The 99,011-nt window shown below is 50.2% G+C and carries 79 protein-coding genes; 62 read left to right on the top strand and 17 right to left on the bottom strand.

The features are described from left to right. The first annotated feature begins 215 nt into the window (after positions 1–215). From IEX98_RS09115 to IEX98_RS09095, 5 genes are all read left to right on the top strand, one after another. Positions 216–1,271 carry a hypothetical protein gene (locus IEX98_RS09115; protein WP_188888646.1) on the top strand — a complete coding sequence of 352 codons (1,056 nt, stop codon included), beginning with the start codon at positions 216–218 and terminating at the stop codon, positions 1,269–1,271. A gap of 129 nt (positions 1,272–1,400) precedes the next feature. Then, positions 1,401–2,099 carry a response regulator transcription factor gene (locus IEX98_RS09110; protein ID WP_188888645.1) on the top strand — a complete coding sequence of 233 codons (699 nt, stop codon included), beginning with the start codon at positions 1,401–1,403 and terminating at the stop codon, positions 2,097–2,099. Further along, entirely contained in the window at positions 2,096–3,592 is a 1,497-nt protein-coding gene (locus IEX98_RS09105) for a sensor histidine kinase (RefSeq protein ID WP_188888644.1), read from the top strand. Before IEX98_RS09110 ends, IEX98_RS09105 begins: the two co-directional genes overlap by 4 nt. 118 nt (positions 3,593–3,710) lie before the next feature. Next, a complete protein-coding gene (locus IEX98_RS09100; protein ID WP_188888643.1) occupies positions 3,711–4,859 on the top strand; it encodes a hypothetical protein in 1,149 nt (382 codons plus the stop codon). Positions 4,860–5,038: 179 nt separating this feature from the next. Continuing rightward, the gene (locus tag IEX98_RS09095) at positions 5,039–5,515 is read left to right on the top strand and encodes a GNAT family N-acetyltransferase (RefSeq protein ID WP_188888642.1); all 477 of its coding nucleotides are present in this window, start codon (positions 5,039–5,041) and stop codon (positions 5,513–5,515) included. Positions 5,516–5,554: 39 nt separating this feature from the next. Here IEX98_RS09095 and IEX98_RS09090 read toward each other — a convergent pair whose 3' ends face one another. Continuing rightward, positions 5,555–6,325: a class I SAM-dependent methyltransferase gene (locus IEX98_RS09090; protein WP_188888641.1), complete on the bottom strand. Its 771-nt coding sequence runs from the start codon at positions 6,323–6,325 to the stop codon at positions 5,555–5,557. Positions 6,326–6,614: 289 nt separating this feature from the next. On the opposite strand from IEX98_RS09090, the gene IEX98_RS09085 reads away from it, so the two are divergent. The 12 genes from IEX98_RS09085 (at position 6,615) to IEX98_RS09030 (ending at position 19,010) form a co-directional block, all read left to right on the top strand. Continuing rightward, positions 6,615–8,600 (top strand): AraC family transcriptional regulator, encoded by a 1,986-nt coding sequence (locus tag IEX98_RS09085; protein ID WP_188888640.1) that lies wholly within the window; start codon positions 6,615–6,617, stop codon positions 8,598–8,600. A gap of 447 nt (positions 8,601–9,047) precedes the next feature. Continuing rightward, on the top strand, positions 9,048–10,979 hold the full coding sequence (locus IEX98_RS09080; protein ID WP_188888639.1) for an AraC family transcriptional regulator: 1,932 nt from the start codon (positions 9,048–9,050) through the stop codon (positions 10,977–10,979). A 247-nt stretch (positions 10,980–11,226) separates the two neighbouring features. Next, a complete protein-coding gene (locus IEX98_RS09075) occupies positions 11,227–11,565 on the top strand; it encodes a VOC family protein (RefSeq protein ID WP_188888638.1) in 339 nt (112 codons plus the stop codon). Between the two features lie 143 nt (positions 11,566–11,708). Beyond that, the gene (locus IEX98_RS09070) at positions 11,709–12,143 is read left to right on the top strand and encodes a YciI family protein (RefSeq protein ID WP_188888637.1); all 435 of its coding nucleotides are present in this window, start codon (positions 11,709–11,711) and stop codon (positions 12,141–12,143) included. Beyond that, a complete protein-coding gene (locus IEX98_RS09065) occupies positions 12,140–13,399 on the top strand; it encodes an RNA polymerase sigma factor (RefSeq protein WP_188888636.1) in 1,260 nt (419 codons plus the stop codon). Before IEX98_RS09070 ends, IEX98_RS09065 begins: the two co-directional genes overlap by 4 nt. A 110-nt stretch (positions 13,400–13,509) precedes the next feature. Further along, a complete protein-coding gene (locus IEX98_RS09060; protein WP_188888635.1) occupies positions 13,510–14,358 on the top strand; it encodes a sugar phosphate isomerase/epimerase family protein in 849 nt (282 codons plus the stop codon). 93 nt (positions 14,359–14,451) lie between these two features. After that, the gene (locus IEX98_RS09055; protein WP_188888634.1) at positions 14,452–15,336 is read left to right on the top strand and encodes an AraC family transcriptional regulator; all 885 of its coding nucleotides are present in this window, start codon (positions 14,452–14,454) and stop codon (positions 15,334–15,336) included. Positions 15,337–15,354: 18 nt separating this feature from the next. Next, positions 15,355–16,362 (top strand): zinc-dependent alcohol dehydrogenase, encoded by a 1,008-nt coding sequence (locus IEX98_RS09050; protein WP_188888633.1) that lies wholly within the window; start codon positions 15,355–15,357, stop codon positions 16,360–16,362. Between the two features lie 35 nt (positions 16,363–16,397). Beyond that, positions 16,398–17,243 carry a sugar phosphate isomerase/epimerase family protein gene (locus IEX98_RS09045; RefSeq protein ID WP_188888632.1) on the top strand — a complete coding sequence of 282 codons (846 nt, stop codon included), beginning with the start codon at positions 16,398–16,400 and terminating at the stop codon, positions 17,241–17,243. Between the two features lie 595 nt (positions 17,244–17,838). Then, entirely contained in the window at positions 17,839–18,093 is a 255-nt protein-coding gene (locus IEX98_RS09040; protein ID WP_188888631.1) for a hypothetical protein, read from the top strand. Positions 18,094–18,224: 131 nt separating this feature from the next. Continuing rightward, the gene (locus IEX98_RS09035) at positions 18,225–18,620 is read left to right on the top strand and encodes a VOC family protein (protein WP_188888630.1); all 396 of its coding nucleotides are present in this window, start codon (positions 18,225–18,227) and stop codon (positions 18,618–18,620) included. Between the two features lie 45 nt (positions 18,621–18,665). Further along, positions 18,666–19,010, top strand: coding sequence for a DUF1801 domain-containing protein (locus tag IEX98_RS09030; protein ID WP_188888629.1), 345 nt, complete (start codon positions 18,666–18,668; stop codon positions 19,008–19,010). 49 nt (positions 19,011–19,059) lie between these two features. Here IEX98_RS09030 and IEX98_RS09025 read toward each other — a convergent pair whose 3' ends face one another. Then, a complete protein-coding gene (locus tag IEX98_RS09025) occupies positions 19,060–19,857 on the bottom strand; it encodes a VOC family protein (protein WP_188888628.1) in 798 nt (265 codons plus the stop codon). Positions 19,858–19,998: 141 nt separating this feature from the next. Continuing rightward, positions 19,999–21,009 (bottom strand): Gfo/Idh/MocA family protein, encoded by a 1,011-nt coding sequence (locus IEX98_RS09020; RefSeq protein WP_188888627.1) that lies wholly within the window; start codon positions 21,007–21,009, stop codon positions 19,999–20,001. A gap of 272 nt (positions 21,010–21,281) precedes the next feature. On the opposite strand from IEX98_RS09020, the gene IEX98_RS09015 reads away from it, so the two are divergent. The 6 genes from IEX98_RS09015 to IEX98_RS08990 all read left to right on the top strand — a co-directional run bounded on the left by IEX98_RS09015 (position 21,282) and on the right by IEX98_RS08990 (position 28,034). Beyond that, positions 21,282–22,319, top strand: coding sequence for an NAD(P)/FAD-dependent oxidoreductase (locus IEX98_RS09015; protein WP_188888626.1), 1,038 nt, complete (start codon positions 21,282–21,284; stop codon positions 22,317–22,319). Between the two features lie 98 nt (positions 22,320–22,417). After that, positions 22,418–23,440, top strand: a complete 1,023-nt coding sequence (locus IEX98_RS09010) for an ABC transporter ATP-binding protein (RefSeq protein WP_188888625.1) — start codon at positions 22,418–22,420, stop codon at positions 23,438–23,440. Further along, positions 23,437–24,246 (top strand): ABC transporter permease, encoded by an 810-nt coding sequence (locus IEX98_RS09005; RefSeq protein WP_188888624.1) that lies wholly within the window; start codon positions 23,437–23,439, stop codon positions 24,244–24,246. Before IEX98_RS09010 ends, IEX98_RS09005 begins: the two co-directional genes overlap by 4 nt. 12 nt (positions 24,247–24,258) lie before the next feature. Next, positions 24,259–25,062: an ABC transporter permease gene (locus IEX98_RS09000; protein ID WP_188888623.1), complete on the top strand. Its 804-nt coding sequence runs from the start codon at positions 24,259–24,261 to the stop codon at positions 25,060–25,062. Positions 25,063–25,274: 212 nt separating this feature from the next. Beyond that, positions 25,275–26,081, top strand: a complete 807-nt coding sequence (locus IEX98_RS08995; RefSeq protein WP_188888622.1) for an ABC transporter ATP-binding protein — start codon at positions 25,275–25,277, stop codon at positions 26,079–26,081. Between the two features lie 9 nt (positions 26,082–26,090). Beyond that, positions 26,091–28,034, top strand: a complete 1,944-nt coding sequence (locus IEX98_RS08990) for an FtsX-like permease family protein (RefSeq protein WP_188888621.1) — start codon at positions 26,091–26,093, stop codon at positions 28,032–28,034. A 1,132-nt stretch (positions 28,035–29,166) separates the two neighbouring features. Here IEX98_RS08990 and IEX98_RS08985 read toward each other — a convergent pair. Continuing rightward, positions 29,167–29,391 carry a hypothetical protein gene (locus tag IEX98_RS08985; RefSeq protein ID WP_188889320.1) on the bottom strand — a complete coding sequence of 75 codons (225 nt, stop codon included), beginning with the start codon at positions 29,389–29,391 and terminating at the stop codon, positions 29,167–29,169. A 186-nt stretch (positions 29,392–29,577) separates the two neighbouring features. Further along, positions 29,578–29,802 carry a hypothetical protein gene (locus tag IEX98_RS08980; RefSeq protein ID WP_188888620.1) on the bottom strand — a complete coding sequence of 75 codons (225 nt, stop codon included), beginning with the start codon at positions 29,800–29,802 and terminating at the stop codon, positions 29,578–29,580. A gap of 223 nt (positions 29,803–30,025) precedes the next feature. Here IEX98_RS08980 and IEX98_RS08975 point away from each other — a divergent pair, with 223 nt between their 5' ends. The 8 genes from IEX98_RS08975 to IEX98_RS08940 all read left to right on the top strand — a co-directional run bounded on the left by IEX98_RS08975 (position 30,026) and on the right by IEX98_RS08940 (position 44,294). Further along, the gene (locus IEX98_RS08975) at positions 30,026–31,834 is read left to right on the top strand and encodes a sensor histidine kinase (protein ID WP_188888619.1); all 1,809 of its coding nucleotides are present in this window, start codon (positions 30,026–30,028) and stop codon (positions 31,832–31,834) included. Position 31,835: 1 nt separating this feature from the next. Continuing rightward, complete coding sequence (locus IEX98_RS08970; protein WP_188888618.1) at positions 31,836–33,362, top strand: response regulator transcription factor; 1,527 nt, start codon at positions 31,836–31,838, stop codon at positions 33,360–33,362. A 194-nt stretch (positions 33,363–33,556) separates the two neighbouring features. Then, positions 33,557–35,020 (top strand): ABC transporter substrate-binding protein, encoded by a 1,464-nt coding sequence (locus IEX98_RS08965; protein ID WP_188888617.1) that lies wholly within the window; start codon positions 33,557–33,559, stop codon positions 35,018–35,020. Between the two features lie 77 nt (positions 35,021–35,097). Beyond that, entirely contained in the window at positions 35,098–36,036 is a 939-nt protein-coding gene (locus IEX98_RS08960; RefSeq protein WP_188888616.1) for an ABC transporter permease, read from the top strand. 54 nt (positions 36,037–36,090) lie between these two features. Further along, a complete protein-coding gene (locus IEX98_RS08955; protein WP_042167525.1) occupies positions 36,091–37,026 on the top strand; it encodes a carbohydrate ABC transporter permease in 936 nt (311 codons plus the stop codon). 35 nt (positions 37,027–37,061) lie between these two features. After that, a complete protein-coding gene (locus IEX98_RS08950) occupies positions 37,062–38,381 on the top strand; it encodes a glycoside hydrolase family 125 protein (protein ID WP_188888615.1) in 1,320 nt (439 codons plus the stop codon). Continuing rightward, positions 38,378–41,509: a beta-galactosidase gene (locus IEX98_RS08945; RefSeq protein WP_188888614.1), complete on the top strand. Its 3,132-nt coding sequence runs from the start codon at positions 38,378–38,380 to the stop codon at positions 41,507–41,509. The genes IEX98_RS08950 and IEX98_RS08945 overlap by 4 nt, the downstream gene beginning before the upstream one ends. Before the next feature lie 31 nt (positions 41,510–41,540). After that, positions 41,541–44,294, top strand: a complete 2,754-nt coding sequence (locus IEX98_RS08940; RefSeq protein WP_188888613.1) for an alpha-mannosidase — start codon at positions 41,541–41,543, stop codon at positions 44,292–44,294. 167 nt (positions 44,295–44,461) lie between these two features. On the opposite strand, the gene IEX98_RS08935 is transcribed toward IEX98_RS08940, so the two are convergent. After that, complete coding sequence (locus tag IEX98_RS08935) at positions 44,462–45,547, bottom strand: MBL fold metallo-hydrolase (RefSeq protein ID WP_229692065.1); 1,086 nt, start codon at positions 45,545–45,547, stop codon at positions 44,462–44,464. Between the two features lie 145 nt (positions 45,548–45,692). Between IEX98_RS08935 and IEX98_RS08930 the strand changes: the two genes are divergently transcribed. The 11 genes from IEX98_RS08930 (at position 45,693) to IEX98_RS08880 (ending at position 59,026) form a co-directional block, all read left to right on the top strand. Then, positions 45,693–46,616, top strand: a complete 924-nt coding sequence (locus IEX98_RS08930; protein ID WP_188888612.1) for a helix-turn-helix transcriptional regulator — start codon at positions 45,693–45,695, stop codon at positions 46,614–46,616. Positions 46,617–46,841: 225 nt separating this feature from the next. Continuing rightward, positions 46,842–48,626 (top strand): cache domain-containing sensor histidine kinase, encoded by a 1,785-nt coding sequence (locus IEX98_RS08925; protein ID WP_188888611.1) that lies wholly within the window; start codon positions 46,842–46,844, stop codon positions 48,624–48,626. Further along, positions 48,623–49,828 carry a response regulator transcription factor gene (locus tag IEX98_RS08920; RefSeq protein WP_188888610.1) on the top strand — a complete coding sequence of 402 codons (1,206 nt, stop codon included), beginning with the start codon at positions 48,623–48,625 and terminating at the stop codon, positions 49,826–49,828. The genes IEX98_RS08925 and IEX98_RS08920 overlap by 4 nt, the downstream gene beginning before the upstream one ends. Before the next feature lie 121 nt (positions 49,829–49,949). Then, positions 49,950–51,134: an acyl-CoA dehydrogenase family protein gene (locus IEX98_RS08915; RefSeq protein ID WP_188888609.1), complete on the top strand. Its 1,185-nt coding sequence runs from the start codon at positions 49,950–49,952 to the stop codon at positions 51,132–51,134. A gap of 57 nt (positions 51,135–51,191) precedes the next feature. Further along, positions 51,192–52,535 carry an ABC transporter substrate-binding protein gene (locus IEX98_RS08910; protein ID WP_188888608.1) on the top strand — a complete coding sequence of 448 codons (1,344 nt, stop codon included), beginning with the start codon at positions 51,192–51,194 and terminating at the stop codon, positions 52,533–52,535. A 23-nt stretch (positions 52,536–52,558) separates the two neighbouring features. Continuing rightward, positions 52,559–53,845: an ABC transporter substrate-binding protein gene (locus tag IEX98_RS08905; protein ID WP_188888607.1), complete on the top strand. Its 1,287-nt coding sequence runs from the start codon at positions 52,559–52,561 to the stop codon at positions 53,843–53,845. A 95-nt stretch (positions 53,846–53,940) separates the two neighbouring features. Beyond that, positions 53,941–54,825, top strand: a complete 885-nt coding sequence (locus IEX98_RS08900) for a carbohydrate ABC transporter permease (RefSeq protein WP_188888606.1) — start codon at positions 53,941–53,943, stop codon at positions 54,823–54,825. Then, entirely contained in the window at positions 54,822–55,667 is an 846-nt protein-coding gene (locus IEX98_RS08895; protein ID WP_188888605.1) for a carbohydrate ABC transporter permease, read from the top strand. The genes IEX98_RS08900 and IEX98_RS08895 overlap by 4 nt, the downstream gene beginning before the upstream one ends. Positions 55,668–55,698: 31 nt before the next feature. Next, positions 55,699–57,120: a Sapep family Mn(2+)-dependent dipeptidase gene (locus IEX98_RS08890; RefSeq protein ID WP_188888604.1), complete on the top strand. Its 1,422-nt coding sequence runs from the start codon at positions 55,699–55,701 to the stop codon at positions 57,118–57,120. Between the two features lie 466 nt (positions 57,121–57,586). Further along, on the top strand, positions 57,587–58,435 hold the full coding sequence (locus IEX98_RS08885; RefSeq protein WP_188888603.1) for an NAD-dependent epimerase/dehydratase family protein: 849 nt from the start codon (positions 57,587–57,589) through the stop codon (positions 58,433–58,435). A 141-nt stretch (positions 58,436–58,576) separates the two neighbouring features. After that, positions 58,577–59,026, top strand: a complete 450-nt coding sequence (locus IEX98_RS08880) for an acetyltransferase (RefSeq protein ID WP_188888602.1) — start codon at positions 58,577–58,579, stop codon at positions 59,024–59,026. A gap of 69 nt (positions 59,027–59,095) precedes the next feature. On the opposite strand, the gene IEX98_RS08875 is transcribed toward IEX98_RS08880, so the two are convergent. The 3 genes from IEX98_RS08875 to IEX98_RS08865 all read right to left on the bottom strand — a co-directional run bounded on the left by IEX98_RS08875 (position 59,096) and on the right by IEX98_RS08865 (position 62,152). After that, the gene (locus IEX98_RS08875) at positions 59,096–59,842 is read right to left on the bottom strand and encodes a sulfotransferase family 2 domain-containing protein (RefSeq protein WP_188888601.1); all 747 of its coding nucleotides are present in this window, start codon (positions 59,840–59,842) and stop codon (positions 59,096–59,098) included. A 2-nt stretch (positions 59,843–59,844) separates the two neighbouring features. Further along, a complete protein-coding gene (gene cysC, locus IEX98_RS08870; RefSeq protein ID WP_188888600.1) occupies positions 59,845–60,471 on the bottom strand; it encodes an adenylyl-sulfate kinase in 627 nt (208 codons plus the stop codon). 145 nt (positions 60,472–60,616) lie between these two features. Further along, the gene (locus IEX98_RS08865; RefSeq protein WP_188888599.1) at positions 60,617–62,152 is read right to left on the bottom strand and encodes an MDR family MFS transporter; all 1,536 of its coding nucleotides are present in this window, start codon (positions 62,150–62,152) and stop codon (positions 60,617–60,619) included. A gap of 193 nt (positions 62,153–62,345) precedes the next feature. Between IEX98_RS08865 and IEX98_RS08860 the strand changes: the two genes are divergently transcribed. The 5 genes from IEX98_RS08860 (at position 62,346) to IEX98_RS08840 (ending at position 67,211) form a co-directional block, all read left to right on the top strand. Beyond that, positions 62,346–63,908: a spore germination protein gene (locus IEX98_RS08860; RefSeq protein WP_188888598.1), complete on the top strand. Its 1,563-nt coding sequence runs from the start codon at positions 62,346–62,348 to the stop codon at positions 63,906–63,908. A gap of 11 nt (positions 63,909–63,919) precedes the next feature. Beyond that, entirely contained in the window at positions 63,920–65,101 is a 1,182-nt protein-coding gene (locus tag IEX98_RS08855) for a Ger(x)C family spore germination protein (RefSeq protein ID WP_188888597.1), read from the top strand. Positions 65,102–65,123: 22 nt separating this feature from the next. Next, the gene (locus IEX98_RS08850; RefSeq protein ID WP_188888596.1) at positions 65,124–65,336 is read left to right on the top strand and encodes a hypothetical protein; all 213 of its coding nucleotides are present in this window, start codon (positions 65,124–65,126) and stop codon (positions 65,334–65,336) included. A 28-nt stretch (positions 65,337–65,364) separates the two neighbouring features. After that, on the top strand, positions 65,365–66,531 hold the full coding sequence (locus IEX98_RS08845) for a GerAB/ArcD/ProY family transporter (protein WP_188888595.1): 1,167 nt from the start codon (positions 65,365–65,367) through the stop codon (positions 66,529–66,531). A 191-nt stretch (positions 66,532–66,722) separates the two neighbouring features. After that, positions 66,723–67,211, top strand: coding sequence for a hypothetical protein (locus IEX98_RS08840; RefSeq protein ID WP_188888594.1), 489 nt, complete (start codon positions 66,723–66,725; stop codon positions 67,209–67,211). A gap of 90 nt (positions 67,212–67,301) precedes the next feature. On the opposite strand, the gene IEX98_RS08835 is transcribed toward IEX98_RS08840, so the two are convergent. Genes IEX98_RS08835 through IEX98_RS08825 form a run of 3 tightly spaced genes read right to left on the bottom strand, consistent with a single transcriptional unit; the run spans position 67,302 to position 69,864 of the window. Next, positions 67,302–68,078 (bottom strand): ABC transporter permease, encoded by a 777-nt coding sequence (locus IEX98_RS08835; RefSeq protein WP_188888593.1) that lies wholly within the window; start codon positions 68,076–68,078, stop codon positions 67,302–67,304. 5 nt (positions 68,079–68,083) lie between these two features. Continuing rightward, a complete protein-coding gene (locus tag IEX98_RS08830; protein WP_188888592.1) occupies positions 68,084–68,887 on the bottom strand; it encodes an ABC transporter permease in 804 nt (267 codons plus the stop codon). After that, entirely contained in the window at positions 68,887–69,864 is a 978-nt protein-coding gene (locus IEX98_RS08825) for an ABC transporter ATP-binding protein (protein ID WP_188888591.1), read from the bottom strand. Before IEX98_RS08825 ends, IEX98_RS08830 begins: the two co-directional genes overlap by 1 nt. 353 nt (positions 69,865–70,217) lie before the next feature. On the opposite strand from IEX98_RS08825, the gene IEX98_RS08820 reads away from it, so the two are divergent. Both IEX98_RS08820 and IEX98_RS08815 read left to right on the top strand, forming a co-directional pair. Then, a complete protein-coding gene (locus tag IEX98_RS08820; RefSeq protein WP_188888590.1) occupies positions 70,218–70,958 on the top strand; it encodes a hypothetical protein in 741 nt (246 codons plus the stop codon). A 56-nt stretch (positions 70,959–71,014) separates the two neighbouring features. Continuing rightward, positions 71,015–73,870 carry an S-layer homology domain-containing protein gene (locus IEX98_RS08815; protein ID WP_188888589.1) on the top strand — a complete coding sequence of 952 codons (2,856 nt, stop codon included), beginning with the start codon at positions 71,015–71,017 and terminating at the stop codon, positions 73,868–73,870. 1,003 nt (positions 73,871–74,873) lie between these two features. Here the strand turns inward: IEX98_RS08815 and IEX98_RS08810 are convergent. Further along, complete coding sequence (locus tag IEX98_RS08810) at positions 74,874–76,229, bottom strand: dicarboxylate/amino acid:cation symporter (RefSeq protein ID WP_188888588.1); 1,356 nt, start codon at positions 76,227–76,229, stop codon at positions 74,874–74,876. A gap of 334 nt (positions 76,230–76,563) precedes the next feature. On the opposite strand from IEX98_RS08810, the gene IEX98_RS08805 reads away from it, so the two are divergent. The 5 genes from IEX98_RS08805 to IEX98_RS08785 all read left to right on the top strand — a co-directional run bounded on the left by IEX98_RS08805 (position 76,564) and on the right by IEX98_RS08785 (position 82,196). Then, positions 76,564–77,229 (top strand): GntR family transcriptional regulator, encoded by a 666-nt coding sequence (locus IEX98_RS08805; protein WP_188888587.1) that lies wholly within the window; start codon positions 76,564–76,566, stop codon positions 77,227–77,229. A gap of 242 nt (positions 77,230–77,471) precedes the next feature. Further along, positions 77,472–79,163 (top strand): dihydroxy-acid dehydratase, encoded by a 1,692-nt coding sequence (gene ilvD, locus IEX98_RS08800; RefSeq protein ID WP_188888586.1) that lies wholly within the window; start codon positions 77,472–77,474, stop codon positions 79,161–79,163. A gap of 112 nt (positions 79,164–79,275) precedes the next feature. Continuing rightward, positions 79,276–79,608, top strand: a complete 333-nt coding sequence (locus IEX98_RS08795) for an antibiotic biosynthesis monooxygenase family protein (protein ID WP_188888585.1) — start codon at positions 79,276–79,278, stop codon at positions 79,606–79,608. A 16-nt stretch (positions 79,609–79,624) separates the two neighbouring features. Next, positions 79,625–81,031 (top strand): NAD(P)/FAD-dependent oxidoreductase, encoded by a 1,407-nt coding sequence (locus IEX98_RS08790; protein ID WP_188889317.1) that lies wholly within the window; start codon positions 79,625–79,627, stop codon positions 81,029–81,031. A 736-nt stretch (positions 81,032–81,767) separates the two neighbouring features. After that, positions 81,768–82,196, top strand: coding sequence for a DUF6157 family protein (locus tag IEX98_RS08785; protein WP_188888584.1), 429 nt, complete (start codon positions 81,768–81,770; stop codon positions 82,194–82,196). Positions 82,197–82,443: 247 nt separating this feature from the next. On the opposite strand, the gene IEX98_RS08780 is transcribed toward IEX98_RS08785, so the two are convergent. Next, positions 82,444–84,408, bottom strand: a complete 1,965-nt coding sequence (locus tag IEX98_RS08780; RefSeq protein ID WP_229692064.1) for an amidase family protein — start codon at positions 84,406–84,408, stop codon at positions 82,444–82,446. Positions 84,409–84,806: 398 nt separating this feature from the next. Between IEX98_RS08780 and IEX98_RS08775 the strand changes: the two genes are divergently transcribed. The 3 genes from IEX98_RS08775 to IEX98_RS08765 all read left to right on the top strand — a co-directional run bounded on the left by IEX98_RS08775 (position 84,807) and on the right by IEX98_RS08765 (position 88,042). Then, positions 84,807–85,367 (top strand): ECF-type riboflavin transporter substrate-binding protein, encoded by a 561-nt coding sequence (locus IEX98_RS08775; RefSeq protein WP_188888583.1) that lies wholly within the window; start codon positions 84,807–84,809, stop codon positions 85,365–85,367. 135 nt (positions 85,368–85,502) lie between these two features. Next, the gene (locus IEX98_RS08770) at positions 85,503–87,215 is read left to right on the top strand and encodes an ABC transporter ATP-binding protein (protein WP_188888582.1); all 1,713 of its coding nucleotides are present in this window, start codon (positions 85,503–85,505) and stop codon (positions 87,213–87,215) included. Further along, on the top strand, positions 87,212–88,042 hold the full coding sequence (locus IEX98_RS08765) for an energy-coupling factor transporter transmembrane component T family protein (protein WP_188888581.1): 831 nt from the start codon (positions 87,212–87,214) through the stop codon (positions 88,040–88,042). Before IEX98_RS08770 ends, IEX98_RS08765 begins: the two co-directional genes overlap by 4 nt. Positions 88,043–88,427: 385 nt before the next feature. Here IEX98_RS08765 and IEX98_RS08760 read toward each other — a convergent pair whose 3' ends face one another. Continuing rightward, positions 88,428–89,432, bottom strand: coding sequence for an ABC transporter substrate-binding protein (locus tag IEX98_RS08760; protein WP_229692063.1), 1,005 nt, complete (start codon positions 89,430–89,432; stop codon positions 88,428–88,430). A gap of 219 nt (positions 89,433–89,651) precedes the next feature. Further along, positions 89,652–90,407, bottom strand: coding sequence for an exodeoxyribonuclease III (locus tag IEX98_RS08755; RefSeq protein ID WP_188888580.1), 756 nt, complete (start codon positions 90,405–90,407; stop codon positions 89,652–89,654). A gap of 245 nt (positions 90,408–90,652) precedes the next feature. On the opposite strand from IEX98_RS08755, the gene rbsK reads away from it, so the two are divergent. Both rbsK and murI read left to right on the top strand, forming a co-directional pair. Beyond that, positions 90,653–91,579: a ribokinase gene (rbsK, locus tag IEX98_RS08750; protein ID WP_308421768.1), complete on the top strand. Its 927-nt coding sequence runs from the start codon at positions 90,653–90,655 to the stop codon at positions 91,577–91,579. Between the two features lie 124 nt (positions 91,580–91,703). Next, positions 91,704–92,477, top strand: coding sequence for a glutamate racemase (murI, locus tag IEX98_RS08745; RefSeq protein ID WP_188888579.1), 774 nt, complete (start codon positions 91,704–91,706; stop codon positions 92,475–92,477). A 94-nt stretch (positions 92,478–92,571) separates the two neighbouring features. Here the strand turns inward: murI and IEX98_RS08740 are convergent, their stop codons facing one another. Next, a complete protein-coding gene (locus IEX98_RS08740) occupies positions 92,572–93,636 on the bottom strand; it encodes a LacI family DNA-binding transcriptional regulator (RefSeq protein ID WP_188888578.1) in 1,065 nt (354 codons plus the stop codon). A 257-nt stretch (positions 93,637–93,893) separates the two neighbouring features. On the opposite strand from IEX98_RS08740, the gene IEX98_RS08735 reads away from it, so the two are divergent. The 3 genes from IEX98_RS08735 to IEX98_RS08725 are packed head-to-tail and all read left to right on the top strand — an operon-like array spanning position 93,894 to position 98,411. Continuing rightward, entirely contained in the window at positions 93,894–94,892 is a 999-nt protein-coding gene (locus IEX98_RS08735; RefSeq protein ID WP_188888577.1) for an ROK family protein, read from the top strand. After that, positions 94,885–97,332, top strand: coding sequence for a glycoside hydrolase family 9 protein (locus IEX98_RS08730; RefSeq protein WP_188888576.1), 2,448 nt, complete (start codon positions 94,885–94,887; stop codon positions 97,330–97,332). Before IEX98_RS08735 ends, IEX98_RS08730 begins: the two co-directional genes overlap by 8 nt. Further along, the gene (locus tag IEX98_RS08725; protein WP_188888575.1) at positions 97,329–98,411 is read left to right on the top strand and encodes an SIS domain-containing protein; all 1,083 of its coding nucleotides are present in this window, start codon (positions 97,329–97,331) and stop codon (positions 98,409–98,411) included. Before IEX98_RS08730 ends, IEX98_RS08725 begins: the two co-directional genes overlap by 4 nt. Positions 98,412–99,011: the final 600 nt, after the last annotated feature.

The raw sequence follows: 99,011 nt of genomic DNA, 5'->3' as shown, positions 1-99,011 counted from the left end.
AGTGAGAGAATCCCATAGTATGTGCAAAAGAACCTTCAAAACCACGAAGAAAGTGGATCTGAAGGTTCTTTTTTACGTGCATATTACACAAAAAATGGGGGCTAATTTTTCTGGAAACTGCTTTTGGGACGGCCCCTTTTTTTGCATTCCCAAAACCCTAATATTTTCTATTTGTAGTAATATTAAAATGATGAAGTGTAAAAGGAGCTGTTGAAATGTGTACGATATTCAAAGCAACACAGAATGGAGTTACACTGGTAGGCAACAATGAAGACTACTCCGATTCCAATACAAAAGTATGGTTTCTTGCATCACAGGACGGCAAATACGGAAGAGTATATTTTGGATATTTCAATGGTTGGGCTCAAGGCGGTATGAATGAGCACGGATTGTTTTTTGACTGGGTGTCCGGGTATGAGGAGGAATGGCTGTCTTCTCCGGACAAATACAACTTTGCAGGGAATTTGTCTGAGAAAATAATGGAGGAGGCCTCGTTACTAGCTCAAGTTGTTGTGATGTATGAGCAGTATAACGAACCTTCCTTTACTTCTGCCAAAGTCATGTATGTGGACCATGCGGGAGCCTCTGCCGTTATCGGTTTTGAGAACGGACAGCTTCATATCGATTATGGCAAAAGCCATCAGACGCTAGGATACGCCTATCATACGGCTAATTCTGTATTATGCGAGTTACATAGCCAGTCTAAATCGACTTTTGAGAGCCTATTGCAAAGCTGTCTGCAAACGGGGGAAAACCCTACTCAATACTCCAATATCTATGACCTTTCGAAACGGGAAGTGTACGTTTATGATTTCCATGAAAGCACGCAATGCTTTAAATTTAATCTGATGGAGGAACTGCAGAGAGGCAACCACTGCTATAACTTGCATCAACTTGCTAGCCAATTAGAAGGGCCTCTGATCCAAGATTATAAAACGAAAGCGGCTGAATTAGCTCAACTTACTTTTACAGATGAATTTTTAAATGTTTTTGAAGGGACGTATGAACTGAACAAAGAGCTTCAATTTACTATAAAAGCCGATAAAGGAACGTTGTATGCGGCAGTTAATACTCCCCCTAATGCAGTATTACTGCGACTCATACAGGGAAGGGGAAAAAAGAGCGAATGGTATGCACCCTCTCATGATGCGAAATTCACTTTTGTGAAAAGTAGTTCCGGTCAATACGAGCGGCTCATTCTTCAAGGCGGCATTACGAGTGACAATACGGGTGAGAGTCGGGAGCTGCTTCTATATAAATGGAGCAGGTAAAGGTAGAATAGGATGAAGCCGGCAGATTGCCGGCTTTTTTACTTATCCCTCTCCTTTTGGTAACAAAATGGCAACAACTGTGGGCTATAATGAAAGAATAGATTTGCAGTCTGGAAGCGAGGTAGCGCGATGCGAGAGCAGAAGCAAAAGAAGCTGCTTATTATAGAAGATGATGAATCAATCCGGGATTTATTGACCTATGCGCTAAGAGGCGAAGGCTATCAGGTGATTGGAGCTGCTACAGGAAAAGGCGGGCTTCGTCTGATCGGGCAAATGGAGCCCGACGCTTTGCTGCTGGATGCGATGCTGCCGGATATGGACGGCTTCGATATTTGCAGGGAAGTGTCGGAGAAATACGCCATTCCTATCCTTATGCTCACGGCAAGAACCGATACGATCGATAAAATCGTTGCCTTGGAGTTAGGCGCAGACGATTACATGACCAAACCGTTTGAGCTGAGGGAGGTATCCGCCCGAATTAAGGCTTTGCTGCGGCGTAAGGAAAAAGCGGCCAATCGCAGCGGCAATCAGCGGGCACAACTGCCTGAAGGCGTGGAGCTCGATAAGAAAGCTTATGCGGTGTACAAGCATGGGCAAGAGATTAAGCTAAAGCCGAAAGAGTTTGAGCTGCTGCTCCTCTTTCATGAATACCCTGGCCGGGTGTTTTCACGGGAAGAAATCGTTGATCATGTATGGGAGATGGATTATGACGGCGATCTTAGAACGGTGGATGTTCATGTACAGCGCATCCGCAAGAAGCTGAACGCTGCATTAATCGAGACGGTATTTGGCGTCGGTTATCGAATGAGCGAGCGTGGAGCAGGATGAGAAGGAAAGCTTTGCCTCTCAACTGGAGGTTCACGGTAGGGTTTATCATCATTTTCTCAATCTCGACCTTCTGCCTGTATTTCTACATGTCCTATATATTGGCTGAGCAGACGAAAGCGACCATTCGAGAGGACATGGAGAAGCTTCAGTCCTTCGCCTATGATCACATTCAGCAGTACGCGCTAGTCAATCAGGGGAATGAGCAAATCGAGAAGGACGGAATAACTCCGTTGCTCTATGGCATTAGCCGAAGTACAGGGCATCCTATCGCCTATTACGATAAGGATGGGATTTTCATAGGCGAGACCCTCTTTACTAAAAACGGCAGCGTACGGCTGGAGCTGCAGCCCTCTACGATTCTATCCTATGCTTTTGAAGCAGACAGGGCATTAAGCTTGGACAACAAATCAGTCGTTACGATGACGGAGAATAACGGCAAGCATCTCGTGCTGTTGACCTTTCCTTATTATTCGAACGACCGTTATGAAGGCTTTTTTCGCATGACCAGTGATTATTCGAGCCGCTACAAGCATAACGATGCGATACTGCGAAGCTTTTCATGGTTCGCGGCCGTTCTTTTTGTCGTGGTCACTCTCTTTACCTATATTCTATCCAGCAGAATGACGCGTCCCTTGTTTAAGCTGTCTCTTGCGATGAGGGGCTTCGGCGAAGGCAAGCAAACGGATGCGTATTTGCCGATTGACCGGCGCGATGAAGTGGGGCAGTTGTCATTGAGCTTCGAGCAAATGAAGGGGCAAATTGAAGACCAGCTGGCCCATCTTATAGCGGAACGTAACCGGGTGATGGAGCTGGAGCAAAGCAAGCGACGATTTTATCAGCATATTACACATGAGCTGAAAACACCGCTGACCTCAATCTCCGGCTATGCGCAAATTATCGGCAAGCCGGATTTCAATGATCCCGTATTTCTGGCGCGGGCGGCTGAACGGATTAAGCTGGAAAGCGATAGGCTGCACAGTATGGTCGTGCAAGTGCTTGAGCTCGCCCGCAGGGAGGATACGGATAGCCCGCAGTCGGTAGTGCCGATCGATCTATCGGCTCAACTCGAAGCATGCTGTGAAGATATGGAGATCAAAGCTCTGCGGTATGACATGAAACTGGAATGCGAGCTGCAAGCGGCGGTAACCGTTCTTGGGCATCAGGAAGAGCTGCGGCAAGTGTGGGTTAATTTGCTCGATAACTCCATTAAATATGGCGCAGCAGGGACGAGCATTCATGTGAAGGCCGCTCTGACAGCGGAGCGTGCTGTCGTGCAAGTGAGCAATGAACGCGATCAGGAGCAGCCTATTGACGAACAGATGGTTTTTGAACCATTTTACCGGGTTAATGATTCCTTAGTGAAGGATCACGGGAGCATGGGACTTGGATTGGCGATTTGCCAATCCATTATTGGCAGCCATAGGGGAATGATTGCTTTTCGCCAAGAGGGAAGGCAGGTTCATGTTCAGGTTGAGCTGCCGCTCTGGACATAAGTTAGCAATAAAGGGCATCAAGTTGGACATAACCCTTCGGTATAGTGATCGTAAGAAACGATCTAAAGGGGTGTAGAAGGTTATGAATACGGAAGCAGTTGCAGGGAGGAACAAAGGAATGAGGAAGAGGCTGTGCTGGTGGATAGGTCTGCTTGCGGGAATGATAGCTTTAAGCGGTTGTTCTTCGGCAGGTGCTGCCAAACAGCAGTCTACCTCATTTCTGTTAAGCGAAGACGTAAAGGCGGATATTCGCAATATGAAGTCTCCATTGCTGACAGGTGATTTGCTGACGTTAAGCGAGAAGCTTCATTCCGATGATATTTTGTCGATCCAAAACGGCATCATGCTGTTTAATAACAAGCAAGGCCTATATGCCGTTAATATTGAAGAAAGCGGGAAACGGACGCCGGTCCGTCTGCTGGACAAACCGGCAATCGAAGTATCGCAGGATGGCAAAAAGGCGCTGTATGGAGTTGGCGTGACTCCCTATCTTCTTGATCTGGAGAGCGGCAAGAGCAAGGAAGTCTTGTATAAGAAAAGGGGCGCACCGGCCTCAAATTCAATGGGCTATCGAAATATGAAATTTGCAGATACGGAAGGCCGCTATGTGCTTTTTGAGAAAGCAGACACAATAAACGAAGGTGAAATATCGATTACCGATACGTTGACTGATGAAATCTATCAGATCCGGCTGCAGGATTTTTTACAAACGTTTGGATATACAAATGACTTTAAAGTTTATCAAAACGAGCTATATATGCCCATCGTTGTAAAAACGGGTAAACTAGCGAACTTGTATAAGCTGGATTTGAAAAGCTGGAAGCTTGCACCTGTCATAGAGGTCGACGATTTGTATATGGCCGGGTACCAGCCGCTGTCTGACGGCAAGCTATTGTTTAATGGGCAGTTTCAGAATAAAGAAGGCATATTTCTATATGACCCTGCTTCCGATAATTGTGTCACGCTGCTAAGCGGCGGGGACTATGAAACCGGTAAGATTTCGTATGCCTTTAGTCTGTCACCTGATGAGAGCCGCATTCTGATTCATGATGTATTAAATGAGGATGTGTCCGTTGCGGAGCTTAAGGAAGGGCAACTGATTAATAAACGCTTCGTGATGCGGGGTTATTCCATGTACTCTCACGTTTGGGATGTGACGAACTGGAGTCCTGACGGGAAATCCTATTACATGAAGCTGGCTTACGACGAGGGAAGCTCAGCGGCGATTACTGTAAAAAACATCGTGAAATTCAAATCTGCGTCCTAAGCAGCTTACACCTGAACAGGCTGGCACCTATTGAATAGGCTGTCGGCCTATTTGGCTGCCTAATTTGGAACCTCGCGCTGGGAGATGCGCGAGGTTCCAAAATTGGAAGGGATATGAACACGAATAGCGAACTGATGTATAGCATTGATGCTGAGATAACGATTGGGGGTATAGCTTTCATGAGTGTTTCTTTGAGCAAGTCCGGATTGGAAGATGCAGCAGTTATTCATGCGATGCAGATTGAAGCGTTTCTGCCTTTGCTGGAAAACTACCGGGATTATGATACAAGTCCGGCCAATGAACCGATTGACCTTATTGTTAACCGTATTAATCAATCCTTCACCCAGTATTACCTCATAAAAAATGATGGCGAGGCAGTTGGCGCCATCCGAATCGTAACGAAAGAGATTCAGGTTTACCGGATCAGCCCGCTATTTATCGTGCCGGATCATCAAGGAAAAGGCATTGCACAACAGGTCTTTGCACTCATTGAGCAGATGTATAGCGATGCCAGAAGGTGGGAGCTGGAGACCGTACTGCAAGAAGCGGGTAATTGCTATCTCTATGAAAAGATGGGCTACAAGCGAACCGAGTTTTCGCAAGTTGTGAACGATAAAATGACGTTAATCGGTTACGAGAAAATAATGGAGCTATAGTCATGAAAAAAAGCCGCCATATTATTGGCGGCTGAATCGCTATTCTTTTCTCACAGCTTCATATACAAACTTCTGATTTCCGCTGTTAGGAGCTTTGCCGTATTCGAAATCGGCCGAGATGACGACGTCGGTGAAGCCGATATTCTCCAATACCAGTTTAAATTCCTCTACGCCGTACCAGCGCAGTGCCAATCGCTGCAGTTCGGTTTGCAGCAGCACGCCGTTGCGCCACTTCTCATATTTCAGATAGGAAATTTTATATTGATGAAATAGATCGAATTCCACAAGCTTGCCTTCCATCGTAATGATATCCCCGTCCGGCAAGTGGAACGTTGAATTCCCGCCAAATTGACTGCCATCGTTAGCGGAATCCGGCAGGAACAGATCGAGAAGAAGGCGTCCTCCCGGTTGAAGATGGTCGTACAGGCGTCTTAAGACGTTTAACGATTCCTCACGTTTTTCGATAAGCAAGAAAGAGCCGCCCGGAATAATAATCGCCTCATATCGTTGAGGCAAAGAAAGCTGTTGCAGATCGGCTTGAAGCAATTCGGCTTTCAGTCCCCGCTCCTCGCAGCGCTGTCTGCAGGATGCCAGCATTTCGGGTGAATAGTCGATTCCGTCTACCTGCAGTCCGCCTTCAAGCAGCGGGATCAAGACACGTCCAGATCCAACCATTGGTTCCAGTATGCGTCCCTTGCAATGCTTAAGTCTTTCAGAGTAATATTCGATATCTCCACCGAATGATTGACCGACTTTTTTCGTGTGATCGTAGACCGCTGTACATAACGGCCCATAGTAGCTAAAAGACATAGATTTCCCTCCGCGTGTTAACAAATTTAGCGGAAGGGATTATTCGATTTATCCCTTCCGTACCTCAGAGACGGACATCTTGGAGTTGGATTTGTGTATTTGCATGAAAATCACTCACTTTCCTAATAGTTGAAATTATTGTAATCGATTGGTGGAATGTGGTCAATTAGTGAGTGAACCTCTGAATAACGAATAACTCGGACTCTCCCTTCTTTTTCTTTACGTTGAGAATCGTTATCAATATAATAGGGAAAAAGCCCTCATTTCAAGAGGAGGATGGATAACGGCAATGAAAGTGAATGATCATATTGCGCATTGGAATCATGCTTCTATAAAGGTGCTGGATATCCGCTTCGGGACGCTGGAGAGCGGCGAGGAGATGCCGGAATACCGGTTGCCAGCCAGCGCATTTATATATATACAGCAAGGTTGTGCTCAAGTGCAGTTGGATGATAAATTGCAGTTCATGAGCCGGAATTATATTTTGCATGGCGGTCGCGGCGCACGCCTTCATATCACAGCAGAGGAGCGCTTCGAGTATTACCTCGTCTTATATAAGGCGGTCATGATGCTGCCTTCGTCTATGAAACAGTTAGGGCAGCAGGGCGAGATGGAAAATCCGTTTCTATACCAGTACAGCTTCGTTCCACTATATCCTTTACCTTTGATAGAGAAGCTGAGGCATATGTATGAGGAATGGATGAAGATGAATCCGTTGGATGCTTTTCATGCAAGAACGTTGTTTCAACAATTCGTTCATGAGCTTCTGTCCCAGATGCAGCTGCAAGGAATAAGACCTGTTCATCCCGACCTGATGGCGCAGGTGCTTCGCTATATGAACGATCATTACATGGAGCCTCTTACCTTAGAGGCGATGGCAGAGCTGTTTGATTGCAGCGTTAGTTATTTGACCAAGCTGTTCAAAAAACGAATGAATGAAAGTCCAATCCGTTATTTGACGCACATACGCATGAAAAGGGCTGCAGCTTATTTAACGATGACCGATATCTCCCTTCAGCATATTGCCGAGCTTGCTGGCTATCCGGATGCCCATACGTTGAGCCGCACCTTTAAAAAAAGCTACGGTATGACTCCAACTCAGTTCAGAACCGCATATCAAGGGAAAGAAGCTGTATCAAAATTGCCCAAGCCCCGTATGAAATCTGCCCTTGTTGCTGCTGATTTCCGGTGCTATAGTGTCAATGACTACGAGAACGATTATCAGTTAGGCAAGAGGAGAGGGTTATCCGTGAATAGAGTACATAAGTCGACTTCAATGGCTGCAGCAACTTTGCTGTTATGCTTAACCTTGTTAATTAGCGCCTGCTCCACGCCTTCCAATTCGGTTAATAACCAGTCCGGCGGCAACGGTTCAGCGACGACAGGGACAACACAAGGAACGAATGCGGAAACGCCGAAGCCAACCGAAGCAGTTGCCGCTACTAAAACTTATACAGACGGCAAGGGGAAGGTAACGATTCCTGCTGATCCCAAGCGGATTATCGACCTGACGGGAAGCGCAATCGGCAACCTGCTGGCGCTGGACATTAAGCCGATAGCAGCTACGCGCGAGTCGCTGCAGAGTCCTTTTCACGCAGGCAAGCTGGATGATATTGTCGACATTGGAGAAGAGCCTAGCGCAGAGGCAATTCTGGATTTGAATCCGGATTTGATCATCGCGTTTGATTATATTGACGAAGCAGACTACGAGAAGCTGGCTCGAATCGCACCGGTTGTCCGTCTGAAATACGGAGCAGGAACGCCGGCAGAGCTATTGGTCGAGTTTGGTAAAATAACAGGCCGGGAAGAGCTCGCTCAACAATGGGTGGAAGAATGGAATGCGAAAATTGCCGAGTTGAAGCCAAAGATTGAAGCCGTGGTGGGGGACAAAACTGTTTCGATTCTTCAGCCTTATGCGAAAGGGATCTACGCTTGGGGAAATAAAGGCGGCAGAGGCGGCGAAATCATTCACGGTGACCTGGAATTGAAGGCGCCAAAAATCATCCAAGATAAGCTGATTGACGGCAGCAATTTCGGAGCGGACTTCACGCTGGAATTATTGCCGGAGTATGCTGGCGATTATATTTTCACAAGCAACTGGGGATGGGATGACGGCGATGCCAATGTCGTGTACGAAAGCAAGCTGTGGAAGTCGCTCCCTGCCGTTAAAGACAATCGCGTTTTTTGGATTCATGAAAAAGGCTCCTATTACAACGACCCCATTTCCCTGGAAGGACAGCTGGACTTCATTGTGAAGAGCTTCCTGGGGGAATAGGGGAAGAAGTTTTCGAATGCATAGAGGATGTGTCAGGCGGTCAGCGTATAAGCTGGCCGTTTTTGTGCTTTTTATAGAGGAATTTGAGTTTGAATTTGAAGGAGCTTAAAGTAGCTTGGCTCCTCCGGATAACGAAGCAGATACGTTAATTAACGAAGTGAACTTCGCTGTAAGAGGCGTTTTAATCTCCATTCCAGGGATAGCGAACCTAACTTCGCTACTGGTGAACCTAGGTTCATGAATAGCGAAAATAGGTTCGCACGAAGCAATGGTATCCCTCTAGTTAGCAACATTAGCGAATGCAGGTTCATTAATTAACGAAGCTGCTTCGCTAACTGACATGAATGCTAAGCGGCAACAGCAACGGCAGCAGCGGACTATTTTCATTTCTTTTATATACAAAATTTGAAATAATGAAGAGACATTATAGAGTTTCGAGGTGTTCTGATGAAATGGCCGGAGATGATCCGAAGAATGAGCCAAACGCCGATCAAGCTGCTGGATATTCGGCATATAAAGATGAAGCCGGGGGAGAAGCTGCAGTCCTACCGTTTCCCATCCAGCGCTTTTCTTTTTACTAATCAAGGAGAGGCTAGTCTGTCTCTGGATGGAGTAGAAACGTCGCCGTCCAATAATCAACTTCTCCATGGCGCAAAAGGTGCCCTATTGAATATTAGCTGCTTCAACCGGCCGTTCGACTATTATCTGATCTTCTATAAGCCAGTATTGGAACACACACCAATTCAAGTTCCGTATGAGGCAGTGAGCAGTCCTATTCCATTTATGCAGTCTTATATGTTTCAGGCCAAGCAGCCTTGGGCGCTGCTTTCTTTGCTGGAGCAGATGCATATGCAATGGAAAGAAGAAGGGGATCTGACACGTTTGCAAGTGACCGGATTGTTCTATCAATTCCTTCACGAGCAGTTCCGCCAACTACTCGATTCAGCAGAGGAATCGGAAACGACCGATCTGGCAGAGGGAATTGCCCGGTACATTCAGGACCATTATCGTCAGGCGATCTCGATGGAGACATTAGCGAATCTATTCCATTACAGTTCGCACTATTTGTCCCGGGTATTCAAGCGCAAATATGAATGCAGCCCGCTCGAATTTTTAGTTCAAACCCGGATGAATCGGGCAAAAGCGCTGCTGGCTGAAGAGGATGTTGCGGTACGCGATATCGCGGAAAGCGTCGGCTATACGGATATGTATTACTTTAATCGCCTGTTCAAAAAACAGACGGGGATCACGCCCGCGCAGTTCAAAATGCATAAGTTAGGGATGAAAAGTTCAATTTCTACTAATTTTATGCCCAAATCGTTCATTGAGTCTCGAGCAGGTACAGACTATATTGTTAATAAAGATAATCATTATCAATATAAGGCTTGGGATGTGGATGAAATGAATGCAAGTTTTAAACCTACTTTTGCAGTGGCGCTATTGTTTAGTCTGTCGCTTTTGCTGGCAGCATGCGGCGGAGCAGCAACGAATGAGAAACAGGGGGCACAAGGAAACAACCAGCAGCAAAACGAGCAGCCAACCGATGCACCGTCGAAAACAAAGACAATTACCGACGGTTTGGGGAGACAAGTGGAGATCCCAGCGGAACCGAGTGCTGCCGTAGTTATTTCATACGGCGGTTATTTGCTTCCACTTGGCTTAAAGCCGGTTGGCGTTGATCAAACGACGCTTACTCTGTATCCCGATGACATGGCAGGTGTAGCGAGTATTGGCGAAGGGTTAGGCGAAGTAGAGGCGATTGCCGCTTTGCAGCCTGACTTGATTATATTGCCGGACTTTTATAGTCCAGATATTTATGAAAAGTATCAGAAGATTGCTCCGACTGTGGCAGTGGCATGGGGCGGAGATCCGGACGTCGTGAACACGCTTCGTACGATAGGCGATGTTATGAACAAGAAAGAAGAAGCGGAGGCGTGGATTGCGAAGTTTGAGGAAAAGCTGCAGCGTATCCGGGATCAGATTGATGTCAAAATTAAGCCGGGCACAACAGCCGCAACGTTTATTCTTTATAAAGGTGAGGTTCTGTTGGGCGGCGAGGGCGGCACTTTAGGAAAACTGATTTATAAAGATTTCGGTTTTCAAATGCCGGAGCAATTCAAGCAGTACGCAGATGGCGGAACAGCCTTGCAGATGGAAGCTTTGGTCGACCGGCCTGCGGACTACTTCTTCACGCAAATGACAGATGAAGAGATGGGACCCATGACGGAGCTATTCAGTGGTTCGCTGTATCAAGCCGTTCCTGCGATCAAGAACAACAGGGTTATCAATGTGACCCGCGACAAATGGAACTATGGGCCATACTTGGTTGATGAAGCGGTTGACGAGTTTGTGCAGAAGGTAATGGACTCTCAGAAGTAGGCGCTGAAGCTGAATCTGCGTTATAAAGAAGTCCAGAAAATGATAAATGACCGCTAGTAATTAGAGCAGTCTGTGATGAAGAAGCCGCTAAATGCGGCTTTTTTCATTGTAAGTTAAAAGTAATAGCTGCAACCTCTGTGACGGGTTATTTCAGTAATAACAACCACTGTCTGCGGTAACATGATCATTTGCATGAAGGTGCTACTATGAATGTATAACCGGTTGTCAAAGAGAGGATGCGGATGGTATGAAATTGAATCATGTTAATCTTACGGTGACAGATGTAAAGGCTGCACAAACTTTTTTGCAAACCTATTTCGGACTGACTGTTGCGGGTGAAAGAGGCGATTCTTTCGCTGCTTTACTGGATGATGACGGATCGGTATTGACTTTGATGAAGGGCAGTCAGGTCAGCTATCCGAAAACCTTTCATATCGGCTTTGTTCAGGAAAGCGAAGAGAAGGTGAATGAAATTCATCGACGCTTGAAAAATGACGGCTTTACAGTCGCCCCGCCTAAAAGGGCGCATGGATGGACCTTCTACGTCGCTGCACCTGGCGGTTTCACTGTAGAGGTTCTGGCGTAGCAGCAAAGGAATTCATCTCCGCTATATCGAATTTTCAAGAAAGCGGTCGATTTGGGCTCCACTCATTCGTCGTATATTTGAAGCGGAAATATGGGGCCTTAATAGCATTAATAGTAATCGGCCATAACTGGGAGGAAACGAATATGCGGTTTATGATGATTGTAAAAGCGACAGAGGATACGGAAGCGGGCGTTATGCCGAGCCAAGAACTTGTAGAGGCCATGCAGCGCTACAATGAGGAGCTAGTCAAAGCCGGCGTGCTGCTTGCGGCGGACGGCTTGATGGCCAGCTCGAATGCGATTCGCATCTCTTACCCGGAGCCCGGAGGAAAGCCTAAAATTACGGACGGACCGTTCACCGAGGTGAAGGAAATCATTGCAGGCTACACGCTCATCGAGGTGAAATCGCGGGAGGAAGCTATTGAATGGGCGATGCGCATGCCCGATCCGCATGGTCATGGAGCAGGCCAGATTGAGCTCCGTCAAGTATTTGATCCGATGGATCTGTCGGGCAATCCGGAGACGAAGGCCAAGGAAGCCGCGTTGCGGGAGCAATTGGAGCAGATTAACAACGGATGAGGACGGCTGCCGCGGAAAGGATAGACGCGATCTGGCGTATCGAGTCGGCCCGCTTAATTGCCGGGCTGGCGCGTATCGTACGCGATGTTGGCCTTGCGGAAGATTTGGCGCATGACGCGTTGGTCACCGCTTTAGAGCGATGGCCGGAGAGCGGCATTCCCGATAATCCCGGTGCCTGGCTCATGACGACAGCGAAACGGCGGGCAATCGATCTGCTTCGCCGGAATAAGCTGCGTGACCAGAAATATGAAGAGTATGGCCGGGGGGCTGAGCTGTACACCGTGCAAGATGTGGAGAACGCGCTTGATGGCGGGATTGGCGATGATCTGCTGAGGTTAATATTCACGACTTGCCACCCTAGTCTGTCGCAAGAAGCACGGGTGGCGCTGACACTTCGGCTGCTAGGCGGGCTAACGATTGAAGAAATCGCTCAGGCTTATCTCGTGGCGGAGTCTACGATTGCGCAGCGGATCGTGCGGGCGAAGCGGACGCTGAGCGCGGGGAAGGTTCCCTTTGAAGCACCCGAAGGCGTGGAGCTTGCCGAGCGGCTGTCTTCGGTGCTGGAGGTTGTCTATCTGATGTTTAATGAGGGATATGCCGCATCATCGGGCAGCAGCTGGATACGGCCGCTCCTCTGTCAGGAGGCGCTGCGGCTCGGCCGGATTTTGGCGGAGATCGCACCCGGGGAGCCGGAGGTGCACGGGCTGGTCGCATTGATGGAGATTCAATCCTCCCGGTTTAAGGCGCGGGTCAGCGGAAGCGGTGAACTGATTCTGCTGATGGATCAGAATCGTGCGCTATGGGATCAACTGCTTATTCGCCGCGGTTTAACTGCGCTTGAGCGGGCACGCAGGCAGGGCCGTCCGCTCGGTCCCTATGCGCTTCAGGCCGCAATTGCCGCCTGCCACGCAGAGGCGCGTACCGCACAAGAGACCGATTGGGCGCGCATAGCAGCCCTGTATGAGGCGTTATCCCGCGTCATGCCGTCGCCGATTGTGGAGTTGAACCGTGCGGTAGCCATCGCAATGGCTTTTGGTCCGGCATTTGGTCTTCAATTGGTCGATGCGCTGGCTTCGGAATCGGCGCTTCAAGATTATCATTTACTGCCCAGCGTACGTGGTGATTTACTCGTCAAGCTGGGCCGTATGGAAGAAGCACGCAGCGAATTTGAACGCGCCGCATCACTAGCACGCAATGTACCTGAGCGTGAATTATTGCTTCAGCGTGCAGCTGATTTGGGTACAGATGGCACTTAGCGGTGTTATGGACAAAAAGTAATGGTTTAAGCTAAAGATTACATCCGGATACAACCCCTATAATCGGGTTATATCCGGATTTTTTTATTTTACTGCGGAGGTGAAGCCAGTTGAACGCATTTAGAGGGAAAGTAGCGGTACACGCCATTACCTGGGGCGATAACCATCTGCAAGCCATAGAAGAGGCTTCCAGAATCGGTTATCGGGCAATCGAGCCATGGCCTCACTTTGCGCTGCAATATGAACATAATATCGGCGAGTTTAAGGAATTGCTGGCGAAGTACAGTTTGGAATTGACAGCGCTTTACGGAGGCGTACCGGGAGACAGCCGATTTGCCGATCCGTCGAAACGTCAGGATATTGTAGATTACAATGTTCGGCTGTCCCGAATACTGAAACAATGCGGAGCTGGACATGTAGTGCTGGGTCCTGGTTCCCGTAAAGGGCCTGCCACTCTGGAGGAGCTCAAGGTTGCCGCTGCAACAATTGCTGAGACGGCGGAACGAACGCTGGAGCTTGGCATTAAAGCTTGTCTTCATCCGCATCTATGGACAGAAATACAGGATGAGAATGAAGTCGATGCCATCATGGAGCTATGCAATTCTGATGCTGTCTTTTTCGCGCCGGATACAGCTCAACTGACGGGAGCGGGGATGAATCCCGCCGAACTGATCCGGCGCTACAGTGAAAGAGTTGCCTACGTGCATCTCAAGGATGTAACGAAGGACGGCGCGGTAGCGGCAGACTTCCCGTTAATGGAAGGAAATGATGTGCCGGTATTCTGCGAGCTTGGCCTCGGGAAAATCGATTTCGATCCTATTATCGAAGCTTTGAACGAAATTCAATATGACGGCTGGCTGACGGTTGAGATCGACCGGTCGACTAGCACGCCTTACCGGAGCTTGGAGATTTGCAGAGATTTCGTGGAGCAGAGATTGGGTATACCGGTTAGGGGATAAGGAGGAATGGAAGGGCCGAGCTTCGGGGCTGTGATCGATGCAGAGAATGGATTATAGTAAGAGCATAATCTAAACGGCATGGAGGAACGACGGATGGAAGCCTGGTTGAATGCTATTTCCCCTTTTGTGAGAGTCGTTAAAATCGTAAAATCATCCTCGCTTGCTGGCGAGTGGATTGACTTTGACCATGTCTTTACCTATATCGAGCAAGGCGAAGCCGATTTTATATTAAACGGGGTCAAATATCAGGCCAAAGAGGGCGATCTCTTTCTGATGCCCCCGCTGCTTCCGCATATTATTCGAACAACGTCGGATGTTCCGCTTATTCAATACATCGTCCATTTCGATCTTTTCTACGATGGGGTCCGGAGCGGGTGGAAGGAAACGGGTCTGATCAATGAGCTGACGAAGCAGATTCCCGAGAGGGAACAGGCGCTGGCGAACGTTTTTCCGGTCACACACTTGCGGACGGCGGATCGGATGGATGTGAAACGAAGATTTTTGCTTATGCAAAAGGTGTTTCTGGATGAGAAGGCGAACCGCGATTTAGCGACTAAAGCGATCGTCATTGAGCTTTTATATTTTTTTCTCAAAGGCCAAACCGGACGCAACGAGCAGGAGGGCAAACTGACCAAAGGATGGGGCGTGCTCGAGAGAGCAATCTCCTACATTCATGAGCGGTATGCCGATTCGGGTCTCGACAATGCTACGATCAGCGGACACGCAGGTGTCTCGACGAATCATTTATCTTTTTTATTCAAGGAACAATTGCAAATTACGATTCAAAAATATATTACCCATGTGCGGATCGAACAGGCGAAGGCGAAAATTATGGAAGGGCACAAGACGATCACGGTAATTGCGGAGGAGGTTGGCTTCTCCAGCATTCATTTGTTCAGCCGATCGTTTAAGGCGACTGTGGGGATTACGCCCAGCCAGTTTTACGCTGCCCATTCGACGGTCCGCAAGGATGGTTAAGAAGAGGAGCATTTCATAATGGAAAACAAACAGATCGTATTTACGGCGCCATGGCAGGTTGAATTGCAAGACACATCCATTTCTACAGCCAATATTGGAGAACATGATGCTTTGGTGAAAAAAAGATATACGCTTATCAGCCCCGGAACGGAGCTTGCCTGCCTGTCTGGCAACGAGGGATGGTTCGGCATGCCGGGCGTACCTGGCTATTCTGCGGTAAGTGAAATTGTTGAAGTAGGCAAAAGTGTTACTGAATTTAGCGCGGGTGACTTGGTATTCCATTATGGCGATCATTCAGCTTATCAAATCGTTTCGACGAGGGATTTGTTTTTGAAAGCGCCTCACAATATTCCGCTCGCTTGGGTTCCTTTCACACGGATGGCAACGGTCGCCTTTACCTCGACACGGGTATCGCAAATTGAATTGGGCGACAACGTGGCCGTTACAGGTCTTGGCTTAATCGGCAATATGGCTTCGCAGCTGGCGACGCTGCAGGGAGCGAATGTATTCGGAATCGACTTGTCCGAGCAGCGGCTGAAATTGGCGGAAAAGACGGGAATCCGCGCAGCTTTGCATGGGGGACAGACCAATGTCCGTGAAGAGATTTTGAAGCTGACTGGCGGCGAAGGCGTATCGACCTTGATCGAGGCGACGGGCGTACCGAAAGCAGCCATTGATAATTTGCCGCTCATCGCCAAGTTCGGCGAGCTTATTTTCCTGGGCAGTCCGCGTGGCGAATATCAGGCGAATGTGACTGAAGTATTCAATTATGTTCATTTGGCGAATTACGGCAGCATCACGTTTAAAGGGGCGCATGAATGGCGTTACCCGGTTGGCAGAGACGGATTTGTTAAGCATTCACTAGAGCGCAATTCGAAGATCGTATTTGGATTGATGGCGGACAAAAAGCTGAGCATCGAACCGCTGATCAGCCATGTGTTGAAGCCAGAGGATGCGGCATCCGCTTATGAGGGGCTGCGCAACGACAAGGAGCATTACTCCGGCGTTCTATTCGATTGGTCTTAATCAATTCTATTCATATACAGATGGGGATGAAAAGGATGCTAAAAGGATTAACCCGTGCAGGTCTCTGTGATGTTGGCGACGATAAGCGGCTGCTGGAGCTTGCTTCGAAATATGGCTTTCAAGCGGTGGAGCTTGATGCCGAAGGTTTGATCAAGTCAGAAGGATTAGATGGAGCCAGAGGTTTACTGCAAGAACACGGAATTACCTTGGGCGCTATCGATTTGGGTCTGGATTGGCGAAACAGCGAGGAGGACTTCCAGGCAGGGCTTGAACAGCTTGGCCGCCGTGCGAAAGCGGCTGCTCTACTGGGTGGCGACACCTGCACCACGTATATATTGCCTTCAACGGACAATTCGCCTGCGGTGCTGGCGGTACAAGCCGTAAACCGGCTCCGGCAATGCGCCGATATTATTGGCGAACACGGATTGAAGCTGGCGCTTGAATTCGTTGGACCGCATCATTGGCGGACAGCCTTCCGCTATCCGTTCATTCATACGATGGAGGATACACTGGCGCTAGCTGCAGCGATTGGCAGACCAAACGTTGGCTTGCTGATGGATTCCTATCATTGGTATACAAACGGTCTGACGACAGGTGATCTGGAGAAATTGACGGCGGATCAAATCGTTTATGTGCATCTGAACGATGCCAAACCGCTGCCGGTTGAACAAGTGATCGATCATGAGCGGCTCTATCCGGGCGAGGGCGTTATTGATTTGAGCGGCTTTTTGAGCAGCTTGCAAAAAATCGGCTATACAGGCATCGTTGCGCAAGAGGTGCTGATGCCGCAAGATGCCGATGCTCCGGCAACGACGGAAGCGGCGTTCGAGCGGTCAAAGGCTGGCTTTGACCGGGCGTTTGCAACGCTCCAGAACGTTTAAGCAGTTTACGGTATGGGTTTGAAGAAAGGCTGTCGAGAAAATCTCGACAGCTTTTTTTATGTAATGCGATATCGGGTTATCTGCATTGCAGGTTATCGCTAGTATTCCTAGCGGAGGTTTGTTGCTCGGCCTCACCAGGCTCCACATGTGTTACGTACCTGATTCGTTGCAACTGTCTCGCCTGCTAGTTTGCACACTTGGCTTGTACCAAGCCCTGGGTTCTCTAGACGCAGAAACTCAACGAGCCAAAATGTAAAAGTACATTTTGTTAGCCGTTATATCGGCGATTTATCGCATCAAAATGCAAAAGTGCAGGTGGATCGGCCTAGAACGGATCAATTTGAACAATATTTCCGATTTCAAATGTATTTTTGCATTTTGAAGGCGTTTTTGGACCTTTTGAGGCTTATCAAAATGTACTTTTACATTTTGTTTCCTTAACTACTCTTCTCCTGCCCGATGGAGGCTGCGGATGCTGTATGCATTTGCAGTTTTTTATGTTGCTGTCGATTGCGGCTCCATTCATTCGTCGTAACATTAGCGGCGGAAATGATATGGAGTCTTCTTTGCGCCCTGAGAAGGAGGGGATGGTCGATTGCGTAATAGGTTCAAGATGAAGGATGACCGGCATCTTGCGGAACGGTTGAAAAGTGAGGGGCATATCCCGAATTCAAGCAGAGGATGTGTAAGTGAGTTGAATCCGAACCATGCTTGTGAGAGTACACCGCACCAGAGCGGAGACAGTGAAAGCATGCCGGCGGCTGAGGGGAAAACAGCTGTCCAGCCAGTGGAATCGCTAGGGCTCGAGAGTGATCTTCGCGATCATATCGACATGCTCAAAAAAAGTTAAAAAGTTTTTTTCAGCAGCTGTCGATTTAGGCTGATCCCGTTCGTCGTATGAATAGAGGCGGAAATGAACGGGCGGTTTTTAGAATCGCGCAGCATGCGTCTACTACTACTAAAATTGAAAGGTTGATGAACATGGGAGCACAACTTACACCGTATATTTTATCGGAGGATGCTAGAGTACAGGCTGCGTTTTATAAGGAGGCGCTGGGCGGAGAAGTCTTGTCTGTGGCTACGCATGGTCAAATACCGGGTACACCGGAAGCCATTAAGGAAAAAGTGATGCATTTGAGCATGACGGCGGCGGGCAATAACAGCATATTTATGAGCGATGCGTTTGGCCCCGTCTCTTTTACGGGGAGCTTGAATCTGTCGTTGACCTACGATAATGAGCCTGAGGCGCGGACCGCTTATACGAACCTCGGAGAAGGCGGCAGCTTCAAATACCCGTTCGAGCTCCAGCCTTGGGGAGCGTATTATGGCGAGGTTGTGGACAAATTCGGCGTTACATGGCAAATCGTTAAGCAGTAGCAATCAACCAATAAACATACAGGTATAGAAAAGGAGAAACAGTTTATGAATCAGGATGTAACAGACTTTATTAATGCGGTTAAGGAACCTTGGCAAGCTGAGTTATGCAGCCGCCTGCGGGCAACGGTCCATGAGACGATCCCCGATTTCCAGGAACGTATGCAGTATAAAAAGCCTCATTTTCTGAATGACGGCAAATATGCGGCCGTTATTTCGACCTCTAAGGAGGCGGTTAGCTTTACGATTTTTAATACGAGCAGCCTGAAGGTACCGGAAGGGTTGTTCGACGGCCCTCCTGAGCGAAAGACGATGAAGCTGCGTAAGGATCAGCAGGTCGATTTCGAACTGCTATCCTCACTGCTCCGCCAGGCTGCAGCAACTTTAACATAACAAGAGAACCCCCGCCTTCCGGCAGCAGCCAGAGCGGGGGTTCTCTTATCTAACGCTTCATCGCAGCGATAACAATCCGGTTGCCGTCCGGGTCCAGAATCGCAACCTCGGATAGATCATCGAAGTGCTGCGGCTCGCTTGCAAGCTCAATCCCATGCGCCTGAATGAACGCCAAAGCACGGTCGAAATCCTCGGTCTCGAAATAGAACAGCTCAGTGAAGTCTTCCTGATTTTGATGCCGATTTCCATCGAGCAGCAATGCCGCTCCTTCCTTGACAGGGATCGGATAGATCGGCGCCTGCATGCCGGTCTCTTCCAGCGGCAGACCAAACAGCTTGGAGTACCAGCGTGCCGCGGACGGCATCTCCTTCACATCGAGGAAAACGCCTCCGATGCCCGATACCGGGCTATCTGCTGAAGGATGGATTGTCGCTTCATTATCCGCCAGATTGCGGCAGACCATTAACGAGTTGCCCTCTGGGTCGCGGAAGGTGAAGAATGCCACGGGCTCATGATGCTCCGGCTCTGTGAACGGTTCGCCAAGCTGCTGCACATAGCGGTAAGCTTGGTCGATATCATTCGTCGCCAGCATCAGCCGCGGCTTCATTTCCTCGCGCCATTCCGGATTGCTGCGGTTGCTGACGTTGGAGTCGAGCAGCAATTGCGTGCCTTCCAGCTCGAACCAGTAGACGGGTCCATCCAATCGTTCTTCCCGAAGAGGAAGACCCAATAATTGGCTATACCATTCCGCGGACTGTCTTAAATCGGTGACATGGACAAATACGGAGGCTACGCGATTCTCTACAGGAACAGGCTGAGTTTCATACGATAGGGGGGACTGAGCCACAGTAAACCGTCTCCTTTATAAGGAATTTCAATGCGAATATATATTCGCCTTTTGACTGTGGGATTCCTCCCATTCCTATCGTCATCTGGAAAATTATTTCATAAATTTCGAATGAATTGTAGTCTAGGCACTCTTCATCTTTTACTCGAACGGTACAGTCAGCTCTTTGCCTTCTGCAGCGGAACGGCCGGCTGTGTCGAGCACGGCGATGATCCGCCGAGACTGCTCGGGCTTCACGACAAGCTCTTCGCCTTGCGTCAAATGAGCGGCTATATTTCTATAGTAGCTAATCCAACTGCTTGGAATAGAAGTTACTTTTGTTTCTACCCTTTTTCCGTCTACATCCTCGTATAAAATAACTTCCTCATCGCCGTTGCTGATAATCGCGCCCTTAGTACCCAGAATCCGGCGGTTTGGCTTTGGCGCATAGGCAAGTGACGAGACCGACAAGCTTGCCGAAGTTCCATTCTCGAAGCCGATGAAAATATCCATGTGATCTTCATTGGTCACATCATGCCACTTCAGCTTGTGCGTAAAGCCGCGGACTGTCGTCATCCGGCTTGGAACGAGGCCGAGCAGCCAATCGATGTAGTGAGCGCCCCAGTCATAAGCGAGCCCGCCAGAAATGCTTTTGTCCGCACGCCACCAATGACCTGGATGGCCGTGTCCGCCGATGTGGAGCTCTACAGCGAAAATATCGCCTAGACGTCCCTCCGCAATTAACTGCTTAGCAGTCAAATACCAGGAATCCCATCTCCGGTTATGGAAGACGGAGAGCATGACATCCTTTTCCTTCGCTTTGCGAACGAGCGCATCGCCTTCCTCCGCCGTAATGCTCATCGGTTTTTCGAGCACGCAATGCTTGCCGCTCTCCAGCACTTGCATACCCAGCGAGTAATGAGAATTATGCGGGGTAATGACGGTTACGAGATCGATATCCGGTTGCGCCAGCAGCTCTTCTACTGTGGCATAGCCGCGGATACCCGGAAAATCACCAATCGCTTGATTCAGACGCTCTTCATTCATTTCACAGACTGCAACAAATTGCATGCCGCATTGCAGCATATGATCGGCGTGCATTTTGGCAATATTGAATGCACCTCCATAGCCGATAACGGCTGTTCGTACCGCTCTTCCTTCAATCGCTGACATTATCTTTTCCTCCTCTTATCTCAAACAACCTGGATCGGACACTATGCGATGGGCTGTCTGATCGGTAATGAATGCCCTTATTTTAGAACAATGGCCGCTCCGTCCCTAGAAGCTAAACTTAAATTTTCTGTTTCATTATTGGCTTATTGGCTGTTCCCGGCTTTGTATAATTACAAAAAAGCGTTACAGTTTGTCCATTGCCCCGGCCCTTGATTGCGGTCTACAATTTTTATTGAGAATCGCTCTCATAATTAGGCAATGGAGGGATAGACGTGAAGGAACAACTGGATTTATATGATGTGACGATTATTGGCGGCGGCCCTGCGGGGATGTATGCTGCTTTCTATAGCGGAATGAGAGATATGAAGACGAAGCTGATCGACGCAAACGAGAAGCTGGGCGGCAGAATGCTGATCTACCCGGAGAAGATGATCTGGGACGTAGGCGGCGTCGCACCGACCTTATGCGAGAAGCTGACTGCGACACTGGAGGAGCAGGCACAAACCTTTGAGCCGACAATCGTGCTGGGACAACAGGTTGAACGTCTGGAGAAGAGGGAGGATGGCACTTATTTATTAGAAACTCTTAGCGGGGAGAGGCACTGGACCCGGACGATTATTTTGGCGATTGGCAGAGGTATTTTGAAAATGGCGAAGCTGGAGCTGGAAGGAGCCGAGCGGTACGAGGTATCCAATTTGCATTATACGGTGCAGGAGCTGGAACCCTTCCGCGGGAAAAAGGTGCTTATTTCCGGGGGAGGCAATTCAGCAGTAGACTGGGCCAACGAGCTGGAGCCGATTGCCGAGAAAGTGACGGTGGTACATCGGCGAAGCCAATTTGGCGGACATGAGAGCCATATCGCGAAAATGATGAACTCCTCGGCCGACGTGCGTACGCCGTATGAGGTTAGCCGGCTGTTCAGCAGCAATGGAGAAGCGATCGATCAGGTAACGATCAGTCATACAGAGACAGATGAATCCGAGACGATCGTCGTGGACGAAGTGATCGTTAACCATGGATTGAAATCCGATTTCGTCGGAATCAAGGACTGGAGCTTGGACATGGATGATTGGAATGTGTTCGTAAGTCCGAAGCTGGCGACCAATCTGCCGGGTATTTTTGCGGCGGGTGATTTTGCATATTTTGAGAGTAAGCTGAACCTGATCGCGGGTGCTTTCACTGATGCAGGAATCGCTGTGAACAGTGCAAAGCTGTATCTGGAGCCAGAGGCTGCCAGAATGGCTTACGTGTCCTCCCATAACGAAAGATTTAAAGAGAAAAACAAAGCGCTGGGTGTTGTAGAAGCTTAAACGGCTAATACCGTACTGCAAAAGACTAGATTCCCATATATCTTTATCTATTTCCTTTTTCTACAATTAATCGGATACGGATAAAGGGAGGGTCACTCATGCCGCTTATAGAGGTACAAAATCTGCGCAAGGAATTCAAAAGACAAAAGCGTCGTGACGGGTTCTGGCCGTTGATGAAAAGCTTGGTGTACCGGGAATATGAGCAGAAGGTGGCGGTCGAGGACATTTCGTTTACGATCGACCAAGGCGAAATTGTCGGCTATATCGGGCCAAACGGAGCAGGCAAATCGACCACGATCAAAATGATGGTCGGCATTCTGGTCCCGACAAGCGGGGCGGTGCATGTGAACGGACTGGTGCCGTTCGAGAACCGGATTAAGAACGCGCGGCGAATCGGCGCGGTGTTTGGCCAGAAAAGTCAGCTATGGTGGGATACGCCCGTCATTGAGTCGCTTCGGCTGACCAAGTATATGTACGATATACCGGAGGATCGCTATCAGCAAAATATGGCGCTGTTCGGCGATATTCTCGGGCTGGACGAATTCAAGAATGTAGCTGTACGTTCGCTCAGCTTGGGCCAGCGGATGCGGGCCGATCTTTGTGCGGCATTGCTGCATGATCCCGACATCGTCTATCTCGATGAGCCGACGATTGGCCTCGATGTCGTCGTGAAAGAGAGAATTCGCGAATTCATTCGCGAGATCAACCGGGAAAGAGGCACGACCGTCATTTTGACGACGCATGATATGTCCGACATCGAGAAGCTGTGCAGCCGTGTCATGGTAGTCGATCACGGCAAGCTCATGTATGACGGGAATCTGACTACACTGAAGAATGACTACGGCAATATGGAGACGATGGAGCTGGACACGGAAGAGGTTTTTGTGATGGACGATGCGCTGCTGCGCATGGGAATTACGTCCTCTCAGACCGAAGAAGCCCGCACCCAGCTCGTCTACGACAAGAAAAATATCAATTCCTCCGCCGTCATCAAATGGATTATGGACCGCTACTCGGTTCGGGACTTTAAGGTCAAGGAAACGGAAATTGAAGAGATCATTCGCAATCTGTATGCAGGCTTCAGTCAGGAAGAGCGGCCGCGTCAGGAAGTGATGGCATGAGAATCGCCCTTTACCGGGAAATGACGATGAATGCTTTCCGCACGCATCTCGCTTTCCGGGCTGAGGTACTGCTGTTCCTGTTCGGTCAGCTGTTCAAAATATTCGTGCAGGTCTATATCTGGCACGCATTGTTCGGCGACTCGGGCCAACTGGCCTCACAGGCCGGCTCGATTTCCATTCAGGAAATGATTACGTATGTCGTCATCAGCTCCGTCATATCGGTATTCGCTACGAATGACGTTATTTTTAAAGTCAGCTCTAAGGTATCCTCAGGCGAGATCGCGATGGATCTCATTAAACCGATGAGTTTCCGGTCCGTCGTCTTTTGCCAGACCTTCGGTACGAACATGTACCGGATGCTGTTTGAATTAGTGCCTCTCGTTATTGTCAGCCTGCTATTCTTCCACGTACAGCTTCCTTCGCTTGCAAGCGGCATCGCTTTCCTGATTCTAGTCTTCAACGGCCTGATTCTTAATTTCCTCATTACGTATACAATTGGACTTATTGCATTCTGGTATATTCTGATTTGGCAAATCAACACGGTGCTTAACGGGCTGATCCGGCTGTTTTCCGGAGCGTTTATTCCGATTTGGTTCTTTTCCGATTCGCTGGTTCAGTTTTCCTACTTCCTGCCGTTTCGCCTCATTTACTATGAACCGATCTCTGTCTATTTGGGCAAAGTAACGGGCTGGCAGGAGCTGCTCGCGATCGTTCTTCAGCAGGTGGCATGGATTGTGGGCTTTCTGCTGCTGCAAAGGTGGATGTGGTCGAAAGCCGTTCGGCGGCTTGTCGCTCAGGGAGGCTAAGGGGAGGATAAGATGAGATACTTGAAGCTTTACGCACGGTTTATTCCGATTTATTTCAAAAGCAAAACAGAGCACGGTTTCGGCTTTTATATGGACTTTGTTGGCTTTGCCCTCTCTCATATCGTGAGCTATGCGGTAATCTGGGCGCTAATGAGCCGCTTTCAGACAATTAACGGCTGGAATATGTACGAGGTTATGATCATTTATACACTCAATATGCTCACTTACGCGATCGCGGCGGTATTCTTCTTTTTTCAAATGAATGATGTCGAGGAGGACGTACATAAGGGCTCCTTTGACAGCCTGTTGGTCAAGCCGATCAATCCGTTCATTCATATGATAATCCGCAGCTTCGGTCATTTCTTCCTAGGTGACATAGTGATCGCGATCCTGATGCTGGGGTTCTGCTTCAGCCGTCTTGATCTCCATCCAAACTTGGCGGCATATGCTGGATTCGTGGCCTTGCTGCTTGGAGCGGTGCTGATTCAAGCTGCCTTCATTGTCATTACAGGCTCCATGTGCTTTTGGATCGTACGCGCTCGTGCGGTCATGAACGTCGTCATCTTCGGTATCCGGGGCTTCGCCGACTATCCGATTTCGATTTACAGCAAAGTGCTGCGAGTCATATTGACGTTTATCATTCCTTACGGCTTCGTTAATTTCTATCCGTCCCAGCTCATACTCGATAAAGAAGGCGGTTCGCTGTTCGTCTCATGGCTGCCTTATGCGACACCTGTCGTTGGCCTCATTCTATTCTTTATCGCATATCGAGTGTGGAATGCGGGGTTGAACCGGTATCAAGGCACTGGAAGTTAGTTGAATTGATGTAAGGTAAGTGGGGAAGCGGCCATTGCGGCCGCTTTTTTTTTGCGTGTATCCATCTCTTAAATTTGGATGGCGGGAAAATAAGAAAATCTTAAAGGTTACATTAGAGTCTCTTTAACAGTCTTCCTTATACTGAATAAATCAAATGCGGCGACTGACGCGATCGATGCGCTGCTCCGCATTCAGAAGGAGATGCAACTAGAATGGCTATAAAACCGGTTATTGAGATGAACAAGGTATCTAAAATATATGGGGGAAAAACTGAAAATCAAGTTTTTGCCCTGAATGATGTATCTTTTACGATGCAGGAAGGCGAATTTATTGGCATTATGGGCGCATCGGGCTCGGGGAAAACGACGCTGCTGAACGTGGTCTCCACGCTGGACCATCCAACGGAAGGTACTGTCGCTATTGCGGGCACGGACATCACGCGGATGAAAGCACGGGAGCTGTCGGATTTCCGTGCGCAGCGTCTCGGCTTTATTTTCCAAGAGTTCAATCTGCTCGACAATTTGACGGTTTACGAGAACGTGGCCCTGCCTTTATCGCTGCAGGATTTACCGGTTCATCAAATTATGGACAGAGTGGGCAAAGTGCTGGAGCAGCTCGGCATTGCCGAGCTTGCGGATAAGTATCCGGCAACGATATCGGGAGGACAACGGCAGCGGACGGCGGCCGCAAGAGCTATTGTGCATGAGCCTGCTTTGCTGCTGGGTGACGAGCCAACCGGATCATTGGATACGAAAAATGCGGTTGGTCTTCTGGAGCAAATGAAGCGGCTGAACGAGCAGCAGCAAATCTCAATTCTAATGGTCACGCATGACGCTTTCAGCGCGAGCTATTGCAGCCGAATATTGTTCATTCAAGACGGACGATTGGTGCAGGAGCTTTATCGGCTGGGGAGCCGGGAAGCTTTTTATAAGCAAATCCTGAATGTGCTGGGTGATTACGGCGCGGCGGCCGCTGAAGCTGCTGCCAAGGAATTGTCCGCTGTTGAGGATAGGGGGTAGGCTTGCATCATGTTGATGAAACTCGCTTTATCCGGCATGAAGAGCAAGCTGAAGGATTACTTGGTGCTGCTGGCCGGACTTGTCATTTCGATATCGATCTTTTATATGTTTCAGACGATGGCATGGAACCGCAGTTTTACTGAGAACAATGCGGTCATCAATTCAATTCAGCTTGTATATGTGCTAGGAACCATCTTGTTATCAGCCATTACATTTTTTTATATTTTGTATGCTAACGGCTTTTTACTGTCGCTCCGCCAACGGGAGTTTGGCCTTTATATGGTGCTGGGAGCCAGAAAAGATAAAATACGCAAGCTGATGTTTATCGAGACGATCGTGCTCGGTATGGTTTCTCTGGCCGCTGGACTCGGTATTGGCTTCGGTCTTTCAGCGCTGGTTGGGCGTCTCATGGCCCAGCAGCTCCAGGCAGATCTGACGGGCTATTATCCGGTATACGGTCCGGCAATCGGATTTACCGTTTTGTTTTTCGTCGCGTTGTTCATCTTCTCTGCGCTGTGGAATCAATTGAAGCTGGCGCGTATGCAGGTGCTGCAGCTGCTGCATGGCAGTATGAGGGCGGACCGTCCTTGGCGCAGCAGCGGCTGGAAAAAGGTGATGGTCGTTGTGGGCGTTATCGCCATCTTGCTTGGTTATCTGTCCTTAACGTTCATGGAACAGCTGCGGGAGATCGGTTTGTTTACTGCAACCATTATGACGCCGCTCGGCACCTATCTGTTGTTTATGGCGTTTCTGCCTCCGCTTGTTGCCAGGCTGAAGAAAAGTCATCAATTGCGCGGCATCCGGGCCTTTACGTTTGGTCAGCTTAGTTTTCGGATTAATGAACTGACGAAGCTGCTGGCTACGGTGGCGATGCTCATTGCGCTTGGAGCAGGGGCAATCGCAGGCGGACTGGCTTTCTGGAATGATGCGTTCATTCGCGGCGAGACTTACCGGGTGTACGATGCGACCGTCCATGATCCGAATGAAGCGGAGACGAATGTGCTTGCGGGCATCCCGTTCAAAGAGAGGTTCACTTATCGTTATAAGCTGGACAATGAAATCCTCTATTATGCGAAGGAGGATTTGGAGTCGCAGCGGCCGCTCGTTCATTCGCAGCAAGGGCGAGATTATTGGGATCAACTCAAGAGAGTGGAAGATCCGCTTCCGAAGGCAACTGCTGATTCTGCGGGGAAGGCAGTGGCTGGGGAAAGCGCGAATAGCTCTGCTGGAGGAGTGGCGGGGGAGAGTGCGGATGGAACTGCTGCGAGCGCTGATACGGGGATTGAAAGTGGAGTTGAAGGTGAAACTGCTGGTGGCATTGAAAATGGGGAGAGCCTAAGCTCGGATTGGACAACCTTTCTGTGGCAAATCGCACCTACTAATCTGTCCTACTCCGACGTTCGTTTGGCCGATAACGTGCAATTTGATGCGTTGGAGGCGAAGGAGCAGATTGTCGTAATCGGAAGAACGGATGACTTTCTGGCATACCGTTCTTCGTGGGAAAAGCTGGACCAGCTTGCTATGGAGAAAAGCGAGGGGATGGGAGTAACCTGGAGCAAATATGAAAACTATCAGCGGGCACTGGGCATTTCAAGCGGGACGATGTTTATGGGCTTTTTCCTCGGCATCGCCTTTCTGGCGATGATGGCAAGCTGCTTGATGTTCAAAATATTGTCCGGAGCAGCGAAAGACATACAGCGCTATGAGATGCTGCATAAGCTTGGCGTACGGAGGGAGAGGCTGTCGCGTTCGATTTACACCGAGCTGCTGCTCGTCTTCCTATTCCCGGGCATTGCCGGTCTGCTGCACGTATTGGTGGGCATGCGTCTCTTCTCGTTTATTTTGGCGGAGCCGTATTACCGGCTCTGGCTGCCGATCCTGCTATTTGCGGTGATCTATTCCGCGTATTATTTCATAACGGTTAATTTGTATAAAAGGATCGTGCTGCGCTAGGCAGCAGAAAGACAAGGCAGGCTTCGCTAATAGCGAAGCCTGTTTTATTATGCGAAGGGCAAGCCGTTGCTGCGCGCCGGCTTCGCTGTGCGGAAGCGCTAGTGCCTAGAGCGAATCGGCTTCGCAAAATAGCGAAGCTAACTTCGTTCGGCGGTGTTGTAACAGCTAGCTGACCGGTAACAGCGAAGTATTTTTCGCTATCGGCGAACCTAGATTCGCGGATAGCGAAATTTAGTTCGCTCCAGACGCGGGTATATGCTGCAAAGGGTGGATTAGCGAAGTCAGGTTCGCAAAAAAGCGAAGTTGGTTCGTTCGACGAAAGAGCCCCTCCGAGCAGCGAACCAGCATTCGCAATTAGCGAAACTAGCTTCGCTGTGCGGAAGCGCTAGTGCCTAGAGCGAACCAGCTTCGCAAAATAGCGAAGCCAACTTCGTTCGGCGGTGTTGTAGCAGCTAGCTGAGCGGCAACAGCGAACTAAGTTTCGCTATTGGAGAACCAAGGTTCATGGATAGCGAAATTTAGTTCGCTCCAGACGTAGGCGCATGCTGCAAAGGGTGGATTAGCGAAGCTAGGTTCGCAAAAAAGCGAAGTTGGTTCGTTCGGCGAAAGAGCCTCTCCGAGCAGCGAACCGATTTCGCTAAACAGCGAAATTTAGTTCGCTCCAGACGCGGGTATATGCTGCAAAGGGTGAATTAACGAAGTCAGGTTCGCAAAAAAGCGATGTTGGTTCGTTCGACGGGAGAGCCCCTCCGAGCAGCGAACCGATTTCGCAAAAAAGCGAAGTTAAGTTTGCTCCAGAAGCGGGCGCATGCAGCAAAGGGAAAATTAGCGAACCAGCTTCGCAAAATAGCGAAGCTAGCTTCGTTCGGCAGTGTTGTAACAGCTAGCTGAGCGGCAACAGCGAAGTGATTTTCGCTATTGGAGAACCAAGGTTCACGGACAGCGAAGCTAAGTTCGCTCCAGACGTGGCGCATGCAGCAATGGGCGATTTAACGAAGCTAGGTTCGCAAAAAAGCGAAGTTGGTTCGTTCGGCGAAAGAAGCCCTCCGAGCAGCAAACCAGCTTCGCAAATTAAGGTAATAATACGCTCATTAAAGCATCGAGCCACCATTATCGATGTCCCGCCCAGCCCTTAAAAAAGCGGTCCCGGAACCGCACATCCGGGAAAGCCATTAATATCCCGGATGGTATTGAACGGGTATTGCTTGGTGGCGAACTGACTTTGATACAAATATTCTTGCAGGACAACGCTGCCTCCCGTAAGGCTGCACAACACCCCTGTGACGCCTTGCCCATTCGTTAGAGACACGCCAACAGGCTGGCCGACCAATCCCAATGCTTTGGAATACCATGCCATTTGCAGCATCGCGTATTCACCTCCACTACCATTGTATGAAGGGCCATTGCGGAGGTGAAAAACATCGCCTTGCTGTGCACTACAGCACGCTCAGTGCTCAGTGCTGTTGCTGCGCAATTAAAAAGAAAGACCCGGGATCGGCTAAGCGCCTCCGGGTCATGAAGTGTACAAAAAAGGTAAAGCAGGCTACGAGTCGAGCTGTTGCGACTGATCCGGTTCGTTCTTCTTGTCCTTGCGGGCAACAGTCCCGACAAACCGTCCAATAATCAAGAACAACGGCGAGGCTTCGATTTCGGCCACATTAAACAGTTCTACCCAGTTGAAAATGACTAAAAACGGCAGGAGTCCGATTGCGATGATGCCGAAAATTAGACCGACAGAAACATTGCGAAGCATTTTACCCAGCGTCATACGATCATCACTCCTTTCACTTCTTCCTCACCCCCACATTATACGCCCCTTCCGCGACAGCATTCAAGCCCATGTCACATTTCCTTTCGTGAAAGCGTTTAATTCCAATCTCGATTTGGGAAGCCTACTTGATAAAGGAATTCTTCTTGTATCCGCAAATGGCCGTGAAGTATGATTAGACGTTGTAACGAACATCGTGATATTCACGGGAAGGGAGTTTGTTTTGAAAGGCAGAGGCTTATACGACAGCTATCTCAAAAATAATCTGTTTATGAAAATGATTCTGCTGTTTGCACTCATTACGACAGCAACGATCGTGACCTTCTCCTACTTTATGTTCAATGTGATGACCCAGTCGATCATTGGCAATGACCTCGAAAATCAGAAAAAGGCGATGGAGAGCGTCAACAGCTATATGACCCGCAAATATGAATCGGTGCAGTCGATTATGCGCGATGTATACCGGAATGAATCGCTATCGATTCAACTTACTTATTTTCTCCAGCATCCATTCGAGGAATATATGAAGTATCAGCTTGATCAATTTACAAGTGGAACCGATATCGACGTGCCGAAGGGACTCGATTATTTCGACAATAAGCTGGAAAACGACGGTGATATCGAAAATCTTCTGCTATATAGTTCGGAAAAACAGTTCTTATTTGCTTATAAAAAAGGACATGTGAACAAATTAATCTCAACTAACGCGTCGCGCTCGTATATTCCCGATGCAATGGCGCTCGAAAGTAGTGCAATGTCTGTCCCAAACGCCTGGGTCCGTCAAGCAATTGATCAGCATGATCCAAAGCTGTATGCGATGCGTGTTCCGATCACGGACAAAAACACGCTGAAAAATCTGGGCCAGATGCTCGTCTACTTTAATTCCGACAGTATTGCGCAATCACTGGATAGCTATAGGGATCAGTTGAAGGGCTATATTCTGGTGCTGGGACCAAGCGGTGAGGTACTGTTCGACTCGTCTAACAGCTATTACGGCACCCGATATCCATATGCAGACCGAATCGATCCGCTCAATGATACGGCGATGCTGGAGCAGGAGTCTTACGTCACGACGCTGTCGCAAAACCAGGCGGGCTATATGGTCGTCGGAGTCGCTCCGAAAGCAGAGATTGCTTCCTCCTATCAGGGACTAAAGCAAACCATCATGCTTATTAGCGCTATCTGCATCGCTGTCGTGCTGCTCGTTCCGGTTCTCGTCGTCATCAATTATGCGAAACGAACGAATAAAATTATCCGCTTCATGCGCAAGGTGGAGAGCGGTGATTTGTCGGCTCGTATCCATGATGAGAAGGAGGACGAGCTAGGGCAAATTTCCCGAAGCTTCAACGATATGCTGGAAGAGCTTGCCCGTCACATCGATCGCGTCTATATTGCAGAGATTAAGCAGAAGCATACGGAGCTAGCGGCATTGCAGGCGAGAGTTAATCCTCATTTTCTATACAATACGCTGGAAGTCATTCGCATGCGGGCCATTTCGCAAGGGGCGAAGGACGTTGGCGAAATGATCTACAGCCTCTCGGTTCTCTTCAAGAGCTTCGTACAGCCCAAAGGGGAGAGCACAATTAAGGAGGAGCTTGAGACTTCCCGGCTTTATCTGGAGCTGTTCCGCATCCGTTACAAAGACAAGCTCTCCTATGACATCCAGTGCGAGGAGAGCCTCGGCCGGAAAAAGATTATGAGGATGGCGTTGCAGCCCATCATCGAGAACTATGTTGTACATGGCCTGCAGCCCCATAGAGCGGATAACCGGATCGAAATTCGTGTCTCGGAGCAGGATGGCCGGATTCGCATGGAAATCGAGGACAACGGCAGCGGAATTGAACCCGAGCGGCTGGCGCAAATTCGCCATTCCCTGGATGCGGTGGAGGAGACCGGAGAATCATTCGGACTGCGAAGCGTCCATGAACGGTTGAGGCTGCTGTATGGCGACGAGTACGGGCTTGAAATGACGAGTGCACCGGGCGAGGGCACGAAGGTAAGCATCGACTTTCCCGGACAACAGGAGGGATAGCATGTATAGAGTATTCATAGTCGATGATGAGCCGTTCATTATTGAAGGGTTGTATGACATTATCGATTGGCCGGCTTACGGGCTGGAAATCGTCGGCTCCGCGGAAAATGGCAAGGATGCGCTGGAAGCGCTCAAGGGGCTATCGGTCGATATTTTGCTAACGGACATCTCCATGCCGGTTATGGACGGCTTAACCTTAATTCGCGAAGCCCGGCAGTTTCATCCGGAATTAAAAGTCATTATACTGAGCGGCTACAATGAATTTGACTATATTAAGTCTGGACTAAAGCTTGGCGTTGAAAATTATTTGCTGAAGCCGATTAATATCGACGAGCTGCAGGAGACGCTTGCCAATACAATCGACAAGCTGGATCAGAGCCGGCCGGATCGGATGTTTAGCGCTTATGATATTCGTATTCTTAGGGATAATATATTGTATCGCTGGCTAACCCGGCGGATTGCGTCCAACGAGCTGAAGGAACGGACGGAAATGTTGGATATTCGTTTGGATGCTCCGTATCTTGCCATTGCTGTGCTTCGTACGGACAGCCCGGCTAAGCCATTCTATGACGCCTTACAGCAGCTGGCCGATGAGGACAAGTCGATGCTGCCTTTCGTAGACATCGACGGGGATCAGGTTATTATATTTCTGTTCTCAGAGCTGGAGCAGGGCAAGGCAAAGGCGCTGGATATCCTTAACGGCTTGCAGAAGGAAATGATATCCGGCGGCAATCCGCTGCGAATATCGTTGGGCAGTGTGGTGCAAACGGAGGAAGGCGCGCCGGTCAGCTACGCACAAGCGAAAGAAGCACAGGAGTATTTCCTGCTCCATGATGAACCGGTCGTATTGGATTACGAATCGTTGGCGGAGCGGGGAGGGAATAGAAGCCAAACCGCGTTTGCTCTGGACTGGGCGCCGTTCTCCAAGCTGATTAAAGCGAAGGAGCTGGATCAGCTGCATGAGGCGATTGAAGCGGAGTTTGAGCAATACCAGATGATCGATGGCATTACACCCGCCTATATTCAAAGCATGGCAATTGAGATGATGATCCGCTTCAAGATGGAGCTGAAGGAGATTAAGCGCGCCGATCAGCCGGAATTGTACAAGGCCGGTTTCGTGCAAATCATGCAGGCGGATAAAATCGAGGAGCTGGCCGCCGTCGTGAAGGAAGCGGCGACGTTAACGGTGGATTCGCTCATTAGGGACGTGAAGAGCCCTATAATCCAGCAGTTGCTTACTTATGTCCACGACAACTATGCGCAGCCGCTGTCGCTGAAATCGCTCAGCCAGCAGTACAACATCCACCCCGTCTATCTCGGCCATCTGTTTCAGAAGGAGACGAGTGAGACGTTCACGGACTACATCAATAAATACCGAATCGACAAGGCGAAGGAAATGCTAAAGGATACGCAGCTGAAAGTGCAGGAGATTGCCATGCAGGTTGGTTATTGGGAGACGGGCTATTTCTACAAACAGTTTAAGAAATACGTCGGCATTTCTCCGACCGATTACAAAGGACTGCTCTAATGTAAGATTGGAGCGGTCTTTTCTTTAATTTGTACATCATATCTTTACTTTGTTCTCTATTTGAAAACCGTTTCATCCGGTACTTTTATATTAGCCTTTGAAAACGGATTCTTAAATTGAGGGCGGTCGGTTAAACGCTTTCTCGAAGGCTGCATAAAAATGATTTGCACTACGATATACACGGGAGGATTACGATGAGCAGAAAGAAAAAAGGCTTCATACCGGCGCTTGCGCTGCTGATGGTCATGACGATTGTGTTAAGTGCTTGCGGAGGCAAGGGCGGAGCAGAAGGTACACCGGAAAAACCGGTTGAACTGATCTGGTACACGATTGGCACGCCGCAGAAAGATGTCGACAAAGTTATGGCTGAAGTAAGCAAATATACAGCAGAAAAAATTGGCGTTACGGTCAAAATGAGCATGGTTGACTGGGGCGACTACGCACAGAAGCTGCAAGTCATGACAGCTTCCGGGGAAGCGGTAGACATCATGTTTACATCCTCGTGGGCGTTTGATTACGTTCAGAACGCTAGAAAAGGAGCATTCCTGCAGACAGATGATCTGCTTAAAGAATACGGCCAAGGCATCGTAGATACCCTTGATCCTGCGTTCCTGGAAGGCTCCAAGGTTGATGGACACAACTATGGCATCCCTGCCAACAAGGAGCTTCCTGCCCAAGAGGTATGGCGTTTCAACAAGAAACTGCTGGACAAGTACAACCTGGACATTTCCAATGTGTACTCGCTTGAAAGCTTAGAGCCGCTGCTCAAAACGATCAAGGCGAGCGAGCCGGATATTTATCCGCTTGCTGTAGATAAGAACCAAGTTCCTTACGTGCCTTACGATTACGTCATTGAGAAGCTTCCAATGGCAGTACCGCTCAATACAACCGATTACAAAATCGTAAACGTGCTGGATACGCCTGAGATGAAGCAAATTTTGAAAACCATGCACAAATACTATAAAGCCGGCTACATTCCTACCGAAGCGGCAACGCTCGATTCGCTGACGGATCTGCAAGCAACAGGCAGATGGTTCACAGATCGTGCAACGACGCAGCCGTTTGCAGACAACCTATGGTCCGCAAGCTACGGTTACCCGGTCGTATCGACACCAGCCAGCGAGCCGCTGATTTACAACTGGTCGGTAATGGGCTCGATGCAGGCAATCTCCGCTAACACGAAGTATCCGGAGAAAGCGATGCAATTTTTGAACCTGCTGAACACGGATCCGGTTCTTCGCAACATGGTTGATTCCGGTATCGAAGGCGTTCACTACAAGAAAGTAAATGACACCGTAATGGAAAATCTGGATGAATCGAAAAACTACGACATGCCGACGTTTGCACTTGGCAATGTTATGCTCACTTACTTGAACACGACTGACCCTGCGAACAAGTGGGAAGAGTTCAAGAAGTTCAACGATGCGGGCACGAAAGCTCCGCTGCTTGGTTTTAACTTCGATACGTCGAAAGTTGCAACTGAAATTGCAGCTGTCAACAATGTGAAGCAAGAGTTCTGGGCTGCATTAATGACAGGTACAGTTGACCCTGATGTGTACCTGCAGCGCGCTAACGATAAATTCAAAGCAGCCGGACTGGATAAAGTTATGGCTGAAGCGCAGCGCCAGCTTGACGAGTGGAGAGCCGCCAACAAGTAATCAAGCGGGAAGGTATGGGTCGGCAGTTTATCGATTCATACCTTCTCTCATTCATTTAACAGCAGAGAGGTGATCACATGGGAGCCTTTGGACGTTTTTTCAAAGACATCAACAAAAATAAAGCGATGCTGGTTATGGTTTTGCCAGCGACACTCTGGTTTATCTTATTTTCCTACTTGCCGATGGCCGGCATGATTATCGCATTCAAGGAATACCGCTACAGCCGGGACGGGTTTCTGGCGAGCATTATCGAGAGTAAATGGGTAGGTCTGCAAAACTTCAAGTTCTTGTTCAGCACCAATGACGCCTATATCATTACGCGCAATACCGTACTTTACAATGTGTTTTTCATCGTTCTGGGACTTATTATTGCCGTTGCGATGGCGATCGTCCTGGCGGAAATTACGAATAAGAAGCTGGCGAAAATTTATCAGACAGGTATGTTCCTGCCTTACTTCCTGTCCTGGGTTATCGTCGGCTATTTCGTATTCAGCTTCCTGAGCCTGGACCGGGGCGTCGTTAACCGGATCGCCGGATCATTTGGCATCGACCCTGTGAACTGGTATTCCGATCCGACCTACTGGCCGATTATTATCGTCGTCGTCTTCTTGTGGAAATCGGTCGGCTATAACAGCGTCATCTACTTGGCAGCCATTATGGGCATCGATAAATCACTGTATGAAGCTGCGATGATTGATGGCGCGAATAAATGGCAGCAAATCCGCAACATTACGATTCCGATGCTGACGCCGCTCATTACGATATTGACGCTGCTGGCGATCGGTAAAATCTTTTATGCGGACTTTGGACTGTTCTATCAAGTGCCACGGGATTCGGGAACGTTGTACAGTGTAACGAACGTTATCGACACGTACGTGTATCGCGGCCTGAAATCGACAGGCGAGATCGGGATGAGTACGGCTGCAGGTCTGTATCAATCGCTTATCGGGTTCATTCTCGTTATTACATCGAACGGAATCGTTCGCAAATTCAACAAAGACAATGCTTTGTTCTAGTCCTTCCGGTTATCTAATTGAACAGGCAAGCATTGCGAGGGGAGGAAAACCGCTATGTCCGCTCAAACTCAAATTCAATCTCAATCGGCGAAAGGCCGTGATTTTCATAAGTTAGGCCCGGTATGGAACGTCATTTTTCATGCGATGGCCGGTATTTTTGCTCTGATGTGCGTTTTTCCTTTTATATTCGTTATGATTATTTCTTTTACGGACGAGAATACGCTCGCTAGAAACGGCTACAGCCTTTTTCCGGAAAAATGGAGCGTAGAGGCTTACAGCTATTTATTCAAGGCTGGCGACCAATTGCTTCGCTCTTATGGCGTAACGATTGCCGTAACGGTGATCGGTACGGTGATCGGTGTCATTGCTACCGCGCTTTTCGCTTACGCGATCTCGCGCCGTGATTTTAAATACCGCAATTTCTTCGCTTTCTTCGCCTTTTTCACGATGCTGTTCAACGGCGGTCTTGTGCCGACCTATATTATCGTTACACAATTGCTCGGCTTGAAAGATTCCATCTGGGCGCTTATTTTGCCGCTGGCGGTTAACGCCTTCTATATTATGATTTTACGCACGTTTTTCTCGACGATGGTGCCGGACGCGATTATCGAATCAGGCAGAATCGACGGTGCAGGGGAGTTCGGCATCTTCTTCAAGCTGGTGCTGCCTTTGGCGCTTCCGGGTCTGGCCACGATCGCTTTGTTCAGCACGCTGGGCTACTGGAATGACTGGTTTAATGCACTTCTGTACATTAATACGCCGAATTTAGTGCCGCTGCAGTCCATGCTGATGCGGATTGAAAATAATATGCAATTCATTATGCAGAACGCTCAAAATACGTCGCTTAGCGTAGGCGTGCTGCAATCGATGCCGCAGGATACGTCGCGTATGGCGATGGTTGTGCTGGCAACAGGGCCAATTGTATTCGCATACCCGTTCTTCCAACGCTATTTCATTCAAGGCTTGACGGTTGGTGCCGTTAAGGAATAGTTACTCATCTGTCTGCAAAGGAGCATCTACTTACTATGGAGCAATTTAGACTACCGAAAATTCCGATGCCGGAGCTTACGCTTCCAAAGGCCGTTCAAGACGTATTGGAGGAGGCTGAACAGAAGCTGGCGCATCGTCCGAAGCTGCTGCAATTGTTCAAAAACTGTTTTCCGAATACGCTCGAAACGACAACGAAGCTGATGGAGGACGGCACGACATTTGTTATTACCGGCGATATTCCGGCCATGTGGCTGCGCGACTCCGTCGAGCAAGTTATTCATTATGTTCCGCTAGCGAAGCAAGACAAAGAGCTTCAGCGTATATTGAGCGGCTTGATCAAGCGCCATATCGCTTATATTCAGATCGATCCGTATGCGAATGCGTTCAATGAGACGGACAATGACTGGCATTGGAATACGACGGACGAGACCGATATGTCCCCATGGGTATGGGAGCGCAAGTTCGAGCTCGATTCCATCTGCTTCTCGATGCGTCTCGCTCATGCTTACTGGAAAGAGACGGAGCTGACGGATATTTTCGATTCCGGCTTCAAGCAAGCGATGCGCACGATCGTCTCGCTGTGGAAAACGGAGCAGCGTCACTTCGAGCTGTCCCCGTACCGTTTCGTACGGGATAACGGCATTCCTACCGATTCGCTGCGCAATAGCGGACTTGGCATGCCTGTCAATTATACCGGCATGATCTGGTCGGGCTTCCGCTCCAGTGATGACGCATGCGATTTCCATTACAACATTCCGGACAATATGTTCGCGGTTGTCGCGCTCCGTCAAATGAGAGATATTGCGGAATGGGTATTCCGTGATATGGATCTGGTGCAGGAGTTGAAAAAGCTGGAGGAAGACGTGGATCACGGCATTCAGCTGTACGGCATTTACCGTCATCCGGAGTTTGGCCCGATCTATGCTTACGAGACAGACGGCTTCGGCAACTATTGCCTGATGGACGATGCTGGCACGCCTGGTCTGATCTCGATCCCTTATTTGGGCTATACGAATGCGGATGATCCGATCTACCAGAATACAAGAAGGTTCGCACTCAGCAAGGAGAACCCGTTCTATTACGAGGGCACTGCGGCCAAAGGAATCGGCAGCCCGCATACGCCTCCAGGCTATATCTGGCATATGGCGCTGTCTATGCAAGGTATAACGGCAACGAGCAGCGAAGAGAAGCTCGCTTTGATCGATATGCTCGAAGCAACCGATGCGGATACCGGCTACATGCATGAAGGCTTCCATTCGGATGATCCAACGCAATTTACGCGCAAATGGTTTGCCTGGTCGAACAGCCTGTTCTCCCAGCTTGTGTACCAGGCGATGAAGGACGAATTGCTATGAGCCATAACGCCATCATTTTCTATGATCCCTCGTTTCCGGCGGTATCCCGGCCAAACCCGGCAGCGGAGCAGCTTCTCGCCGAGAGCGGGGTTGTCGTTAATGCTAGCGGTCTAGGTCAAGCGCTCGCTGCTGCGGGTGGCGGCAGCTTTGTCAATCTGCATGCGCCTTACTTTCCGAAGGAAGCCTGGAGCGAGATCATCGCTTACTTACGTCGCGGCGGCGGCTTGATCAGCGTTGGCGGAGCACCGTTTCAAATTCCGGTATCGCGCAATGATGCTGGGGTATGGGAGGCGGAACCTGCGCAGACGGCTTACCACCGTGAGCTGCAAATTCACGAAGCTTTGCCGGTAGATGCTGCGCCAATCCGCACGCTGTCGGCCATGGCGGATATTCCGCTGCTGGCAGGCAAGGAATCGCTGTTTGAAGTGTCGCCTACGTGGAATCTGGTGCCTCATGTATCCAAAAGCAGCGATTTGCCGCATCAAATGGGGTCGGCAGGTCCGATGGATGCTCATTTGTACCCGCTGTTAAAAGGTATTTCATCTGAAGGAAGAGAAGTTGCCGCTCCTGTTCTGCTGTGGGAGAACACGAAGGGCGCTTTCGCGGGAGCACGCTGGCTGTTCGTTAACCTGCCCTTGACCGAAGCATTCTGGCAAGGCGGAGGCGTTCAAGAGCTGCTTCGCTGGTCGGCGTATTGCAGCGCAGGCGTAACGGAGCTTTGGGTGAAGCCTAATTATGCTTCTTACGAGCCGGGTGAACAGGCGATGCTGACGCTGCAAATGCAGCAGCTTAGCCAACATTCCAGCGTTGATGAAGCTCCTGCAAGCTGGAGCTTCATCATCTCTGTCGAGCATGAGAACCATTCGGAGCAGCGTTGGTCGAGCCGTCTGCAAGAGGAAGCGACGAGCAGGCAGCTTATTCTGCGCTTGCCGGTTACGCTATCGCTTGTGAGCGGCTATTACAGCGTAGAATGCATTGCGGAGTCGTCGACGGGTGAACGACGCGTCCTTCGTCAAGGCTTCTGGGGCATGGATCGCGAGCTGTTGGCCGCAGGCAGCCCTGTAACTTGCGAACGCGATTATTTCATCAAGGACGGACGTCCGATGCCGGTCGTTGGCATGACCTATATGACTTCGGATGTGGCAAGGAAGTTTCTGTTCCTGCCGAATGCGTCAGTCTGGGAACGTGATATGGCGCAAATGCGCAAGGCTGGCATCAACTGGATTCGTACCGGCATATGGACTGCCTACCGAAATGTGATGCAGGTAGACGGTCATGCTTCGGAGGAGGCACTTCGCGCAATCGATGCGTTCCTCTTAACGGCGAAACGCCATGATCTGCAGGTAACCTTTACGTTCTTCTCCTTTACTCCGGAAACCTGGGAAGGAAAAAATCCGTATCTGGACCCGCGGAGCGTGGAAGCCCAGAAACGGTTCATCCGGGCGATTGTCTCCCGTCACAGCCAATCGAAGCATGTCGATTGGGATTTGATCAACGAGCCTTCGATGTTCGATCCGCCAAGGATTTTCTCGGATGGGCCAAGATCGGCGCGTGATTCGTTCGAGCAGGCTGCCTATGCGGCATGGCTGAAGGAGCGGCACGGCTCTATCGCAAGGCTTCAGAAAGTATGGAACATGACGCCGGAGCAATTGCCGGATTTCGAATCAGCTGTACCGCCGGAGCCGGAAGAAATCAACTTCGACGTGCAAGATATGCACCAGGGCAAGAAAGGGACACGCTGGCTGGATTATGTCCTGTTCTCCATGGATATGCACAACCGCTGGGCTAAACAATTATACGATGTCATCAAAGAGGAATGTCCGGATCATATGGTTACGGTTGGTCAGGACGAGGCGCTTGGCGCGCAGCGGCCTTCGCCGTTCTTCTATGGCGAGGCGGTGGATTACACGACCGTTCATTCCTGGTGGCTGAATGATTATCTCGTCTGGGACGGCATCTTTGCCAAGACGGCGGACAAGCCGAACCTCGTGCAGGAAACCGGTATTATGTACGTTGAGACGCCGGAAGGCCGGGCGAAGCGTTCCGAAGCTGAGCTGCGGAACATGCTGGAGCGCAAATATGCGTATGCCTTCTCGACCGGCGGTGCAGGCGCTGTGCAATGGATCTGGAACACCAACTTCTATATGGACAACGCTAATGAATCCCATATCGGAGCGGTTCGCGCAGACGGCACGGAGAAGCCGGAGGCGGATGTATCCTATGATTTCGGCCGGTTTATGGCGGAAATCCGTGATTTATTTGCCGGCAGGGAGCTGGAGGATACGGTAGTCATATTCCCGTACTCCAATGATTTCTCCAACCGCAAGCTGGCCTTTGACGCAACGACGACAGCGACCCGTGTGCTTGCTTATGAACTGAATAAGCCGTTCCGCGGCGTATCGGAATACCACTTGCACGAGCTGGAAGCGAATCCTGCCAAGCTGGTCATTTTGCCAAGTGCCCATAACCTGGATGACGCACAGTTCGAGCAGCTGCTCGGCTGCATCGAGCGGTCGGGAGCGACGCTGCTGTTAACGGGACCAACGAGTCTGGACGCGTATTGGCGGCCGGTTGACCGTCATACGGAGCTGTTTGGAGAAAGAGAACTTAAGAACGTCGTACGCGAGGAACAGCTTCGTATTGGCGACCGGGTATGGCCCGTTTCTTACGGCAGCCGCCGGATTGCGCAAGTATGGAAGGAATCCCGCAAAGGCGAGACCGATACAGATGCAGATGATTTGAGAGAGCTGCCGCTTGGCAAAGGACGCATCGTTTGGTGTCCGCTGCCGGTAGAGCTGAACGATCGCACCGAGACGCTCACAGCGCTGTATAAGTATGCGTTGGCCTCCTCAGGTTGTACGCAGGAGCTGGAGTGGGTGAAGGGCGGCGAACTGCCGGGCGTATACGGGCGCAAGCTCCAGTTCCGGGATGGCGCGCTGTTCATCTTCGTATCGGAGTTTGGCCGCAATGCGGACATTGAAGTGAAGGATCCGGCTTCTGGAGCTGGATATGCTTTTGAGCTTCCGAAAGAAAGATCGGTCTTGTTTGCAGTGGACAAGCAAGGCAAGCTGCTTTCTGTCTATCGGCCCCGCGAGTCCAGCATTACGGTGACCTCGCCAAGCAACTAAGGATTAATCAGCATAGAAAGGGGTTTGAACGATGACCTACAAACGGACTGCCCATATCATCTCGCATACCCACTGGGACCGGGAATGGTATTTGCCATATGAGAAGCATCATGTGCTGCTCGTCAAATTAGTGGATACGCTGCTTCATACACTGGAGACGGATCCGGATTTCAAAAGCTTTTATTTGGACGGACAAACGATCATTCTGGAAGATTACTTGCAGGTTCGCCCGGATAACCGGGAACGGCTGGAACGGTATATTAAAGAAGGCCGAATCGTAATCGGACCCTGGTACATCCTGCAGGATGCGTTCCTGACGAGCAGCGAAGCGAATATTCGCAACCTGCAGATTGGACATCAGGATGCAAGCCGCTACGGCACTATAGCAAAAGTGGGCTATTTCCCGGATACGTTCGGCAATATTGGCCAAGCGCCGCAAATGATGCGCCAAGCGGGTATCGACAACGCCGTGTTCGGCCGAGGCGTGAAGCCGACCGGCTTCAACAATACGGTAGCAGATTCCGAATACGAATCCTCGTTCTCGGAACTGATCTGGGAAGGTCCGGACGGCTCCCGTGTACTTGGCATCCTGTTCGCCAACTGGTATTCCAACGGCAACGAAGTGCCGGCAGACGAAGCAAGCGCCAAGGAGTATTGGGAGCGTAAGCTTGCGGATGCGGAGAAATATGCCGCTACCGGACAATTGCTGTTCATGAACGGCTGCGATCATCAGCCCATTCAACGGGACTTGCCTGAGGCGCTGGAGATGGCTAGGAAGCTTTACCCGGATACGGAGTTTGTTCATTCCAACTTCGAGGACTACTTGGCTTCCGTGAACGAATCGATGACACGCGAGCTGTCCGTCGTGAAGGGCGAGCTTCGCAGTCAGCGTACGGACGGCTGGTCCACGCTTGTAAATACGGCATCCGCACGTGTGTACTTGAAGCAAATGAATCAGCTGGGACAAGCGATGCTGGAGCGTGTGGCAGAGCCGCTCGCCGCATTCGCTTACTCGCTGGGCCATGAATATCCGCATCATTTGTTTACTTATGCGTGGAAGACGCTGATGCAGAACCATCCGCATGACAGCATTTGCGGCTGCAGCGTCGATGAGGTTCACCGTGAGATGGTGACCCGATTCGATAAGAGCCGCCATGTGGCGGAAGCGATCATCGACGAGAGCAAGCAAATCGTCGCCGATGCTGTCGACACTTCGGTATTCGAGCAATACGGCGAGGCTGCAATTCCATTCGTCGTCTACAATACGACGGGCTGGAACCGCAGCGGTGTCGTGAGTATTGAGCTTGATATCGAGCGTATCTACTTCCGCGACGGCCACTCGCTAGACACGATGAATCAAATGATGTACGCCGTTGATGTGACGGGCCGGGAACTTGTTGACCATAACGGCAGTGCAGTTGCTCACACTATGGCCGATTTGGGACTCCACTTCGGCTATGAGCTGCCAGACGACAAGTTCCGTCAGCCTTACATGGCTCGCAGAGTACGGCTTACGTTCGAAGCGAAGGATGTTGCAGCGCTTGGTCTGGCTGCTTATGGCTATGTACGTAAAGCTGCTGCAACAGCAGCAGAGCAAGCTTCGGCATCATTGGCAGCTGGCCCGAATGCGCTGGAGAATGAATGGCTCCGCGTTGACATCAGCAACGACGGCTCGTTCCAATTGACTGACAAGCGCAACGGCCAAATCTACTCCGATCTTGGCGTATACGAGAACACTGGCGATATCGGCAACGAATATATGTACAAGCAGCCGAATGGCGAGCAGGCACTGACGACGAAGGGACTGCCAGCCCGCATTCGTCTAGTTGAAGATACGCCATACCGTGCTTCCTTCGAAATCATTCATGAATGGGCGATTCCTGCTTCGGCGGAGCCATATTTCGAGGTGGAGAAACAAGAAGCGGTCTATTTCCCGGACCGCAAATCTCAGCGTACGGAGACAATGGTTCCGCTTGTTATCCGTACTGAAATCGCACTAAGCCGCGAGGGCAAGGGACTGGAGTGGAAGTCTTCCTTCAACAACCAGGCGAAGGATCACCGGGTTCGCGTATTGTTCCCGACGGATCTTGCCGCGGCTTATCATCATGCGGATTCGATCTTCGAGGTTGTACGCCGCGACAACGAGCCGGCGCCGGAGTGGAGCAATCCAAGCAACGCTCAGCATCAGCAGGCATTCGTTGACGTAAGTCACGGACAAGCCGGTCTGACGGTAGCGAACCTCGGCTTGAATGAGTATGAGGTGCTGCGCGACGGACGCCAGTCCATCGCGGTTACGCTGCTTCGTGCAGTTGCCGAGCTTGGCGACTGGGGCGTATTCCCGACGCCGGAAGCGCAATGTCTGGGTGAGCAGCAATTCAGCTTGATCATTTTGCCGCATAACGGAGACGGTGCCGCTTCGGGCGCATACGCGGGGGCTTATCAGTTCCAAGCACCTTGGACGGTTAGCCAGACGGGCGTTCACTCAGGCAAGCTTGCTCCGGCAGGCGCTTTGTTCCAGTGGGAAGGAAGCAGCATGGCGTTCACCTCGTTGAAGGTAAGCGAGCAATCCGGCGATTACATGGCGAGATGGTTCAACATGAATGCTTCTGCTGCTGAGCTGAAGCTGTCGGGCGCGGCTTATGCAACGCTTGAAGAAGCTTATAAGAGCGATGTGCTGGAGCAGGCGGGCGAAAGCCTTTCTGTTCAAGCAGAAGGCGGAGCTCAATCTTATGTGCAATTGCCGGTCGGGCCTTGCGAGATTGTGACGATTGCCGTTAAACATTAATGCCATTTATAACTGTAAAAGTGTAAAAAAGCATCGGTTCCGGGGCAATCCCCAGGAATCGATGCTTTTTATTTACGCAGGCCTGCGAGAGGCCGCTTCTTGGTTTAATATCCCGCCATCATGGCTGCATCCGCTTTTTGCCCCTTCTTCAGGGTCTGACGAAGCTTTTATTTCCACCAGACAGAGGAGGGAAGACGTTCGGAGCGGAAGGCGACCGGTTCTCCGATTCGCGGGGTAGCGAGTTCTACGCCCCGCTGTTCAGCCGCCCGGACGACCCGGTTAATCGGGTCATGCCAGTCATGGACGGCGAGCGTGAAGGCGCCCCAATGAATCGGTACCATCCGTTTTCCGCGAACGTCGAGATGGGCCTGCACCGATTGCTCAGGCAGCATATGAATGTCGCGCCAGCGATCGTCATATTGGCCGCATTCGATGAGCGTCAGGTCGAACGGACCGTATTTTCCCCCGATTTCACGGAAATGCGGGCCGTAGCCGCTGTCACCGCTGAAGAACAGCTTCTCTCCGCCGCCTTCGATGATCCATGAACACCATAGGGAGGAATTTTCGCCGATGACGTTGCGCCCGGAGAAATGTCTTGCTGGTGCGCATACGAGCTTCAAGCCTTCAAATTCGGTTGTCTCTCCCCAGCCATATTCTTCAATTGCTGCTTTCTTCACGCCCCATGCTTCCAAATGGATGCTCACGCCCGCCGGTACAATAAACCGCCGGACCCGGTCCTTTAGCTTGCGGATCGTTCCGTAATCGAGATGGTCATAATGGTCATGCGATAGGATGACAGCATCGATTATGCCCATTTGGCTTATATCGAACGGCAAGTTACGGCTGTAGCGGCCGTTGCCGAATATCGGGAAGGGCGACGGGGATCGGCCAAACATCGGATCAAGCAGCAGCGTCTTGCCTGCAAGCTCAACCCAGACTGCCGAATGGCCGAGCCATACGACGCGGGCTTCGCCTGTCTTCTCCGGACGGAACGGCACCGTTTCAAGGGGACTGCTCGGCTTCCGCAACGGATCGCCCTTTGCCATGTCCGCCATCACTTTCGCCATCTCGGAAGGCTTCATGCTTTTGGAAGTCGGAATCTCATTGTGAAATTTGCCGCCGTTATAATTTGGATAGCTTTGATACTGACTGCGCAGCAGAGATGAGGGCCTTTTGCCAAGCGGAGGGTACAAGGAGATTATCAAGACGGCCGCCATCAATACCAAGATGAGCAGGGAAATGAAAACAATCACGAAGTCAGCCTCAATTCTATTTTTTGTTGTCATTATAGCATGAATGGACAGCGGATTCTTTCTCCCCGGTTTGCAGCAATAAAATGGTATAATAACCTCAATATTAGGCCTATTGAGGGCCAATTGCGGAGGATGAAGTACACGAGTGAAGCTGGAGCGTCTCATTTCGATGATTTACATGCTGCTGAACAATGAAGTCATATCGGCATCCGCACTAGCGGACAAGTATGAGGTGTCGCAGCGGACGATTTACCGGGATATTGAAGCGATAAGCGCGGCAGGCATTCCGGTCGTATCCTATCAGGGTGTGAACGGCGGCTACGGCATTATCGATTCCTATAAAATGGACAAAAGCTTGCTGAATGCCTATGATGCGGAAACGCTTATTACCGTACTAAGCGGATTATCGACCGTCTTTGAGGACGAGCAGGCGATGGATACGGTGCGCAAGCTGCAAACGATTCAAAGGGATAACGCCAATCCGGTGCTCAATCTGGAGATGGGCGGCCACCCGTTATACAACCAACTGCTTCGTGACTTAAGAGAGGCTATTACGAGAAGGACGGTCATTCAATTCGACTATATCAGCTGGAAGAACGAGCGGACGAAGCGCAGCGTGGAACCGGCGAGTCTGAAGTTCAGAAGGCAAGCCTGGTACTTGTACGGCTTTTGCAGAGAACGGAACAATTTCAGAGAATTCAAGCTGTCGCGTATTTCGGATATGAAGGTGCTGGCGGAGCACTTCCAGCGCAGAGTCGAGCTGCCGCCAGTAGAGCGTGATCCCTATCAACGAAATGAAGGCGCCGAGTCTGTTGATGTTTTGCTGCGTTTTACGAAACGATCGCTCGCCTTGGCGCTGGATCATTTCAACAACCAGGAACGAACGTATCACGAAGACGGATCGATGACGATCAAGCTGCAGCTTCGCGATGCCGACAATACCAAATGGCTCATTCGGGTGCTGCTCAGCTTTGGCGAGGATGCGGAAATTATCGAGCCGGCGAGCTTGCGTCAGGAGCTTAAGATGACGTTGGGTAAAATGATGCAAATCTATTCGGATGAAGTCTAGCGAGCGTGGAGCCCGTCGGGTTGCTTCATAAGTGACGGATGGATTCGAGGTGGGTTCTCTTACCAAATTGACACGTCTAGTGAAGCTTGCTAGAATGCTAATGTTAAAAGCATATCGGATTAATAGGGAATGCAAAATGGATCAGGCTGGGGCTTTTCGGCAAGGGCGGCAATGTCGGCGGCTTGCTGCGAAAGCCTTTTTCTCCATCATTCGGGAAGGTGAGCCATGAAACTCAAGCTGAGGCACAAGCTGGTGCTGTTCGTCATTATCGGGGCCGTTGCAATAAGCTTTGTTGGACTGCTCTATGTTCAGAGAATGCAGACGTTGTATGAACGGCTTGTCTATGAGGAAGCGAGCGACAAGCTCTATTTGTATTCGGAGCGGATGGAAGAGAAGCTCAATGAGATCGACAAGTTTACGCTCACCCTCGTCAGCGACCCGGATATTCAAGAACGGCTGAAGCAGATCAAGCATGAAAAGGGGACGCTGGAATATTTGACGGCGGTCAGCGCCTTGAAGCAAAAGCTGCTCACCTATCCTTTCCACGACTATTCGATTAAGTCGATTGTAATCGTGGATACGAGCGGCAATGAATATTTGGCGGGCTCGCTCGCTGATGCCCCGGTGCCGGCGCATGACTCGGAGATGATCCGGCTGGCCGCTGATAAAGCCGGTGCCAGCTATTGGGTCGGAGGCAAGGAGCCGATGACGTTTCTGTCGGTACGGCAAATCCGCGCCGTGCAGAATATGGACTTGCAGCCGCTGGGCACGCTTATTATCCGGGTGGAAGCCAGCCAGATCGTTAGCCTTAAGGATAAGAAGAGCACGCGCTACAACACCTCCCTCATTATCCAGGATGGAGAGAAGCCGGTCTATTCCGACACGGGTGAAGCTTTGGCTGTCGAGCTGCCGGCAGGGTTTCGTCATGGGGAGGAAGAGGGGAGTGCCGAGCCGTACAGCATGCTTAGCGTGAAAAATCATAAATATTTAGCAACCTACTCAACACTTGCCTATACGGGGTGGACGTTTATCCACCTTGTTCCGTATGAATCGTTATTCGAAGCCGCGGTCTTTATGAGGCGGATATTGCTCGTCTTGTACGGATGTATTTTCGCCGTGCTCATCTGGTTTGGCCTTATTTTCTCCAGAAGCATAACCCGCTCGCTGGAGGAATTGACGCTGCGGATGGCTAAAGTAGAAAAGGGGGATTTCTCCTCCATTCACACCGTTCCGGTGAAGAAGCCGGATGAAATCGGTTTGCTTACGATCAATTTTTCGAAGATGGCGGACCGGCTCGATCACCTGATTAAAGAAAATTATGTGAAGCAGATTCATCTGAAAGAGTCGCAATACGAGACGCTTAAGGCGAAGCTGAATCCGCATTTTTTATATAATACGTTAGATTCGATTAACTGGCTGGCTAGACGGAATGGACAAGCTGCCATCTCGAAAATGGTCAAGGCGCTTGGCGACATGCTTCGCAATACGATCAGCCGCAAGGAAATCGTCACCCTCCGGGATGAGATGACCCATCTGAATAACTATTTTTCGATTCAGCAATTCCGGTTTGAGCATCGGTTGCACTATGAGATTGAGATTGCCGAAGAACTGCAGGGGCTGTATTTGCCGAGTATGATCCTGCAGCCAATCGTTGAGAACTGCATGAAGTACGGTATCGATGAGACGACGGGAGAATGCGAGATTTCCATCAGCGGCGAGCGATTCGGCGATCGGCTGGATCTATGGATTACGGATCGCGGCCCAGGGATGGACGCCGGTTATTTGCAGGCTGTCGAAGGCAATCAGTCATCATCATCGGGTATGACTGTTCGTACTAGTGCCGGAGAGCAAGGGAAGTCTAGCGGAGGGTTTGGCTTGCGAAGCATTCACGAGCGGATTCATCTGCTATACGGAGATCAATATGGAATTAGCATTCATCGGGGACTGGATCAAGGGACGACGATACGGGTATCTTTGCCGGTTATGACGGAGAGCGAGGCAGTGGGATGAGTAATTATAAAGTGTTAGTCGTAGATGATGAACGGATGATCCGGGAAGGGATCGCCGATATGATCGATTGGAGGTCGCTTGGGCTCATGCTGGCGGGAACGGCGCCGGACGGCCTGTCGGCCTACAGGGAGATTATCGAGAAGCGCCCGGATATCGTGATTACCGATATTAAGATGCCGAAGTTAAACGGTCTGGAGCTCATCCAGAAGACACAATCGGAAATTTCCGGCACCACCTTCATCGTCCTGTCGGGCTATGGAGAATTTGAGCTGGCCGCGCAAGCGATGAAATTCGGGGTTAAGCATTATTTGCTGAAGCCCAGCAATGAAGAGGAAATTATACAGGTGCTGCATGAGGTGAAGGCGGAGCTCGAGGCTCAACGTAGCAAGGAGCGTCAATGGGAAGGGATGCAGCGGCAGCTGGCAGAGACCGGCAGCAGCGGTCAATCGGCCCGATCGAATGCCTTTTATGCTACAACCGAAGGCTGGGGGGCGAGCGATTCGGAGCTAGTGCCGGGCGCTGCTGCGAACGCAGCGGTCTGGTCGGCGGAAGAAGATGAATATGTGCGGACCATTGCGGCCGCAATCCGGAACGGCGAAGAATCGGAGCTCGAGAGAGGCTTGGCCGTATTTTTCCATGCCCTGTTCGAGAAGCGTCCGGAGGCGAAGTTTGCGACAGGACGCTGCATGGAGCTGCTAGACGCCGCCTTTAAGGAAGCGGCGCTTGCATTTGGTTATAAGAAGGAAAGTGACGGTGTCCGTATCTGGCAAATGAAGACGCTGAAGGAGATTCAGCGCTACATGACGGAGGAGCTTTCCGCTATTATGGACAGCCAGAGGGAGCTTCGCTCCGATAAGCGTTCCCGGGTCATCGCCCGGATTAAACAGTTAACGGACGAGCACTTGGATAATCGTCAGCTGTCGCTGCAATGGCTGGCACAGCATCACTTGTTCCTGAACTCGGAATATTTGGGCAAGCTGTTCCGGCAGGAGACGGGGGAGAAGTATACCCGCTATCTTACGGTCATGCGGATGGAGAAGGCGAAGGAGCTGATCGAGTCGCTGCCGCAATTGAAAATGTATGAAATCGCGGAGCGGTGCGGTTTCGAGCAGGACCCGCAATATTTCGCCAATGTGTTCAAGAAAATTTATGATTGCTCGCCTGCGGAATACCGGAAACGGATAAGCGGCGTGTCGGAATAAGAACGGATTTTTACAACAAAGAGTACGGTTTTTTACCTATTTTCGAATAGGTATTAGGCTTAATATAGGTATAAAGCACAGTAAATTCATCAGAAATATAGGAAAGGCGGTAGGGGTGAACATGACTCGACCCGGTACACCAGATGCATTCATCCGCAACGAACGCGAAGCGGAAATCGCGGCAAGAGCTGACCGGCTTGCGTCGATATTCGCGGAGAGAGCTCCCAAGCATGATCTGGAGGGATCGTTTCCGTTTGAGAACTTTGAAGACCTGAAAGATTCGGGGTATTTGAAGCTGACCGTTCCGCATACCTACGGAGGAGAAGAAGCATCGGCCTACGAAATGGCATTGTCGCAGGAGCGGCTTGCCAGAGGTGACGGCTCTACGGCGCTTGCTGTCGGCTGGCATCTTCATATGATGATGCAGCTGCGGTTATCCCGCGCATGGCCGGAATCGCTCTACGGCCAGCTTTGCAAGGATGTCGTGCAGGACGGCGTCGTCATCAATGAGCTGGCAAGCGAGCCGGCGACCGGCAGCCCGACCCGCGGTGGCAGACCGGAGACGACGGCTAGCCGTACAGAAGGCGGCTGGTTGATTACCGGACGCAAGACGTTCAGTACGCTCAGTCCGATTCTCAAGCAGTTTGTCGTAACGGCTGGAATCGAGGGCAGCGACAAGGTCGGTGCTTTTCTCGTACGAAGCGGGCTTGGCGTACAGGTCGCAGAGACGTGGAATACGATGGGCATGCGGGCGACCGGCAGTCATGACGTGCTGCTGCAGGACGTATTCGTCCCGGATGCGGAGACGATTCGAGGGCTGGAGCAGCCTGCGGCGGGTACGCCGTCCATACCGACAGAAGGCACGATGCTGCATATTCCGGCCTGCTATATCGGAATTGCGTATGGCGCCCGGGATTTTGCACTGGCCTTCGCCCGCAAGCATAAGCCAAACTCGCTGACCGTTCCCATCGCGGAGCTGCCCAATGTGAAGCGCCAGCTGGCGCAGATCGAGGTCGATCTCATTACCGCCCGAAGCTATCTGTACCAGACGGCGGATCGCTGGGACAAGGAGCCGGAAAACCGGGCTTCTCTGCGAACCGATCTTGGCTTGGCGAAATATATCGCAACGAACGCGGCCGTTCGTATCGTCGATCAGGCGATGCGCATCGTCGGAGGCTTGAGCCTGTCCCGCAGCTTGCCATTGGAGCGCATGTACCGGGACGTTAGAGCGGGCCTGCATAATCCGCCGATGGACGACATCGTACTGACGAATTTGGCCAATCGGGCCATCGCCGAAGCGGACTAAGATTGGGATTGAGAATAAGGGAAGGGCAGTAAGTCTATTCGTAAAGGAAGCAGCGCTATGGTTGACATGAGGAAAATCGGAATCGGTATATTGCTGCTGCTGGCAGTCGTTCTGACGCTATGCATGAGCGCAATGGGCACGGGCTCGGTATTTGACCGAGACCGCATGTCTTCTACCCGTGCGTCCGAAAGTCCGGAGCCCGTAACGCTGAGGATGACTTATTGGGCCAATTCCCAATTGACCGTCGAGAAGAATGAAGCGGTCATTCGATTGTTCGAGCAGGCCCACCCGAATATCCGCGTGAAGGCGGAATATTTCTGGGGCGACGCCTATACCGGCAATTTGTCGGTGATGGCGGCTACGAACAGCCTGCCCGATATCATCCGCATGGACTACGCCGACATCTCGGAATATATCGAGAAGGATTTGCTGCTGCCTTTGAATTCGTATATTGAATCGAATGTGATTGACCTGCGGTCAAGCCATCCGGTTCATAATCAAGGAGCAACCGTCAACGGCCTCACTTATGGCATTAATATCGGCAATAACGCACTCGTCATGTTTTACAATCCGAAGCTGCTGGAAGAAGCGGGGGTAGAGCCTCCAGGCCCCGATTATTCTTGGGAGCAGTACGAAGCCGATCTTCGGACGATCAAGCAGCGGACCGGTGTGTACGGGGATACGACGCTGACCTTCAAGCACTTTCAAGTGTGGTTGAGACAGCAGGGCAAATCGCTCTACAACAGCTCGCGAACTGGACTTGGGTATGACGATGACGAATCATTCGTCGCCTTCTTCAAGCAGCAGCTCCGCTGGATGGACGAGGATCTTGTCAGCCCCGCAGCTCTGGAGCAAAGCACAAGGGGATTGGATGACGGCGCGTTTCCCAAAGGCTTGACGGCGTTCGGAGCGCAGACGTATTGGAGCAATCAGATCGATATTATGGAAAATCAGCTCGGCTTCCCGATCGGACTCGCCATGTATCCGGGCTCGGGAGACCGGGGCATGTACATCAAGCCGTCCTTCTACCACGGAATTGCGAAAAGCTCGACACATCCGGATGAAGCGGCGCTGTTCATCGACTTTTTCACCAACAATATCGAAGCAGCCAAATCGTTAAGCGGTTATTTCGGATTGCCTTACAATCCTACCGTTATTGCCAGCATTAAAGATTCTCTTTCCTTAACGCAAAGAAAAGTACTGGATTATCTCGCTTTGGTGGAACAGCGGGGAAGCCCGATTGATCCGCCGGAATCGGCGGTCGGTGCTGAACTGGTTAAGCTGTTCAACTCGCTGCAGCGGGAAATCTTGTACAAGCGGATCACCCCGGAGGCGGGCGCGGCCCGTTTCCGAAGCGAGGCTACGGAGAAGTTGTCTGGCCAGGCTAATCCCAGACCATAATTAGAATGGAGACAAGAATGACGATGAACAAAAATATAAAGTTTACGTTGATTTGCCTTTTGCTGGCTGCGTTTACGGTTGTGGCAGCTGGCTGCGGAAAAGCAGCGAACAACGAAAGCAGCAGCGGCAATGGCGGCAAGGCTTCAGGCGACGGCGTCGTGAAGATCGAGTTTTTCCAGCAGCAAGGGGAAGAAGCGATTCAGAACGCCTACAAGGCAGTCATTGAGGACTTTTCCAAAGAATATCCAAACATCAAAATCGAGATGAACACTGTACCGGACTCCGTTAAGGTGCTGACGGCAAGAGTAGCATCCGGCGATATTCCTCCGTTGTTCACAGACTGGCCGACTCAACTGCAATTTAAAGAAAAAGTGAAAAATGGCTACATCGAAAAGCTGAGCGGACAGCCGTTCATCGAGAAAGTGAATAAATCGTACTTGGCAATGACGCCTGCAGACGACGGTGAATACTATTCGCTTCCTTATGCCCGTAACTACATGGCTGTTTATTACAATATTGATCTGTTCGAGAAGAACAATGTTGCGATCCCGACAACGTATGCCGAATTCATTGAAGCATGCAAGAAGTTCGCTGCCAGCGGTGTAACTCCGCTCTACCTGCCGATTAAAGACGTCGGCCACATTTTCCAAGCGACGAACATCGCCTACGTGCCAGGCGGCGTAGAGGAAATGGTGAAGGTTGCGAAAGGCGAAGCTCAAGTAGAGAACAACCCGGCATTCCTCGCATTCGGCAACAAGCTGAACGAGCTGTTCACTTACGCCAATAAAGACGCGGCTGGCGCCAGCACGGCGATGATGCAAGAAGCTTTTGCTAACGGCCAAGTGGCGATGATTATTTCCGGCTCTTACGGCCGCGGCAACATTAAGCTGGCGAATCCGGATCTGAAATTCGGTGCGTTCCCGCTGCCGAATGATACGGTTGAGACGACGAATGTACTCAGCGGCGTGAACGCGGCGCTCTCCGTATCGGCGAAAGCGAAGCCAGAGGAGAAAGAAGCGGCAATTACGTTCATCAGCTACCTTGCACGTCCGGAAGTTGCGCAAAAATGGTCGGATCTGTCCGGCGAGCCTTCCATTATCGAGGGCACGGTATATGAGGACGCTAATTTGAAGCCGCTGCTCGATTTCATTGACAAAGGCCAAGTGCATGACTGGATGGCTTCCACGATTCCGAGCAATATCGTAACGGAGTTGTACAGCACAACACAGGCATTCCTGCTGGAGAAGCAAAGCGTGGAGAAATATTTGAAAAATATAGACGCTACGATTAAATTAAACGCCGCGAACTAAACGCGCCGTAAGCAGGCCAGGGGACGATCATTTGAAGGGCATCAATTCGAATATCGTCCCCTTCCTATTTCTATCCGAAGGAACAGAGGTGCGGCATGAACAAAAAGATCTTCTCCTTGGACCGGTATACTTATTTCTTGTTTTCGCTTCCTGCGGTCATTTTGTACTCGTTCTTTTTCGTATATGCCGTCATCGTCGGCATCAATTACAGCTTTACGGACTGGAACGGGATTAGCAAAAGCTATAACTACATCGGATTTGATAATTATTTGAGTCTGTTCAAAAACCCGAACTTCTGGCAATCGCTTGAGGTTACGGGCAAATATGCGTTGATGCTCGTCATCGGCGTGATGGCATTATCCATGATACTGGCGCTCAGCTTGAATTCGCTCAAGCGCTTCAAGACGTTTACCAAATCCGTCTATTTCTTGCCGGCGATGATTAGCGCCGTTACGCTGTCCCTCATCTGGGATCAGATGTTTTACCGGATCGCACCGAAAATCGGTGAAGCGTTGAATATCGCTGCGCTGTCTCAAAGCCCGTTAGCAAGTCCAAAATATGCGTTGATCGCAATTGTGCTGGTCAACATTTGGCAGGCGGTAGCGCTGCCGACGCTCATTTTCATCGCGGGATTGCAGTCGGTGCCGGATGAGTTGTATGAATCTGCGCGCATCGATGGCGCATCGACGTTCAAGCGGTTCCGGTTCATTACGATGCCGTTTCTCGTGCCGACGATCACCGTCAACATGGTACTGGCGATCAAGGCGGGGGTTACTTCCTTCGACTATGCCTATACGCTGACCGGGGGCGGGCCGATTAAAGCCAGCAACCTGATTGGCATTATGATCTATAACGATGCTTTCCAAAATATGAAATTCGCAATGGCCAATGCGGAGTCGGTCGTGCTGTTCGTCATCATCGCCGTCTTGTCGTTTGTCCAGATTTGGCTATCCCGTAAAGGCGGTGTGAACGGAAAATGAGGCTGACTATCAAATCCGAAGGCTTGGGCTGGAGAATACTTCGCAACGTCGTTCTGGTGCTGGGCATCATCATCATTCTCGGTCCGCTCTATCTCGTTCTCGTCAACTCCTTCAAGACGATGCCGGAAGCGGGAAGAAACTTTTTCGCGCTGCCGCAAAGCTTGAACTTCAACAACTATGCCGAGCTTTTATCCAAAGGCGAGTACTGGGGTTATGTATGGAATACGACCTATATTACTTTTTTCGCTATTCTGCTGGTCGTGCTCATCAACCCGACCGTATCCTATGCGATTGCGAGAAATTCGCATAAAACCTACTATAAGCTCATTTATTTCTATTTATTGCTGGGCTTGTTTGTGCCTTTTCAGGTTATCATGCTGCCGCTTACGAAGATTATGACGGGGATTCATCTATTGAATCCGTTTGGACTTATCATTTTATACGGAGCGCTCAGCTTGACGAGGGGCGTATTTCTGCTGGTCAACTACATTCAGCAAATGCCGGCGGAAATTGAAGAAGCGGCTCGAATTGACGGCTGCAGCACGTTTCAAATTTACTATTCGATCATTCTGCGGCTGATTGCTCCGATGCTGGTGACGCTGGTCATTATGGACGCTCTGTGGTTCTGGAATGACTTTATGCTGCCATTGCTGCTGCTCAATAAGGCAAAAGAGTTTTGGACGCTGCCGCTGTTCCAATACAATTTCAAAACCGAGTATTCCTTCAACTATACGATGGCTTTTACGTCCTATTTGATGGCGATGCTCCCGATTATTCTTGTCTATGCCTTTGGGCAAAAGCACATTATTGCAGGTCTGACCGAAGGTGCGGTAAAAGGTTGATTTGTGCAAAAAGAAAGGGGCTGCCGCCGTTATGCTGGAAACGCGAATTGAGGAGTGGATCGAAGCGCACCGGGAACAATTGCTTGCCGATATCGGCAAGCTCGTAGCGATTCCCAGCGTTGCAGTGGAAAGCGCTGAACCGAAAGTGTACGGCGAGACCTGCGCGGAAGCGCTGGAGACGATGCTGGCGCTCGGCGAGCAGTATGGCTTCCGGACGTTCAATGCCGACTATCGCTGCGCGGTTATCGAAGGCGGGCTGGAAACCGGGAAAAGCGTGGGCATATGGGGACATGTCGATGTCGTGCCGGCGGGAGAGCATTGGATATATCCCCCGTTCGAGTCTACGCGGAAGGGCGATTTCCTGATTGGCAGAGGTGTGCAGGACAACAAAGGGCCAACCATCGCCGTTTTGTATGCTTTACGCTGCATCAAGGAGCTGCAAATTCCGCTTCGCTATAAGGTGAAGCAAATCATTGGCTGCTCGGAAGAGGCGGGCATGGGAGATGCCCTTTATTTTGTTGAGCATCATGATGTGCCGGATTTCAATATTGTTGCGGATAGCGGCTTTCCAGTCTGCTACGGGGAGAAGGGCATCATCGAGGCGGAGCTGGCTTCCGCCGATTGGAAGAGCGGGAGCAGCGCATTAGTCGATTTCCGAGCGGGCAGCGCCTCCAACATCGTGCCGGGTGATGCGGAGATCATTCTGCGCTGGAATGAGACGCTAGCCGGCAAGCTGGCGCATTTGCCAGATTCCATTGTGACCACGCGGACAACGGTAAACGGGATCGAAGCGGTGAAGCTTGCGGCAACAGGCATCTCTGGCCATGCTGCGTTTCCCTCGGGTTCCGTTAATGCCATTAACTTGCTGTTGGATGCTGTATTGGCTGCGGAATTGCTAGATGGGGCAGACGAGAGCGCGTTCCAATTTATTCGCTCGATCTGCGCAACCAACGATGGCGCAGCGCTCGGTATCGCTTGTGCCGACGAGCTATCCGGCGAGCTGACTTGCGTGGGTGCAGTCGGCAGGCTGGAAGCAGATGAGGTTCGTCTCGCGATTAACATTCGCTATCCCATTACAGTCGATGCTCAAGCTTTAGTGACCACGATGCGTGACGCGGCTGAAGCCGGAGGCTTCAAGCTGGCAAGCATTCATATTAATGAAGCGAACCGCGGTAATAAAGAGGCAGCCGAGGTCCGGCTGTTGAACGATACGTTCAACCGGGTAATGGGAACGCAGGCGGAGCCCTTCGTCATGGGCGGCGGAACGTACGCCCGGAAAATCCCGAACGCGGTTGCCTTTGGCCCCGGATTGCCGGCAGATATTAGCGTGCTGGGCATGCCAGCCGGCCACGGGCAAATTCACGGCCCGGATGAAGCGCAGTCGATACCGAATTTATTAACGGCATTGAAAATTTACGTCATGGCGCTTATCGCGTTGAACGAGGCGATGTAGCCGGATTATACGGGGATGGCCCTTTCATCGGGACTCCCTCTACAACAACTTGAAATGTAAAAGTACATTTTGATGAGCCCAAAAAGGTCTGAAAAAGTGATCAAAATGCAAAAGCGCAGTTGAAACCTAGTATTTAGGGTCATTCGGTACTTTTTAGCCCGATCAACCTGCACATTTACATTTTGATGCCATAGATCGCCGATAAATCGGCTGACAACCTGCACATTTACATTTTGATTAGCAATTGCTATCTATGCAGGGCCTGTATTCACGCTCTGGCATTTGCAGCAGCAGACTGGCAACTGGAATATAGCGGCTGAACATTAGTAACCTAATGTATACTAACTACACTTCCTATAATATAGTGACTTTGTTTTCCCTACTTACAAATCCGGACAAACTTCTCTAGAATGGAAGTGCAGGGCAGCAATTAATGCCCGCAACCTGACTAGAGGAGTGACTGCAAGTGCCAAAGGTAGTTGTAACAGGCGGCAGCGGCATGCTGGGCAAATGGGTAGTGAAGCATTTCGTAGAGCAGGGGTATGAGGTGCTGAACGCTGACGTAAAGCATCCGGCAGAGCCGATTAGCCGTACGGTCATTGTTGATTTGAATAATCTGGGTGAGGTATATGGCATATTGGCGGGTGCGGATGCCGTGGTCCATCTGGCGGCTATACCCGTAGCCTACTCTCATCCGAATGAAGTAACTTTCCACAATAATGTAATGTCTACCTATAACGTATTGGAAGCAGCGGCAGGCCTTGGCATCCGCAAGGCGGTTATCGCCTCCAGTGAGTCCTCATATGGACTTGTATTCGCGGAGCATTCGATTGGTCCGCAATATGTTCCCGTTGATGAAGCGCATCCGCAGCTGCCGCAAGACAGCTATGGCTTGTCCAAAATCGTCAACGAGCAAACGGCGGATATGTTCAATAGACGGACGGGCATGCAGGTCGTATCGTTCCGGCTTGGGAATGTCATTTCACCTGAGGCATACGAACGGTTCCCGCAGTTTATTCATGATCCTGAGCAGCGCGAGCGCATTCTCTGGAGCTATATCGATACTCGTGATGCGGCACAGGCGTTTCAACTGGCAATAGAAGCCGACGGACTGGGCAGCATTGCGTTGAATTTGGCGGCGGATGATTCCAGTATGGCGATTCCAAGCCGGGAGCTGATGTCTGCCCGCTATCCAGAGGTGAACGACTTCCGCAAGCCGCTCGAAGGACATGAGTCGCTGCTGAGCAATGAGAAGGCGAAGGCGCTATTGAACTGGCAGCCGAAACACGCTTGGCGCAGCTATGTAAAGCAATGAGCCAATAAGAATATAAGCCGTTGGAGGGAGCTCATTCATGCGCCTCCAGCGGTTTTTTTTGATATGAGTCGAATGAATATGCTAAAATCGGATGCATAAAGCGGGTTTTGAAAAAGCCCTTTTGAAAGGAGTCATACATACATGAGCACCAACATCCTGCCTTACCGGGCAGAAGATCATGAGCAGCTCGTCGACATCTGGCATCGAGCTGTGGCAGCTACCCATCATTTTCTGACGGAAGAAGATATTCAGTTTTTCCACGATATTGTTCGAAACGAAGCGCTGACTGGGGTTGAGCTTTGGACCCATTATGATGACAATAATAAGCCGACCGGATTTATCGGTCTCGATGGAACGAAGGTCGAAATGCTCTTTGTCGATCCGGTCCGTCATGGTCAAGGAATCGGCAGTAAACTGCTAAAGCATGCAGAAGAGCTGAAAGGCAACGTGCTTCAAGTCGACGTTAATGAACAGAATGAAGGAGCATGCACGTTCTACCGTCGTTACGGATTTACCCAGACGGGACGTTCGGAGCTGGACGGCTCTGGCAAACCGTTCCCGCTGCTTCATTTGGAGCTGCGCACATCTTAAATTAAGATAAGCGAGTAGAAAGCCCCATCAGAGTCCTGAATATCTCAGGTCCGATGGGGTTTTCTTGTATCATTTAGCCGCCGTTTTGATGAATTTGCGGAGCGCCTTGGCTTGTGCGGGAGATAGATTCGCTATTTTTTGATCCAGCAGCTCTAGGGCATAGCGATAGAGCTCAACATCAGCCGCGTTTTTCGCTTTGATCCGATCGATCGTCTCCGTTGCGCATTCGATTTGCAGCAAGCGATTTGGCGTTATGTTCAATCTGGAGCATGGCTGCAGCTTCCACCCCATCTGCCGAGACAGCAGAAACTGCGATTCGGCATACCGCTCTGTAATGCCAACGAAGTCAAAGTGATGGCGCAGGTTTGCTTTTGCCAGCTCCAGATCGGGCTGTGTGACGCATAACTCTCCGCTGACGAACCGAGTCTGTAAATTCACATATTCAAGATCGAAATTGTCATCGTTGACGAAATAGTCCAGCGTTATTCCGATATTGTAAGACTCGGGGTAGTCAGGATTTTTATATTTAAAATAAAAATACGAGATGATCTGCTCTACCGGATCTCGCAGCATCGTCATGTAACGGTAAGGACGGTCTATGAAGCTGTGCAGGCCGAACGGATAATGGCCGCAAAAGGCGTCCGCTTCCCGAAGCTTTTCCAGCAGAAGCGTCTGGTTGTCGGCGACTTCAAAGTAATACACAAGCTTCGGGAATTGATGGAGCAGCACCTGCGTAAGCGAAGTTCCGCCTGTTTTCGGAATATGCATGAACAACAAGAGACTGTCGTCATCTGACCTTTTCTTTGTATTCGCCATGGTTAGCTGCCTCCCTTTCTGTCCGCCGGCAAATAACCTTTGCTGCGAAGATACCGAAGAAGAATAGAGACTGACTCCGCTACAGAAACCTTCTCGCTGTTAATTTCAATTTCCGGATGCTCAGGTGCTTCATAAGGGGCTGATAGGCCGGTGAACTGGCGGATTTCTCCTGCCCTCGCTTTTCGATACAACCCTTTCGGATCTCTCCGTTCGCACTCCTCAATAGCACACCGGACATACACCTCAATAAATTCCTCCGGCTCGAACCGGGAACGAAGCAGCTCCCGGTCGGCTTGATACGGCGTGATGGCTGCTGCCAGTGCAATGAAGCCGGCGTCCACGAACAGCCGGGCTGTCTCACCCATTCGCCGAATATTTTCCGATCGGTCCGTTTGGCTGAATCCCAGCCCCCGATTGAGGCCGAGGCGCAAATTGTCGCCATCCAGCATATAGCTCCTGCAATGGAGCTCATGCAGCGCAAGCTCCAGTTCTGCTGCCAGTGTCGATTTGCCGGATCCCGACAATCCTGTAAACCACAATACACAGCTGCCATGGCCGTTGGACAGCTGCCTGCTTTGTTTGCATACCTTGGAGGAATGCCACGCAACGTGGGTTGATTCAGGCTGCATGTCTTTCGCTCACCTCGCTCTAGTCATTCTCTTCTTTAGTTTATGTAAGGACCCGGCTAGCGTATATAGACGAAAGGAGCCCGATTTTTCGCAAAAAGAAGCGAGCTGCAAGAGGGGATTTCCTCTTATAGCTCGCCCCATATCCTTAATGTCCGTAGGCCTCCATTTCGGCTTTCGGGTCATGTTTTTTGTGCCCCATAGCGCAGGCTGCTAAGACAGCAAGAACGGCGGGGATGAGCCCCCACATGAAAATGTCTGTAATGGAGGAGGAGACGCCGCTTAGCAGCCGATCCAGAATACCCTCTGGTATTGCCGCACGAGCGGAAGGATCCATGAGTACATAGGGATCTTTAAGATTCACATTTTGCGGAATATCCGTTGTGCCGCCTGGGAACATTTCGGTCAATTTGCGGGTCATCAGATGATTTTGCAAAATGCCAAATGTGGTGATGCCCAGCATCATCCCCAATGATCGGAGGAAATTGAGCGTCGACGTCGCGGATCCCCGCTCAGATGGCGGAATATCTTGAATCACCGCGTTGCTTAGCACAGAGAAGGACGCACCAATGCCAAGACCAACAATAATCATATAGATGGTGATGACAATTCGAGGTGTACCTGCCGTTATGGTCGTCAGCAGTGCGAGCCCAATTACCAATAGCAGCAGTGTTGAGGCAAGAATGGTTCTGTAGGACAGGCGTGCCATCAAAAAGCCGCCAAGGGTAGCCGTTACGACCGTACCCAGCATCATCGGCAGAAGCATGAAGCCCGAATTGGTAGCCGTTCCTCCAAGCACTCCCTGAATATAGATAGGAAGATACACTGAAGCGGCAATGAAAGCCGCTCCGCTGAGAACCGCAATTAATGTGCTGCTCGCAAATAGCCTTACTTTAAACATGGCGAACGAAATGATCGGCTCTAACGCTCGTCTTTCCGCGAAGATGAACAAGACGGCCAAGATGAGGAACCCCCCGAGCAATCCGATAATCGGCCAAGAATCCCATGCGAACAGCTTGCCGCCAAGCTCAAGCGAGAAGATCAGACAGATGATCGCTCCGATAAGCGATAGGGCGCCAAGCCAATCGATCTGCTGTTTCGAACGGGCAGGTGATTCTTTATAAAATTTGTAGACAAGCATTAAAGCGGCGACACCGAGCGGCAGGTTAATATAGAAAATCCACTGCCAGCTCCAATAATCGGTGAGGAACGCTCCCAGCAATGGGCCAAATACGCTGGACAAGCCGAATACGGCGCCAAACAATCCCATAAGCTTGCCGCGATTTTCAGGGGATACGGCATCTAGCAGAATGGTGAACGTGATAGGAACAAGCGCTCCAGCGCCAATGCCTTGAATGGCGCGGAACAGACTAAGCTCTGCGATCGAGCTTGCCGTGCCGCATAAGGCGGAACCAATCATAAAGACGATGATGCCAAACAGGAAAAATCGTTTTCGGCCGTACATATCTGACAGCTTGCCAAAGATCGGCATACCGGCCATCTCCGCTACCATATAAGCCGATGTAACCCAGACGAATTGATCCAGTCCGCCTAGCTCGCCTACAATCGTCCCCATAGCTGTCGCAACAATCGTGTTGTCCATAGAAGCCATTAAGAGGGAGAGCAGCAATCCGGCTATAATCCATCCCATTCCCGTTGTGTTTCTGGTATTCGTTTTATTCATTCTTTTTTCTTCCTCTCCGGTTGAACCGCTTGAATGTTCTTATTGTAGAGGGTGAAGACTGACAGCAGTATGTCAGTGTTGCTGCAGTCCCTAAACTTATTCTAAGTCTCCTTATAGCTTTGTTCGCGTTTAGCCGGTTTTGCCAATGGTCATAATGGGGAGTAGATGCAACGCAGAGAGAAGGTACAGCCTCATGGAACGGAAGAAATCGCCTCAATCCAGACAGCCCGATACATCGCAAATTTATCCGGAGTATGCCCATATTCCAATTAGACGTACAATCGAGGAAAACGTGGAGCAAGTGCGGCGCGACTTAGGAGAGAGCGACGATGTTATCGTTCGCGAAATTCCGTTCGAAGGAACGGAGACAGCCGCAGCTGCTATCGTCTATATCGACGGAATGTCGGATTCGGTCATTATCAATCAATATATATTGGATGTACTAATCGGCAATATGAGAGGTATCTTAGAGGGTACTCAGGATGAACGGGGACGGGGCGGGGATCAGACTGCTCTGGCAAAGGGACTGCTTGTAGGAATTGGCTCAATCCGGACGGTGACGGATATGGGCTCTTTCTATAGAAATCTTCTCTCCGGCGAAGCCGTTATTTTGCTGGAAGGGAGTGATTGTGCCTACTCTGCTGATATTCGCCAGTGGAAAAGCCGGGATATTTCCGAATCGACGAATCAGACATCCGTTCGCGGACCAAGAGAGAGCTTCAATGAAACGCTTCGTACCAATACAGCTTTGGTTAGAAGAAAGATCAAAGATCCCCGGTTGAGGCTCGAAACCTATGCGCTGGGCACTGTGACGAAAACCGATGTTACGATGATGTACATTAAGGAAATTGCAAAGACATCGGTCATCGATACAGCCCGCTCCAGGCTGCAAGCGATTCGGATCGACAGCATACTGGACAGCGGCTATATTGAGGAACTGATAGAAGACGGGAAATACTCGGTTTTTCCAACGGTGTTCAATACCGAACTGCCCGACAACGTCGCATCACAGCTGCTGGAGGGCAAAGTGGCGATTTTGGTGGACGGCACGCCTAATGTATTGCTTGTTCCGACGCAATTTGTTTCTTTTTTTCAATCTACGGAGGATTATTACCAGCGTTCCGTTTATGCCAGCTTGCTTAGAATGCTGAGGTTTGCCAGTCTCTTCATTTCGCTTCTATTTCCTTCTCTGTATATCGCAATTACAACCTTCCATCGGGAGATGCTTCCAACCTCGCTCTTGATTAGTCTGGCCGCACAACGGGAGGGTGTACCGTTTCCGGCATTCGTTGAAGCATTTGCCATGGAGGTCACATTTGAAATTTTACGGGAGGCCGGCTTGCGGATGCCGCGCGCGATCGGCCAAGCCGTATCAGTTGTGGGCACGCTCGTTATCGGCCAAGCTGCCGTAGAGGCGGGCATCGTCTCTGCTGCAATGGTTATCGTCGTTGCGGTAACGGCGATTTCCACCTTCACAACACCTGCTTACAGCATGTCCATTCCCGTTAGGATATTGAGGTTTGTATTCATGATGGTCGCCGCCAGCTTTGGGCTGTTCGGCATTATTATGGCGTTTTTCGTGCTGCTGCTGCATCTATGCGCGCTGCGTTCCTTCGGTGAGCCCTATATGTCTCCAATCTCTCCGCTGCAAACGGAGGATATGGAGGATTCGCTTGTGCGGCTGCCTCGATGGCTGCTGTTCAGACGTCCCAGCACATCCGTGTCCAGTGGTGCTGATAGGATTCGTAAACCGTGAGGGGGCGCGGCATGTTTTATAAAATGATGGTAGTTCTGCTCTGTTTGTTAATGCTTAGCGGCTGTTGGAGCCGCAGGGAGCTGAACGAGCTGCTTATTGTACTCGGTATCGGCTTCGATTGGGTGGATGGCGAATATCTCGTATCGTTCCAGGTCGTTAATCCAAGTGAAATATCTGCGCAAAAAAGAGGCGGAGAGCGGCCGCCCAGCACCTTGTATCAAGGCCGAGGCAAGACGATGCTGGAAGCCGCACGTTCTTTGACGGCGGAAGCGCCGCGGAAAGTATATATGGGACATTTGCAGTTGTATGTCATTAGCGAAGAGCTGGCAAGAATGGGGATAGGCGATTTTATTGACAATGCTCTCCGAGACAACGAGCATAGAATGGATTTCAAACTCGTCGTAGCGAGAGGGATGAGGGCTGAAGATATTTTGAAGCTTTATACACCGCTCGATAAACTGCCGACCAACAGTATGCTGAGATCGCTTGAGACATCCGAGAAAAACTGGGCGCCCACCGTTTCCGTAACGATGGATGATGTGCTTAAGAAGCTGTCTGCAGATGGAACCGAGCTTGCTCTTACGGGCATCAAGCTGATCGGCAGTCAGGAGATGGCGGAGTCGAAAAGAAACGTCGAGACGTTTCTTCCACAAAGCCGCTATCGCTATAAGGGAATTGCGGCCTTTAAGGGTGATAAGCTGGCTGGCTGGTTGAATGAGACCGAGAGCAAGGGCTATACGGACATTACCGATAAACTGCAAAGCACTTCGATTGAAATTCCATGCAAAAAAGATACGTTTATCGGCATCGAGGTTACTTCTTCCAATTCGAGTATCGAATCGAAAATAGTAGGAGGAGAGCCGGAGTTTACGATACATATCCGATCGGAAGGCAACATCGTCGAAAGGGGTTGCAGAGATGTGGACATTACCGATCCTGCGACGATTGAGAAGCTGGAGCGCGAGGCCGACGAGATTATTCAAGGCAATGCCGAGGCGGCAGTGAAGCGGGCGAAGTCGATGAAATCTGATTTTTTAGGCTTTGGCGCCCAGCTCAACAAGGATCACCCCTCGGTCTGGAAGCAAGTCAATAAAGATTGGAACGATACCTATCTGCCGGATTTGAAAATCCGCTATAAGATAAAGATGTTGATCCGCAAAACGGGAACGACGGGCAATTCGACATTGAAGTAGTAGAAATGGGGGAGGTGCGATCATGTCATCAGTCTTTGCCGTGCTGGCGTTAGCTGCGGCGGCCCTCGGATTGGAAGTTCCAGGGCTTGTTAAACGGAAACGCAAACGGGAACTGGCTGTTTTTCTCATCCTTCTGTCCATAGGTTCTGCACTATACATTGCTCTAGCCTTGGAGACGGAGCTTCCGAACCCGTTCGGCGTATTGAAACTTGCATTCGGAGGGACGACAGGCTAAAGGGCGCGCTAACCGAAAGGAAAAACGAATGGAACAATTCGCTAATGCTAAAATATCGGTTCGCCAATTTACGATTCTCATTATAATCGGAGTTATTGGCGACTCCATCTTGATTATGCCGACGATCGTCGCGGCATCCTCCAAACAGGATGCATGGCTGTCAATGGCAATAGCCGCATTGCTGGGGCTTGTTATGGGTGCTGTATTTGCAGCAATCGCTAACCGTTTGCGTAGACAAAGTCCCATAACCGCTTTGCAGAATCGAATTGGCAAGGCTGCTGGCGGCTTTGTCGGACTGCTGCTTCTGTTTAATTTCTTTATGTGCGCACTTACGCTGATGAGTGAAATGAGCCAGTTCATGACGACGCAAATGATGCCGGAAACGCCAGTCAATGCAATTTTGCTATTGTTTATGGCGGTGATTATTATCGCTTACCGATATGGCGTTGAATCGTTTGCCCGTGTAAGCGAGCTGCTTTTTCCGGTGTTTCTGTTTCTATTTCTGTTTATGGTGATTTTGCTGATGCCTCAAGTGGATCTCTCCAATATGAAGCCGATTTTAGCAAAAGGGCTGCCTCCCGTTATGATGAGTGTAATGCCCGCTTTCGTAACCGGATTTGCTGAAATGGTCGTACTGCTCATGCTGGTTCCTCATGTCGCCGGGAAAGCCAAGCTCACGAAACCGATATTATGGGGTTATGCCATAGGCGGCTTGATCCTGTTCATCGTGGTCGATTTATGCGTGCTTGTGCTCGGTCCTAGTCTGATGGAAACCAAATATTATCCGACCTTTGTGCTGGCTCAAAAAATTACGATCGGACAGTTTTTAGAGCGGCTCGAGGTTATTCTCATGTTAATCTGGATTATTACCGTTTTCTATAAGACGCTTCTCTTGTTCTATGCGCTTACGGCCGGAACTGCACAAGTATTGGGTCTCAAGGAAAGCCGTATGCTGACGATACCTTATGGCATGATTCTGATTGTCGCTACGATAGTCGGTACGCCGAACATCTCGGAGTATAACAAACTGCTCATTTACTACTATCCTTGGTTCGACACTGTTTTCTGCATAGGGGTGCCGCTTGTGGTTCTGGCCGTGCTTGCTGCTACCGGCAAAGGGAAGGCGAGCGGACAGGGAGGCCATGCCCAAAACAGTCAGAACGGCCAGAACGATCAGAACGGAACAAACCCATAGCAGGGATATACTTGTGAGCCATTTGCTTGTATGCATCTGCACGAAGAAAGAAGCCCGCAATTATCGGCCGGGCTTCTTTTTTTGCACTCATTTAAAAAAACAATGAATCTTGCAATCTAGTATAAAGATACAAGCATGACTCTAGCATTCTACATATCTTATAGAAACAACAGAATGAAGGAGTGATGGAATTGTCCAAAAAAGGAGGAGGCAGCTCCGGTGACCGCAGTTCTGGCTGCTATAGCTATGGCTGCAAAAGCAGCGGAAAAAAAAGCAGCGGAAAAAAAAGCCATGGCAGTAAAGGCCATGAAGACAAAAGCGGCGGCTGTAAAAGCTGTGGCAGCAGCAGATGCAGCTGCAAAAGCCGTGGAGACAAGTACGCGAAAAGCTGGGGAAATCGCGGCGACGATAAAAGGGAAGAAAACCGGCAGCATGGCAGCGGCGGAACGGCCAGCTTCGCTCTATGCATTTTGAAAAAAATCGGTGTAGGCACCCCGAATATTCGAATTCATTTTGACGGGGTTACCCATACCGGGATATTTCTTGGCGTTGAGGGCGGATGCGTCATTCTGAATGCGAAAGGCGTCGTCTCTTATATTAAGCTTTCTTCCATAACGGCAGTTGACGTTGGTGTCGTATCGAGGTCGAAAACCAAATGGAAAAAACATTGCAAATATTAGTGGAGATGATAGTGGGATAAGTCAATAAATGGCGAGCAGGTTTTGATTAAATACCGGATCGCCATTTTTTGTTGGCTCACTAGACGGGTTCTAGGAACCGGTCGAGCGGTAATGCCGAACGCCAATGCGCCACATAAGCAGGCAAGGGATAAGAAAGAGAAACCCGGCCAGCGGGATGAACGCATAAAACGCTTGTTCCGTACGGCCAAGAATGTACAACAGCGGAAAGTAGTTGAAGCAGGCGAAAGGGATAATGAAGGTGAAAAACTGCCTAACCTGCTTGGCGTAAATGTCGAGCGGATATTGCGTCATTTCGCGGCCTCCGTCGGTAAAGATATTGACGATTTCGAGTCCTTGTACCGTCCAGAAGCTGATTGCTGCGGCCAGAATGAAAATACCGGTGAAGATGACGACGCCGCTGGCTATCATGAGCAGAAGTGCAATTGCTTTGAGCATCGTCCAATCGATTCCAATGTGAGAGACGGCCCATGCGAGAACAACTCCGCTGAGGATCAGCCGGCCGAACCTGGCAAACTCGAATTTGGAGCCCAATACTTGAACGACTGTACCCCGGGGTCTGACAAGCAGCCGGTCGAAGTCCCCCGTTACGATAAGCGATGAGAAGGAATCAAAACCTCTGGCAAAGCATTCTGTAATAGTGAATGCGATATGGGTAACAGCAAAGCATAATGCGACTTCATAAAAACTCCATCCTTGCAGCTGTCCAAATTTATCGAATAGGAAGTAGATACCTGCGAATACCGTAAATGGCGTCAGGCACTGTCCGATTGCAAGGAAGAAGAAGGAGGTGCGGTATTGCATTTGCGATTTAAACAACATCAGCATGTATTTCCAATACAAATTCATCTCACTTATCCTCCCTGCACGACGATGCGGCTAAGCGCTTTTTTCATCGTAAAATATCCTATTGCAACCAGGGCAGCTAACCAGATGAGTTGAATTAACAAGCCTGTTGAAGCTTCTTCGATTCCGATGTTGCCGGTAAATACCCGGAAGGGAAAATCGGCCGTCCAATGGAATGGCAGTACATAGACGATTTTTTGCATCCATTCCGGCATAAGCGGGACAGGAATGACGAGACCGGCGAAAAATTCGCCAAAGACGCTGAACAAGAGCAATGATCCGGCCGGAGACATCGTAACGAACACTGAGATGTAGATGAGCATAGAGATGGCAACCAGCATGAGCAGTCCGGCAATCAGCACGGCGAGGAACAGCAGCAGAGAGGGAAAGTCTGGCGGCAGTTTAAGCCGGTAGGGCTCGGGCAGAAACAGCGTGACGATAAGAATAGGGAAGCAGCGAAGCAGGGCGCTCGAGATGCGCTGCGCAAGCAGCTTGGCGTACCAAAGTCCGTAAAGGCCGCTTGGCCGGCAAAGCTCGTAGGCAATGTTCCCGCTTGTAATGAGTTGAAACAGCTCATTGTCTCGCAGCCATAGGACAACAAAGGCGAGAAAAGCTTGCTTGAGCCAAGTGTAGGTAATCACCTCGGAAAGCGTCATTTCAGGAGGCGTAACGGTATGGGCGTAAAAGGCCTCGAAGATCATAATGAAGATGAAGCCGAAAAAGAACTGCGTACCGATTCCGGCAAGTGCTGCCGCCCGGTATTGCAGGCCGTTGTTCAAGCGCATCTTAAAAACAGAAAGGTATGCCTTCATTACAGTTGGTACTCCTTATACATTTGGACGATGATGTCTTCGATGGGCTGCGTATCGATAGCGACATCGAGCAGCTCGACCTGACTGGACAATTGGGTAAGCACTTCTGCCATCATAAGCTGTTCTGTATCGACGCTAATGACCGCTCGGTCCGGCGTCCATGACAGGATGGATGCTCCGGGAAGCTGGAGCGGAACGGTGTTCTCGCGATAATCTGCTGTAATTGTCCGTTTCGTGCTGAACCGGCCGCGCAAGCCTTGCACGCTCCCGTCATAAAGCAAGGTGCCTTTGCCGATCAGCAGAATTCGATTGGCGAGTGCTTCGATGTCGTTCATGTCATGCGTGGTGAGAATGACGGTAACGCCTTTTTCCCTGTTGATCGTCTTAATGAAGTTGCGTACGGCGATTTTGGAGACGGCGTCCAGACCGATGGTCGGCTCGTCCAGAAACAAGATGTCGGGGCTGTGCAGCAGCGAGGCGGCGATTTCGCAGCGCATCCGCTGACCCAGACTGAGCTGCCTTACGGGCATGTGGAGAAGGCTGCCCAGATCCAGCGTATCGGTCAATAGAGTGAGCATGCTGCTGTATTCGCCCTGCGGAATCCGGTAAATATCGCGAAGCAGCTCAAAGGAATCGATGACCGGCACGTCCCACCACAGCTGGCTTCGCTGTCCGAATACGACACCGATATTTTTTACGTAAGCTACGCGATCCTTCCAGGGTGTATGGCCCATAATGGTGCAGCTGCCGCGATCCGGCACCAGAATGCCGCTCATGACTTTGATCGTGGTCGATTTGCCTGCTCCGTTGGGGCCGATATAACCGACGATCTCTCCCTTCGGGATGTGGAAGCTGATGTCTTGAAGCGCCTCAACCTTCGTATACTCCCGGTGAAATAACGATTTGACCGCATGCTTAAGACCTGGCGGCCGCTTGGCTACCAGAAAGGTTTTGCTTATTCCTTCTACCTGAATCAAGTGTAAATCCCTCCTAACATTGTAAATTGACAGGGAGAAGATATTACCATTTGTTTGTAAACGTTGTCAATTAAAACTTTAAAAGATATAAATCCGACAAAAACGATAGGATAAATAAAATAATATATTGACACTGCGTTAATAGGCCGTTAATATAAAAAAACAAGATGTAAAGCTTACCATCTTAATCGGATAACATAGGATGATTAATCTACTGGACGGCCAGAGATTCAACCCAGAGCGAAAGTGCTCTTTGTTGAGTCTTCTTTTTTTATCCAAAAAAGAAAAGAACACAGCAGGGTCATGGCAAACAATAAGCTCAAAGAGCGAAACGAAAGGGTTGTATTCATATCATGAAAAAGCTCGGGACAAAAAAATTAACGGCATCAATTATTGTAGCCTCCGCAGTCGTTCTTGTGGTGACTTATGCGGCGGTATTTGCAAATAACGGATCGGGAGATCGTTCGGCTGCGGCTGCAACGAAAGAACCGGCAGCGCAGCAAGCGACAACAGTTGGAGAGCAGCCGAAAGCGACAGAGGCACCGGCAGACGTGCAGCCGAAGGCAGCAACAACAGCAGCAACGACGGTATCGGAAGAGAAACAACAGCCAGCAGCGGACGCCGCTGTGAAGCCTGAAGCGAAGGTGTCAGAGCCTGCAGCAAAATCGGACACGAAGCAGCAACCTGCAGCGGCAGAGGCAACTGCGAAGCCTGAAGTGAAGTCGTCAGAGCCAGCTGCGAAACCGGAGACGAAGCAGCAGCCGCAAGCCGCTCCAAAAAGCGATGACAAACAGGTTCAACCGACAGCTGCTCCTAAAGCAGAAGAGAAACCGGCAAAGCCGCAAGCAACAGCTAAACCTGCTGCGGAAGTGAAGCAACAGCCGCAAGCGAGCGCACCGGCACAAGAAGCTCCGGCACCTGCGCCAACAGCTCAGCCAAAGGATAAGAAATCGGGCAGCTTCGTTCAGAAGGAAGAAAAGAAAGCAGCACCTTCCGGCTCGTCGGATTCGGGTTCCTCTTCTAGCTCTTCGTCTTCTTCCTCGGGTTCGGGTTCTTCCGGCTCCAATTCGGGTTCGGACGAAGAAATTTGCTAATTGCGATTTAACCAGCCTAGACAAATCAGAATCAATAAAAGGAGAATCGAAGCACTATGAAACTAGCTTACAAATCTAAAAAAATCGTAGCTTTGCTTCTGACCGCATTGCTGCTCGTGCCGGCATTTCAAACGCCAAGTGCATCGGCAGCTTCAGGAAGCGTAGTCAGCCATTATAACTATTTCAATTCCGTATACAGCGAACTGAATGATGAGAACCATGTGTTCAGAACGGCCACTTACGAGGATATCGTTCATCTGTTTGACAGCGCCGGCACCTTTGCCGTTCTGATTGGCGGGGCTTGGAGTACAAGCACGCAGGAGCATATCGGAATTATTAATGAAACGGCCAAACAATATGGCGTTCAAACGATTTACAATTTCGATACCAAGCTGGATGGCGCAACGCTTGATATTGCGGACAGCAGCAACCCGTTTGCCGATTATTACGTGGAACTGGTGAACAAGTATTTGACTAACTTGCAGACAACTTCGGAAGAAGTAGTCAGCTATGATAAAGCTGGCGTAGGAGCAGTAACTGCACCTAAAGTGAACGAGCCATACTTGTTCATCTACAATAAGGATCATGTAGATGAGGAAGGCGGCCGTGCTCCAATTATCGCTTCTCTTGAGGCTGGTGATTTGGCAGCAGACAGCTACAGAAGTCAGGTAGAAGCGCTGTTCGATCAAGTTTCCGAGGAAGTTGAAGGCGTTAAAGCAGCTAAAATTGATACGATTAACGATTTTGACTATTTTACAACAGCCTTTAATACGAACGGAAAAGCGACGATTTTTGATAGCGCCGACCAATCGATCGTATTTGAGCATGTGACCTACGACCAATTGCTGGGCTTGCTAGGCAGTGAAGGCAAGTACGCGATTTTGTTCGGCGGATCATGGTGCCCGAATACGCAAGCGGCGATCAAATTCATCAACAAATATGCCAAAGCCTATAATGTCGATAAAATTTACATGTGGGATCCGAAGCTGGATGCAGGCGTATACGCCTCCGACCCAACGAACGACCCGCACGCAAATAACCGGCTTCAAGTCCGTGCAACCGGCCATCCGGATGCGAATCTTTACGTAGATTTGGTTAACAAGTACTTAACGAATATCGTAACGCTCTACGACAAGTCGAGAAACAATGTAAGCTACGTGGATGGCGACAACAATACGGTTGTAGCGAACAAGCTTCAAGTGCCATACCTGTTCACTTATGATAAAGACCATAAAGACGGAGAAGGCAAAGCGGCTCCGATTCTGGGACATGTTGAGCTCATGTACTCGTGGACAAATATTCAACCGAATTATGTACGTAACGGCGCTACAGGCGTAAATTACAACAACTACACGGAAGGATTGGACAATCTCTTCCCTACGTTAACAGGTCAATCGGCGCAAGCGGCACCTTCGTTGCCATTAGCGGCATCGGCCCCAACGTCAGCAAGCAATAACGATGGCAAAATTACAGGTGCAGTTGTCGGGCTGGAGTACAAGCTAGCGCAAGCTACGGTATACGCTCCGGTTACGGATACTACAATTACAGGTCTGGGAGCAGGCACTTACTACATCCGTTATGCAGCCAAAGATGGCTTCAAGGCAAGTCCGTCCGTGAAACTGGACGTTCCGGCATACGTTCCTCCAACTGGTGGAGGAGATGGCGGTAACGGTGGTAACGGCAACGCAGGCGGCGGTACGCCTCCAACGACTGGCGGACCTGGTACGACTAACCCGAGTACTCCCGTATCGACAACGATAACGGCTGTGTCGACCTCTAATGCAGCTGAGGGTACAACAAGTGCAACTGTTTCCACAACTGCAGTGAACGGCTTGCTGGAGAACATTAAGAAGGCAGAAGCGGAAGGCAAACCGGCTCTTGCATCGATCAAAATCGATGCGCCTGCACAAACAAAATCAGCAGACGTAACGATTCCAGGCAGTGCTTTCGCCCAAATCGGAGATAGCACGCAAGCGGCTGTGCAGTTCGATTTTGCCAATGTCGGTACGATTGTTCTGGATGCAGCAGCTGTCAAAAGCGTTGGCGCAGAAGCTGGTGCGAGCAACATTAACGTAAGAATCACGAAAGGTGAGCTTACAGCAGAAGGCAAGGAAGTGCTGGGCGACCGCCCGGTTTATAACTTGACTATTTTTGCTGGCGAGAAGGAAATCACTACTTTCGGAGGCGGAACCGTTAATGTAAGCATTCCGTATACGCTTAAAGCTGGAGAAGATGCTAACGCAATTATCGTTTACTACGTTTCTGATGAGGGCCTGGAGACGATCCGCGGCCAATATCGTGCGGAGACCGGAACGGTAGAGTTTTCAACGAAGCATTTCTCGCAATACATTATCGGTCTGAACGCAGTAAACTTTGCGGACGTTGCGCCAACTGCTTGGTATGCCAATGCAGTACATTATTTGGCGGCGAGAGAAATCGCTAACGGTACGGATGAAACTCATTTCAGCCCGAATGCAACGATTACTAGAGGACAATTTATCGTTCTGCTGCTTAATGCGTACGGTATTCAAGCCGATAGCAATGCTGCCGATAACTATTCGGATGCAGGCAATACGTATTACACGCCATACTTGGCGGCTGCCAAACGTCTCGGTATTGCCAATGGCACAGGCGACAATCAATTCGAGCCAAACAAAGCAATTTCGCGTCAAGATCTGTTTACGCTGCTTCATCGTTCGCTGACGGTTCTTGGAGAGCTTCCTGCCGAGAAAACGAACGCAACGATTGCGAGCTACACGGATGCGAACCAAATCGCTGGCTATGCTGCAGAAGCATTCAAAGCACTGGTTGAAGGCGGAGTGGTCTCCGGCAGCAACAACAAGCTTAACCCGCTGGGCGTGACGACTCGAGCAGAAGCAGCTCAAGTCATCTACAACTTGCTCAGCAAATAAGAAAGATCAAAGAAAGGGCGGCCAATTGGCTGCCCTTTCTTTAGTTGCATGGATGTATGGCTAGGGGGATGGGAAGTAGGAGTAACTTGATTAGGCGATATTGGGCGTAGAGGTAGAATTAACTTTATCGTTATTTAGAGTAACCTCTGATTTGTTTGATAGCGAAGCGGCTTCGTTAAATAACGAAGCAAACTTCGCTGTAGGCCAGTGAAGCAGTGGCATATCAGCAGATAGCGAAGCTAGCTTCGCAACTGGAGAACCTAGGTTCACGAATAGCGAAATTAGGTTCGCTCTAGGAGGAAGTGGATGCTGCTAGGTAAGCAAGAGCGAAAATAGGTTCGCTAATCTGCGAACCAGCTTCGTTGTAGGCCCATAAGCAGGGGCATATCAGCCAATAGCGAAGTGAATTTCTCAAAATAGCGAATCCGCTTCGCTCTCGCAAACCCAACAATGCTGGTGATAATGGACAGAGTTATGCAATAGCGAAGCGGCTTCGTTAAATAACGAAGCAAACTTCGCTGTAGGCCAGTGAAGCAATGGCATATTAGTTGATAGCGAAGCTAGCTTCGCAACTGGAGAACCTAAGTTCACGAATAGCGAAATTAGGTTCGCTCTAGGAGGGAGTGGATGCTGCTAGGTAAGCAAGAGCGAAAATAGGTTCGCAAATTAGCGAACCAGCTTCGTTGTACGACAATAAGCAGGGGCATATCAGCCAATAGCGAAGTGAATTTCTCAAAATAGCGAATCCGCTTCGCTGTTGACGTTATTTTACTGCTAGCGGCAATGCTAGCCCTTTGTCTAAGGTCTGCAATAGTGGTAGTAACACCACTATTGCAAACCCAGCAATGCTGGTGCAATGGACAGAGTCATGCAACAGCGAAGCGGCTTCGTTAAATAACGAAGCAAACTTCGCTGAAGGCCAGTGAAGCAGTGGCATATAAGCCAACAAAAAAACTGCCCCGTCACCATCGGTGATCAGGGGCAGTTTTTGACAAGCCAGTTATTAAGCCGGGTTCAATTCCAACTCATCGTTGTCATTGCTGTTGAATACTTCGCGGTCGAGCTCGCCTTCGGAGTTTGCAACGAGTACAGCTGTAACCGTTGTTCCTGTTGCGTTAACTGCAGTACGGCCCATGTCGATCAGCGACTCAACGGCAACAACCATTGCAAGTCCTTCGAGCGGAAGGCCAAGCGCTGTCAATACGACAGTTGTGGAGATCGAGGCAGGTCCAGGTACGCCTGCAACACCGATGGAAGAAATAATGCTGACAGCTACAATTAGGATGTAGTCGGTAAAGCTTAAATGAATGCCGTAAACGCTGGCAACGAATACGGAAACGATAGCCGGCCAGATGCCGCCGCAGCCGTTGAAGTTCATCGTAGCGCCAAGCGGTGCAACAAAGCTGGCAATTCGCGGCGATACGCCAAGGCGTTTCGTAATCACTTCAAGGTTAATTGGCAGTGTTGCGTAGCTGCTGCGGGTTGTGAAACCAACGGCAACTGTCGGGTAAGCCTTTTTAAAGAAGCGAAGCGGATTCAGCTTGCCAACGAAAGCCACAAGGCCGCCGAATACGAAGACAAAATGTATAATCAATGCGATGTAGCTGACGAGAATGAGTGTTGCCAGCGGCTTCAATGTTTCCAAGCCGTATTTCGCTGCCATAACGGCAATCAGTGCGTATACGCCGTAAGGTGTAAAGCGAAGGACGAATTTTACAACCTGATGCAGTACTTCCGTCAAGGAAGCGAACAGTGCTTTAACCGGTTGAACGGCTTCAGGCTTTTTGGAGCCTACTTTCACGATTGCGATCGCAATGAAAAGGGCGAAGATCAATACCGGAAGGACTTTGCCAGTAGCGGCTTCGTTAACCGGGTTGGATGGTACCAGATCGAGAATAACCTGGAAGAAGCTTGGCACTTCGCGGGCTTCAAAGCCTTCAGGCTGACTAGCTTCAAACGTACCAGCCGGGTTAATTGCAAGTGCAACCAGTAAGCCGATAATAGCGGCTACGCCAGTCGTGCCGAGGAACCAGGCAACGGTCTTGATACCGATTTTTTTAAGAAAAGCGATGTTAGTTATTGAAATAATACTGTTAATGACGAGTACAAATACTAGCGGAATAACGATCATGCGGATCAAGCTGACATAGATGGAGCCAATTGTGCCGACGCCTTCAAACTTCAATTGGAAGTTGTTGAAGATAACGCCTGCAACGAGGCCGAGGCCAAGTGCGACTAGCACCCGTGTGCCGAAGCCGACACGTTTTTTAGCCATAAAATAAAGCAGTGCAAGAAGTACTGCGGAAACGCCTAATGTAATCCAGTTATCCTGAAAGGCGGTGACCAGATTGTTTTCCATGATGAACATCCTCTCTTGAAATAACATAGTACTTGTATAAAGCCGACCTGATTACTATGCTTTAGAATGAAAACAATATATCACCCGTTAAGCGGGGATGTCAACGATATTTTTTATGTAAAGCAATCGTTTTGGTTGTATTCACTAATGCTATACATATCGGGAGGCTCTTCATTAAAGTGCTTAATTTGGTATCATTTTATGTTCTTGAGCATGCAGATATTCTAGTAACTATCGGCTGTACCACAGGCATAGTTGGTCTTTCGAGCTAGGCTTGCATTCTGTATGTTTATGCGATATATTGCGAAGAAAAAGATAGAGAAGGATGAGATAAATGCCGGTACCGAAAGATTTTGCTTCGCCGATTCGAATGACGGCCAAAGAGCGGGCCTTCTCCCAGCTTCAACGATGGATTATCGAGGGTACATTGCTGCCTGGCGAAAAATTGCTCGATGCTGAGCTGGCTGAATCTCTTGCAGTTAGCCGCACGCCGATCCGGGAGGCGCTCCAATTGCTAGAGGTACAAGGACTTGTCTCCATGCATCCGGGAAAAGAAACCCGGGTCACGCTTATTGAGAAGGACGATATTTTGAAAATGTATCCGACGATGGCGGTGCTTCACGCTCTAGCCGCGGAACATGCTGCTGCACTTATAACGCCGCAGCAGATTGAAATGCTGAAGTCCTTAAATGAACAATTCGGTGCAGCAATCGATAGCGGTCAGCCGTATCAGGCGATGGAGATCGATGAGCAGCTGCATAACATTGTAGTGGAGGCGTCGGATAACGCCTATATCGCTTCATTCAGTGCATCCTTGCAGATTCATATTCGAAGATTCAAGTATGTCTTTCTTAAACAGCCGAACACGACTACATTAGGCTCTGTCGAGGAGCATGCCGCTTTAATTTCCGCATTGGAAAAAAGAGATGCCGAAGCAGCTTCCGCCATCATGAAGCAAAATTTAATCCGGCCGATGAATGAGCTGTATTCACTCATTTGAGCCATCTACATTTAATGAAAAGGAATCACACTAAAAACGCCGAAAGGCGTTTTTTTATTTTCCGCAATGTGTAATTTAATATAACGGGGTATAAGCTGTAGTATCAGCAGCGGCAGCTGGACTGAGATGAAGCAAGCAAACATACCTCTTGCATTCTATATATGTATGCGATATATTGCATATATCATAAAAATCAGCGTAGTCCTATTAATAAGCAGATCATGATGAAAGGAAGGATTAGGATGACAACCGGAAAGGATTTAAGAATCCGCAGTAAAGTAATCAGCGAGGGCGCAAATCGGGTGCCGAACCGGGCGATGCTTCGGGCGGTCGGATTTAAGGATGAAGATTTTAAGAAGCCGATGATCGGCGTCGCAAGTACATGGAGCGAGGTTACGCCATGCAATATGCATATTGACGGTCTTGCTCTTCATGCGAAAAAGGGAGTTCAATCGAGCGGCGGCGCACCGCTTATTTTCAACACGATTACCGTTTCCGACGGTATTTCCATGGGGCACGAGGGCATGCTGTTCTCCCTGCCAAGCCGGGAGACGATTGCGGATTCCATCGAGATCGTAACGAACGCGGAGCGTTTCGACGGTCTCGTCGCTGTTGGCGGCTGTGATAAAAACACCCCAGCTTGCTTGATGGCGATCGGGCGAATGAATATCCCGGCTGTATATGTATACGGCGGAACGATTCAGCCTGGCAAGTTGGATGGCAAAGACGTCGATATCGTTACTGCTTTTGAAGCGGTTGGCCAATATCATGACGGTAAAATGACCGAAAAGGAGCTGCATAAAGTAGAATGCAGCGTATGTCCGGGACCAGGCGCTTGCGGAGGCATGTATACCGCGAACACGATGGCTTCCGCTGCAGAAGCACTGGGGATGAGCCTTCCTGGTTCGTCGTCAACGCCGGCAATTTCGTCAGGCAAAGCGGTAGAGTGCGCCGAAGCGGGCAAGCAGGTGCTGGAGTTATTGGAAAAAGAAATTTATCCGAAGGACATTATGACGAAAAAAGCGTTCGAAAACGCCATAACCGTTGTCATGGCGCTCGGCGGTTCGACCAATGCGTTTCTTCATTTGACCGCAATTGCTCATTCTGTAGGCGTCGACCTTACGTATGATGATTTTGAACGGATTCGTTTGAATGTTCCGCATATTGCGGATTTGAAGCCAAGCGGCAAATACGTTATGCAGGATTTGAATGATATCGGCGGCGTGCCTGGTGTTATGAAGCTGTTGCTGGAGCAAGGGCTGCTGCATGGCGATTGCCTGACTGTAACTGGAAAGACGCTGGCGGAAAACTTGGCGGATGCGGAACCGCTGCAGGCAGATCAAGAGATCATTCGACCGTTTGATCAGCCGCTCAAGCCAACTGGCCCGCTCGTTGTTCTGAGAGGCAATTTAGCTCCAGAAGGTGCTATTGCTAAAATGTCGGGGATGAAAAAGCTTCGTTTTACAGGCCCGGCAAAAGTGTTCGACAGCGAAGATGAGGCGACGGCAGCGATTTTGAACGATGACATTCATAAAGGGGACGTTCTCGTTATTCGTTATTGCGGTCCTAAGGGCGGACCGGGTATGCCGGAAATGTTGTCGGTAACGGCGTTAATCGTCGGAAAAGGATTGGGCGGAGAAGTGGCGCTCATTACGGATGGCAGATTTTCGGGAGGTTCGCATGGTTTCGTTATCGGTCATGTTGCACCTGAGGCTCAAGTGGGTGGTCCGATTGGGCTGCTGCAAAACGGCGATCAAGTCGTCATTGACAGTGAAACGCAGGAGATTGGCTTCGAGGTGTCTGCCGAGGAGCTGGAGCGCCGTGCTAAAGCATGGGTGCAGCCGCCGTTGAAATTTTCCAAAGGGGTATTGGCTAAGTACTCTAGGCTGGTATCCTCTGCTTCGAAGGGCGCAGTAACCGATCTTTTTGAATAAAGGAAAGCAGGAAGCCTCGTCCGGATGAGTCCGGCGGGGCTTTTTTTGTCGTTGCTTGAGAAGCAGTTGCGCTATAATGTAGAAAGATTAGGTGGGAGAGGGTGCAAAGCGAATGGAGACGAGGGAGAGTTTGGACAGCCGCTACGCCGTTATTTTTATCAGCAAACGAACGGATGGCGATAATGGATACGGAGAGATTGCGGAGCGAATGGATGAGCTTGCGTCACGGCAGCCCGGTTTTATTGGTGTGGACAGTGTAAGGGATGCTTCAGGAGCAGGCATTACGGTATCCTACTGGGACAGCCTGGAAGCGATTCGCGAATGGAAGCGGAATGAAGAGCATCTGACCGCTCAACGGACCGGCCGGGAGCAATGGTACTCCAGCTATCAGGTGAAAATATGCAAGGTGGAAAAAGAATATGATTTCAATTCCTCGGAGCTCTAAGAGCACGATGATAGATATGGATTATGATGTAACGATAATTGGCGCCGGAGTCGGCGGCGTCTTCGCGGCCCATGAATTGGCGAAGATGCAGGAGCGCCAGCAACAGAGGCCACTGAATATTTTACTGATCGACAAGGGGAAAAGAGTAGAGGAACGGCTCTGCCCGCTGGACCGGGGAGAAAGCTGTGACTGTGTATCCTGCGCCAAATATATCGGTTTTGGCGGATTGGGCAAATCGGAAGGAAAGTTTAATTATACGAATGATTTTGGCGGCGGTTTGGAAAGAAAGGTTGGCGGCGAGGCCGCTATGGCTTTAATGGATGAAGTGGATGCGGTGCTCTGCGAATATGGCGGGGAGGCCGCTGCCGACTATAGTACGGAAAATCCGGCGCTAACGGAACGTGCACGACAGGCCGGGCTAGCAGTATTAACGACGAGAACCCGCCATCTGGGCTCGGCGCTGTCGTCTGTCATACTGGAGAAGCTGCAGCACTATTTGTTAAGCCGTATCGCTTTGTCGTTTGAGACGGAAGTAGCCGCGGTTCATGTGGTGGAGGGCGGCTTCAAGCTTGTGCTTGACGTTGACGGTGCGGAAGGAAGACGGACGCTCACTACGCGGAAGCTTGTTTTTGCAACAGGGCGAAGCGGCGTCGATTGGATGGCAGCGCAATGTCAGGCGCTTGGTATTGGACAAGACTCGGCCAGAGTTGACCTTGGCCTGCGGGTAGAAATGCGCGGCAACCAATTGGATACCATACTCGGGGAAACGTTCGAGACGAAGCTGCAATATGTGGGCGAGGACTATGCAGCGACGACCTATTGTATGAATCCTAGCGGTCGCGTCATTCGCAAGCATCAGGACGGAATGGTCATGCCGGACGGCCAAAATTTTCGGGAGCGAGATGAGGGAGGTTCTGCGAATCTGAACTTTACATTGTTCGTTCCGAGATATTTTGGTTCCATGGAGGCTGCCGACAGCTTCGCACGCGGCGTTATTGGAGGTATCAATCGCGGCGGCGAACGAATTGCCGCCCAGCGGCTTGGAGATTTGCGGCTCGGCAGAGCGACTGAGCCGGAGGCGATGCGGCGGAACCGTGTAACGCCAACACTGCAGGTTGATCCTGCACAGCTGGCGAACGAGGTACCCGAGCTGTATACGAAGGCGCTGCTTGATTTTTTGACAGCGCTGGAACGGCTGCTTGGCGAGCCGATTGATGAGGATACGATGATATACGGCATCGACGGCAAATTTTATGCGCCAAGCATAGAGACGAACGCGTCGCTGGAGACACGCGTCCCGGGGCTGTATGTCGCCGGTGATTGCTCCGGCGTGACGCACTCCTTGTCGCAAGCGGCCGCGAGCGGCATTCATGTGGCCCGCCAGGTCGCGCAGCAATGTCTAAATGATCAGAGTGAGACTTGAGAGAACACTACCCTTATGCATACGACCTAAACCTGCTCTGTACAGCCACAGTGGGGGAACTCCGCTATTAAACAACTAACTATGCTACTGGATTAGGCCGTCATTCACTCTTCATTGAAGCTGGATTCGGAGTGCGAACTCTGATGCAAGTGCAATAACGAAGCAGGCTCGCAAAATAGCGAAGTCAGTTTCGCTGTAGGAGGGTGCGCATGGAGCTGACTCAGGGCATAGCGAAGCTAGCTTCGCTACTCATGAACGCAGGTTCACGGATAGCGAAAACCTCTTCGCTAATGAGAGAATGACCCGCCTTGAGAGGAGCTATAGCGAGGTTTGGTACGTTAAACAACGAACCAGCTTCGCTAATTCGCTGCATGCGTGGATTAAGGTCTATAACGAAGCAGCTTCACAAAATAGCGAAGCCAGTTTCGCTGTAGGAGGGTGCGCATGGAGCCGACTCAGGGTATAGCGAAGCTAGCTTCGCTACTCATGAACGCAGGTTCACGGATAGCGAAAATCTCTTCGCTAATGAGAGAATGACCCGCCTTGAGGGGAACTATAGTGAAGTTTGGTTCGTTAAACAACGAACCAGCTTCGCTAATTCGCTGCCCGCGGCATGCGAGGGTACGAGGCAGCAGTTGGAATGCTTTTAGCAGAATCCGGAGTCGTCTTATAACTCGAACTCGGTTCGTTTATAATGGATGATAGTAGGCGTTCAATCATAGGAGGGGTTCTTAAGATGGAATGGAACTATTACAATACCTTTATCAAAGTGGCGCCGGATTGTCCTGCAGAGAAGGGCTTGGTTCCGCCTAGTAAGAAAACCGGCAAGACAAAGCCCGGCATTGAGTTCGAGCTTGTTGCTGATCATCCCTATGAATATAGTCAGGAAGATCTGCTCTTCGAGGTGCATGTTCTTCATAAGGAGATACCTCAAGAGGAAATTGAAGCGAACGGAACTCAGCTTAAAGATGAGTTTTACCAGCGGCCGACGGCATGTATGAGAGCTTCGATGCTGCCGAAAAAATATGGCTGGGGCATTCACTTCAATGGTGAGGGCAAATTGGCTTTATATGAAGTTGGTTCACCCGAGTATGAACGGTATGCAAGCGGGGAAGACAAGAGTGTCACTGTAGTGGCGGCAATGCGGAACAGTAAGCCAAAATAAACAGCTACGGCCAATTGTGCCTGATTCGATAGCAAGACACCGGACTATAAGTTAAGAAGGGGCTGTCCCAAAAGGGGAAGCCCGAGTGAGAGAATCCCATAGTATGTGCAAAAGAACCTTCAAAACCACGAAGAAAGTGGATCTGAAGGTTCTTTTTTACGCGCATATTACACAAAAAGTGGGGGCTAATTTTTTTCGAAACTGCTTTTGGGCCGGCCTATTCTTTTGCTATACACTCCCTCATATTCTAAGGAAGCAGTACAGGTGCTTTGCGGTTATGCGTGCCTTGCTCGTAAGCGTAAGCCAGTTTGATTAGGGTCGGCTCGTCGAAAGACCGGGCCATAAATTCGATGCCTACTGGCAGACCTTCCGGAGTGAAGCCAGCCGGAACGGAAATGGCAGGGAAGCCAGTGAATGCACTGAGACGGTTGTTGACGCCGGCATTTTGTCCTTCGCCGATTTTAGCAGCCGTTTGGCTCGTCGACGGGTAGACGATAGCATCCAAGTTATTGTCGGCCATCAGCTTCAGCATGGCATCGCGGTTTTGCTTCGTACGGTACAAAATAATGTCTTTGTACTCTTGGGTTTCCAGCTCAGTTCTAGCATTACGGGTTTTCATCGATTCCAGCTGTGATTTAAGAACTTGGCCGGAATCAATAATTTCTGTCAGCGTATGATACGGTGCTTTATCACCAAGCTCGGCCAAGTATTCATTCAGTTGAAACTTGAATTCGTAGCCGCTCAAGCTAGGGTAGCCCAGCAACGTTTTGATGTTTGGAATTTCAATCGGAACAGCCGTGCCGCCCAGTCTCTCGATATCTTTAATCGCTGCTTTCACGATGTCCGTTACCGGCTTCTCGGCTGCGGTCTCCGGCAGCAACTCTACAGCTACGCCGATGCGGGCTCCTTTTAATCCGTTCACATCGAGGTAGTTGGTATAACTGCTTGGAATGTGTCCGACTGCATAAGCAGTTGCAACATCGTCTTTGTCATAGCCTGCTGTAGCATCCAGCAGAATTGCAGCGTCCGTCACGGTCCGGGCCATTGGGCCGCCAACGTCCTGAGTCAGTGCCAGCGGAATGATTCCGTCACGGCTGGACAGACCGACAGTTGGACGAATGCCGACAAGGCTGTTGAATGAAGATGGAATGCGAATCGAACCGCCGGTGTCGGTGCCAAGTCCTGCAAGTGCGAAGTTCGCGGCGATAGAAGCGCCGGTGCCGCCACTCGATCCGCCTGGATAGTGATCAAGCGCATACGGATTTAGCGTTTGTCCGCCAAGCGAGCTTTCGGTCGTAATGCCAAACGCGAATTCATGCAGATTGGCTTTAGCCAGGATGATCGCTCCTTGCTTTTTCAGAAGTGCGACTTGATCGGCATCTTCCTTAGGAATCGAATCTTTCAGGCAAAGGCAGCCAGCGGTTGTAGGCATGTCACTCGTGTCGAAGTTGTCCTTCACGATGATAGGAATACCGTGCAGCGAGCTGCGCTTGCCTTTCGTTTTGCGTTCTTTATCAAGTTCTTTCGCGATTTCGAGCGCTTTTGGATTAATCGTAATAAGGGCGTTGATCGATGTGTTCTGATCATCGTATTTTGCAATACGATCGAGATATTGTTGAACAAGCCCTTCGTAAGTCAGCTTCTCTTGGTCAACCGCTTTTTGGATGGAGCTGATCGTCGCTTCTACCAATTCGAACGGTTTAATATAATCATAGATTCGATAGGAGAGCGCGTAAGCTTGCTCATAAGTGAGCTTTCCAGACGGATTAAAACGATCCGCGGTTGAGCCAGTCATAATTTGGAAGGCGGACACTGCACCGACAGCCGAAGCATAGGCTTCTTTGTCCGGCACGTCCTTGTAGGATTCAGGTTTAGGAGGCAGCTTTAACGTCCCTGCGATCAATGTTGCAGCGTCTTTACGGGTTACGGAATCACTGTTTTTCAGCTTGAAGCTTTGAGTGCCGCCGGCAGCTTTTGCAGCCTTGTTGAAAATGGTGCTCAGCTCGGAAGAAGTAACAAGTTTGTTTTTGGCTTTGCTTTCAGATCCAAACTGAAGAGCGATAGCTTTAGCTGCATCCCCTGTGTATACAGCGACTGCTGCTGATGATGTAGAGGGTGTTGCTGCGAATGCGGAGAGTGGCGCTGTCGCCAGCATGACGCTTGTCACAATGGCAAAGGCTGCTTTCCGGGTCCATCTTAGTTGTTTGTTCATGAAGTATGCCCCATTCCTTTATGTAATATAATCTAACATTAAAGTGATTATAGTAGAAGGGTAATAGAATAGGCAATGCTTAAATTCAATAGAATAATGAATGAATTCTGTCGTTTTCTCTGAAAATCTACTCTTTTCTCTTGTTTCCTCTGATGATTATATTTATGTTAGATTATTTAACATGAAATTTGATATAGTTCATTTTCATCAAAAAAATCAACTAAATTGCGTCATGTAATCTATCGCTAAATATAGGGCATCGATCAACTAACGAGCTGAAAATAATCCCTATAAAAAAGTCTTTGTAATTCCGACTATTCCGATATATAATAACTCGCAAGAGACAAATGGACGATTAAATAGGTAGGTATTTATACACGGATTAGGAGGAATAGTAAATGGCCAAAAGAAACGGAATATCGATCAGCACTTTTGTTGCAGTAGGTATCGGCTCGCCTTTATTCGTCATTCTGGGAAGATTCGGATCCATTCCATCGGGTCTCCCTGATACGAATATTGAGACAACCTACGCACTGCTTGCGCTGATAGCGGTGCTTTACGGGCCGATTGCTGGCGTATTAGTGGGCTTGATCGGTCATACGCTCAAGGATGCAATCTTTTATGGATCACCGTGGTTCAGCTGGGTCATCGCATCTGCCCTTGTTGGACTCATCATTGGCCTGGCTTCCGGCAGATTGAAGATTGAGGACGGCCAATTTGGGGGGCGGCAAATTTTGAAATTCAACCTGTTTCAAATCGTCGCCAACGTCATTGCATGGCTTGTTGTGGCGCCTTCCCTGGATATTTTCATCTATGCAGAGCCGGTTAACAAAGTATTCGCCCAAGGCGTTGTTGCAGGAGCGGCTAATATTGTAACGGTAGGCATTATTGGTACGCTGCTGCTGCTTGCCTATTCCAAGACGAGAACGAGACAGGGAAGTCTTACCAAAGAAGTGTAAACGATCAGTTATACCTGCATATTTTATCGTCATAAGTCTAGACTGATCGGATCGTTATGAACGTTATAGATTAAGCGCGAAAGCCGGTGAGCTGCACCGGCTTTCCTATTTTTCAACAATGAAGAGGAAGCTGACATGAGCGAGAGAAAACCAGTCATCCAATTTGAAGATTTTAGTTTTCAGTATCGGGCGCAATCCGAACCTACGCTCCGCGAGATTAACCTGACGATATACGAGGGGGAAAAGGTGCTGATCGTTGGCCCTTCAGGCTCGGGCAAAAGTACACTCGGCCACTGCATCAATGGTCTGGTTCCTGCTTTTTATTCAGGCGAGCTTAGTGGTTCTGCTGCTATTCAGGGCAAGCCGTTAAAAGAGCTGGGCATATTTGAGCTCTCCGAATTGGTCGGAACGGTGCTTCAGGATCCTGATGGGCAGTTCGTCGGGTTAACGGTAGCGGAGGACATCGCCTTTAAGCTGGAAAACGAAGCGATGGAACAGGCCGAGATTCATCGAAGAGTGGCGGCAGCGGCACTAGCTGTCGGTATGGACAAGCATTTGGGCGATGCTCCGCAAAATCTGTCCGGCGGCCAAAAGCAGCGCACTTCACTCGGAGGGGTGCTCGTGAGCGATGCGAACATCTTGCTGTTTGATGAACCCCTCGCCAATTTGGATCCTCATACAGGAAAGCTTGCGATTGAGCTAATTGACCGTGTACATCGGGAAATGAATAAGACGGTTATCATTATTGAGCACCGGCTTGAGGATGTGCTGCACCGTGACGTTGACCGCATTATCGTCATGCAGGAAGGGCGTATAATCGCAGATCAATCGGCAAGCGAGCTGCTTCGTTCTGAATTGCTGGGGCAGACGGGGATTCGCGAGCCGCTTTATATTACCGCTTTAAAGTATGCGGGCTGCCAGTTGCGAGGCGAGATGAGATTGGAGCGGGTCGATGAGCTTCGGGTCGAGCATTGCTCGGCGGAGCTGCAAGCTTGGCAGGATGCTCAGCCAGAGGAGGATCGTTTGAAGGAAGGCACACCTTTGCTAGAAATCGAAGATCTGTCTTTTGGATACGAGCCGGATTCTCTTATCTTGGAGCATGTCTCCCTCCGCATTAATAAAGGGGAAATGGTCAGCATTGTTGGCAAAAATGGCGCAGGCAAATCGACGCTTTCCAAGCTGATTTGCGGATTCTACCGGCCGAGCTCCGGCGTGCTGAAGTACCAAGGGGCAGATATGCGCTCCGACACTATTAAGGAACGAGCGGAACGCATTGGCTTCGTCATGCAAAATCCGAACCATATGCTTTCCAAGACGCAAATTTTTGATGAGGTAGCACTTGGGCTGCAAGTGCGCGGCGTAACAGGGGAGGAGCTTGAGCGGCGAGTCTATGAGGCTTTAAAAATATGCGGACTGTATCCATTCCGCAATTGGCCGGTATCTGCGCTAAGCTTCGGGCAAAAGAAGCGCGTCACGATCGCATCGATTCTCGTCCTGGAGCCCGAGGTTATTATTCTAGATGAACCGACGGCGGGCCAGGATTTTAAACACTACAACGAAATGATGGAGTTTCTGCGGACGTTGAATCGGGAGGGCATGACTGTAGTAATGATTACGCATGACATGCATCTGATGCTGGAGTACGCGGATCGGACTATCGTATTGGCGGACGGCAAGAAGCTGGCCGACGATACGCCTGCTCATATTTTAACAGATGCCTCCATTGTGGAAGCCGCTGATTTAAAAGAGACGTCCGTCTTTGAATTGGCGCAGCGGGCGGGACTTGCCAATCCACGGGAATTTGTCAGCCGTTTTATCTCGTATGACCGGAGGGTGAGGGGCAGATGAAGGTACAAATGCTAAGCTACAAGCGTCTGGATTCACCTATTCACCGGCTGGCGGGCTCGACGAAGCTCATTTTTTTCGCCCTATGGTCCGTTGTTTCGATGATTACGTATGATACCCGCAGCCTGCTTGCGATGTTTCTGTTCAGCTTGATTATGTTCGCCCTATCAAAAGTGAAGTTTCGCGACTATTCATTTGTGCTCTATTTGATTCTGTTTTTCTTTTTGCTCAACCATATTGCTATCTTTTTATTTTCTCCGCATGAGGGTGTCAAAATATACGGAACAACGCATGAACTGTTCCATATTATCGGCTGGTATAGTGTGACGCTGGAGCAGTTGTTCTACCAATTCAACATTATGCTGAAGTATTTGACCGTTGTTCCAATTGCTTTGTTGTTTATTCTCACGACAGACCCAAGCGAGTTTGCGGCGTCGCTCAATCGGATTGGGGTCAACTATAAAATCTCGTACGCCGTGGCGCTAGCGATGCGCTATATCCCCGATATTCAGCGCGACTATCAGAATATTTCCTTTTCTGCGCAAGCACGGGGAATTGATACGTCGCGAAAAGAAAAACTGTTCAAGAGGCTGAAAAATGTCGTTTCCATCCTCTTGCCGCTCACTCTCTCCAGCGTGGAGAGGATTGGGGTAGTAAGCGCGGCTATGGAGCTGCGCGGCTTCGGCCGTCATAAGCGCAGAACCTGGTATAACGCAAAGTCGTTCACTGCTCGTGACTATGCCGCGTTTGCTGTCATTCTAATTGTGATGGCAGTGTCGATTACGCTAACGGTCAGCAATGGCTCCCGGTTTTATAATCCGTTTGTTTAAATGATATTTAGTAGAAAGGCCGTATCCTGGGGAGGCGGCCTTTCTGTTGTGCGGAATGTCTGGAGGCTTGCTGCTGTCAGTCTTTTAATCTGTCTTTCTTATTGTGAATTTGCTGCATCTTGAATTAAAATGTAAAACTGCAGTTTGTCAGTTGCATAATTGACGATTTCTAGCTTCAAAATGCAAATATGCATTTTGATTAGCCGAAAATAGCCCGCTAGGACGAAATATAGCGATTTCAAGTGCACTTTTGCATTTTGAGAGCGGTTTTGGCTCTTTTTGCGGCTTTCAAACTGTATTTTTACATTTTGTTCATCGTATAGTGCGGCTTTACGCTACAGCAAAGAGGCCGTCCCTAGGGCGGCCTCTTTGCTGTAGAACAGTTCTACTTTTTGTTTTCTTCGCTTCTGGCGATCAGCATATCGACGATCATGTCGATTTGGCCGGTTATTGCAATCGGATCGTAGCGGTAGAAGGTGTCAAAATCGTTGTAGAAGATCGTATTGTTCTTCGACGCGTCAAGATTTTTCCATACCGGGGAGTTTTTCAGCTTGCCGATTTCTTCACCTTTTTTCTCCGGATCGTAAGTCGTCAGGAACATATAGTCCGCTGCATAGTCCGGCAGCACTTCAAGGGAAAGCTGCGTCGTCGCTTTATCCGCGGAGATTTTCTCCGGCATTTTTAACCCCAGCGCATTATAGACTGCTTGGCCGCCTCGTCCGGCGTTGTCGCCGAATACCCACAGCTCGCCTTTATCTGTCAGCTCGTATAAGCCGAAGGTTGCGTTCTCATCGATGATGCCTTTCAGCTTCTCGCGTCCTTCCGCTGCTTTTTTATCAAAATTAGCGAGGAACTCATCGGCTTTCTCTGGGGTACCAACGATGTCTCCGAACAGCTTTACGGCTTCGGAAATATTGCTGGTCGTTCCGTAAGGAATGTGGATCGTTGGCGCGATTTTGGAAAGTGCCTCATAGTTTTCATCATACATAACGACAATCAGATCAGGCTTCAAATCCAGCGTTTTTTCCGGGTCAGCAGGAGCTCCAACCTCTTTGGCATCCTTCAGCAAATCTTTCAGAAACGGATTGTCGAACGTAGTTGGCTCTACGCCAACTACGTTGGCGCCTACTGACAGCAGCTCGCCGCCGTAGTAGTCCGTTACGATACGCTGCGGTTTTACCGGAATTTGAACATCGCCTTTATCGGTTTTATAAGTACGGAATTGCTCTTCGGCTTGAGGAGCATCAGTTGCAGCCGGCGCAGCCGTGCTCTCAGCTTTGTTCGCAGAAGTGCTGCTGCCCTTTGAATTGTTCGATCCGCAAGCGGATACGATGGCCGTCAGCACAAGCAGCAGAGCGGCGAGAGTAAGTAAAGATTTTTTGTTTGGCACAGGTGAAACCCTCCAGTTTATCAATTGAATGCCGTTTCGAACTTCACAATATATGATATTGCGAATCATTATCAAATGAATAATAACAAATATCAATTGGGATGTCTACTGAAAAGAATAGGAAGAGGAAAGGAGGTTATCCAGACAGCCCGGCTGGTGAATAAAGAGGCAACAGAAAAGGACAGCCCGGCTATAACCGGAGCTGTCCCCACTCAAAAACTATAGATCAATCGTAAGTGTCACCGGGCAGTGATCGCTGCCAGTAATATGAGGCTCGATATCAGCGCTAACGATAGCAGGCTGCAATTGAGAAGAAATGAGGAAATAATCGATACGCCAGCCGACATTTCGCTCCCGCACCTTCGGCATATAGGACCACCAACTGTAGGCGTCAGTCCGTTCGGGATGGAGATGGCGGAAGGAGTCGGTGAAGCCGGATTGCAGCAGCTCGGTCATTTTACCGCGTTCCTCCAGCGTAAACCCGGAGTTGCCGAGATTCGGCTTCGGATTTTTCAAGTCGATCTCCTCATGGGCAACGTTCAGATCGCCGCAGACGATAACCGGCTTCTTCTTGTCTAGTTCTAGCAAAAAGGCACGGAACCGGTCCTCCCATTCCAGCCGCAGCTCCAGCCTCGACAGATCACGCCGGGCATTCGGCGTATACACGTTGACGAGATAAAAGCCTTCGAATTCCAGCGCGACGATTCGGCCCTCAGATTCGTAGTCTTCTTCCAGGCCATATCTTACCGATAAGGGCTTCACTCGGGTGAAAACGGCTGTGCCGGAGTAGCCTTTTTTCTCCGCATAATTCCAAAATTGTTCGTATTCCTCGCCAATCTCAAGGGTGATTTGACCTTCTTGCAGCTTGGTCTCCTGCACGCAAAAAATATCGGCGTCCGCTTCCTTGAAATAATCGATGAATCCTTTGTTGACGCAGGCCCGCAGGCCGTTCACGTTCCAAGATACGAGCTTCATTCGCGCATGTCTCCTTACAATCTATCATGTTGATTCTAGTGTAACATACAAAGGCGGAGGCATGTTCTGATAGAATAGATGGAGAAACAGGGATAACTGGCTCTACTAATTAATAGCTTTATACAAGAGCCCCAAGAAAAGCGGGCAGACTATACACAGGGACAAGGCGTTTGACAAACATTAGCGGCATTCGTACTATGAAGCTGTACATACAAGATGTTGTCAGGGATGCAGAAGGGATGCGGATGAAAATGAATCAGCCACATATTGTAGTAATAGGAAGCTTGAATATGGATATCGTTGTACAAATGGATCGTTTTCCAGTGCACGGAGAGACGTTGACCGGACGGGAGGCGCATTTTGTTCCAGGCGGAAAAGGGGCGAATCAAGCCGTTGCAGCGGCGCGTCTTGGTGCACACACCACAATGGCGGGAGCTGTTGGCGGCGATGCATTCGGCAAGGAGCTGCTGGGGTCGCTGCAGCGCAGCGGTGTCGATCATAGTCAGGTCCGGCAATTGGAAGGGGAGTCGACAGGCATTGCCTCTATTATGGTATCGCCTGATGACAATATGATCGTCATTGTACCGGGGGCAAATGCGCAATGCCTGCCTGAGCATGCAGCGGCACTGGAACCTGTCATTGCAGCGGCGGACACGGTATTGCTGCAGCTCGAAATTCCGCTGGAGACGGTGACAGCCGCAGCGGTGCTGGCGAAAAAACACGGGAAGCGGGTTATTCTAAACCCTGCACCTGCACAAAAGCTGCCGCAAGAGCTGCTCGATTGCGTCGATGTGATCACGCCAAACCGTTCCGAGCTTGAGCTGCTAACGGGTCTGGGGACTTCGGACGGCGAGCTGGAGCAGGCGATGGATGCTATGCTTGCGCTGGGACCGGATACGGTCGTAACGACGCTTGGCGGAGATGGAGCGGTCTTCAAACAGCGCGGCGGAAAGCTGCATTCCCAATCGGCTTATACCGTACCGGTTGTCGATACAACGGGAGCGGGCGATGCCTATAACGCTGGTCTGGCTTATGCGCTGTCGATCGGCGAGGATATTCAAGCCGCTGCTGCGTTGGCATCGAAGGTATCGGCTCTGGCGGTTACGAAGTTTGGGGCGCAGGATGGCATGCCGCTGATGGCGGATGTGCAGGCTTTTAACACTAGCCGTTAAATTAGAATTTTCAAATCCCCTTATTTGGCATGGGAATTGTAAGAGTCGGGTCTTGCCGTATGGACGTATTCGTAATATGCTGGAATAGAGTTTGCGACTACATAGGTTAGGAATCGATGATACGATGACAATCGGTTTTTTCGACTCGGGGATCGGCGGCCTTTCCGTGCTTGCCGAAGCGCTGCGGCGGCTCCCTGCACAGGATTATTTGTATATGGCGGACACGCTTCATGTTCCTTATGGCACGAAAGAGAAAGACGATGTTAAAGCTTATGTGATGGAATCCGTCAGCATGATGATGGAGAGAGGCATTGATGCGCTTGTCGTTGCTTGCAATACGGCAACTAGCATTGCGGTGAATGAGCTGAGAGAGGTTTACTCACTGCCTATCGTCGGCATGGAGCCGGCGGTAAAGCCAGCAGTAGAGATGAATCACGCCACGGGCAAAAGGGTGCTCGTATTCGCGACGCCGCTTACGCTGCAACTGCCGAAATATTACGCGCTCGTCTCCCGCGTGGACGAGGGCGGCATCGTGGACTCGCTGCCGCTTCCGGAGCTGGTTCGCTATTGCGAGAACCTGCAGTTCGATAAAGAAGTGATGGCACAATATTTCCACGAGAAGCTGTCCGCCTACAATTTGGACGATTACGGCATTATCGTGCTTGGATGCACGCATTATCCTTTTTACAGAAATGTGCTGCGGGAGCTTCTGCCTCCGCATATTCAGATTGTTGATGGCAACGCGGGCACCGTTCGCAGGCTGTCGGCCTTGCTTACCAGATCCGGCATCGCGCATAACGGAACCGGCCGCGTCAGCTTTATGAGCTCGGGCAATGAGCCTGCTTATCTGGATAAAATGCAGACAGCACTCGCTTTTGTCCGGGAGTTGAACGATTAGCATAATACTGCTCTAGGGCAGAATCTATACAAGAAGCCGCTGGCGCGACGCCGGCGGCTTCTTGTATGTTATCGGGCTAATGAATTCCAAGGCATTATCGTTTGTTGGCAGCGCCGCAGGATTCGCGAACGATCAGCTCCGGCGAATGGTTGAGGCTGATCGTTTCATCGGAGCCGTTGATGGCGCTGATCAATTGCAGCACGGCCATCCGGCCCAAATAATCATTGTGCTGATCCATCGAGGTCAAGCGCGGAATGCTGTAGTCGCTCTGCTGGAACTGATCGCAGCTTGCGATTGCAATTTGCTCCGGGCATGACAAGCCGCGATCCTTCAGGGCGCGGAGTGCGCCAATGGCGACCATATCGTTCATAGCGATGACGGCCGTTGGCAGACGGTCTGAATTGCTGTCCAGCAGTTGGATCATGGCTTCATAGCCGTCGGGCGCATAATAATCGGACGGTACGATGTAAGAAGGCTGCACGGTTTGGCCCAGCGCCTTCATCGACTGTGTAAAAGCTTCAATTCGCGAGGTTGTGATGCGAATGCCCGGCTCGCCGCCGACAAAGCCGATACGCTCATGGCCCAGCGCGATAAAGTGATGGGCGAGTGACGTTACGCCCTGCTTCAAATTCCGCTCTACGAACAGACAGCTGCAGCCCTCGATCTTAGAGCCCATAATGACGACCGGCACCTGCCGGTGGAGCTGGTTGAGCGCTTCGACGAACGAGGCGGGAACGTCTTCCTTGTCGATTTGGCCGCCTAGTATGAGAACGCCGTCGACCTGCTTCTCCAGAATGATTTTGAAATAATCCTCTTCTGCAATGGTTTCGTCGTAGCGGTCGGCGTTCCGCGAGAACATCGTGTTAAACAGCAAGGTTGCGTAATTGTTCTTAAGCGCAAAGCTTTCCACTTGCAAGAAGAGGGAAGCGAAATAGGGATTCGTAATGTCGGGCAATATGACCCCGATGTTTTTCGTTTTATGATTAATCATGCCTCTGGCGAAAATGCTCGGTGTATAGCCGTATTCGTCTATCACCTGCTGAATCCGCTCCCGTTTTTTGGGCGATACGGAAGGACTGTTGTTCAGCACGCGCGATACGGTGGAGACGGAGACGCCGCTTTTCTCAGCGATTTCCGTAATGGTAATCTTGCTTTTCAAAAATGCCACATCCTTTAAGCTTGCTTGCCGATGCTTCGATTCTAACGCAACTTGACGGCGTCTGCAACAGGTATTTGGTAACGATACCAAATTGGCGGCCAAATGATCAATGAGAAAGGCATGGATTGTGAGATTGGGTTTGAAAGGCGATAAATATAACGATTGACAGTCTTTTTTTCGTCTGATAATCTTTGCAGTGACAGCATTTTCATCATTCCATTTGGTAACGTTACCAAGTTAACGGGAGGTGCATCACGTTGAAGAAAGAGGCTACGGAATCCGTTCTGGCGGTCGATCTTGGAGGAACCAGCATCGTTGTAGGAGAGGTTACGCCAGACGGAAACGTTCTGGGCACCAAAGCTTACCCCAGCGATACGACAACACAGTCGGTTGCGCTAGCAGCCATTATACGAGCGATAGACGATTATAAAGGGACGATAGGATTTCAAGCGGAAAAACAACTCGCAATCGGTATCGGTCTCGTGGGACGGGTAGACGAGCAGCGGGGCATATGGATCGAAATTGAGCCTGGCAAGACGGAAGTGCTTGATGTACGAGGCATTATCGAGCAGCGTTACGGACTGATCTGCGGCATTGATAATGACGTCGCCTGCGCCACGAAAGCCGAACAGCAATTTGGCTGGGGAAAAGAGTCGCAAAATTTCATCTACCTCAACGTCGGTACAGGTATTGCCGCTGGCATGGTCGCAGAAGGGCAATATGTGAACGGTGCCAGCTTTAACTCTGGGGAGATCGGCCATATGGTCGTTTCTATGGACAGCGATGTGGTTTGCGGCTGCGGACGGAGGGGCTGCGTGGAGCGGATTGCCTCAGGCCTAGGCTTGCATGAGCGGGTAACGGCGCTTAGGAGCCAATACCCGGAAACCTCGCTGCCATTGCCGTCACCGGCAAGCGGTGAACGAGTTGCTGCTCCAGTGATATTCGAGGCTGCACAGGGCGGCGACGAACTGGCGCTTAAAGTAAGTGAAGATGCGGCCAAAGCGCTGGCAGCCCTTATCATGAATTTGGTGCGGGTCAGCGACCCGGATACGATCGTGCTGGGCGGCGGCGTCGTGAAAAACGATTATTTTGCCGGACGGATTCAATCGTACTTGAATCCGAAGACGATGCGCTTCGTTGCTCATCCGCTCGTGCAGACGAAGCAATCGACGATAGAGGTCGGATTGGCAGGTGCCGCTTTGGCCGGCTGGCGGGCAAGCAAGCGAAATGGAGAGGGGATGAAGAGTGATGGATAAGCAGCTTCTGGAGGATATTGTGAGGTCGGGTTACATTCATCGGCCGCTGCCGCTGTATGAGAGACGCTCCTTGGAGCATAAGCAGCAAGCCGAACCGGTACTTGAGGAACTTGCGCTTTTTGGTGGAGAATCAGCAGGAGAGAATTCCGAGTGGAACCACCGCGGACCTGGCACTTTAACTTTCACGAAGGAGCAAGCGGTCACGCTCAGCTCTCCAACGCTGATGCCGCATTGGCCGGAAGGGGCCCCTGCTGATGGGGATTACGTCAACTTCGGCATCGCTTCGATGGTCAAGTCGTTTGACCGTGCTAATTGGGAGACTTACAACCGGATTACAATCGAGGTTTACCCCGATTTTCCCGGTGTACCGAATACGTACTTATTCATGAAATTTAAAAACGAGGGCGCAATTGCGATACCGGATATTTATCATCGCGAAGGCTATCACGGCGTCAATCTGAAAAACAGGCAATGGAACGTCATCCATTTGGAAATCCGGGAGCTGCCCAGAGATGCCGTTACCGAGCTGGAAGTCGGCTATTATCTGAACGGAAAGGATCGTGCGACGGGCGACCGGATGGAGCTGACGCTTCGTGCAGCAAGGCTGGAGAAAGTAGCTGGACATGAAATTTCCAAAGGCTGGACGCCAAAGGCCGGCGACATTATTTACTCGCATAGCGGCTACAATCTATCCGGGGCGAAAACAGCTTTCTCGGCGGCGGATGCGAATGCGGCTGAGGCTGAGGGGGAAGGACGGGAGGAAGTCCGCTTCCACTTGAAGCATGCTGGCAGCGACGAGATCGCTTTTACCAGTGCAGTCGGTTATATCGATACGGGATTAGGACGTTTTGCGACGTATGACTTTTCCGCGTTTTCCGAGAGCGGGCTGTACTGGCTGCAAGCCGGAGACCTTCGTACAGAAACTTTCGCGATTGGCAGCGCAGCGGAAGTCTGGCAGTCTTCGGTATGGAAATCGTTGAATTTTATTTTTTGTGAACGTTGCGGCTACCCCGTTCCAGGCATTCACGGCAGCTGCCATGCCGATATCGTCGCCAAGCATGAGGGAACTGTGTTGTCCTATAACGGCGGCTGGCATGATGCAGGTGACGTATCCCAACAAACCGTTCAGACGGCCGAAGTCGCGTTTGCACTTTTCGAGATGGCGGAGAAAGTCGAAGGATTGGACGGCGACTTGTATTTGCGTTTGATCGAGGAAGGCGAATGGGGACTGGACTTTCTGCTGAAGACACGCTTTGGCGACGGCTATCGTGCGACAAGCGCCGGTATTACCCGCTGGACGGACGGGCGTATCGGCAATATGGATGACGCGGCGGCGCGCGTTCACAATCAGGCCTATGAAAACTTCTACCTTGCCGGCATTGAAGCCTATATTCATAAGCGGATCAAGACGGTAAATCCGGCTTTGTCTGAACGACTGCTGCGTTTCGCTGAAGAGGATTTCGAATTTGCAATGGCGGAATTTGCGAAGCATGGTATCGACCAGAAGCCGATTTTTTGGGAGCATACGTATCAGACCTCGGAGAGCTTGTACATGGCGACTGCCTCCTGGACAGCTTCGATGCTGTACCGTTCGACGGGTGATGAGCGCTATGCTGTCCATGCGGCGAAATTCATCAGCTATGTGTTGGAAAGCCAGGAGCTGATGGGTCTCTCATTGGATAACGGAACGATGATAGCCGGTTTCTTTTACCGCAATCCGGACAAGAAAGTCGTGCAGCATTTCAATCATCAAGCTAGGGAGCATTTGTATTTGCTTGCTTTGGTCGCGATTCGGGAGACGCAGCCGGGGCATGAAGATGCTGGACGCTGGCAGGAGTCCATTGAAAGCTATGGCGATTATCTGAAAAAGCTGGCTGCCTATACGGCGCCTTATCCGATGATTTCGAGCGGGATCTATCACGTTGATGAGCATCTTGATGAGAAAAGCTTCGGCTACCAGCATTTGTTGACGGATGAACGCGCGCGTGAAGATTACAGTGTACAGCTGGGGCATGGCGTTAAGCTGAACGACTCCTATTATTTGCGCCGTTTCCCGGCATGGTTCTCTTTCCGCGGCAACAATGCGATTCTGCTCTCCACGGGCAAGGCGGCTTCATTGGCGGGCGCTTACTTGGGAGATGCTGAGTTGATAGGGATCGCAGAGGGTCAGCTTCAATGGATCGTTGGGAAAAATCCGTTCGCCCAGTCGCTCATGCATGGCGAAGGCTACCGGTACGCACAGCAATATTCGGTTCTAGGCGGAGAAATGACGGGGGAAATTCCGGTCGGCATTCAAACCTGGGGCAACGAGGATGAGCCTTATTGGCCCCAATTCAACAATGCGACCTATAAAGAGGTTTGGACAGGCAACGCCGGCAAATGGCTGTCGATCGTAGCCGATCTTTATGCCATCGACAAGAAAAGTGAGGGATCACGATGAAGCCAACGATGATGACGTATATTTTGGAAGAGCAGGAGATGGTCGAGAGCATTCTGGCGAGTTATCCGGACAACGTCCGTGCTTTCGCGGATGCGGCGCTGGACAAAACGGACTGGCTCGCTTTCGCCACAGGCTCCAGCTACAATGCGGCGCTCAGCGCCAAATATTATATCGAGAAATGGGCCGATGTCCGGATCGAAGTGAAGGAGCCATTCCACTTCACCCATTACGACCGGCTGTCGCCTTACACCGATCTGGCTCTGGGCATTTCCCAGAGCGGACAAAGCACCTCGACGATTGGCGCTTTGCAGCGCGTGCGCCGGGAGCGGGACATTGCCACGATTGCCTTTGCGAGCGATACGGAGAGCGCGATATCGGAAACGGCGGATGTGACCGTTGATATCGGCTGCGGCAAAGAGCGGGTGGGGTATGTGACTAAAGGCTTCACAGGAACCGTATTGACGCTCATGCTGGCAGGGCTTCATCTCGGGGAGCGAAAAGGGAAAGCGACAGCAGCGGAGGTGGAGCAGCAGATTGCTGCTTTCCGTAAAACGGCGGCCGCTATTCCGTCCATCATTGCGGCAACGGAAGCGTTCTATGAGCGCTACAGCTCCGAATTCGTCAGTGCTCCGCGCTTTACCGCTGTGGGCAGCGGCCCTGTCGTCGGAACGATTAAAGAGATCGAGACGAAGTTTTGCGAGACGGTCCGTATGCCGTCTCAGGGCATCGAGCTGGAGGCGTTCATGCATGGCCCGTATTTGGAAGTGAATCCCGAGCACCGGATCTTCTTTCTAGAGACGGAAAGCGCAGTGAAGGAAAGGCTGGAGCTGCTGCGCAGCTACGAAAGCCGAATTACACCGTATACGTATACGGTTAAGCTGGCAGCTTCCTCGGAGGGGCGTACGCTGGGGCTAGGCGTCGAGCTAGATGAATTCCAGGCGCCGCTTGCCCTCATCATTCCGTTTCAGATTTTGGCCCATCATATTGCCGGAGGCCGCGGCATCGACCTGACCAACCGGATCTACACCGACTTCGGCATGGCGATGCGCAGCAAGACGCAGCCGGGCGATTACGCTTAATTTCTGCTGAGTCACAAAAAAAGAAAAGGACCACATTCCCGCTAACAGCGGCTGAATGGGTCCTCTTTGTGCTTTTTGTGATGGAGGGATGCTCTCCAGATACGCCGGGACAGTTGCTGTTTGGGACATATACGGTCATATTCGCCGCCATGTCATTCTGTGCTAATATAGTGACTCATTGCACCGGTAGCTTTGTTGCTTATTGTTCAGTCACACATTGCATCTGCAAAATGTACCTTGTCACGCCTTCGTTAAGTAACTTACTGTATGTGCCATGCAACTCAATGTGTGTGCATCATGACGCCCGTTATGTACATGAAACCCATGCTGCTCATACAGCCAACGATTGCATCGCTATACTGTCGCTTGCAGCTCAAAATGTAAAAGTGCATTTTGATTTTGTATTTTGCGCCCTAAAAGCTGCTCAAAATGTAAATCTGCAGGTTGATTCGGATAAAATCGCCGATTTCAGGCAAAACCTCCAAGGCCCCCTAAATAAACTAGAGTCTCCCTACCCAAATACATTAAAATAAAGAAAAGGGAGATGATTCGGTATGGGTGGCAAAAGACTGAAAGAAGAAACACGTATGAGAATTGTTC

Source organism: Paenibacillus radicis (ex Gao et al. 2016) (assembly GCF_014641555.1).
Taxonomy (GTDB): domain Bacteria; phylum Bacillota; class Bacilli; order Paenibacillales; family Paenibacillaceae; genus Pristimantibacillus; species Pristimantibacillus radicis.
This window is presented reverse-complemented; position numbering and strand designations above follow the sequence as displayed.

Coding starts and splice junctions, on each gene's coding strand:
- IEX98_RS08765 (WP_188888581.1), top strand. CDS start 87,212: ATGAAGGTACAAATGCTAAGCTACAAGCGTCTGGATTCACCTATTCAC.
- IEX98_RS08725 (WP_188888575.1), top strand. CDS start 97,329: ATGAAGCCAACGATGATGACGTATATTTTGGAAGAGCAGGAGATGGTC.
- IEX98_RS08960 (WP_188888616.1), top strand. CDS start 35,098: ATGGGAGCCTTTGGACGTTTTTTCAAAGACATCAACAAAAATAAAGCG.
- IEX98_RS08770 (WP_188888582.1), top strand. CDS start 85,503: ATGAGCGAGAGAAAACCAGTCATCCAATTTGAAGATTTTAGTTTTCAG.
- IEX98_RS08775 (WP_188888583.1), top strand. CDS start 84,807: ATGGCCAAAAGAAACGGAATATCGATCAGCACTTTTGTTGCAGTAGGT.
- IEX98_RS09010 (WP_188888625.1), top strand. CDS start 22,418: ATGCCGCTTATAGAGGTACAAAATCTGCGCAAGGAATTCAAAAGACAA.
- IEX98_RS08900 (WP_188888606.1), top strand. CDS start 53,941: ATGAACAAAAAGATCTTCTCCTTGGACCGGTATACTTATTTCTTGTTT.
- IEX98_RS09070 (WP_188888637.1), top strand. CDS start 11,709: ATGCGGTTTATGATGATTGTAAAAGCGACAGAGGATACGGAAGCGGGC.
- IEX98_RS08995 (WP_188888622.1), top strand. CDS start 25,275: ATGGCTATAAAACCGGTTATTGAGATGAACAAGGTATCTAAAATATAT.
- IEX98_RS09005 (WP_188888624.1), top strand. CDS start 23,437: ATGAGAATCGCCCTTTACCGGGAAATGACGATGAATGCTTTCCGCACG.
- IEX98_RS08915 (WP_188888609.1), top strand. CDS start 49,950: ATGACTCGACCCGGTACACCAGATGCATTCATCCGCAACGAACGCGAA.
- IEX98_RS08945 (WP_188888614.1), top strand. CDS start 38,378: ATGAGCCATAACGCCATCATTTTCTATGATCCCTCGTTTCCGGCGGTA.
- IEX98_RS08845 (WP_188888595.1), top strand. CDS start 65,365: ATGGAACAATTCGCTAATGCTAAAATATCGGTTCGCCAATTTACGATT.
- IEX98_RS08790 (WP_188889317.1), top strand. CDS start 79,625: ATGGATTATGATGTAACGATAATTGGCGCCGGAGTCGGCGGCGTCTTC.
- IEX98_RS08835 (WP_188888593.1), bottom strand. CDS start 68,078: ATGAATTTGTATTGGAAATACATGCTGATGTTGTTTAAATCGCAAATG.
- IEX98_RS08850 (WP_188888596.1), top strand. CDS start 65,124: ATGTCATCAGTCTTTGCCGTGCTGGCGTTAGCTGCGGCGGCCCTCGGA.
- IEX98_RS09095 (WP_188888642.1), top strand. CDS start 5,039: ATGAGTGTTTCTTTGAGCAAGTCCGGATTGGAAGATGCAGCAGTTATT.
- IEX98_RS09035 (WP_188888630.1), top strand. CDS start 18,225: ATGGGAGCACAACTTACACCGTATATTTTATCGGAGGATGCTAGAGTA.
- IEX98_RS08860 (WP_188888598.1), top strand. CDS start 62,346: ATGGAACGGAAGAAATCGCCTCAATCCAGACAGCCCGATACATCGCAA.
- IEX98_RS09090 (WP_188888641.1), bottom strand. CDS start 6,325: ATGTCTTTTAGCTACTATGGGCCGTTATGTACAGCGGTCTACGATCAC.
- IEX98_RS08755 (WP_188888580.1), bottom strand. CDS start 90,407: ATGAAGCTCGTATCTTGGAACGTGAACGGCCTGCGGGCCTGCGTCAAC.
- IEX98_RS08780 (WP_229692064.1), bottom strand. CDS start 84,408: ATGAACAAACAACTAAGATGGACCCGGAAAGCAGCCTTTGCCATTGTG.
- IEX98_RS09065 (WP_188888636.1), top strand. CDS start 12,140: ATGAGGACGGCTGCCGCGGAAAGGATAGACGCGATCTGGCGTATCGAG.
- IEX98_RS08985 (WP_188889320.1), bottom strand. CDS start 29,391: ATGGCATGGTATTCCAAAGCATTGGGATTGGTCGGCCAGCCTGTTGGC.
- murI (WP_188888579.1), top strand. CDS start 91,704: ATGACAATCGGTTTTTTCGACTCGGGGATCGGCGGCCTTTCCGTGCTT.
- IEX98_RS08965 (WP_188888617.1), top strand. CDS start 33,557: ATGAGCAGAAAGAAAAAAGGCTTCATACCGGCGCTTGCGCTGCTGATG.
- IEX98_RS09080 (WP_188888639.1), top strand. CDS start 9,048: ATGAAATGGCCGGAGATGATCCGAAGAATGAGCCAAACGCCGATCAAG.
- IEX98_RS09115 (WP_188888646.1), top strand. CDS start 216: ATGTGTACGATATTCAAAGCAACACAGAATGGAGTTACACTGGTAGGC.
- IEX98_RS08895 (WP_188888605.1), top strand. CDS start 54,822: ATGAGGCTGACTATCAAATCCGAAGGCTTGGGCTGGAGAATACTTCGC.
- IEX98_RS08855 (WP_188888597.1), top strand. CDS start 63,920: ATGTTTTATAAAATGATGGTAGTTCTGCTCTGTTTGTTAATGCTTAGC.
- IEX98_RS09045 (WP_188888632.1), top strand. CDS start 16,398: ATGCTAAAAGGATTAACCCGTGCAGGTCTCTGTGATGTTGGCGACGAT.
- IEX98_RS08955 (WP_042167525.1), top strand. CDS start 36,091: ATGTCCGCTCAAACTCAAATTCAATCTCAATCGGCGAAAGGCCGTGAT.
- IEX98_RS09105 (WP_188888644.1), top strand. CDS start 2,096: ATGAGAAGGAAAGCTTTGCCTCTCAACTGGAGGTTCACGGTAGGGTTT.
- IEX98_RS08920 (WP_188888610.1), top strand. CDS start 48,623: ATGAGTAATTATAAAGTGTTAGTCGTAGATGATGAACGGATGATCCGG.
- IEX98_RS08980 (WP_188888620.1), bottom strand. CDS start 29,802: ATGACGCTGGGTAAAATGCTTCGCAATGTTTCTGTCGGTCTAATTTTC.
- IEX98_RS08820 (WP_188888590.1), top strand. CDS start 70,218: ATGAAAAAGCTCGGGACAAAAAAATTAACGGCATCAATTATTGTAGCC.
- IEX98_RS08890 (WP_188888604.1), top strand. CDS start 55,699: ATGCTGGAAACGCGAATTGAGGAGTGGATCGAAGCGCACCGGGAACAA.
- IEX98_RS08925 (WP_188888611.1), top strand. CDS start 46,842: ATGAAACTCAAGCTGAGGCACAAGCTGGTGCTGTTCGTCATTATCGGG.
- IEX98_RS08865 (WP_188888599.1), bottom strand. CDS start 62,152: ATGAATAAAACGAATACCAGAAACACAACGGGAATGGGATGGATTATA.
- IEX98_RS08810 (WP_188888588.1), bottom strand. CDS start 76,229: ATGGAAAACAATCTGGTCACCGCCTTTCAGGATAACTGGATTACATTA.
- IEX98_RS08875 (WP_188888601.1), bottom strand. CDS start 59,842: ATGGCGAATACAAAGAAAAGGTCAGATGACGACAGTCTCTTGTTGTTC.
- IEX98_RS08970 (WP_188888618.1), top strand. CDS start 31,836: ATGTATAGAGTATTCATAGTCGATGATGAGCCGTTCATTATTGAAGGG.
- IEX98_RS09020 (WP_188888627.1), bottom strand. CDS start 21,009: ATGTCAGCGATTGAAGGAAGAGCGGTACGAACAGCCGTTATCGGCTAT.
- IEX98_RS08910 (WP_188888608.1), top strand. CDS start 51,192: ATGGTTGACATGAGGAAAATCGGAATCGGTATATTGCTGCTGCTGGCA.
- IEX98_RS09030 (WP_188888629.1), top strand. CDS start 18,666: ATGAATCAGGATGTAACAGACTTTATTAATGCGGTTAAGGAACCTTGG.
- IEX98_RS09085 (WP_188888640.1), top strand. CDS start 6,615: ATGAAAGTGAATGATCATATTGCGCATTGGAATCATGCTTCTATAAAG.
- IEX98_RS08785 (WP_188888584.1), top strand. CDS start 81,768: ATGGAATGGAACTATTACAATACCTTTATCAAAGTGGCGCCGGATTGT.
- IEX98_RS08990 (WP_188888621.1), top strand. CDS start 26,091: ATGTTGATGAAACTCGCTTTATCCGGCATGAAGAGCAAGCTGAAGGAT.
- IEX98_RS08730 (WP_188888576.1), top strand. CDS start 94,885: ATGGATAAGCAGCTTCTGGAGGATATTGTGAGGTCGGGTTACATTCAT.
- IEX98_RS08940 (WP_188888613.1), top strand. CDS start 41,541: ATGACCTACAAACGGACTGCCCATATCATCTCGCATACCCACTGGGAC.
- IEX98_RS09055 (WP_188888634.1), top strand. CDS start 14,452: ATGGAAGCCTGGTTGAATGCTATTTCCCCTTTTGTGAGAGTCGTTAAA.
- IEX98_RS09075 (WP_188888638.1), top strand. CDS start 11,227: ATGAAATTGAATCATGTTAATCTTACGGTGACAGATGTAAAGGCTGCA.
- ilvD (WP_188888586.1), top strand. CDS start 77,472: ATGACAACCGGAAAGGATTTAAGAATCCGCAGTAAAGTAATCAGCGAG.
- rbsK (WP_308421768.1), top strand. CDS start 90,653: ATGAAAATGAATCAGCCACATATTGTAGTAATAGGAAGCTTGAATATG.
- IEX98_RS09110 (WP_188888645.1), top strand. CDS start 1,401: ATGCGAGAGCAGAAGCAAAAGAAGCTGCTTATTATAGAAGATGATGAA.
- IEX98_RS09000 (WP_188888623.1), top strand. CDS start 24,259: ATGAGATACTTGAAGCTTTACGCACGGTTTATTCCGATTTATTTCAAA.
- IEX98_RS09050 (WP_188888633.1), top strand. CDS start 15,355: ATGGAAAACAAACAGATCGTATTTACGGCGCCATGGCAGGTTGAATTG.
- IEX98_RS08815 (WP_188888589.1), top strand. CDS start 71,015: ATGAAACTAGCTTACAAATCTAAAAAAATCGTAGCTTTGCTTCTGACC.
- IEX98_RS08950 (WP_188888615.1), top strand. CDS start 37,062: ATGGAGCAATTTAGACTACCGAAAATTCCGATGCCGGAGCTTACGCTT.
- IEX98_RS08905 (WP_188888607.1), top strand. CDS start 52,559: ATGAACAAAAATATAAAGTTTACGTTGATTTGCCTTTTGCTGGCTGCG.
- IEX98_RS09100 (WP_188888643.1), top strand. CDS start 3,711: ATGAGGAAGAGGCTGTGCTGGTGGATAGGTCTGCTTGCGGGAATGATA.
- IEX98_RS08830 (WP_188888592.1), bottom strand. CDS start 68,887: ATGAAGGCATACCTTTCTGTTTTTAAGATGCGCTTGAACAACGGCCTG.
- IEX98_RS08805 (WP_188888587.1), top strand. CDS start 76,564: ATGCCGGTACCGAAAGATTTTGCTTCGCCGATTCGAATGACGGCCAAA.
- IEX98_RS08880 (WP_188888602.1), top strand. CDS start 58,577: ATGAGCACCAACATCCTGCCTTACCGGGCAGAAGATCATGAGCAGCTC.
- IEX98_RS08795 (WP_188888585.1), top strand. CDS start 79,276: ATGGAGACGAGGGAGAGTTTGGACAGCCGCTACGCCGTTATTTTTATC.
- cysC (WP_188888600.1), bottom strand. CDS start 60,471: ATGCAGCCTGAATCAACCCACGTTGCGTGGCATTCCTCCAAGGTATGC.